The following is a 90,784-nucleotide window of genomic DNA, read 5'->3' as shown; positions in this document are numbered from 1 at the left end:
CGATTTGTCCTTCTGGTGCTTCGTGTTACTTTCACGTTGTTTAATTTACAAGGTACACGCTCGACAGCTTCCGCTGTCCAGTGCGCTATATTTTAGCACACTCTCGTTCGCTTGTCAAGCACTTTTTTCGGAGCTTTCCAGCTCCAGCGCTCTCATCCAAGCGGTCCGCCCTCTCGAGCGACCTGTTCATTCTACCACACTCTTTCGAGCCTGTCAAGAACTTTTTTCGAGGTTTTTCAAGGCTTTCCGCCTTCGTACCTCAAAACTCCGTCCTTTTTGAAGTGGTCTGCTCTGTTCGAGCGAACTCATTCAGTTTACCACGCACTCTCACGTTTGTCAAGCACTTTCTTCATCCAGCCCCGCGGGTCCGTCCGGCTTCCGCCCGGTCTCCCCCAAAGCTTTCAGCTTCCAAAAGTACCCCTCTCGTAAAAGGCTTGTTTAGTATATCAGCGTCGATGAGGTTTGTCAATGCTTTTCCCGCATCCTCTTCGCTTTTTTCTTCTCTCTGCCCAAAAGGCACACCGCCCCGATCCCCGGCACTACGATCCCCATCACGATATTTCCGATGACTGCCATATGCTCCATCACTTCCGAGAGCTGGAATTCATCCGATACCGGCCCCATCCCTATCAAGACCGCTCCGACCGCGATGCCCCACGGGATCCACTTCTCCTCCCTCCCTCCATTCCAATGCTCCAGGATCTCCCGGCAGGCCAGGAACAGCAGTCCCAACAGGGCCAAGTCCGCCAGCACCCACAGCGACATGACCACCGACTCCACCCTCTGGAAGGCCCCATCCACTCCCAAATCCTTCACCAGCATGAAATAGGGCAGCTCCAGCCGTCCGATCAGTCCTGGCCCAAACACGGCGATACACACCACTTGGAAAAGCGCCATCATCACGCAGGTCCCCGCCAGCCACCGCAGTGACCTCCGTCCGTCTCCCGGCTTCTGGTCTGCGCAGCCCACCAAAAGGGCCGCAAAGACCCCATAGCCCAAGATGCCCAAGACTGGCACTATCCCCCGGACCGTGCCAGGCAGGTCATCCACCCATATCGGGAACAGGCACGCCCGCTCGCCCTGCATGGCCCCGAAAAAGAGGGACACCGCCAGTGCGATGCCCAGCGCCAAGGCGTAGATCTCCGCCGCACGCAGGAATACGGTCCGCTTCTTCCGCCCGACCCACAACGTCCCTCCGATCAGCATCAGGAAGAATAGCGGCAGCCTGGCGTTCTGATAGCTGGTGATCAGGAACCGGAACGCCGCCCACCGGGCGTTCCATCCCAGCAGAGCGATCCCCCATAAGAGGTAGAGGCCACACACGCACCGTCCCAGTCCCCGGCCGAAGGCCGTCTCCAATCCTCCCGCCAGTCCGGTCCCCGGCGGAGCCGCCTTCACCAGCGCCCGGAAGGCCATCCCCATGATCAGTGCCGCCGGGATGGCCAGCAGGGCGGAGAGCCACCCCGCGCGTCCTGCCTCCGCCACCGTCTCCCGGGGCAGGAGCTGGATCATCGGCGACAGGAGCGCCGCTCCCAGCAGTGTCAGTACCTGCCGCACGGAGGCCCGGTCTTTCTCCATCGGTCCGTTCCCTCCTCCTATATCGTTCATCGCTGCCGTGGTCAAAGCTTCTCCCGTCCCACGCTCACATCATACCGCCGCAGGATCTCCCCTTGGGCCTCTACCCGGATATCCAGGCCGCCCAAGTCCCACTGCTCCGCGATGGTCCGCTTTTTCCATGGCATGGCCCGCTGTGCCATCCCCTCCAGTTGGAAGAAATCCCCCTCCAACCGCTGGCAGTGTTCCAGCAGGGCACGGATCCGCCGTTCGGTCCGTTCTGCCATCGCCTGCTCTAGCCAGCTCCGTCGGTCCAGCCGGTCGAACTCTTCTGCCCCCTCTGCCAGATCCGCCTCCACCCGGCAGGAGACCGTCAGGCCGACGAGCCGTTCCCCCCGGAACACCGGCCGCACCTTCGTCTTGGCGTCCACGACCCGCAGGACGGCCTTGCCCAGCTCCGGATCCTCTACCTCTAAGATATCGGCCTCCACCTCGCTCAGCAGGAGCTCCGCCCCATGGGCCTCTTCCCCCTGGATCCAGTCCACCAGCGCCCAGTCCCGGACCAGGCCATAGCCTCTTGGGTCCATCTCCCGGTCCTCGCCCTCCAGGGCCAGGGCCGGCAGGAAGGTGTCCCCGTTCTCCAGGAGATCCTCCAGCGTCTCTTCCGCTGCCCGGGTCATGGATCTGGACAGCAGACCACCGTCCTTCTCCACCGCCTCTAAGCGCTTGGTGGCGGAGCCCTCCTTTGCGGCCGCGGCGATGGCCTCGCCCGCCTCTGCGCCCCGGACCAGATACACATCGGTCTCCAGCCGGGTCTCGATATCCCCCAGCACATAGTCCAGCGGCACCTCCAGCCCGTCCCGGGCCGCCGACTCCCCCAGCAGGAGCTGGCCCACATGGCCATAAAACACATAGGAGGCCCCCTGTCCCTGCATGGCCAGGCAGGCGCCGCTGATGCTCTCTGCCTCTTTCTGGAGGACCAGAGCCTCCTCCGAGCCCTCGCCACGGCCCAGGCTCTGTTCGCCGCTGGACACCGTGACCCGTACGGCATATGTCTCCCCCAGGTCGATGCCCATGGTGCGCATGAGGACCATGCTCCCCAGAGAGCGGGCCTGGGGCAGCAGATCGAACCCCTTCTGGCATCCGGTCAGCCCCAGCAGGGGCAGGAGGGCCAGAGCCGCTGCGGATCGTCTCATCGCTGTCGCCTCCTGTTCCTCGGCCGGAGGATCCCCGGCCGGAGCTTTTCCTGAGAGAGGGGCCGCCGGACCACCGCCCGCATCGCCCCCGGCAGGCCTCGACCCCCGGCAAAGGGCGCCAGATAGGGCACGCCGAAGCACTCGAGCTCCGCCAGATGGCAGATGAGGACCGCCGCGCCCCCCACCACGCCGAAGAGCCCCGCCACGCTGGCCAGTACCGCCAGCAGGAACCGCCACAGCCGCAGAGCTCCGGCCATCTCCTGACTGGGCGTGGTGTATCCCGCCACGCCGGCGATCGCCACCGCGATCAGCACCGCCGGTGAGACGATCTTGGCCTCCACCGCGGCCTGGCCAACCACCAGGCCGCCGATGATGGACACGGTCTGTCCGATGGACTGGGGCAGGCGGAGCCCCGCCTCCTGCAAGATCTCGAAGGCCACCAGCATGATCAGCACCTCGAACACGGTCTCGAAGGGCACGTCCTGCTTGGCGGCGATCATGGACAGGGCCAGCTTGGTGGGAATCATCTCCTGATGGAAGGTGGCCATAGCGATATAGAGGGCGGGCAGGAACAGCCCCACCGCCACACACAGCCAGCGGAGGAAGAGGATCACGCTGGCCATGATCCAGTTGCTGGTCTTGTCCTGAGGCGCCCGCAGGAAGCTGCTCACAGTACTGGGAGCCAGATAGCCCAGCGGCAGACCGTCTGCCAGCAGGCCCACCCGCCCCTCCAGCAGGCCGCCGCAGAACCGGTCCGGTCGTTCCGTGTATTGGATCAGCGGGAACGCCGTGCGGATATCGTCCACCAGATACTCCACCAGATCTCCGGTGCCCAGCACGCCGTCCACGTCCATCCGCCGCAGGCGGCGCTCCAGCTCCGACACCGCCGCCGGGTCCGCGATGCCCTCCAGATAGACCACGTCCACCGCTGTCAGGGACTGCCGTCCCACCGTCTGCTCCCGGATCCTCAGCTCCGGCGCCTTGATGTGCCGCCGGACCAGACTGGTGTTGGTGCGCAGGCTCTCCACGAAGCCGTCCTGGGCCCCCTTGATCACCGTCTCTCCGGCGGGCGGCCCCACGGCCCGCTTATCCTCCGTGGCGGCAAACAGGGCCAGCGCCCCCTTCGCCCCCGGGCAGAACAGCAGACACCACCCGCCGATTAGATCCGCCGCCGCCTGGTCCATCGTGTCCCGCCGCCGGGCCTGTACGCCCCAGAGACCGCCCTCCGCCATCCGCCGGAGGGCCTCCTCGCCCCGGAGCCCAGCCAACTCCCGGTCCTGCGCCAGGGGCCGGAGGACCTGATCCCCGATCCGCTCCGCCTTCACCATGCCATCCAGCGCGCAGAGCGTCACCCGCTCGCCGCCCGGCCGGATCAGCTCCCGGACGGACAGGTCCGCGCAGTCCCGAAACGCCGTCCGCACGCCCTCCACCGTCAGCGGCAGGTCCAGCCGCGGCTCCTTTCGGGGGTGGGGCGGATGCTCTTCCCGTTCCCGTTTCTCGTCCCACATAGGACCGCCTCCTCCTCGTTCCGTCTGTGTCTCGCACAGTCTGCCCCGGTCTCAGGCCCGTTATTCTTCCTCCCGAAGTCATCATATCAGTTGATCTATCTATATTTCAGCCCCTGTTTTTGTAGATCTCTCCATATCTGCGCCATGTTCAACTTTTATACTTGCAGAATCAGAACTATCAGTATAGAATGTTATATATCCGGTCAGTCCCGCACTTTTTCTGCAAGAAAGTCCACTTTTTCTCTAGGAAATACTCATATTTACAAGCTCCATACTTGCATTTCTGATTTTTGAACTTATCAGTATCTGCTCGTATGCAACAAGAGGAGGAGGCACCTGCATGAAGCCCTTTGCCCAAAAAATGAACGAGCTCACGCCCGAGATGGTGGAGCTGGTCGACCGCGTCATCGACGCCCACGACGGCGACGCGACCCAGCTGGTCGGGATCCTGCTGGATCTGGAGGCCGCCGTCGAGCGCCACTACATCCCTGAGCCCGCGGCCTACTATCTGGCCGAGCGTCTGGAGATCCATCCCACTCAGGTCTACGACGTGATCACCTTCTACTCTGCCCTCCACGACAAGCCCCGCGCCAAGTACACCCTCCAGGTGTGCGACAGCGCCCCCTGCCGCGTGAAGGACAGCGACGCCCTGTGCGAGACCCTCAAGCGCCTGCTGAACCTGGAGATCGGCGAGGTCACCTACGACGGCCGCTTCTCCATCGAGAAGGTCCCCTGCTTCGGCGCCTGCGACGTGTCCCCCGCGGTGCGGGTCAACGGCGTGGTCTACGGACATCTGGACAGCGAGGAGCGTATCATCGATATGCTCCAGCAGCTGGACTAAGAGAGGAGTGGAAGCATGAGCAAGTCTGTCTCGTTCATCACCCGGAACTTCGGGAAGTACAACCCCGCCAGTCTGGTGTCTTATGAGCTCATCGGCGGCTTCACCGCCCTGCGCAAGGCGCTGGACATGGACGGCGACGCCATCGCCAAGGTCCTCTCGGACAACGGCGTCCAGGGCCGCGGCGGCGCGGCCTACGATATGGGCCGCAAGTGGTCCCAGGCCCGTTCCGTCCCCGGCCCCCACAAGTGCGTGGTCTGCAACGCCGACGAGGGCGAGCCCGGCACCTTCAAGGACCGCGAGCTGCTGAGCAAAGATCCCTTCCAGCTGCTGGAGGGCATGATCATCGCCGGCTGGTCCGTGGGCGCCGACAACGGCTACATCTATATGCGCGAGGAGTATGCCCATCTGCGCCCCCAGCTCCTCTCCGCCATCAAGCAGTGCGAGGATGCCGGCTATCTGGGCGACAACATCCTGGGCCATGAGGGCTTCAACTATCGGATCCATCTGTACTCCGGCGCGGGCGCCTATGTCTGCGGCGAGGGCAGCGCCCTATGCGAGTCCTTGGAGGGCCACTCGGGCCGTCCCCGCATGAAGCCGCCGTTCATCAAGCAGTGCGGCGCCTTCCACCTGCCCACCTGTGTGAACAACGTGGAGTCCCTGTCCCTGGTCCCCCCGCTCCTGCTGGACAAGGACGGCTTCTACAAGTCTCAGGGCACCCCCGACTGCCCGGGCACCAAGCTGATCTCGGTCTGCGGCAACGTTAAAGATCCCGGCGTGTTCGAGGTCCCCTTCGGCATCACCCTGCGTGAGATCATCTACGATCTGGCTGGCGGCATCGAGGACGGCCATCAGCTCCAGCTGGTCCAGCTCGGCGGTGCGTCCGGCCGGCTGGCCTCTCCCGCTCAGCTGGACACCCAGTACACCTACAAGGGCATGAAGGGCGCCGACCTCACTGCCATCGGCTCCGGCGCGGTGCTGGTGGTGGACGAGCGGACCAGCGTCATCGGCTTCCTGCGCATGACCCAGCAGTTCTTCTGCCATGAGTCCTGCGGCCAGTGTACCCCCTGCCGCGAGGGCAACCGTCACATCGCCCGTTTCCTGGAGAAGATCGCCGAGGGCACCCACACGGAGGAGGACCTGAAGCTGATGGAGAAGTACGCCAACATCATGTCCACCGCTTCCATGTGCGGCCTCGGCGAGACCGCACAGTCCGCCCTGCTCTCCGCCATGAAGCGGTTCCCTGAAGTATTCGCTGTGAAGAAGGAGGTGGCTGTCAGATGAGCGAGAAGAAGATCATCCATCTGACCATCAATCATATGCCCGTGGAGGTGCCCGAGGGGACCCGGATCATCGAGGCTGCCCGCACCATCGGCATCGATATCCCCCACCTCTGCTATCATCCTGACCAGTCCATCAAGGCCCACTGCCGTATGTGCATGGTGGAGGTCACCGGCCAGCGGAAGCTCCTGGCCGCCTGCTCCACTCTGGTGTGGGAGGGCATGGAGGTCGTCACCGACTCCAAGCGGGTCTATGACGCTCAGGTGGGCGTGCTGGACCTGATCCTGGCCGACCATCATCAGAACTGTCTGTCCTGCTCCCGCAACAACAACTGCGACCTGCAAAACCTGTGCCGCCGGTTCAACCGGCTCAAGCCCGACCTGCCCGACGTGTCCATGGCGGAGGAGCCCCGTCTGGACAACCCCTCCATCGTGCGGGACCCCTCCAAGTGCGTCAAGTGCGGCCGCTGTGTGAAGGTCTGTTCGGAGGTCCAGGGCATCGGCGCTCTGTCCTTCACCGGCCGGAGCACCGACTGCAAGGTCACCACCGCCTTCGATCTGCCTATGAACGAGACCGACTGTGTCCTCTGCGGCCAGTGTACGCTGGTCTGCCCCGTGGGCGCGCTGACCGAGGTGGACCACACCAGCCACGTCCGCCACGCCCTCCACGACTCCAAGAAGCACGTGGTGGTGCAGATCGCGCCCTCCATCCGCGTCTCCGTGGGCGACGACTTCGGCCTGGAGCCCGGCGAGCTGGTCACCGGCAAGCTGATCACCGCCCTGAAGATGATGGGCTTCGAGAAGGTGTTCGACACCAACTTCTCCGCCGACCTGACCATCATGGAGGAGGGCTCTGAGCTGCTCCAGCGGATCGAGAAGGGCGGCCGCCTGCCTCTGATCACCTCCTGCTCTCCCGGCTGGGTGAACTTCATGGAGAAGCATCATCCCGAGCTGATCGGCAACCTGTCCACCGCCAAGAGCCCCCAGGGCATGTTCGGCGCGGTGCTCAAGACCTACTACGCCCAGCGCATGGGCTGGGATCCCAAGGATATCTTCTCCGTGTCCATCATGCCCTGCACCGCCAAGAAGTTCGAGGCCACCCGTCCCGAACTGGGCCGGGACGGCTATCAGGACGTGGACGTGGTCCTCACCACTCGTGAGCTGGCCAAGCTGATCCGCTATGAGGGCCTGGATCTGCCCGGTCTGCCCGAGAGCGAGTTCGACGCGCCTCTGGGCACCGGCTCCGGCGCCGGCGCGATCTTCGGCGCCACCGGCGGCGTCATGGAGGCCGCCCTCCGCACCGCCTATGAGCTCTATACCAAGAAGGAGCTGCCCAAGCTGGAGTTCGAGCAGGTCCGCGGCGAGGTGGGCGGCATCAAAGAGGCCACCATCGACCTGGACGGCACCCCGCTGAAGGTGGCCGTGGTCAATGGCCTGAAGAACGCCAAGGAAATCATCCGCCGCATCCAGAGCGGCGAGGCCGAGTACCTCTTCGTGGAGATCATGGCCTGCCCCGGCGGCTGTATCGGCGGCGGCGGCCAGCCCATCGGCACCACCAACGAGAAGCGCCAGGCCCGCATCAAGGCCCTCTATGAGCTGGATAAGGACCTGCCCCTCCGCAAGAGCCACGAGAACCCGGACATCAAGACGATCTACGAGGAGTTCTTCGGCGCGCCTCTGAGCCACAAGTCCCACGAGCTCCTGCACACCGAGTACTTCCCCCGTCCCAAGCGCTACGACTTCTCCCCCTATATCGAGAAGTACCGCAAGTTCCTGCCCGAGTATCAGAAGTAACGCGTCCATATGACACGAAACTCCCCGGAAGCGGCCGCTTCCGGGGAGTTTTTCGAGAAGATGGCCCGCCAGCGTTGCCTTTTAGGGCGGGACTGGTTATAATAGGGCGTACTATCAGAAGGACTCCTACATCTTACATAGAGGAAAAGAGGCATTTCCATGGAATTCCATGCCAACGAGGGAAAGAACATCACCATCCAGGCCATGGGCAGGACCTGGGCCCGCCACGCCATCACCACCCACTTCGTCACTGTGGGCGAGAGCTATATCGAGCTGATGGAGAAGTATGTGAAGCCCCTGTATCAGGAGGGCGACATCCTCTCCATGAGCGAGAAGGTCATCGCTATCTGCCAGAAGCGGGTGGTCACGGAGGAGGAGCTGAAGCCCGGCTTCTGGGCCAAGGTCCTCTCCCGCTTCGTCCACCAGACCTCCGCCGGTCCCGGCATGGGCCTGCCGATCAAGATGCAGTTCGCGATCAACGTCTGCGGCCTGCCCAAGATCCTGTGGGCGGCCTTCCGGGCCGCCATCGACAAGCTCCGCGGCATCCACGGCACCTTCTATAAGATCGCCGGCTTGGAGGTCTCCGGTCTGGACGGCTTCTACGGCGAGGACATCCCCGAGTACGCGCACATGGGCGTCCGGATCCCCTCCGATCCCACCGGCGTGTGCGATGAGATCTACGCCAAGACCGGCATCGTCTCCATGATCGTAGATGCCAATGACCTGGATGTAGAGATGCTGGGCCACTGCTCCCAGCTCAAGCAGAGCGACTCCGAACTGCTGGACCTGATCCGGGACAACCCCGCGGGCCAGGACCGCCAGCTCACCCCCTTCATCCTGATCCGCCCCCAGCCCGCGGCCGCCGAGGCGGAATAAGCGCATATGGGCACGCCCCCGCCGGAGCCTCTCTGCTCCCGGCGGGGGCGTTTTTCTTCCATCGGTCCCGATATGTGGGGACATCATGAGGCTCTTGCGCTCATCTCCTCCCCGCCGCCATCTCGCGGGGCCGGCCCGTCCGTTCCTTCTCCCCTCCGGCGGCCCGCCGGACCGCCTTGGCACACTCGCACACCGCCAGGGGCGTCAGGGAGAGGATCAGCACGGCCGCCCACTCCGCCCCGCTCAGGGGCACCGTGCGGAACACCCGCCGGAGGGGCGGCAGGAAAAGCACCGCCATCTGCATGGCCATCCCCGCCAGAAAGGCCCGGACCATAGCCGGGTTAGAGCCGATCCCCAGCCGGAGCAGGGACTCCGTCTCGCTCCGCACGTCGAAGGCGTGGAACAGCTGGCAGAAGGTCAGAGTGGCGAAGGCCATGGTGTTGGCCGCCGCCGAGGCGCTCCGGGGATCGGACAGGACGTATTCCCCCAGCAGATAGGCCGCCAGGGTCAGCAGGCCCACCATCACTCCCTGCCACACCAGCCGGAAGGTGAAGGCCCGGTCGAAGAGGGGCGCGTGGGCGTCCCTGGGCTTCCGGTCCATGAGTCCCTCCTCCACCGGCTCCACTCCCAGGGCCAGGGCAGGCAGAGCGTCGGTCACCAGGTTCAGCCATAGGAGCTGGACCGGCACCAGCGGCATCTGCCGGAACTGGAGCAGGGTGGCCAGGAACACCGTCACGATCTCCCCGATGTTGCAGGAGAGCAGGTAGTGGATCGCCTTGCGGATGTTGGCGTAGATCCCCCGCCCCTCCTCCACCGCCGCCACGATGGTGGAGAAGTCATCGTCCGTGAGGATCATGTCCGCCGCCCCCTTTGCCACATCGGTGCCGCCGATCCCCATGGCGCATCCGATGTCCGCCGCCTTCAGAGCCGGGGCATCGTTGACACCGTCGCCGGTCATGGCCACCACCTTCCCCCGCTTCTGCCAGGCCCGGACGATCCTCAGCTTGTGTTCCGGCGTCACCCGGGCGAACACGGAGAACTGCTCCACGTCCTCCTCCAGCAGGCTCTGAGGCATCAGGTCCAGGTCCTCTCCGGTGACGGCCAGATCCCCCTCCCGGCAGATGTCCAGCGCGCGGGCCACGGCCACGGCGGTACGCTTGTGGTCCCCGGTGATCATCACCGGCCGGATCCCCGCCCGGTGACAGCGCTCCACCGCCGTCCTCGCCTCGGGCCGGGGTGGATCCATCATGCCCGCCAGTCCCAGGAAGGTGAGCCCCTGCTCCAGACTGGCGCTGTCCAGCCGCCGGGGCAGGAACTCCAGATCCCGATAGGCCAGGGCCAGCACCCGCAGGGCCCGGTCCGCCATCCCCGCGTTGATGGACAGAGCCGACTTCCGCTCCTCCTCTCCGATGGCGCACCGGCGGAGGAGCACGTCCGGGGCCCCCTTCACCAGCACCCGGAAGCCCCCGCCGGGCCGGGCATGGAGCGTGGTCATGCACTTCCGCTCCGGATCGAAGGGGAGCTCGCCCCGCCGGGGAAGCTCCGCCTCCAGCTCGGTCCGGTCCACTCCCTCCCGGGCGGCCAGCTCCACCAGCGCCGCCTCGGTGGGGTCCCCGTCGGCCACAGGACGGCCCCCCGCCCGTCCCGGCCGGAGCCTGGCATCCCCGCACAGGGCCGCCGCCTGGAGGAGCAGAGGCCGGGCCCCGTCCCGGGGCGTCCACACCTCGGTGACGGTCATCCGGTTCTGCGTGAGCGTGCCGGTCTTGTCAGAGCAGATGACGGCGGCGCATCCCAGCGTCTCCACCGCCGGGAGCTTCTTGACGATCGCGTTCCGCCCTGCCATCCGGGAGACCCCCAGCGCCAGTACGATCGTCACTACGGCGGGCAGGCCCTCGGGGATCGCCGCCACCGCCAGCGACACCGCCGTCAGGAACATCTCCAGCATGGGCCGGTGGGCCAGGAGCCCCGCCCCGAACATGACCGCGCAGACGCACACACACAGGAAGGACAGGGTCCGGGAGACCTCCCCCATCTTCTTCTGGAGGGGCGTCTCACTGTCTCCGTCCCCTAGGAGCATCCCGGCGATCCGGCCCACCTCGCTGTCCATGCCGGTGGCCGTCACCACGCAGAGGGCCCGTCCCCCTGTGACCAGAGTGCTCCCCGCCACCATGTTGCTCCGGTCGGCCAGCGGCGTCTCCGGGGGCAGGCTCCCGCCCGCCCGCTTCTCCACCGGCGCCGACTCCCCGGTGAGGGCGCTCTCATCGCACCGCAGGGCGGCGCACTCCAGGATCCGGGCGTCTGCCGGGACCTGGTCCCCGGTCTCCAGCTCGATCAGATCCCCGGGCACCAGCTCCGCCGCCGGGAGGCGCACCCGCTCTCCGTCCCGGACCGCCCGTGCCATCGGGGCGGACATCCCCCGCAGAGCCTCCAGCGCCCGCTGTGCCCCGTCCTCCTGAGAGATGGAGATACAGGCGTTCACCACCACGATCAGCAGGATGATCGCCGCGTCCAGCCAGTCCTCTCCGCCGCTGACCGCCAGAGACAGGCCCGCCGCCCCCAGCAGGACCAGGACCATGGGGTCCCGCAGCTGATCCAGCACCCGCAGGACCATGCCGCGCGGCTTCTTCTGCCGCAGGGCGTTGGGACCGTGCTCCCGCAGACGGCGCTCCGCCTCCTCTCCGGAGAGCCCCCGCTTCCGGTCGCACCCCAGCTCCTCCAGCGCTTCCACCGCGCTTCGACTGTGCCATGCCGTCATATCGCTCCGCTCCTTCGAACATCCAGATATTCCCTATCATCAGAGCCGAGTATAGCCCCGCGCCGGGACCGATTCCAAGGGGATCGTGACGAGGAGGACCATGGAGCGTGGACCGTGGATGCCTGTTTTCAGCCAGGAGATACGACACCGGCCTCTCCCCTCCACGCGAAAAGGCCTCCTGTCATCCACAGGAGGCCTTTCATTCAGGGGAAGATCACCGCTCTTCGCGGAAATAGGCGTTGCCGAGGCTGGCCGGGGGCTGGCTCTCCCGGCGCTGGCGGATGCTGACCGCGATCAGCACCACCACCGTGGCCACATAGGGCACGATGTCGTAGATCGGCGCCAGACGGTTGCCGCCCCAGCTCATGTAGAGCCGCAGGACCGACAGGCCGCCGAACACCATGCTGCCCACCAAGGCCCGCCAGGGGCTCCAGGTGGCGAAGATGACCAGCGCCACCGCGATCCAGCCCTTGCCGTTCACACAGTCGTGGACCCACACGCCCTGCTGCTGGGCCATGACCACATACAGGCCGCCCAGGCCGGAGATGCCGCCGCCCACACAGGTGGCCAGATACTTATAGCGGGTCACGTCGATGCCCGCCGCGTCTGCGGTGCCGGGGTCCTCGCCCACCGAGCGCAGGTCCAGACCGGTGCGGGTCCGGTCCAGGAACCAGGCCAGGGCCACCGCCAGCGCCAGCCCCAGATACACCAGATAGTTGTAGGAGAACAGGAGCTTGCCCACCACAGGCAGGTCTTTCAGCACCGGGATGCCGCCGATGAACACGTTTTTGGTGGACTGGCTCACCGCCACGAAGCCGCCGGCGGCGTTGCCCATGGCCTCGCCCACCAGATTGCCGAAGCCGGTGCCGAAAATCGTCAGGGCCAGACCGGTCACGTTCTGGTTGGCCCGGAGGGTGATGGTCAGCACGCTGTACAGGAACGCGCCGAAGGCCGCCGCCAGGAAGGCGCACACCGTGGCGATCGCCGCCGCCACAGCGCCGGAGGACGCGGCCCCCGCCGCCTGCTCATAGTAGTAGGCGCCCGCCAGACCGGCCACGCCGCCCATATACATCATGCCCTCCACGCCCAGGTTCAGGTTGCCCGACTTTTCCGTCAGGAGCTCGCCCAGCGTGCCGAACAGCAGGGGCGCGCCCGCCGCCACGGCGGCGATCACGAAGGAGATACTGAACAGACTGCTCATTTACTTGCGCGCCCCCTTTCCCCGGAGGATCACCCGGTAGTTGATGAAGAACTCACAGCCCAGCATGAAGAAGAGGATGATGCCCGTCAGCATCTCCGCCGCGGAGGCCGGGATCGTATAGATGGTCTGGATCGTGTCCGCGCCCTTCTCCAGCACCGCCAGCAGGGCCGCGATCGCGATCATGACGAAGGGGTCCAGCTTGGCCAGCCAAGCCACCGTGATGGCGGTGAAGCCGATGCCGCCCGCCGTGTTCTCAGTCAGGCTGCCGCTGGCGCCGGACACCTGGAGGAATCCCATCAGGCCCGCGATGCCGCCGGACAGGAACATGGTCCGCCGGACGATGGCGGGCACGTCCATGCCCGCATACTGGGCGGTGCGGACGCTCTCGCCCACCACGGCGATCTCATAGCCGTGCTTGCTGTAGTTCAGGTAGACGAACATCAGCACCGTCAGGGCCAGCACCAGGATCCACCCGATGTGGACCCCCAGCGCCTTGGGCAGCAGGGCCGCCTCGGCGAACATGGGGATCTTGGGGTAGCCGTTGGGGTTCAGGTCCGGGCCCCAGGGACCGGCCTGGAGGTATTTCACGAAGCCCAGCACGATGTAGTTGAGCATCAGGGTGAACAGGGTCTCGTTGGTGCCCCAGCGGGCCTTGAACGCGGCGGGGATCAGGCCCCACAGGCCGCCGGCGATCACCGCCGCCGCCGCCATGACGACCAGCAGGACCGTCTTGGGCAGGCGCTCCGCCCAGAAGAGGGCGAAGTAGCTGGCGGCGATGGCGCCGGCCAGGATCTGGCCCTCCGCGCCGATGTTCCAGAACTTCATCTTGAAGGCCGGGGCGATGGCCAGAGCCGTGCCCAGCAGGGGGATGGCCTTCTTCACGGTCTCCCGCAGGGCCCGCCCCTTGCTCAGGGACCCGCCGATCATAGAGCCGTAGACCTCGATGGGACTGTGCCCCAGGGCCAGGATGATCAGGCCGCCGGTGACCAGGGCCAGCAGGATGGCCGCCGCCCGGATGGCCCAGGCCTTGGGCCGGGCGATGTCGTCCCGTTTGGCCAGACGGAGCAGAGGCTCCTTGTGTTCGATGTGCTGTGCGCTCATGCGTCCGCCTCCTCTCGGTCCGTGGGGATGTGGGTCATCAGGAGGCCCACCTCCTCCTTGGTGGTCTTCGCGGCGTCCACCACGCCGCTGACCCTGCCGCCGCAGAGGACCATGATCCGGTCGCACAGCTCCAGCAGGACGTCCAGGTCCTCGCCCACCAGGATCACGGCGGCCCCCAGCTTCTTCTGTTCATTGAGCAGATCGTAGATCGTATAGGCGGAGTTGATGTCCAGGCCCCGGACCGGGTAGGCGGTCATGAGCACCGTAGGGCTGGAGGCGATCTCCCGGCCCACCAGCACCTTCTGCACGTTGCCGCCGGACAGGCGGCGCACCGGCGTGGAGATGCTGGGGGTGGCGATCTCCAGCTCGTCCTTCAGGATCTCCGCCAACGCCTTGGGGGCCTTCCGGTCCACCAGAGGGCCCTTGCCGGACTGATAGCTCTTGAGCATCATGTTGCCCACCATGCCCATGTCCGCCACCAGGCCCATGCCCAGCCGGTCCTCGGGCACGAAGGCCAGAGACACGCCGATCTGATGGATCTGGGTGGGCGTCTTGCCCACCAGCTCCTCCCCGGCCTTGTCCGTGGGGACATGGAGGCCGGTCCTGGCCAAGTCGGAGTCGGGGCGGGGCGGATAGTAGAAGATGTGGCCGGACTCCACCTTGTGCAGGCCGGCGATGGACTCCAGCAGCTCCTTTTGGCCGGAGCCGGCGATGCCGGCGATGCCCAGGATCTCGCCGCCCATGGCCTGGAAGGTCACGTCCTCCAGCGCCTTGACGCCGTCGTCCCGGCGGCAGTTCAGGCCCTTCACCTCCAGGCGCAGGTCCTGATATTCGGTCTTGGGCCGTTCGATGTTCAGGCTGACGGACCGGCCCACCATCATCTCGGTGAGGCGCTGGGGGTCGGTGTCAGCGGTGTCCACAGTCCCGATATACTGGCCCTTCCGCAGGACCGCTACCTTGTCGGAGATCTCCATGACCTCCCGGAGCTTGTGGGTGATGATGATGATGGACTTGCCGTCGGCCTTCATGCTCCGCAGGACATCGAAGAGCTTCTCCGTCTCCTGGGGGGTCAGCACAGCGGTGGGCTCGTCCAGGATCAGCACGTTGGCCCCCCGGTAGAGGACCTTCACGATCTCCACCGTCTGCTTCTGGGAGACCGACATATCATAGATCTTCTGGTCGGGGTCGATCTCGAAGCCGTACTTCTCGCTGATCGCCCGGACCTCCCGGGCCACGGCCTTCCGGTCCAGACGTCCTTTGCCCTTCATGCCCAGGATGATGTTCTCTGCGGCGGTCAGCACGTCCACCAGCTTGAAGTGCTGGTGGATCATGCCGATGCCAAGATCGTGGGCGTCCTTGGGAGAGCGGATGGTGACGGGCTTTCCGTCCACCAGGATCTCGCCCCCGTCCGGGAAGTAGATGCCGCTCAGCATGTTCATCAGCGTGGTCTTTCCGCTGCCGTTCTCGCCCAGCAGGGAGAGGATCTCCCCCCGCTCCAGGGCCAGCGAGACCTTGTCGTTGGCCACCACATCGCCGAAGGTCTTGGTCAGCTCCCTCAGCTCGATGGCATAGTTACCTGTGCCCATATGGCTCTCCTCTCTCTGCGCGTCTGCATCCCCGCCTGGGGCGGGAACAGGATGGGCGGGACCGCGGGACCGCGGCCCCGCCCGGGGTCAGTCATGGCTCAGGGCCTGCGGACGCAGGCCGGATGGATCACTGGGCGGAGACCTCAGTGATACCCTCCACGATGTAGTTGAAGTAGGGAGCGCTGGTCTGGCCGTCGGCCACGTCGCTCTCCTGGAAGCCCTGGGACAGGTCCACTTCCTCGCCGTCGGCGTTGACGCCCTTCAGGTCCGCCTTGAAGACCTCCAGCGTGCCGTCCTTCAGCGCGGCCTCGGCGGCGGCGATGGCGTCCTGAGTGCCCTCAGCAGCGATGGCCTCGTTCAGCGGGGTCAGGGCCACAGCGCCGTCGGCATAGCCCTTGCACCAATCCTGGGGGATGGGGGTGCCGTCGATCAGGTCCTGCACGGCCTCGGTGAAGTACACGCCCCAGTCGATCCGGGAGGACAGCAGGGAGGCGCCGGGGGCGGCGGTGGTCATGTCGGCGTTGTAGCCCACCTGGAAGGCGCCGTTGGCCTCAGCGGTGGTGGCGGGGCCGGTGGAGTCGGAGTGCTGGCTGATCACGCCGCAGCCCCGGTCGATCAGAGCCTGGGCGGTCTGGCTCTCCAGGCTGGCATCGTTCCAGGTGTTGGTGTAGATCACGTCCATCGTGGCCTCGGGGCAGACGCTCTTGGCGCCCAGATAGAAGGCGGTGTAGCCGGAGATGACCTCCGCGTAGGGGTAGGCGCCCACATAGCCCAGCTTGGGGTTGCCGATCTCCTTGGCCTTCATGCCGGCGGCGATGCCGGCCAGATAGCGGCCCTCATAGATGCTGGCGAAGCAGTTGTGGAGGTTGTCCAGGCCGGCGGTGTGGGCCTGGGTGCCGGTAGCGTGGCAGAACTGGACATCGGGGTTCTCCCGGGCGGCGGCGGTCACATAGTCGCCGAAGCCGAAGCTGGTGGCGAAGATCACGTTGCAGCCGGCGTCCATCAGCTCGTTCAGCGCGTCCGCGCAGGCGTCGTCCTCGGTGACATTGTACTTGGTGACGATCTGGTCGTCGGAGATGCCCAGGTTCTTCTGCATCTCCTTGGCGCCCTGCACCATGTTGTAGGTATAGCCCATGTCGCTCTCGTCGCCGATGTGGACGAAGCCGATCTTCAGGTCCTCCTTTGCGATACCGGCGCTGGGGGCGGAGCTGTTCGCGGGAGCGTCGGAAGCCGCGGGCTTGTCGGAGCCGCCGCCGCAGGCGGTCAGGCCCAGAGCTAGGGTGGCCGCCACAGCGGCGGACAGGATGCGCTTGTTCATGTCAGAGTTCCTCCTTCTTCAGACGGGGCCGGGGACCCTCCGGTCCGGGGCCGATGCATGAGACGTTCGTTCCTTTTCCTTTTTATCCTATAACGGCAGAGCCGTGATAGACGGAGAGACGCGGCCTTTCCCGGGGAATGGGACAGCCGGACTGGGGGATCAGCAAAACTCGATGGAGTGGGTGGACTCGTCCATGGACTTGACCCGGGCCAGAGATTCCACTCGCACGCCCATGGAGCGGATCAGGTCGCCGCCGGGCTGGAAGGCCTTCTCCACGCAGATGCCGGCGCCCACCAGGGTGGCGCCCGCGTCCTGCACCAGCTTGATCAGGCCCTGGAGAGCGCTGCCGTTGGCCAGGAAGTCGTCGATCAGCAGGACCCGGTCCTGGGGGCCCAGGAACTCCTTGGAGACGATGATGTCGTACACCTTGCCGTGGGTGAAGGACTCCACCTTGGAGGTGTACACGTCGCCGGCGATGTTCTTGGTCTTGTTCTTCTTGGCGAAGATCACAGGGACGTTGAAATACTGGGCCGTGAGGCAGGCGATGCCGATGCCGGAGGCCTCGATGGTCAGGATCTTGTTCACGCCGCAGTCGGCGAACAGGCGGTGGAACTCCTTGCCCAGCTCATTGATGAGCGCGATGTCCATCTGGTGGTTCAGGAAGCGGTCTACCTTGAGCACGTCCGTGCCCCGGATGGTGCCGTCCCTGCGAATGCGGTCTTCCAGCAGCTTCATGCCTCTTCATCCTCTTTTTTTGTGATTTTTGGGCCCTCCCATCTCCCGAGGCGGAGGGACTTTTTCATATTATAGTATCATAGCAAAAAAAGCGGTCCGCGTCACCCCTTTTTTGACAAAGATCCGACGATATCCTGTATATTTCCGGGGCGGATCCTGTCCCTTTCGTGGAAAGTCCCGCTCCTTCCCGTCCTTGCATCCCGGCCGTCGGCCTGCTACAATGGCCGTGAGAGGCTCCCGCCTCGTCATCCCGTCTCATCCGTCGTCCAGAAGGAGGCATCTCATGCAGCGACGTTCCATCTTTTCCGCGGGCCTGACCGTCTGTCTGGCCCTGTCCCTCTCCGCCCCCGCCCTGGCTTACAGCGATACCGCCGGCCACTGGGCCCAGTCCGCCATCCAGAAGGCCTCGGACTACGGCCTGATGGTGGGCTATGAGGACGGGCGCTTCGGCGTCAGCGACCAGCTGGACCGGGCGTCCTTCGTCACGGTCCTGTGCCAGATGTTCGGCTGGGACAAGGTATCTCCCTCCTCCCCATCCTACATCGACTGTCCCTCCACCCACTGGGCCTATGGCTATGTGGAGGCCGCCAAGGCCCATGGGGCCAGCGACAGCTCCGGCTCCTTCCGCCCCGGCGATCCGATCAGCCGGGAGGAGATGGCCATCCTGCTGGTGAAGGCCCTGGGCTACGACAGTCTGGCCCGGACCGCCGACCCAGACCTGCCCTTCTCCGACGTGACCCGGAACCAGGGCTACATCTCTCTGGCCTACCACATCGGCATGACTGCCGGCATCCAGGAGGGCGGGAAACTCCTCTTCAAGCCCGATCTCTCTGCCACCCGGGCGGAGGCCGCCGTCATGCTCACCCAGGTCTATGAACGCTATACCTCTAAATTGGACTGGGTCCACGGCTTCTACGCGATCTCCTCCTACAGCCAGATCGGTCTGACGAAGGAGATGGACGCGGTGTCGCTGGGCTGGGCCCGGATGGAGTACACCGCCGACGGCGGCCCCACGCTGAACACCACCTCCGCCAACGGCAACGGCTGGAAGATCCCGGAGGACCCCACCGCCGCCACGAGCTATCTCCAGTCCAACGGCACGCCCTACAACCTGTGCGTGTTCGGCAGTGCCGCCGACTCGATCGCGCTGGCGGACGGCACCACCACCTCCACCGTGGCCGCCGTGACGGGGACCCCCGCCGCCCGGGCCCAGGCCGTGGCCGCCCTCACTGCCGCATCCTCCGGCTATGCCGGCCTCACCATCGACTTCGAGGGGCTGAAGGACAAGGGCGGCCTCAAGTCCGACTTCGCCCAGTTCATGAAGGAGCTCCGGGCGGCCCTGCCCAAGAGCAAAGCCCTCTATGTCTGCGTCCAGCCGGGGCCCTATCTCACCGGCTTCGACTTCCGGTCTCTGGGCGAGAGCTGTGACAAGGTGATCCTCATGGCCCACGATTACCGGCCTCCGGTCAGCGACCTGCGGGTGGGCACCGTCCCGTCCGAGAGCTTCGCCGTGACCCCCTTCTCCAAGATCTACTCCGCATTGGTGGAGGTGACCGATCCCGACACCGGCGTCCAGGACCGAAGCAAGCTGGCTCTGGCCTTCTCCATGGACGACACGGGCTATCGGATCGACGAGTCAGGCAAGGTGCTGGAGTCCAAGTACTACCGGCCCAGCATGGCGGTCCTGGCCCAGCGGCTGGCCCAGCCCGGCATCGAGAAGGGCTGGAGCGCCACGGCCCGGAACCCCTGGGTCATCTACACCGATGAGAACGGCGACCGCTATAAGGTCTGGTATGAGGATGCCCGGAGCATCGCCGACAAGATCGACCTGGCGGAGATGTTCGGCATCCGGGGCGTGTCCTTCTGGCGGCTGGGCAACATCCCTGCCTCCGGGAGTTACGACCTCTGGTCGGCGGTCCGGGCGGAGCGCTAGGTGGTCGATCGGCCGCCCAGAGGGGCGCTGCTGACTATTTCCCCGCCATGGGCGGAACATCCCTCGCCCGTTGGGCGGACACAAAAAAAGTCCCCGGAGCGGCCGCTCCGGGGACTTCACTTCTTTCTTTCTTAGTAGGGATGCCGTCTCGATCAGGCGGCCACGACCTCGCCCTTCTTGACGAAGATCTTGTCGGTCGCCTTGCCGAAGATGCGGCAGAACTGGCCGTTCAGGATGGCGGCGACGATGGTGCCCTCACGGACGGTGGTGAACTTGTGCAGGACCACCAGAGAGACCACGGCGGCGATGATCACCAGAGACACGTCCACGACGGTGCGGATGTTGCCCCACTCCTTGCCAGTGCGGTCCGCCACGACGCTGATGAACGCCTCGCTGGGCTGCAGGGTGGCGTCAGCGGAGACCATCAGGGCCAGGCTCAGACCGAAGACCATGCAGCTGATCAGCAGGACCACGATCTTGGCGGGATAGGACTCAGGGTTGACACCGCCCACCAGAGCCATGTTTATGTCGATGAACACGCTGCAGATGAAGGTCGGGACCAGCTGGCTCACGATCTTCACGGGGCGGAACGTCTTGGGGGCGATGATGAACTCCAGGATGAAGAATGCCAGATTCACCAGGAAGGACCAAGTGCCCACAGAAATCTTCTCATTGCTCAGGATGAAGCCCAGGTTGGAGATACTGCTCATGGGGGACACGCCGATCCCGGCCTTGATGCCCAGGGCGATCGCGGTGCCCATCAGGAACACACCGATCAGGAACACGATCCAGCGTTTGACGATCTGATCTTTACCAGCGGAAGGAGTAGACATTTCGATACACCATCTTTTCTTCAAATTTTTCTTCTTCTGCACACTCAGCAAAATAGTCTTGGGCCGGCCGCTGTTTTGCCCAAAACTCTTATGATGATATGATGAATTTAACGCCACTTCCTACAAAAGTCAACTGTTTTTTCGTTCCGGTCCGTTTTTTATGTCTCTGTATCAAAACCATATATCGTTTTAATGTCCTTTTCAAAAAAACGACTCCATAGTTTTTTGAATATTTTCCACAAGATCATGTGGTCCTATGTCGTACAAAAGAGAGAAAGCCGTTTGTCGTACTTGCCGGTTTTTCTCCAGTTCCATTCCCTTCCATATCGTGGATATTTACAAAAAGGTCATGACGATCGGAACGGGCTGTATTATAATATGGGCCGTACACAGGATGCTGTGTATAGACCAACAGCAAGGGGCGATACCCATGGTTTTGTACGACGACGCACGCTGGCATGAATTCCTGGACTGTGTGCCCGACCTGATCGGGAGCCGCGAGGTCCTCTCCATGCGGGCGATCCCCCATCATCCCGGATGCAGCTGCTACGAGCACTCGGTGTTCGTGGCCTACATCGCCTACCGTCTGGCCCGCCGCTGGCGGCTGGACGCCCGGATGGCCGCCCGGTGCGGCCTGCTCCATGACCTCTACCTCTACAACGCCCGGGAGCCGGGCACCCACCCCGGCAACCAGTGCTTCGACCACCCGGTGGCGGCGGTCCGCAACGCCCGGGCCCTGTGCGGCGGCCTCAGCGCCAAAGAGGAGAACATCATCCTGTCCCATATGTGGCCGCTGGCCAAGCGGCGGCCCCGCAGCCGGGAGGCGGCGGTGGTCAACCTGGCTGACAAGTTCTGCGCGACTCTGGAGGTCTCGCAGTTCTGGCGGTTCATGGGGATGCGGCAGATGGTCACGGCATAACGGTCCCGACTCTGCCAAGAGGGCCCCTTCGCGGGGCCCTTTTTTTGTCGTCCAACGGCGGACGGACTGTAAAAAGACTGTCCCGGACCGTAAAACCGGTGTCAAGATCGTGCATTTCTCCGATATGGCGGTCCGCCCTTCATTTTCTTGAAAATAAGGGTGCATTTCCTCCGCCGTTTTGTTATAATCGAGTGGATAAAAGGAGTTGAGCGCATATGATGGAGACCGTGGGAGCCATCGTGTTCCTGGCCCGCGAGGGGAACGGCCGGCCCCTGATGATGGAGCCGCTGCTCTTCGATCCGGCGGCCCGCTGGCTGGAGCAGTCCCTGGAGCGGTCCGGCGTGGAGCGCTTCTTGGTGGTCTGCCGCCAGGAGGACCGGGAGCCGGCGGAGGCCTGCTTCCCTCTGGGCACCGTGTTCGTCACCACCGGGACCGAGGACGCCCGGGAGCGTCTGCTGGCCTTCCTGGAGGACCACAGCCGGGTCATCGCCGTGACGCGGCCTGTTTTCATGCCCGCCTATGCCGAGGACCGGGTCCGGGCCGCTCAGGCCGAGCTTCCCCCGCAGGAGAAGAACGCTATGCTCAGCCGGGGGGACCACCCCACCAGCTGCGGCGTGTTCGAGTTCACCGAGGCCGGGCGGAGCGCCCTGGCCGCCGGGAGCGACATCCAGGAGGCCCTGCGGGCCCACTGCCGGCCCTATGAAAGCTGCTTCCTCCCGCTGGAGGAGGACGGTCTGGACGCCTTCCAGATCACGGCCAAGGAGGAAAGCATCGCCCGTCTGAAGCGGGACGGCGTCCGCTTCCTGGATCCGGCCAGCGCCTTCGTGGGCCCCGGCGTCACCGTGGGCGGCGGCACCCTGATCCTGCCCGGCGTGATCCTGCGGGGCGCCGTCAAGATCGGCGCGGGCTGCGAGCTGGGCCCCAACACCATGATCCGGGACTGCACCGTGGGCGACGGCGTCACCGTCAATGCCTCTCAGCTCAACGAGAGCACTGTGGAGTCCGGCGCCAAGATCGGTCCCTTCGCCTACATCCGCCCCAACTGCCATGTGGGCCATGACGTGAAGGTGGGCGACTTCGTGGAGCTGAAGAACTCCTCCATCGGTGACGGCACCAAGATCTCCCACCTCACCTATGTGGGCGACTCCGACGTGGGCGGCCATGTGAACTTCGGGTGCGGCACCGTCACCGTCAACTACGACGGCACCAGCAAATTCCGCACCACCATCGGCGACAACGCCTTCATCGGCTGCAACACCAACCTGGTGGCCCCGGTGAAGATCGGCGACGGGGCCTATACCGCCGCCGGCTCCACCATCACCGACGATGTGCCGGCCGACTCGCTGGCCATCGCCCGCAGCGTGCAGGTGGTCAAGAAGCAGTGGGCCGCCCGCCGCCGTAGCCGCCGGAAATGAGCCGCGGCCCGGCATCCGTTCGACCTCCGGTCCCTTTCTGCGCACCGGTCTCGATATGACACGATCCCAGCGGGTCCGCACCCCGGACCTCAAATGATAAGAGAGGATGTATGCAAGCAATGATAGCACATGGCAAGGACATCAAGGTCTTCTGCGGCAGCTCCAACCGCCCTCTGGCCCAGGACATCTGCAAGAAGATCGGCACCTCCCTCGGTGAGGCCGAGGTGGGCACCTTCTCCGACGGCGAGAAGTACGTCTCCATCTACGAGACCGTCCGCGGCTCCGACGTGTTCGTGATCCAGTCCACCTGCAGTCCCGTCAACGACAACCTGATGGAGCTGCTCATCATGATCGACGCCATGAAGCGGGCCTCCGCCGGCCGCATCACCGCCGTGATCCCCTACTTCGGCTATGCCCGTCAGGACCGCAAGACCAAGCCCCGCGACCCCATCTCCGCCAAGCTGGTGGCCAACCTGATTACCCGCGCCGGCGCCGACCGGGTGCTGACCATGGACCTGCACGCCAACCAGATCCAGGGCTTCTTCGACATCCCCGTGGACAACCTGCTGGGCTCCCCTGTGTTCATCAACCACTTCATGGAGAAGTTCAAGGACTGCCATGACGAGGTCATGGTGGTCTCCCCCGACGTGGGCTCCGTGGCCCGCGCCCGCGCCTTCGCCCAGAAGCTGGACATGCCTCTGGCCATCGTGGACAAGCGCCGTCAGAAGGCCAACTCCTCTGAGGTCATGAACATCATCGGTGACGTGCGGGACAAGCGCGTCATCCTGCTGGACGACATGGTGGACACCGGCGGATCCCTCTGCCACGCCGCTCAGGCTCTGGTGGAGGTCGGCGGCGCCAAGTCCGTCACCGCCTGCGCCTCCCACGGTGTGCTGTCCGGTCCCGCGGTGGAGCGCATCCGCAACAGCGTGATCGACGAGGTCCTGTTCCTGGACACCATCCCCGAGAAGGAGAACACCTGCGACAAGATCAAGTATCTGTCCGTGGCTCCCATGTTCGCCGAGGCCATCGAGCGTATCTATGAGGAGATCTCCGTCTCCAAGCTGTTCCTGTAAGCGAACGCATCCCCTATGACATCGACGCCGCGCCGGAAGCCCGCTTCCGGCGCGGCGTATATCTTGACCGAACGAGGTGGACCCCATGTTTTTTGGAAGATCCTCCGGCCCCGTGACCTGGCTGGTCGTGGGCCTGGGCAACATCGGAGACAAGTATGAGAACACCCGCCACAACGTGGGGTTCGAGGTGGCCGACGAGCTGGCCGGCCGGGCCGATGTCCCCATCCAGAAGCTGAAATACCACGCCCTGACCAACACGGTAGAGATCGCCGGGGAGCGGGTCCTGCTCATGAAGCCCACCACCTATATGAACCTCTCCGGCGAGGCGGTGGGCGAGGCGGCCCGGTTCTTCAAGGTCCCGGCGGACCATGTGCTGGTGATCTCCGACGATGTGTCCCTGCCGGTGGGCAGGCTCCGCATCCGCCGGGGCGGCTCCGCCGGGGGGCACAACGGTCTCAAGAACATCATCCAGCACCTGGGCACCGACCAGTTCCCCCGGGTGAAGGTGGGCGTGGGCGAGAAGCCCCATCCCGACTACGACATGGCGGACTGGGTCCTGGGCAAGTTCCAGGGCGAGGACCGCAGGACCATGGACACGGCGGTAAAGCGGGCCGCCGACGCGGTGGAGTGCTTCCTCGCCCAGGGCGCCGAGAAGGCCATGAGCCGGTACAATGCCGGTTAAAGTGAACAGACTGCGAATGCGGGGGCCGGCGTCATGCCGGCCCCCGCATGGTATATTTATGGGGAGTGCTGCTGTTTGGTGCTGACTTTTCCGGAGAGATAGAGTAAAATCGACGCAGGACAGGAATGGCGTGGGAGGAAAAACGGATGGAACGGAGAAAGCTTTTTTGTGAATACGGGCCGGTCTGCTACCGCATCGCCCTGAAAAAGGAGGCCCTCCGGCGCAGATGGCGGGACACCCGGGCGCACACCCACTTTGCCTTGGAGACCTCGGCGGAGTCTCTTCCTGCGGTGGTGAAGGGACACCGCTCCCCCATGCTGCGGCGGCTCCACGGGGTGGATCTGTCCCTTCAGGAGAACAAGCGGAGCAATATGGCCCTGGCGGCGCCCTGCGTGGACGGGATCTTGGTGGCGCCGGGGGAGACCTTCTCCTTCTGGCGTTTGGTGGGGCCGCCCACCGCCGGGCGGGGCTATCGGGAGGGGCTGACCATCGGCGCCGGGCGGTTCTATGCCGGGGTGGGGGGCGGCCTGTGTCAGCTGGCCAATCTGATCCACTATCTGGTGCTGAACAGCCCGCTGACGGTTTCGGAGCTCCACCACCACTCGGACGCCCTCTTTCCCGATGAGCGGCGGCGGACCCCCTTCGGCACCGGCACCTCCATCTTTTACCCCCATGTGGACTATCGCTTCCGCAATGACACCGGGCAGACCGTCCAGCTCCGGGTGTGGCTGGAGGGGGACGACCTGTGCGGAGAGCTGCGGGCGGAGCGTCCCTTTCCCCGGCGCTACCGGCTCCGGGAGGAGGGGCACCGCTATGTCCGGGAGGGGGCGGACTGGTTCCGGGTGAGCCAGGTCTACCGGGAGACGGTGGACCGGGCCACCGGGGAGACCGTGGGCCGGGAGCTGGTGCTGGACAATCACTCCCGGGTGATGTACGACCCCGCCCTCATCCCCGAGGAAGAAAAGGAGGGGGCGGAATGAGACTTCTGGATCGGGTCCGGCTTCACTGTGAGACGCTGGGAGAGACCGCCGCTTTCCGCTCCGGCGGGGAGGAGCTGAGCTGGCGCACGGCGGGGGAGCAGGCCCGGGCGGTGGCCGCTTTCCTCCGGACCGGGCGGGGCCCGGTGGTGGTGTACGGCCATAAGGAGCCGTGGATGCCGGTGTGCTTTCTGGCCTGCCTGCTGGCGGGGCGGCCCTATCTTCCGGCGGACCGGAGCTGGCCCCCGGATCGGGTCCGGCAGGCGGCGGAGCAGGCGGGGGCCGGACTGCTTCTGGCGGTGGAGGAGCTGGAGCTTCCCGGTGTTCCCCGGCTGGGCCGGCGGGAGCTGGAGGCCCTTCCGGTCCCGGCGGAGTGGCCGGAGGAGGAGGTCTCCGACTGGGAGAGCGCCTATCTCATCTTCACCTCCGGGAGTACGGGGCGGCCCAAGGGAGTACCCATTTCCCGGGGAAGCCTGGACCGGTTCCTGTGCTGGAGTGCGGGCCTTCCGGGCATTGCGGCGGGGGCCCGCCGGGGGGTGCTCAATCAGGCGGGGTACGCCTTTGACCTGTCGGTGGCCGATCTCTATCTGTCCATGTGGACCGGAGGGACCCACACCGCCCTTACGGCGGAGGAACAGCGGGACTTTTCCACATTATATCCCGCTGTGTGGAAAAGTAAGGCGGGCCTCCTGGTGGGGACCCCATCCTTCCTGCGTCTGTGTCTTACGGACGCGTCCTTCTGCCGAGGGCAGATCCCCGCTCTGGGCGCGGTGTTCTCCTGCGGGGAGGTCCTGCCGCCCCGGACGGCGGGAAAGCTGCTGGACCGATTCCCGGACCTTGCCCTCTACAATGCCTACGGTCCCACCGAGGCGACCTGCGCAGTCACTGCCGCCCGCATCACGCCGGAGGACTGTGCCGGAGAAGAACTGCCCATCGGGACCTGGGGAGGAGGGACGGCGGAGCTCTCCATAGAGATGGATGGCCGCCCCTGCCCGCCGGGGACGGTGGGAGAGATCGTCCTGCGGGGCGGGGCTCTCTCCTCCGGCTATCTGGACGGTGGGCCCGGCGGCTTCCGGGAGACCCCCTCCGGCCGGGCCTACGGCACCGGCGACCTGGGCGTGTTCCGGGATGGGAAGCTCTGGTTCCGGGGCCGGAAGGACCGGCAGATCAAATACAAGGGCTACCGCATAGAGCCGGAGGAGATCGAGCGGACGCTGGAGACCCTTCCCGGGGTGGAGCGGGCGGCGGTGCTCCCTCGCCGGGGACCGGATGGGGGCGTCCGGGGCCTGACGGCTTTCCTGGAAGGGAAAGACCTTCCGGATGAGGGAGCGCTCTCCTGCCGGCTGGCGGAGCGACTTCCGCCGTGGATGATACCGGGGCGGTACCGCATCCTCCCCTGTATGCCCCTGACCCCCAACGGAAAATGCGACCGAAAGAGATTAGAGGAGTGGTTGTAGCATGGCTCTTACCATAGAAGCGCTCCGCGCCCTGCTGGCCGAGGCCTGCGGCGAGGCGGAAGCGGGCATGCCGGGGACCGACCTGCTGGAGAGAGAGCTGCTGGATTCCCTGGCGCTCATTTTGCTGCTGGAGGGACTGGAGGACCGGGGGATCGAGCTCTCCCCGGCCCGTCTGCCCCGGGAGACCTTCCGCACGGCGGAGTCCATCCTGGAGGCGGTGGAGCGGGCCGCCCGGGAATCGGGTGATGGTATATCACGCACATTCTGACCGGAAAGATCCCGTTTTCCTTGACGCTCCCGCCGGAACGTGCTATCCTGTTCAGCACATGGGATACCCCCTGCCCGGATGGGAACAGGGGGTCTTCTGCACGTCTATGACTTCCATATTTTTCTAAAAGGAGGGTGAAGGATGAAACTGCTCACCGATGTGCTGCGGGCGCTGCCCGAATTTCAGAAGTTCCTGGCCGCCATCGACGGCGGCGGCTGTCCCGCGGCGTTCTCCGGCCTCTCCCCCGTCCTGCGGGCCTATGTGGCCGCCGGCATCCGGCGGGAGGCCCGCCAGAGCGTGGTGCTGGTCTGCGCCGACGAGAGCGATGCGGAACGGCTGGCCCGGGACCTGCGCTCCCTCACCGAGGAGGAGGTCCTGCTGATCGCCCCCCGTGAGTTCACCTTCCACCATGCCGCCGTGGTCTCCCGGCAGTATGAGCACCGGCGGCTGGCCGCCTTCCGGGCCCTGTCTCAGGACCGGGCCGGGCTGGCCGTGGTGACGGTGGAGGCCCTGCTCCAGCGCACCCTGCCCCCGGAGCTCCTCTCCGCCGCCTGCCGCACACTGAGGGCCGGCGGGAGCTGCGATCTGGCCGAGCTGACCGAGGCCCTCACCGCCGCCGGGTACGCCCGGTGCCAGCAGGTGGAGGGCGTGGGCCAGTTCGCTCTCCGGGGCGGCATCCTGGACGTGTTCTCCCCCGCCCGGGAGAAGCCCGTCCGGGTGGAGTTCTTCGGGGACGAGATCGACTCCATGGGCGAGTTCGACGTGAACACCCAGCGCCGGACGGCGAACCTGGACGAGGTGGAGCTCCTGCCCGCCGCCGAGGTCCTGCCCCATCTGGCCCCCGGGGGCCTCTCCGGCCTGACGGACCGCCTGCGCCAGCTCCTGGAGCAGGTCCGCCGCCGGAAGGGGGAGCAAGCCGGCCTCCCGCAAAGCCTCTCCGAGGACCTGGAGCGGCTGGAGAACGGGGCCGCCTTCCCCGCTCTGGACCGGTATCTCCCCCTGATCTATCCCCAGATGGCCACCGCCGCCGACTATCTGCCCCCCGACGCGGTGGTCCTCCTCTGCGAGACCCCCCGGGTGATGGAGCGGGGCAAAAACTGGCTCTGGCAGCTGGGCGAGGACGTAGGCGCCCTGCTGGAGAACGGCACGCTGGCCGGGGAGAGCGCCCGCTTCTCCCGGACCATGGAGGAACTGTGGGCCCGGCTGGCCGACTGGCCCCTGGCCTATCTGGACTCCTTCACCACCGGCCAGTATCCCCAGAAGCCACGGACCCTCCTGAACCTGCTGGCCAAGCAGCTCCCCTCCTACGGCACCAGTCTGGAGACCGCCGTCTCCGACCTGTCCCATTATCTGGACGAGGGCTATCGGGCGGTGGTGCTGGCCTCCAGCCAACAGCGGGCGGACAACCTCCAGATCCTCCTGCGGGAGAACGGCCTCAAGCCCGCCGTGGACTATGCCCTCCACGAACTGCCCCAGTCCGGCCGGGCGGTGATCGCCGTGGGCGGCCTGTCCGCCGGTCTGGAGTTCCCGGACGCGCGGTTCGCCATCCTCACCGAGGGCCAGAGCGGCCCCGTCCGGAAGCGGAAGTCCCGCGCCGACGACGGCCCCACCAACCGGGCCAAGCTGGGGAGCTACGCGGACCTCTCCCCCGGCGACCTGGTGGTCCATGAGCACCACGGCGTGGGCCGCTTCCAGGAGATGGTCAAGATGCAGGTGGACGGCGTGGAGAAGGACTACATCAAGATCGCCTACGCCGGGGCCGACGTGCTCTACGTCCCCGCCACCCAGCTGGATCTGGTCAGCAAATACATCGGCGGCGGCGAGGACGCCCAGGAGAAGAAGAAGCTCTCCAAGCTGGGCGGCACCGAGTGGAAGAAGGCCAAGCACAAGGCCAAGAAGGCCGTGAAGGATCTGGCCAAGGGCCTGATCCAGCTCTACGCCCAGCGCCAGCGTCAGCCGGGCTTCGCCTTCTCCCCCGACTCCGAGTGGATGAAGGAGTTCGAGGACCAGTTCGAGTACGCCGAGACGGACGATCAGCTCCGCTGTATCGCCGAGATCAAGCGGGACATGGAGCAGGCCCGGCCCATGGACCGGCTCCTCTGCGGCGATGTGGGCTATGGCAAGACCGAGGTGGCCTTCCGGGCGATCATGAAGTGCGTGCTGGACGGCAAGCAGGCCGCGATCCTGGTCCCCACCACCGTGCTGGCCCGCCAGCACTTCCTGTCCGCCAAGCAGCGCTTCGCCAAATATCCGGTGGAGATCGATGTGGTGTCCCGCTTCCGCACCCCCGCCCAGATGAAGGAGACCCTCCGCCGGGTGGAGCAGGGCGGCATCGATCTGCTGATCGGCACCCACCGGCTCTTCCAGAAGGATGTGAAGTTCAAGGACCTGGGCCTGCTGGTGATCGACGAGGAGCAGCGCTTCGGCGTGGCCCACAAGGAGAAGCTCAAGGAGCTCTCCCGGCAGGTGGACGTTCTGACCCTCTCCGCCACCCCGATCCCACGGACCCTGAACATGGCCCTCTCCGGCATCCGGGACATGTCCACATTGGAGGAGCCCCCCATGGACCGCCAGCCGGTGCAGACCTATGTGCTGGAGCACGACTGGGGCGTGCTCTCCGACGCCATGCGCCGGGAGCTGGAGCGCGGCGGGCAGGTGTACTATCTCCACAACCGGGTCGAGACGATCAGCCGCACCGCCGCCCGGATCCGGGAGCTGCTGGGCGGCGAGGTCAACGTGGGCGTGGCCCACGGCCAGATGACCCAGGAGGAGCTCAACGACGTGATGAGCCGTATGAGCGAGGGCGAGCTGGACGTGCTGGTCTGCACCACGATCATCGAGACGGGCATCGACATCCCCAACGCCAACACCCTCATCATCGAGGACGCGGACCACATGGGCCTGGCCCAGCTCCACCAGATCCGGGGCCGGGTGGGCCGGTCCAGCCGCCGGGCCTACGCCTATCTCACCTTCCGCCGGGGCAAGGTCCTCAGCGAGGTGGCCTCCAAGCGTCTGGGCGCGATCCGGGAGTTCGCGGAGTTCGGCTCCGGCTTCAAGATTGCCATGCGGGATCTGGAGATCCGGGGCGCGGGCAACGTGCTGGGTCCGGAGCAGTCCGGCTTCCTGCTCAGCGTGGGCTACGACCTCTATCTGAAGCTGCTGGAGGAGGCCGTGCTGGAGGAGCAGGGCAAGCCGCTCCCCAAGGACAGCGAGTGCTCCGCCGACCTGACGGTGGCGGCCTCGATCCCCGACCGCTATGTGCCCAGCCAGGAGGAGCGGATGGACCTGTACCGCCGGATCGCGGCCATCCGTAGCGAGGCCGACGCCGACGACCTGACCGACGAGCTGATCGACCGCTACGGCGACCCGCCCCGCACGGTGAACGCCCTGATCTCGGTGGCGATCCTCCGGGCCCACGCGGCGGCCAGCGGCATCTCGGACATCGTCCAGAAGGGGGCCAGCGTGAACTTCTTCCTCCGGGACTTCGACCTCCAGAAGATCTCCGCCCTGGCGGCGGAGCGGAAGTACCAGGGCCGCCTGGTGGTGGTCCCCGGCGACAAGCCCTGCATCGCCCTCCGTCTGAAAAAGGGCGAGGACGCCCTCAAGTGGAGCACCCGGCTGGTGGAGAATCTGGCCAAGGCAGAGGGATGAGCGGGCCGCGCCCAACGGGCGGGGGTGTTGTGTCCTCGCTTGCGCAGCCGTTGGCGGCTCTGCCGCCTTACGGATGCGGCATGCCCCTTGCGGGTGCGGACGGGCCGCCTATCCGGCGGGGACCCTATTTCTTTTTCTGTGCGGCAGAAAAAGAAACAGGGGAAAGAAAAAGGACCGCCAGAGGGGGACAGTCGATCCCCCTCTGGACTCCCCCCAATGCGTCCCCGGCCGGCGTTCGAAGGCAACAGCGCCCGCGCGAGCCTGGCAGCACACACACGTTCGCCCGGCGCTCCCGACGGACGTTTTTTGGCTCAAAAAACAAGATGGCCCGGCAACTTCGAAGGGCAGGATCGGACGGGAGCGCTCTGTACGTCCAGACTATCATAGGGGCGGCGTCCCCGACGCCCCACCATAGACTTTCAGCCGTGCGCTCCGCGCGATCAGAGGACATCCGAGACGAGGACAGGGCCTTTATGACCGAATGAGGAGAGGACGAGCGCATAGGGGGTGTCCAGAGGGGAGGTCCGCCCCCTCTGGCGTTCTTTTTCTTTCCCCCCTTTCTTTTTTCTCATGGGAGAAAAAGAAAGGGGGCTCCTGCCGAGTAGGCGGCCCGCGCGCACCCGCAAGGGGCATGCCGCATCCGTAAGGCGGCAGAGCCGCCAACGGCTGCGCAAGCGAGGACACATCTCCCCCGCCCCGTTGGGCGGACACAAAAACGCCCCCGCTCACAGACGAGCGGGGGCGTCCTCTTCTCCTCAGCTGAGGTAATTGTACGGATTCACGAGGCTTCCGTTCACATGGACCTCGAAGTGGCAGTGCGTGCCGGTGGAGCGGCCGGTGGAACCGGCCTTGGCGATCGCCTGGCCCTGATAGACCTTGTCCCCCACGCTGACCAGCAGGCTGGAGTTGTGGGCGTAGTAGGTCTGCTTGCCGTTGCCGTGGTCGATGACCACCAGCTTGCCATAGGTGCCGTTCCACCCGGCGAAGGTGACGGTGCCGCCGTCAGCGGCCTTCACGGACGTGCCATAGGATACGGCGATGTCGATGCCCCGGTGGAAGCTGTAGGAACTGAAGATGGACCGGTAGCCGTAGCCGGAGGTCACGCGGCCGGACACGGGCCAGATGAAGTAGCCCTTGGGCAGCCAGGAGGGGCGCTCCTTGGTCCCCACCGCCACCACCTTCTCGGTGGGCTGAGTCAGGACGGTGCTACCGGTGATCTCCCGGCCGGTCTCCCGGCCGTTCACATAGGTCACGTTGGCGGACACCCGCTGAGCGCCGGCGGAGCCGGCGGCCAGCACCTTGGTCTCGCCAGTGTACATGGAGCTGTCCTCCACCTGACGGGTGGCGGGGGCGATCGTCTCGTCATAGGTCACCGCGTCCACCGTCTGGATGGACAGCACGGGGATCTCTTCCTTGATGTTCAGGGTCTGACCGATCAGGAGCTTGTCCACGTCCACGCCGGGGTTCAGGGCCTCCAGCTCCCGCATGGTCATGCCGTTGTCCATGGCCAGGGCCATGAAGGTGTCGCCGGACTGGACCTCATAGGTGGTCTCGCCGTCGGCATTGGACAGGAGGGCCGCCCGGATGGTGTCCGCGTCCTGCTCCACATCGGTGGAGATATACTCCCGGGCGATCTGCACCTCATCCAGGAACTGGCTGGACACGGTGGACTCGGTCTCATAGCGGGCCTTGATCTCGTCCAGGATGGCGTCCAGACTGGCCCGGTCATCGGCGGCGCCGATCACCTTGCCGTCCACGGAGAGGACATAGCTCTTCATCACGTCGCCGATCCGATCCAGCAGGTAGGGCTCCAGACGGGTGGCGGAGGGGACGGCGTCCCGCTCGGTGAGGGCCAGCCGGTAGCTGACCTCCCCGTCCATGGTGTAGTCATAGCCCAGGATCTGGGTGGCCCGGGCCTCCACCCGGCGGACGGCGGCCTCGAAGTCGGACTTGTGGGCCACCACGCCGATGGGCTGTCCGTCCAGCACCACCTGATAGGTGGGGGTGTAGACGGTGCTCACCACGGCGGCAGTGCCCAGGATGGTGGCAGAGGCCAAGAAGGCCATGGGGTGGAAGGAGCGGAACCGGGCCGCCACGGCGTCCGCCCGGCGGATCAGCTCCGGCCGCTCCTCCAGGAAGCGCTCGATCCGCTCCTGAGCGGCGCCCAGCGTCCGCGCCCGAAGGGCGCCGGCGGCCGCAGAAAAGCCCTCGCGCAGAGACGCGCGGGGCTGCTGAAGGGACTCGTCCATTGGGTAGGACCTCCAAAAATATGAGATACCGCCGGGCCGATCCCGGCGGCTGACAGCTTTGGATCAAAAAGATTACAAAACGGTTACAAACGTTAGTGTACACTTTTTCCGATATCCCGTCAAGTCTTTTTTGGCGTCCAGCGTACCGAGCGGCCTGCCAATGGAGGAAAAATCGAAATTTTTTGTCAGAAAACGGCATGAACAGAGCCGCGGCGGATGCCGCGGCTCTGTCTCTGTCCCGTCAGGACGGACTGTCTTTCACGCCGCCGGGGAGGCCTCCGGCGCGGAGCTGTCGGCGGCCTCCGGCGCGCCGCTCTCCTCCGGAGCCGGGGAGGCGCTCTCCTTGGCCTTGGCCGCCGCCTGGAGGGCCTGCTGATAGGCGCTCTGCTTGGCCAGCAGCTTGGTGTAGAAGTCCTGCGGGTCGATCGCGTCGTAGCAGTCCTTCTGCTCCACCACGGCGGTCTCCGACCACTGCCGCATCAGGTCGCTGAACCTGGACTGGGCCCAGCCCTCCCTCGTCTCGTCGGTGTCGGCGTCCAGCCGCAGGATGATGTGGTAGCCGAAGCGGCTCTTCACCGGGTCGCTGATCTCCCCCACCGCCAGAGCCTGAGAGGCCTCCTCGAACTCAGAGACCATCTGGCCGGGGGTGGCGGTGTAGCCGTCCGGAGAGGACTGGCTGCCCGAGTCGTCGCTCCGCTCCTCCATCTTCTCGGTGAACACCTTCTCCCGCTGGTCCGCGGGGACGGCCTTCAGCTCGGCGACCAGAGCGTCGGCCTCCGCCTTCACCTTGGCCTGCTCCGCGTCGGAGAAGTCTGTATAGCTCCCGTCCTCGTTCTCCTTCCGGGTGGAGAGGAGGATGTGCTTCACCCGATAGATGCCGTTCTCCTCCAGATAGGTGTCCATGTCCTCATCGGTGGGGTCCAGCTCCCCCTCCTCCTTCAGCTTGTCCAGCAGGTCGCTGGCCAGATAGCTGATCTGGGCATAGCGGAGGAGTCCGTCCTGAGACACGCCCTGGGCGTCCAGCGCCAGTTGGAGGTCCACGCCCTGCTCTTGGAAGCGGCTCTCCAGATCGGTGAACTGCTGGTCCAGCTCGGCCTGCTGATCGTCGGTCAGGGCCACGCCGTATTCGTCGGCCTTGTTGCGGATGGCCTGATAGAAGGAGGCCTGCTCCAGAGCGGTCTGCTTCACCTGCTGGGCCAGGGTGGTGCCGTCGTCCCCGGCGGTGGTCCAGGCATCGTCTCCAGTGAGGGCCCCCATCTGGTCCTGGGCGCTGACCGCCTGCCCCAGCAGGAACAGGTAGTCCTCCGCATCGACGGCGACGCCGTCCACGGTCATCACCGTCTCCCCTTTTTTCAGTCCGGAGAGCTCATAGGTCACATCATGGCCGGCGGAGACGCTCCCGCAGCCGCTCATCGTCCCGGCCAGCGCCGCTCCCGTCAGGAGCAGGGCCAGCCCACGCTTCATTCGATCCATCATATCCTCCTGTCCGCCGCCCGCGGCGGCGTGGTATCCCTGATACTATACCACTCCGGCCCCGCCGGCACAAGGCGGATCCTGTCCGGGGCAAAACGTCAGGAAATGTTAAGACTTCTCCCCTTGTCTTTCGCCGGCAGCTTCCGGTATACTGGATCTATAGCTGAAACAGAACGAACGGAAAGTGAGGTGCCGCTATGCTTCGGCTGGACTATCGGGATCCCCGGTCCATCGACCAGCAGCTCCGGGACGGGCTGCGGCGGCTGATCGTCTCCGGGGCCTTCTCCCCCGGCGAGGCCCTCCCCGCCGCCGGGGACGTGGCCGCCGCCCTGGTCATCAATCCGGAGCCCGTCCGGCGGGCCTATCGGGCTCTGGAGTCCGAGGGCTGTGTCCGGCTCCAGGGGGAGCGGGCCTCTGTGGCCCCGGAGGCCGCCGATCTCCGGCGGCGGGACCTGCTGGCCCGCTTCGACCGGACCGCCGGAGAGCTGTTCGCCCTGGGCGAATCCAGGGAGAGCCTGACCCGCCGGCTGGAGCGCCGTCCACATCGAGAGGAGGTCATCCCTTGATCGAAACGAAAAACGTAGTCAAGCGCTTCGACGGCGTCGCCGCCCTGGACGGCCTGACCATGGAGGTGCCCGACGGGGCGGTCTACGGACTGGTGGGCCCCAACGGAGCGGGGAAGTCCACCCTCCTGCGCCACGTCACCGGCGTCTGCCGGCAGGACTCCGGCCAGGTGCTGGTGGGCGGCGAGCCCGTCTATGAGAACGTCGCCGCGAAGGCCCGGATCGCCTCCATCCCCGACGAGCTGTACACCTTCCTGTCGGCCTCCACCCGGGATATGCGGGACTTTTTCAAGGGCTTCTATCCCACGTTCGACCAGAAGCGCTATGAGGCCCTGAAAGACGTGTTCTCCTCCATCGACGAGCGGCTCCCCATCCGCCGCCTGTCCAAGGGGATGCAGAAGCAGGCCGCCTTCTGGCTGGCCCTGTGCTGCCGCCCCGACCTGTTGGTGCTGGACGAGCCGGTGGACGGTCTGGACCCGGTCATGCGGCGGCAGGTCTGGTCCCTCATGCTCCAGGACGCGGCGGAGCGGGGCATGACGGTGCTGGTGTCCTCCCACAACCTGCGGGAGCTGGAGGACGTGTGCGACCATGTGGGCATCCTGTCCAAGGGCCGGCTCCTGCTGGAGCGGTCTCTGGCAGACCTCCAGGGGGACATCGTGAAGATGCAGGTGGTGTTCCAGCAGAGGGATCTGCCGGAGCTCCCGCCGGACCTGAAGGTCCTCCACGTGTCCCAGGTGGGCCGGATCCACACCCTGATCGTCCGGGGCTCCGCCGACGAGGTGACGAACCGGCTGGCGGTCTACGCCCCGATCCTCATGGACGCCCTGCCCCTGACCCTGGAGGAGATCTTCATCTATGAGCTTGGAGGTGAGGACTATGCGGTCCGCGATATCGTCCTTTGAGGCCAGGCTCCGGGCCTGGTGGAGCCCCGCTCTGTTCCGCAAGGACCTGTGCCGCTTCTGGCCGGTCTGGACTCTGTACGGGGCGGTGTGGACCCTGATCCTGCCCGTGCATCTGTTCCGGGCGCGGCTGGACTTCGATATGGCGCCCGGATACTGGACCACCGGACTGGTGCTGGACACGATCCCCATCGGCATCCCCCTGTCCCTGATCTTCGGCCTTCTGGCGGCCATGGCGGTGTTCTCCTACTTATACAACAGCCGGGCCGCCCTGCTGATGCACGCTCTGCCGATCCGGCGGGAGGGACTGTTCCTGACCAGCTATCTGGCGGGCCTGTCCTTCCTGGTCCTGCCCATCCTGGCGGTGGGGCTCCTGGCCCTGGGGGCGGAGGTCCTGGCCGGGCGGGGCGTGGACGCCGGTCTCCTCTTCCTGTGGGGCTGGTGTCAGGTCATGATGAGCTTCTTTTTCTACTCCTTCGCCGTGTTCTGCGGGATGTTCACCGGCCAGCTCCTGGCCCTGCCCGCTTTCTACGGGATCCTCAACGTACTGGTCCTGGGCCTGTGGCAGCTGTCCAACACAGTGGCGGGCTGTCTCCTGTTCGGCTTCTCCTATGACCGGGGCTGTCCCGCCTGGGTGGAGTGGCTCACTCCCGTCTACTGTTACAGCATCCGGGTGGGGGACACCGGCTCGCCCGAGTACCGCTTCACCGGCCTGACGGCCATCTTCTTCTATGCCTTCGTGGGACTGGTGCTGGCGGTGCTGTCCCTCCTGCTCTATCAGCGGCGGCAGGTGGAGTCCGCCGGTGATATCGTGTCCGTGCCTTGGGTGCGGCCTATCTTCAAATATGGCGCGGCCTTCTGCACCGCCATGGCGCTGGGGCCCTTCCTGTGGGCGCTGTTCTGCCCGGACCAGCGGCGGAGCGACCTGTGGGTCCTGCTGGCGGTCCTGCTCTTGGCCGGGGCCTTAGGCTATTTCGTGGCGGAGATGTTCCTGCGGAAGAGCTTCCGGGTGTTCCGGACGGGCTGGAAGGGCTGTGCGGTCTTTCTGGTCCTGCTGTCCCTGGGGGCCGGTATGCTGAGGATGGACCCCTTCGGCTTCGAGGACCGGGTCCCTGATGCCGGGCAGGTGGCCTCCATCTCCTTCACCAACGGCCAGTCCTTCCCGCCCTACGATGACGCCTGCTATCCCACCTCTCTGGACCGGGCCGAGGACATCCGGCACTTCATCGCCTTCCACCAGTCCGTGGTGGACCACAAGGCGGAGATCCGGGAGGCCGTGGAGACCGGCGGCGACTCCGTGTTCGCCCGGGAGGAGATCCTCCGCGCCGACGACCCCTCCTGGGAGTTCTCCTGGGTCACGCTCTCCTTCACCTATCGCTTCACCGACGGCGGCCGGATGAGCCGGACCTACCGCATCCCAGTGACAAAGGCCCTTCTGGCCGACCCGGAGTCCCCCGCCGCTCGGCTGGATGACCTGATCAACGCCCCTGGCTTCTGTGAGGAGCTGTACTTCTCCCGGTACGCCCCCGGCGACAAGCTGATCCACGCCTCCCTCTCTACGACCGGGAACTCCGATCTGGAGTTCGACGGATCGGACGCCCAGCGGCTCCTGTCCGCGGTCCGGGACGACCTGGCGGACGGCACACTGGGCCGTCACTACCTGATGGACAGCGCGGAGCGGTCCGCCAACTGCTACTGGAACGACCTGACCTTCACCTTCTCCCTCTCCGGGCAGAGGGACGCGCCCCGGACGGAGGATCCGCCGGGCAATGTCTACGAGATCACCGTCACGGTCCAAGCCGGAGCGGAGCGGACCCTCTCTGTCCTGCAAGAGCTGGGGGCTGGAGAGGACCTGATCCTGTGGTCCGATATAGACTGAACAGTCTTTTTACGTTCTGCCGAAAACTCTTCCTCTGTCCGTTAAATTTTTGACCATCTTTTCAAAAGCGGTGCTGTTCTCTGCGTGTTTTTTCCGGACAGCGCCGCTTTTTTCGTTTTAAACTTCGTAGTTTTGTTCGTTAAAAGATTCACAAATAGCAGTTGCATTTTTGTTTTCTATCCATTATAATGAGATCGCTGGTTGAAACGATGCTTTTCAACGACCACCTCTACAAATCATGATCGATAAAATTTTGGAGGGTCATCATCTATGAAGGACATTTATATCGTCAGCTGCTGCCGCACCGCCATCGGCTCCTACGGCGGTTCCCTGAAGGACATCCCCGCCGCCAAGATGGGCTCCATCGTGGCCGCCGAGGCGCTCAAGCGCGCCAATGTGAAGCCCGAGCAGGTGGATGAGGTCATGTTCGGCGCGGTCCTGACCGCTGCGGCCGGCCAGAACGTGGCCCGTCAGGTCTCTCTGGGCGCCGGCATCCCCCAGGAGATCCCCGCCTACACCGTCAGCATGGTCTGCGGCTCCGGCATGAAGGCCGTTATCGAGGGTGCCCGCACCATCCTGGCCGGCGACGCTGAGATCATCCTGGCCGGCGGCACCGAGAACATGTCCGCCGCTCCCTACGCCATGCCCGCCGCCCGCTGGGGCGCCCGGATGTTCGACACCAAAATGGTGGACACCATGGTGAAGGACGGCCTGTGGGATGCCTTCAACGACTACCACATGGGCATGACCGCCGAGAACGTCTGCGATCAGTGGGGCATCACCCGCGAGGAGCTGGACGCGTTCGCGCTCAGCTCTCAGATGAAGACCAAGGCCGCTCAGGAGGCCCATAAGTTCGACGACGAGATCGTCCCTGTCCCCGTGAAGGTCAAGAAGGAGATCGTGGACTTCAAGGAGGACGAGTTCCCCCGCCACAACAGCACCGCTGAGGGCCTGGCCAAGCTGAAGCCCGCCTTCAAGAAGGACGGCGGCCGCGTCACCGCCGGCAATGCCTCCGGCGTCAACGACGGCGCCGCCGCCATCGTGCTGGCCTCCGGCGAGGCCGTGGAGAAGTACGGCCTGAAGCCCATGGCCAAGCTGGTCTCCTGGGGCCAGGGCGGCGTGGATCCCAAGATCATGGGCGTGGGCCCCGTGCCCGCCTCCCGCCAGGCCATGGAGAAGGCCGGCCTGACCATCGATGACATGGACCTGATCGAGGCCAACGAGGCCTTTGCCGCTCAGTCCATCGCTGTGGCCCGCGAGCTGAAGTTCGATATGAGCAAGGTCAACGTCAACGGCGGCGCCATCTCTCTGGGCCACCCCGTGGGCTGCTCCGGCGCCCGCATCATCGTCACCCTGCTGCATGAGATGCAGAAGCGCCCCGAGGCCAAGAAGGGCCTGGCCACTCTGTGCATCGGCGGCGGCATGGGCACCGCGGTCATCGTGGAGAAGTGCTGATCCCTATTCCTGAGTCCTGACGACCGTCCAAAAGCGCCGGGCCGCAGATGCGGTCCGGCGCTTCAGCGTGTCGAACCAGTTCGACACGCTTCTCAGAAATGCCAGTTCGTTCTTTGTGAAGAACGAACTGGCATTTCTGAGAGGGGGATGCAGGCCGCCGCGCGCACTCGCTTTGCTCGCACACTAGCGGCCTGAGAAGAGTTTTTTCTGAGGCACATGTCCTCAGAAAAAACGCCTTACATCTCATTCCGTCCCCTGCGGGTGACGGAACTCTGCGAGGCTCTTGCATCGCTCAACGTGAAAAATGCCTTTTTCGACATTCTGAAGCGCCGGGCCGCAGATGCGGTCCGGCGCTTTGTGATGTCTGTGCCCCGCTCGCGAACGCTTTTGTCTAAAGTGTATATTTTATCATTTTTAAACTATGCTTTCTGTTCAAACTCCACAGTTTATTCTGCCATTTCTCTTGATTTCTGCTCTGATCATGCTATCATAAATATAACGTCCCATCGATAGGGTACTTCGAAGTCAAGGAGGAATTATAGATATGATCGATCTGACTATCAACCGTGAAGGCCTGGACCACAACATCAAGAAGGCCCGGGAGAACCACGTGATCGTCCCCACCATCGCTCAGATGCAGCATCCTGAGACCATCCCCGAGAAGATCCAGGCCAAGCTGAAGAACGTAGGCCTGTGGGATGTGGATCCTCTGAACCTCTTCCGCATCACCTGGAAGAACGAGGCCAAGGAGTCCGGCGGCGGCTATCAGGCCGTGCCCAACTACGTCGAGATCCCCTCCTCTCTGTCCGGCGTCCCCTGCCGCATCGTGGCCATGGCCGGCAAGTGGTTCCCCACCGGCTGTCATAAGGTCGGCGCTTCCTTTGGCTGTCTGGCCCCCCGTCTGGTCACCGGTCAGTTCGACTCCACCTATCATCACGCCGTCTGGCCCTCCACCGGCAACTACTGCCGCGGCGGCGCCTTCAACTCCAAGCTCCTGGCCTGCGACAGCGTGGCTATCCTCCCCGCTGAGATGAGCAAGGAGCGCTTCGACTGGCTGAGCAAGATCGCCGGCCAGGTCATCGCCACCCCCGGCTGTGAGTCCAACGTGAAGGAGATCTTCGACAAGACCTGGGAGCTCAAGCAGGATCCCACCATGATGATCTTCAACCAGTTCGAGGAGATGGGCAACCCCCTGTGGCACTACAACGTGACCGGCAACGCCCTGGCCGACCTGTATGAGGCCATCAAGCGTCCCGGCGACAAGATCGCCGGCGCCTGCTTCACCTCCGGCTCCGCGGGCACCATGTCCTCCGGCGACCGGCTGAAGGACCTGTATCCCCACGTGAAGATCGGCGTGGGCGAGGCCCTCCAGTGCCCCACCATCCTGGAGAACGGCTTTGGCGGCCACCGCATCGAGGGCATCGGCGACAAGCACATCCCCTGGATCCATAATGTGAAGAACACCGACATGGTCATCGACATCGACGATGAGGATTCTCAGCGGCTCCTCCGCCTGTTCAACACCCCCGAGGGCCAGAAGTACCTGAAGGAAGAGCTGGGCCTGGATGACGAGCTGATCGGCAAGCTGACCTGGATGGGCATCTCCGGCATCGCCAACGTGCTGTGCTGCATCAAGATGGCCAAGTACTATGAGCTGACCGAGCACGACATGGTGTTCACCGTCCTCACCGACTCTGCCGTCATGTACCAGAGCCGTATCGAGGAGCTGAACGAGGCCCACGGCGCTTACAGCGAGCAGGAGGCCGTCCTGGACCATGCGCTGCACATCCTGGGCCTCAAGACCGACAACATGGCCGAGCTGGGCTACTGGGACCGCAAGCGCGTCCACAACCTGAAGTACTACACCTGGGTGGAGCAGCAGGGCAAGGACGTGAAGGACCTGAACGCCCTTTGGTACGACACCGAGGGCACTTGGGACGCCGTCCACGCTCAGGCCAAGGACCTGGACGCCCTGATCGACGAGTTCAACGATGCCACCGGCGTGCTGAAGTCCCTGTGATCATTTTCTGAACGCTCTACGACCGGCGGGCGGGCATAGCCCGCCCGCCGGTTTTTCTGTGCTACTGTCAAGTGAAAAAGGAGGTCATCCCATTGCTGAAGAACGTGAAATGCGCCAAGTGCGTCAAGTGCGGCAAAGAATATGAGGCTACGCCTACCACCACCACCTGTGAGTGCGGCGGCATCCTGGACATCGTATACGACTACGACTACATCAAGGCCCACTTCACCAAGGACGATCTGGAGCACTGCCCTGACCGCTCCATGTGGCGCTACCGTCCCCTCCTGCCGGTGGAGCCTGATTCCGCGCCCACTCCCCTGCGGGTGGGCTGGTCCCCCCTGTACAAGGCCGACAACCTGGCCAAGGTGCTGGGCCTCAAGGCCCTGTACATCAAGGACGACGGCCAGAACCCCACCGCCTCCCTGAAGGACCGGGCCTCCGCCATGGCGGTGGTCAAGGCCCGGGAGGCCAAGGCCCCCATCATCGCCTGCTCCTCCACTGGAAACGCCGCCTCCTCTCTGGCGGGCAATGCCGCCGCCGCGGGCATCCCCACCTATATCTTCGTGCCCTCCCGGGCCCCCAAGGGCAAGGTGGCTCAGCTGAGGATCTTCGGCGCCACCGTCATCAGTGTGGACGGCTCCTATGAGGACACCTTCGAGCTGTCCAAGGCCGCCATCCAGCGCTGGGGCTGGTACGACCGGAACGCCGCCATCAACCCCTATCTGTCCGAGGGCAAAAAGACCGTCACCCTGGAGATCATGGAACAGCTCCATTGGCAGGTCCCCGACTTCATCGCCCTGTCCGTAGGCGACGGCTGTACCATCGCCGGTGCGTGGAAGGGCCTCAAGGACCTGTATGCCGCCGGGTTCATCGACAAGCTGCCCCGGCTGATCTCGGTACAGGCGGAGGGCTGCTGTCCCCTGAACCGGGCCATCCAGACCAACACGCCCTGGGAACCCATGGAGGAGAACACGCTGGCCGACTCCATCGCCGTGGGCGTGCCCCGCAATGCGGACAAGGCCCTCAATGCCATCCGGGAGTCCAACGGCATCACGGTGAACGTCTCTGATGACGAGATCCTGGCGGCCATGCGCCTGCTGGGCCGGACTCAGGGCGTGTTCGGCGAGCCGGCCGGCGTCACCGGCACCGCCGGTGTGAAGAAGGCTCTGGAGCTGGGCCTGCTGGACCCGGACTCCACTGTGGTCAGCGTGGTCACGGGCAACGGCCTGAAGGACGCCGCCAACGGCATCAAGGCCGCCGGCGAGCCCATGCTGGTGAAGCCCACCATGGAGGCGCTTCTGGACGCCTTCGAGGAGAACGATATCCATCCGTGATAGGGCTTTGGTCCGCCCACAGGGCGGAACGAACGCCATCCGACATTGGATTCGATTCGATGCGAAAGACGGCGATAATAGCAGACCGGACCGTCTGCTCCCCGGTCTCCGCACATTGTGTTCTGCCGCCGGCCGTGATATAATACCGGCGGAAACGGCTGAAACGGAGCCCTGAACGGCGGGCCTCATCCATATGGATGAGGCCCGTTTTTTCCCGTCCGTCTTTTTGAGCATACATAAAAGGAGGCCCAATATGTCTATCCTGATCCAAAATGGCACCCTCGTCCTGCCCAACGGCCCCACCGCGGCCGACCTGCGGGTGGAGGACGGCAAGATCGCCGCGATCGGTCCCGGCCTGTCCGCCGAGGGCTGTCAGGTCATCGACGCCAGGGGGAAGCTGGTGTTCCCCGGCTTCATCGACACCCACACCCACTTCGAGATGAACAAAGGCACCGACCGGGAGACCGCCGATGACTGGACGACCGGCACCCGCGCCGCCCTGGCCGGCGGCACCACCTGCGTGCTGGACTTCGCCGAGCCCGACCACGGCTGTTCCCTCCAGTCCGCCCTGGACGCCTGGCACAGCCGGGCCGATGGCCATGCCTCCTGCAACTACTCCTTCCACATGACCATCGTGGACTGGGATCAGCGGATCCGGGACGAGCTGCCCCGGATGACGGAGCAGGGCATCACCTCCTATAAGGTCTATCTGGCCTATGACGGGATGCGCATCCCCGACGGCACCGCCTATGAGATCATCAAGGCCGTGGGCAAAGAGGGCGGCATCGTGGGCTGTCACTGCGAGAACGGCGACCTGATCGACGAGTCCATCGCCGAGCTGAAGGCCGCCGGGAAGCTCTCCCCCAGCAGTCACCCCCTGGCCCACAGCGCCGTCATCGAGGCCGAGGCCGTTGGCCGCTGGCTGGCTCTGGCTGAGCAGGCGGGATACCCGGTGAACGTGGTCCATCTGTCCACACAGCGTGGACTGGAGCAGGCCCTCCTGGCCCGTTCCCACGGCCAGCCCCTCTATCTGGAGTCCTGCCCCCAGTACTTCACCATGACCGATGAAAAGTATCAGCTCCCCGGCTTCGAGAGCGCCAAGTTCGTGTTCTCGCCCCCCCTGCGGAAGCAGGAGGACGTGGATGCTCTGTGGGAGGCCCTCAGTGAGGATGAGATCGACACCATCGGCACGGACCACTGCTCCTTCGACTACGCCACCACCAAGCAGCTGGGGAAGGACGACTTCTCCCAGATCCCTCCGGGCATCCCCGGCACCGAGCACCGCCCCGCCATCATGTATACCTTCGGCGTGAAGGGCGGACACATCGATGTGCTCCAGATGATGCTGTCCATGTCTGAGCGTCCCGCCCGGCTCTTCGGGATGTTCCCCCAAAAGGGCACTTTGGCCGTGGGGAGCGATGCCGATATCGTCATCTTCGACCCAGATCATACTTGGCGTATTCACGCTGCCGACCAGTATCAGAACGTGGACTACACTCCCTATGAGGATATGGAGATGGCCGGCCGTACGGATACCGTCCTGCTGAACGGCCAGATCGCTGTGGAGGGCGGCCGCGTGGTGCGGGAGGGCCTGGGCACCTTCGTCTCCCGCGGGCCCTCTCAGTTCTGGAGATGAGCGGCGCTCTCACTCTGGGCTGTGTGCTGATGGCCTCCGGCTTCGGCTCCCGGTTCGGCTCCAACAAGCTGCTGGCAGAGGTCAGAGGCGTGCCTCTGGTCCGCCGGGCTCTGGAGCTGTACCGGGGCCTCCCCTTCGCCCGCCGGGTCATCGTGAGCCAGTACGATGAAATCCTGATCTTGGGCGAGCGGATGGGTTATGAGCCCATCCTCAACCGGGAGGCCGCCCAGGGGATCTCCGCTTCCGTGCGGCTGGGCACGACCGCTCTGTCCGCTATGGACGGACTGCTCTTCGGCGTGTGCGACCAGCCATGGCTCCGGCCGGAGACGGTCCTCGGTCTGCTGGAGATCTTCCGGGCCCATCCAGAGGACATCTGCTCTCTGAGCTGTCAGGGGACGCGGGGCAGCCCAGCCCTCTTCCCCGCCGCCTTTTTCCCGGAGCTGTCCGCCCTCACCGGCGACACCGGCGGCGGGCAGGTCATCCGGCGTTACCCGGACCGCCTCCGTCTGGTGGAGGTCCTAGACCCTCGGGAGCTGTCCGATATCGACCGGCCGGAGGACCTGCGCGGATAGGCCGGCCCATACCCAGACTCAAAATGGTCAGGGCCGAACGGATCTCGTTCGGCCCTGACCATTTTTCACGCCACTCTCCACGCCCCGTCCCTCATCGGTCGGTCACACGACAAAGGCCGGACGCCTGCTCCTGACGTCCGGCCTCTGTCTAAGGAAAGAGGATACAATGAAATGAAAAGAAACTGTCTCTTGCAGGACCTATGATACTGCGGAGTTGTTAACAAATCTCGCATGGACCTGTTACAAGATCATTAAATCTTTGTATGCTTTCTGTAAACCTCTGTCAAGTCCACAAACTGGCCCCCTATTTTTGAGACTTTGCCGCCTTCCGCTTGTCCCGCAGACGTTGGAAGAATTCCTGGAGGAGCGCTCCGCACTCCCCCTCCAGCAGTCCGCCGTGGACCTCCGGATGGTGGTTGAAGGGCTGGGCAAACAGATCCAGCACCGATCCGCAGCAGCCCGCCTTGGGGTCCTTCGCCCCGTACCACACCTGGGGGATCCGTGCGTTCACGATCCCGCCGGCGCACATGGGACAGGGCTCCAGAGTCACGTAAAGCACGGCCTTATGGAGCCGCCAGCCCCCCAGCACGGCGTTGGCCTGCCGGATGGCCTCCAGCTCCGCATGGGCCAGAGCGTCCCTGGCCGCCTCCCGGCGGTTGCGGCCCCGGCCCACGATCCGCCCGTCCTCCCAGACGATGACGCATCCCACCGGTACCTCGCCTTCCTCCATCGCCTGGCGGGCTAAGGCCAGCGCCTCCCGCATATAGTCCTCATGGCCCATGGCCATGCCTCCTCTCCGGATGGATCTGGTCTCATCCCTCTCAGCTTGTTCCAGCATACCCGATTTTTCCCCACAGCGCAAGAAAAAATAGACATGGACGGCGGAAAAAATAGAAAAGATGGATCGAAAGGGATAGCCTGGATAGAGCCGATGTGTTATAATCATCTGATGAGCTTTTGGAGAAATCAAGCGAGAAAAGGTGGATACGGTTTGATCGAGACGTTCCTGATCGCGGTGAGTCTTGCCCTGGACGCATTCGCGGTGTCGGTCTCCAGCGGGATATCTGTGCCCGGCTTCAACTGGAGACATGGTGTGAAGATGGGAGCTTACTTCGGCGCCTTCCAGTTCTCCATGCCCCTTTTGGGCTGGGCGCTGGGCAGCAGCGTCAGCTCCTATATCGAGGCGGTGGACCACTGGATCGCCTTCGGCCTGCTGGCGCTCATCGGTGGGCGGATGGCATGGGGCGCGCTCCACGGCGGCGAGGACGCTGATGGCGACGCCTCCGACCTCTCCCATCGGCGGCTCCTGCTGCTGGCCATCGCCACCAGCATCGACGCCCTGGCCGTGGGCGTGTCCATGGCCTTCATGGAGGTGGACATCCTGGCCTCCGCCGCCGTGATCGGCGTGGTGGCCTTCGCCCTCTCTCTGGTGGGCGGCCTGGCCGGCCGCCGTCTGGGCGAGCTCTTCCAGCAGAGGGCCGAGCTGGTGGGCGGTCTGGTCCTGATCGGGATCGGCGTGAAGATCCTGATCGAACATCTATGCGGAGGTTGAGAGAGATGAGTCTTTGGAACGCGCTTCGGCTGGATATGCGGGAGCACCGGTCCGTCACTCTGGTGGGCGGCGGCGGCAAGACCACCACCATGTACTATCTGGCCCAGGAGGCCCGGGCGGCCGGGAAACGGGTGATCGTCACCACCAGCACCCACATCATGCCCCATCCCAGACTCTTCCTCACGGACGACCCCTCGCCGGACAACCTCCGGGCCTGTCTGGATGCGCACGGGATCATCACCCTGGGCACCCTGGGCCGGGCGGACAAGCTCTGCGGCACTGGGGAGATCGGCGTCTGCAAGGAAGCGGCGGACATCGTCCTCATCGAGGGGGACGGGGCCAGGATCCGGCCCCTGAAGGTCCCGGCGGAGCATGAGCCTGTGATCCCGCCGGAGACCGACGCGGTGATCGCCATCGCCGGCATGGACGCCCTGGACGAGCCCATCGGCGTCATCTGCCATCGGCCGGAGCGGACGGCCGCCTTTTTGGGCAAGCGCCTGGAGGACCCGGTGACGGAGGAGGATGTGGTCAAGATCCTCTCCAGTCCTGAGGGGAGCCGCAAGAACGTGGCGCCCTCCATGGCCTATCGCTGTCTGCTGAACAAGACGGATGATCCTGTCCTACGGGAGCGTGCCGGGATCATCGCCGCCGGACTGGACCGGCTGGGGATCTTCACGCTCATCCAGCACTATGAAGAAAAGGAGCGGGGCGGACTATGCTGGTTTTGATCAAAGGCGCGGGAGATCTGGCCACTGGGGTGGCCTATCGGCTCCATCGGGCGGGCTTCCAGCTCGTGATGACGGACATCGCCAAGCCCACGGCGGTGCGGCGGACCGTGGCGTTCTGCCAGTGCATCTATGACGTCACTGCGGTCGTGGAGGGCGTCACCGCCCGCCATGTGGAGACCGTGGAGGAGATCCGGACCTGTCTGGACCGGGATGAGATCCCCGTGCTGGTGGATCCGGAGGCGGAGATCCGCAGACAGCTCTCCTTCGACGCGGAGGTAGACGCCATCCTGGCCAAGTACAACGTGAACACCCGGATCGACGATGCCCCCATCGTCCTTGCGCTGGGGCCCGGCTTCACCGCCGGCGTGGACTGCCACGCCGCCATCGAGACCAAGCGGGGCCACTATCTGGGCCGCCTCCTGCTGGAGGGCAGTCCCATCCCCAACACCGGCGTCCCCGGCGACGTGGGCGGCTACACCACCCAGCGGATCATCCGGGCCTGTCAGGACGGCATCTTCCACCCGGTGGCCCACATCGGCGACACGGTGGCCGAAGGGGACGTAGTGGCCGAGGTAGACGGCGCTCCCGTCTACGCCCTCATGCCCGGCACGGTCCGTGGGATGCTCCCCGACGGGCTGAAGGTGAAGAAAGGCATGAAGTCCGGTGACATCGACCCCCGGTGCGCTTACGACCACTGCTTCACGATCTCGGACAAGGCCCGGGCGATCGGCGGCGGCGTGCTGGAGGGGCTGCTCTACTTTCGCCATAAACAGGCCCGGAACGCTCCGGGCACGACTGATATCTGAGGAGAGGACGAGAGAATGGAACGACTGATCCTATGCGGCGGCGGTCATGTGTCTCTGGAGGTGGCCTTCATGGCCAGCCGTCTGGAGTTCGAGATCGTCGTCATCGACGACCGGCCCGAATTCGCCAATGAAGAGCGGTTCTACATGGCCTCCCAGGTCCTGTGCAAACCCTTCCTGGAGGCGCTGGACGAGTTGGGCAGCCGCCCGGACGACTACTATGTGATCCTGACCCGGGGCCACGCCTATGACAACGTGTGTCTGGACAAGATCCTCCGCCGGGACTACGCCTACATCGGCATGATCGGCAGCCGGGTGAAGGTCGCCCTGTCCATGAAGCGGATGAAAGAGGCCGGCTTCTCCGAAGAGACTCTGGCCCAGGTCCACACCCCTGTGGGCCTGAAGATCGGCGCCCAGACCCCGGCGGAGATCGCCGTGTCCATCCTGGGCGAGATCATCCAGGAGCGGGCCCGGCTGGGTCCCGGCCTGCCCCCGCCTCCCGCGGAGAAGGGCGTACTGTGTACGATCACCAAGAAGAGCGGCTCCGCCCCCCGGGACAAGGGCTCCTGGATGCTGGTCCATCCCGACGGCACCTGCGTGGGCACGATCGGCGGCGGCGCGGTGGAGTACCAGGCCAAGCTGGATGCCCTGGACATGATGGCTAATGGCGTGGAGAAGGACCACAGGCTCTACGACCTGTCCCATGCGGCGGCGGAGCTCGGCATGGTCTGCGGCGGCCACATCGAGGTGGACTTCGAGGCCCGGAACGGCTGATATCGATCGGTGAAACTGGAACGAGTCCCGACTTCTGACGAAGCCGGGACTCGTTCGTTTTTCGCGCTCGATATCGCTTTTTCCGCCCCGTGGGCGGAATAAACATTACAGATGGCTCGTCCGGCAAGGAAATATTTCCCACTCGACCTTCTTCCCCTGACTTTTCCTCTCATTATGGTAAAATATGGTCATCCACCCCATTTTGACAAGGAGGTCTCCGCTATGCTCCTCTCGCGCAAACGCGGGCTCTTCGAGAGCACCCGGGTGCTCTTCCTGCCCGCCGCCCTGATCGCCCCGAACCCTGGTCAGCCCCGCAAAGCCTTCGAGCCCGATGGTCTGGAGGAGCTGGCCGCCAGCATCCGGCTCTATGGGATCCTCCAGCCCCTCTCCGTCCGGCGCACCGGCGAACGGGGCTATGAGCTCATCTCCGGAGAGCGGCGGCTCCGGGCCGCCCAGATGGCTGGTCTCACCGAGGTCCCCTGCATCCTGGTGGATGTGGACGATGAGGGCTCCTCTCTGCTGGCCCTGATCGAAAACCTCCAGCGCCGGGACCTGGACTTCGTAGAGGAGGCCGCCGCCCTGGCCAAACTCATCCGCACCTATCAGCTCTCTCAGGAGGAGGCCGCCCGGAAAATCGGCAAGTCCCAGTCCGCCGTGGCCAACAAGCTCCGGCTGCTGCGCCTGCCCCCCGATGTGCTGGCCCTCCTGCGGGAACGGCATTTCAGCGAACGCCACGCCCGTGCCCTCCTGCGGCTGGATGGCCCGGAACAGCAGCGCTCCGCCGCTCAGTACATCGTGGAGCACAGCCTCACCGTGGCCAAGACGGAGGAGTATGTGGAGGCGCTCCTCGCTCCTCCCCCTGCCAGCAGTCGAAAGCCGCCTCTCTTCATCCTGAAAGATGTCCGGCTCTTCCTGAACTCTATCACCAAAGGGCTGGCCACCATGAAGCACGCGGGGGTAGACGCCGACTGCGACCGGCAGGACACCGAGGATTCCATCCTCCTGACCATCCGCATCCCCAAACAGGCCCGGCCCTGATCTTCCCGATCTTTGACTGTTTCACGTGAAACAGTGTCTATCCTGTTTTCCATCCTCTCTCACCTATTTTTCTTGGGCTGTCCTGTTTCACGTGAAACAGGACAGCCGTTTTTTGCAAAAATACGTGTTTTCGGTTGCGCTCCGCTTTTACGGGCATTATAATAGGGTCTGCCCAGAAAAATGCTCTGAGGTCCCCTCCCCTGTTGGGCCCCGCAGAGTGTTTCTCCAAAATCAATACTTTTACAGGCAAAAGGCAGGTGTATCATGGCAAAAATCATTGCGATCGTCAACCAAAAGGGCGGCGTCGGCAAAACGACCACCTGCGTCAATCTGGCCGCCGCCCTCAAGGCTCTGGGGAGCCGGGTCCTGGTCTGTGACTTCGATCCGCAGGCCAACACCACCTCCGGCTTCGGCGTGGACAAGGTGACTGCCTCCCCAAATATCTACGATGTCCTGGTCAACGGCGCGGACATCATCAAAGCCATCGTCCACACGGAGTACGCCGATGTGCTGCCCACCAACAAGGCCCTCACCGGCGCCACCGTGGAGATGATCGCCATGGACCGGCGGGAATACCGCCTCCGGGACGCGCTGGACAAGGTGGCCGATCAGTACGACTACATCTTCATCGACTGTCCTCCCTCTCTGGAGCTGTTGACCCTGAACGCCCTGTGCGCGGCCGGGTCCATCCTGGTGCCGGTCCAGTGCGAGTACTATGCTCTGGAGGGCCTCTCCGACCTGCTCTCCACGGTGCGGATCGTGAAGCGGTCCCTGAACCCCAGCATCCGAATGGAGGGCGTGGTCCTGACCATGTACGATGGACGCACCAACCTCTCCCTCCAGGTGGCAGAGGAGGTCAAGCGCCACTTCCCCGGACAGGTCTACGCCACCGTGATCCCCCGGAACGTGCGGCTCTCTGAGGCCCCCAGCCACGGGCTCCCTGTGTCGGCCTATGACAGCTATTCCCGGGGCGCGGAGGCCTACGCCGCTCTGGCGCAGGAGGTCCTGGACCAGAACAAATGATCCACGTTCCTCCCCTTCCCCACGTTTCACGCTCACTTTAGAAGAAAGGAATGATCCTATGGCATCCTCAAAGGACCGGGGCCTGGGCAAGGGTCTGGGCAAAGGCCTGGGCGCCCTGCTGGGGGACGACGCGCTCCAGCCCCAGGAGGGGGGCTCCCTCTCCCTCCCCATCTCTCAGGTGGAGCCCGGCCTGAAGCAGCCCCGGAAACGCTTCGACGAGGTGGCGCTGGCCGAGCTGGCCGACTCCATCCGCACCCATGGCATCATCCAGCCCCTGACCGTCCGGCGGCTCTCCACCGGCTACTATCAGATCATCGCCGGAGAGCGGCGCTGGCGGGCCGCCAAGATGGCGGGCCTCACCCAGGTCCCCGCCGTGATCATCGAGGCAGACGACCGGGCCGTCATGGAGCTGGGCCTGATCGAGAACCTCCAGCGGGAGGACCTGAACCCCATCGAAGAGGCCGCCGGCTATCAGACCCTTATGGAGGAGTACAGCCTCACTCAGGAGGAGATCGCCCAGCGGGTGGGCAAGTCCCGCTCGGCGGTGGCCAACGCCATGCGCCTCCTCTCCCTCCCTGACGCGGTGCATATGCTGCTGGAGGAGGGCCGCCTCTCCGCCGGGCATGCCCGGGCGATCCTGGCCTGCCCCACGAAGGAGCTCCAGAAAAAGCTGGCCCAGAAGGTCATCGCCGAGGGGCTCTCCGTCCGGCAGACCGAGGCTCTGGCCCGCCGCCTGGCCAAGGCTGAGGATGGCCTGGACGAGCCGGTGAAGCCCGCCGGCCCCGACCTGTCCATCTACCTCCGGGACGCGGAGAAGGGCCTGTCTGACCGCTTCGGCCGAAAGGTCCACATCATCAACGGCAAGAAGAAGGGCAAGATCGAGCTGGAGTACTATGATCCCGACGATCTCAATGCCCTCCTGGAGGTGCTGGAAGGCATCCCCGCCGGGAAAGGAGGCGCCTGACCGTGGACGATCCCAAGCAGCCCCAGAACGCCTCCGAGCGCTCCGCGCTCCAGCACGAGGCGGAGCACGCCAAGCCCGGCCACAAAAACTCCGTGCTGATCTATCTGGTGATCCTCTTCGCCGCCGCCTTCCTGCTCCTGCTCCTGTCCTACTTCATGCAGCAGCGGACCAATCAGGAGCGGCTCAACGACCTGCAAAAGGCCTCCAACTCCGCGGTCCAGACCCTGGACGATATGCTGGAGGAGAACCAGGCCCTGAAGGATCAGAACAATGCTCTGAAGGATGAGAAGGCCGATCTGGAGGCCCAGCTCAAGGCCGCCCAGCAGGAGCTGACGGATGCCCAGACCACCGCCTCCCACACTGCCGCCGCTCTGGACTGGCTGTGGCGGATCCAGCGGCAGGTGTCCCGGGGCTACTATTCCGCCGCCCGGGAGCTGGTGGCCGCCTATGAGGCTGCGGAGTTCCCCCAGTACCTGCCCGGCGAGGATCTGACCGGCCAGGGCGGCGTCTCCCCGGCGAAGCAGTACCGGGACCTGCTGTCCCTGCTGGACATCACGGAGACCTGCGCCCCCGAGGCGTGAGCCTCTCCCCTTCCCCCGCCCGCCACTCCCCTTTATAAGATTATGATGAGGTGTTGATACCAATGCTGGATATGAAATTCGTCCGGGAATACCCCGACGCTGTCAAGGAGAACATCAAGAAGAAGTTCCAGGAGGACAAGCTCCCCCTGGTGGACAAGGTGCTGGAGCTGGACGCGGAGAACCGTGCCACCATCCAGGAAGCCCAGGACCTGCGCACCGCCCGCAACGCCAAGTCCAAGAAAATCGGTATGCTCATGGGCCAGGCCAAGAAGGATCCCTCCAAGCTGGGGGAGGCTGAGGCTCTGAAGGCTGAGGTCAAGGCCGACGCCGACCGGCTGGCTCATCTGGAGCAGCGGGAGGATGAGCTGGCCGGGGAGATCCGCCACATCATGCTGATCATCCCCCAGATCATCGACCCCTCCGTGCCCATCGGCCCCGATGACTCCTGCAATGTGGAGGTGGAGCGCTTCGGCGAGCCTGTGGTGCCCGACTATCCCATCCCCTACCACACTGAGATCATGGAGTCCCTGGACGGCATCGACATGGACGCCGCCGGCCGGGTGTCCGGCTCCGGCTTCTACTACCTGCTGGGCGACATCGCCCGGCTCCATGAGGCGGTGCTGGCCTATGGCCGCGACTTCATGATCGACAAGGGCTTCACCTACTGCATCCCCCCCTTCATGATCCACAGCAACGTGGTGGAGGGCGTCATGTCCTTCGCTGACATGGAGGCCATGATGTACAAGATCGAAGGCGAGGACCTCTATCTGATCGGCACCAGCGAGCACTCCATGATCGGCCGCTTCATCGACCAGATCATCCCCGCCGAGAAGATGCCCCAGACTCTGACCTCCTATTCCCCCTGCTTCCGCAAGGAGAAGGGCTCCCACGGCATCGAGGAGCGGGGCGTCTACCGCATCCATCAGTTCGAGAAGCAGGAGATGATCGTGGTCTGCAAGCCCGAGGAGTCCAAGGAGTGGTATGAGAAGATGTGGCGCTACTCCGTGGAGCTGTTCCGCAATTTCGACATCCCCGTCCGCCAGCTGGAGTGCTGCTCCGGCGATCTGGCCGACCTGAAGTGCAAGTCCTGCGACATCGAGGCCTGGAGCCCCCGCCAGCAGAAGTACTTCGAGGTCTGCTCCTGCTCCAACCTGGGCGACGCCCAGGCCCGCCGCCTGAAGATCCGCTACCGGGATGAGGACGGCAAGCTCCATCTGGCCCACACCCTGAACAACACCTGCGTGGCGCCCCCCCGGATGCTGATCGCCCTGCTGGAGAACAACCTCCAGGCCGACGGCTCCGTGAAGATCCCCAAGGTCCTCCAGCCCTATATGGGCGGCAAGGAGGTCCTGGTGCCCAAGGCGAAGTAAGACCGCCCCGCATCGGGGGGCGGTCGGATCTCGGATCCGTCCCGTCCTCTGTGCGCCGCGATCGACTCTCAACTCAAAACGAGGAGGACATACTATGTCTGCCAAAGAAAAGACCACCGGCTTCATCGCGGAGTTCCGTCAGTTCATCGCCCGTGGCAATGTCATGGACATGGCCGTCGGCGTCATCGTGGGCGGCGCGTTCAAATCCATCGCCGATTCTCTGGTCGCGGATATCATCAATCCCATCCTGGGCGTGTTCACCGGAAGCGGCACCGACCTGTCCGGCCTGGCCATCGCCCTGCCCGGCGGCGGCGACATCATGGCGGGCAATTTCATCAACGCCGTGGTGAATTTCCTGATCATGGCCTTCGTGGTGTTCTGCATCATCAAGGCCCTGAACATCTTCCACAGAGAGAAGGAAGAGGCCCCTCCCGCTCCCCTGGAGCCCTCCGCTGAGGAGAAACTCCTCACCGAGATCCGGGATCTGCTGAAGGAGCGGAAGGATGCCTGATCCCATCAAGCCGGAGCAGGATCCCAAGCCGGACTGGACCCCCGCCTCCCCCGCCAAGCGGGCCCTGGCGTGGATGGGTATCGTGTACATGGTGATCCTGGTCCTGCTGACCACTTACAATTTGGCCACCGGCGAGCCCCTCCATGGGATCCCCGGTATCCTCCTCTTCCCCGCCTGCGGCGGGCTCGCCGCCCTCTCCTGGCTCCGCTATCGGGCCGCGGGTGGCTTCCACCACTGCTTCATGGCCGTCCTGGCCGCCCTGTGCGGTCTGGTCAGTCTGGTGCTGGGAGTCCTCTCCCTCATCTCCGCTCTGGGAGGCTGATCCTATGAAAGAACGTATCCGGGCGGGACTGGCCGCCATGGGCCTGCTGGACCGGGTGCCCGACACCGCCCCGGAACAGCTGGCCGAGTACGGCCGGCTCCTGCTGGAAAAGAACCAGGTCATGAACCTGACCGCCATCACCGACCCGGACCAGGTGGTGAAGCTCCATATGCTGGACTGCGCCGCCCTGCTGGACTGTGGGGACCTGTCCGGCCGCCGTCTGATCGACGTGGGCACCGGCGCGGGCTTCCCCGGTCTGGTGCTGAAGATCCTGGTCCCCTCGCTGGACGTGGTCCTGCTGGACAGCCTGAACAAACGGCTGGACTGGCTCTCCGAGGTGGCCCGGACCCTCTCCCTCACCGGAGTGGAGACCCTCCACGCCCGGGCCGAGGAGCAGGCCCTCCAGCCCGGCTGGCGGGATTCCTTCGACTTCGCCACCTCCCGGGCGGTGGCCTCTCTGGAACTCCTCAGCGAGCTGTGCCTCCCCTTCGTCAAGGTGGGGGGCACCTTCCTGGCCATGAAGTCGGTGGATTGCGGCCCGGAGCTGGACCGGGCCGCCCGGGGCATCCAGCGTCTGGGCGGCGCCCTGCGGCCCTGCGTGGACTATGAGATCCCCGGCGCGGGTCTGTCCCACCGGGTGGTGCGGGTCGAAAAGACCGCACCCACCCCCAAGGGCTACCCCAGAAGATGGGCAAAAATACAAAAATCCCCTCTTTGAGCGTTCCTCTTCTGTGTTTATTGCAGATCGTACAAAACGCATCCAAAAAGTCATTGTATTTTCCCCATTTTCATGATACTATTTATCAAGTCGTAAGAGGTGCATCCCATGTCAACTGTCATCGCCGTCACCTCCGGAAAGGGCGGGACCGGCAAGACGTCTCTCACCGGAGCCGTGGCCTCCTGTCTGGCCGCTCTGGGGCGCCAGGTCCTCTGTGTGGATATGGACGTGGGCCTGCGGAACCTGGACCTGACCTTGGGCATGAGCGACCGGGCCCTGATGGACTTCACCGACGTGCTGTCCGGCCGGGCCACGCTGGAGCGGGCCGCCGTGGCTCATCCCCAGATCCAGGGCCTGTATCTGCTCACCGCGCCCTTGACCCAGCCCCGTGACGCCATCACCGCCGAGGCGGTCCGGGCCTTCCTGAACGAGGCCCGCGCCCGGTTCGACTATATCCTGCTGGACGCCCCCGCCGGGCTGGGACTGGGCTTCCAGATCTCCACCTGCGGCGCGGACCGGGCGCTGGTGGTCTCCACCACCGATGCCTCCGCCCTGCGGGACGCCCAGCGCACCGTCTGCGAGCTGGGCAGTTCCATGCGCTCCATCCATCTGGTGGTGAACCGGGTGCAGCCCAAGCTGCTCCGCCAGCTCCACACCACGATCGACGACGCCATGGACACCGCCGGCCTCCCCCTGCTGGGGGTGGTGCCGGAGGATCCTCAGGTCATGCTGGCCGCCAACCGGGGCCAGCCGCTGATCATGATGGCCCGGTTCGGCGCGGCCCGCGCCTACCTGAACATCGCCCGCCGCCTCATGGGCGAGCGGGTCCCCCTGATGCACATCCGCTGAGGGACGCGTATCGTCCCCGACCAAAGCGTAGAAAGGAGCATGTCATGAATATCGCCCTGATGAGCCACGACCGCAAGAAGGAGCTGATGGTGCAGTTCTGCATCGCCTACTGCGGTATCCTGTCCAAGAACACTCTCTGCGCCACCAATACCACGGGAAAGCTGGTCTCGGAGGCCACCGGACTGCCGGTGCATCTGTTCCTCTCCCACTCCCACGGCGGCACCCAGCAGATCGGCGCCCGCATCGCCTACAACGAGATCGACATGGTCCTCTTCTTCTCCGATCCCCAGTCTACGGACCTGGACGCCGACCTGAACGAGATCACCCGGCTCTGCGACCAGTACAACATCCCCTTCGCCACCAATGTAGCCACGGCGGAGATGCTGATCCACGGCCTGGAGCGGGGCGATCTGGATTGGCGCGACATCGTCAATCCCAAGACCAAGCCCTTCACGGCGTGACGCCGAACGCCCGCAGGAAGGCAGAGCGCTTTCCCGCGGGCGTTTCCTCTTTTCCAGACCGATCATCTGTCGAACAGGAGGTATCCGATGAACTCCCCTTCTCCCAAGACCCTGCGGATCCTGGCGGCCGTCGGCGTGACAGCGGGGATCCTCTTCCTGGCCCTCCAGTGCCGGGACCTGTCCCGCAAGTTGGACGCGATGAGCCTCACGCTCTCCACGATCCAGCAGAACGTAGTCCAGACGCAGTTGGATCAGCAGCGGGCCCTGAGCACGCAGGAGCAGACGATCCGGGACGCCCTGTCTCAGGGGGCCAGCCTCTTCACCGGCGTGGAGACCGGCCTGGAGGCTCGGAACGGCCAGGTCTTCCTCACCGTGTCTCTGGTGCCCAGATCGCTCTCTCCCGGGGAGGTCCTCACCCTCCATCTGGATGATGGCGCGGCAGTGGAGCTCACCGACGCTGGGAACGGTCGCTTCACGGCCTCCCTCCCCTGTCCGCTGGGCCAGGAGCGGATCCGGCCCGTGGTCACGATCCGCGGCGGCGGATCCACCCGCTCCGAGGCGCTGGAGGACCTGGAGCCGTCCACTCTAGCCGCTGTGGACGCCTATGTGGAGCAGTGGTCCACGCAGGGCGAGACGGGCACTCTGCCCCAGTCCCTTCAGATCGGCCTCAGCCTCCAGAGCATCGGCACGCTGGATGTGGTCCCCGCCGAGGTGACCGCAAAGATCCGCATCCCGTACACGGAGTCCTCGGTCGCTGCCCAGAGGCTGGAGCGGGGCGAGGACGACACCTGGCAGATGGAGGTCTCCGCCGGCGCTCTCCCCTCGGACACCAGTGAGCTGTGGGCCTATCTCACGGTCCGCACGGACACCGGCCTGGAGCTGACCAGCCAAGACCCCCTCGTCATCTTCGGCGTCTCAGAGACGGAAAAAAACGGCAGTATCTGCTTCTACCCCCAGTCTGTGGACGGTCAGGTCCTCTCTCTGACATGGAAGGGATAAAACGAAACGCTCCGCAGTCCGGATGGACTGCGGAGCGTTTTCATCATCCGACCGGACCTTCCCGGCCCCGCTTCCGATGGGCGTACCAGATATAGTTGAACACGTTCCCCAAAATGAGGATGTTCCCGCAGAGATACAGCCACACCAGCAGGATGATCACCGAAGCCAGCGAGCCGTAGACCAGCGAATACCGGGAGGACATCCCGATGAACCAGGAGAACACGGCCGAGGCCCCCACCAGCACCCCGGAGGCCAGCACCGCGCCGGTGAACACCGGAGGCCTGGGCTCCCCTCTGGGGGCCGAGATCCGGTAGACCAGCAGGACGAACCCCATCACCAGACAGAACAGTACCAGGAACCGGACCCACTGCCACGCCCAGGGAAGGTCCACCTCCGGCAGAGGCAGGAGCCGGGCCGCCAGCCGGAACAGCCACTCCCCCGTCAGCAGGACCACGATGGACAGATAGATCGTGGCCAGCAGGAGCAGGGAACACACCACGCTGGCCAGCACCTGCCACACGCCCTGATAGCTCGTTCGGCCATAGATGTCCCCCATGATGTCCATCAGGGCCCGGAAGGCCGCCGAGGAGGCGAAGAGGGTGGTCACCAGTCCGCCGATCAGCATCTGCCGGCTCCAGCCGCCGCTGACATAGGAGATGTAGTCCGCCAGCACTCCCAGGCTCTCCTGGGGCAGGAGGCCCCCCGCCGCGTCCAGGACCCGACCTGGGTCCAGGTCCAGCAGGCCGATGAAGGCGTTGATGCAGATCACGATGGGGAAAAACGTCAGGATCAGGAAATAGGCCAGCTCCGCCGCCGAGCGGGACACCCGCTTGGCGAAATAGAGCTCCACGAGCTCCGTGAGGAACCGGACCGGACTCCAGCGCAGGATCTCTCGCACGGTACGATACGCTCCTTCCCCTCTCCCTTGGAGAGCAAAAAAAGAAAAAGGGACTGTTGCATAATAAGATCTTCTCGAAACGGAAAGACCTTATTGTACAACAGTCCCTCTTTTAGACCACATTCGCGGCTCAGGCCAGCTTGTTCAGCTTGATGGTCATGGCGCTCTTCTTGCGGGAGCCGTTGTTCTTGTGCAGCAGCCCACGAAGCACAGCCTTGTCCACGGCCTTGACAGCCACCTTGTAAGCGCTATCGGCCTCGCTGCGGTTGCCTTCGGCCACCGCGGCCTCAAACTTCTTGATGTCGGTCTTCAGCGCGGATCGAGCGGTCTTGTTCTGCGCAGCCTTGGTCTTGTTCACCAGGACACGCTTCTTAGCAGACTTGATATTCGGCAAACCAAACACCTCCTCCGATGACGATTCGCACAGATAGCCTGTGCAGATTTATATTTTAGCAGGAGTCGGGGCAAAATGCAACTATTAAATGAGATTTTTTTCGGATTTTTTCACCTGCGGACGATCATCCATGGAAATTGGGTACCGTAGGGATCCAAAACACCAGATATGGGGGGACACGATATGATCCAGCGGCGGACCGATCTGGCCCTGGAGGCCCATGCCCTCTGGCGGGAGCGCGCGGAGGATACCTCCGCCCTCCCCGGCGTCCGGTGCCGGGAGGAGGAGCGGGCGGGCTGTCCCATCACCCGGGTGGACATCCTGGACCGTCGGGGGGCCGAGGCTCTGGGCAAGCCGGAGGGCCACTATGTGACGGTAGACCTGTCCGCCCTCTCCCGGCGGGAGGAGGATTCCTTCGCCCGCTCGGTGGAGGCGGTGGCCGATGAGCTGCGGGGACTGATGGGGGACCTTCCTCCCTCCGCCCCGGTACTGGTGGCGGGGCTGGGCAACCGGGCCATCACGCCTGACGCGGTGGGCCCCCGGACGGCGGACCTGACCCTGGTGACCCGCCATCTGACGGACGATCCGCTCTTTGCCTCCTTCCGGCCCGTGGCGGCTCTGGCGGCGGGCCCCATGGGCACCACCGGTCTGGAGAGCGGCGAGCTGATCCGGGCGGCGGCGGAGCGGATCCAGCCCGCTCTGGTGATCGCGGTGGACGCGCTGGTCTCCCGGAGCCTGGAGCGGCTGGGCCGGACGGTCCAGCTCTCCGATACGGGCATCGCACCCGGCTCCGGGGTCGGCAACCACCGGGCCCCGCTGGACCGGGGCACCCTGGGGGTGCCGGTGATCGCCGTGGGAGCCCCCACCGTGGTGGAGGCCGCCACCCTCTGCGCCGACGTGCTGGCCCAAGCCGGCCGGGAGGATCTGGACCCGGAAGCGCTCCGGGGCGCGGCGGCCGGGGTGATCGTCGCCCCTCGGGAGACCGACCGCCAGACGGCGGACCTGTCCCGGGTCCTGGGCTGCGCCATCACCCTGGCCCTCCAGCCGGGGCTGTCTCTGCGGGATGTGGAGATGCTGGTGGATGGGTGATGTTTGGTCCGCCCACGGGGCGAGGGATGTGTCCCCGCTTGCGCAGCCGTTGGCGGACAAAAACGCCCTCGTCACAACTCTTGACGCCCGCCCAAAAAGATGATAGAATGACCCCGACATCGATCAAAAGCATCGACCGGGAGGAGTACGCATGGTCCCGGACCAAGAGAGGAGCCGTCTGGTGCAAGGCTCCCGATGGACTGTGCGGAAGGGCGCCCGGGAGCTGCGGCCAGGAAATGGGCCGCCGGTCCCCTGCCGTTATCAGGTACGAGCGCGAAGCGTGTCACACGCTTCGAATTCAGGTGGGAACACGGAGCATCTCCGCCCTGGACCAGGACCGGTCCGGGGCGTTTTTTTCGTCCCCGCCTGCGTGACGAGAAAGGAGCATCCCTATGAAGAACACCGAAAAGACCATGGATAAGATCGTCGCCCTCTGCAAAGGCCGCGGCTTCGTCTTCCCCGGCAGCGAGATCTACGGCGGTCTGGCCAACACCTGGGACTACGGCCCTCTGGGCGCTGAGCTGAAGAAGAACATCAAGAACGCCTGGTGGAAGAAGTTCGTGCAGGAGAACCCCTACAACGTGGGCCTGGACGCCGCCATCCTCATGAACCCCCAGGTCTGGCAGGCCAGCGGCCATCTGGGCGGCTTCTCCGATCCTCTGATGGACTGCCGCGAGTGCCATGAGCGCTTCCGCGCCGACAAGGTCATCGAGGATTGGTGCGCCGCCAACGCCTTCGAGCTGCCCAAGCCCATCGACGCCTTCACCCAGCAGGAGATGAAAGACTTCATCGAGACGCATCAGATCCCCTGCCCCACCTGCGGCAAGCATGACTTCACCGATATCCGCCAGTTCAACCTGATGTTCAAGACCTTCCAGGGCGTCACCGAGGACAGCAAGAACACCGTGTACCTGCGCCCCGAGACCGCGCAGGGCATCTTCGTGAACTTCAACAACGTCCAGCGCACCACCCGGAAGAAGCTGCCCTTCGGCATCGGCCAGATCGGCAAGTCCTTCCGCAACGAGATCACCCCGGGCAACTTCATCTTCCGGGTCCGGGAGTTCGAGCAGATGGAGCTGGAGTTCTTCTGCAAGCCCGGCACCGATCTGGAGTGGTTCCAGTATTGGCGCTCCTTCTGCCACGACTGGCTCCTGTCCATCGGCCTGAAGGAAGAGAACCTGCGCCTGCGGGACCACGACCCCGACGAGCTGGTGTTCTACTCCAAGGCCACCACCGACTTCGAGTTCCTGTTCCCCTTCGGCTGGGGCGAGCTGTGGGGCGTGGCCGACCGCACCGACTACGACCTGACTCAGCACTCCAAGGTGAGCGGCGAGAAGCTGGTCTACCGCGAGGGCGAGGGCAAGGACATGGTGGAGTATATCCCCTATGTCATCGAGCCCTCTCTGGGCGTGGAGCGCAGCGTGCTGGCCGTCCTGTGCGACGCCTACGACGAGGAGGTCGTGGGCCAGGACAAGAACGGCAAGGACGACGTCCGCGTGGTCATGCACTTCCACCCCGCCCTGGCCCCCTTCAAGTGCGCCGTCCTTCCCCTGTCCAAGAAGCTGGGCGACAAGGCCCTGGAGATCCGGGACATGCTGGCCAAGGACTTCATGGTGGACTATGACGAGGCCGGCTCCATCGGCAAGCGCTACCGCCGTCAGGACGAGATCGGCACCCCCTTCTGCGTCACCGTGGACTTCGAGACCGTGGGCGACGAGAACACCCCCGCCGATGACTGCGTCACCGTCCGTGACCGCGACACCATGGAGCAGGTCCGGATGCCCATCCGCGAGCTGAAGGACTATCTGACCGCCAAGATGGCGTTCTAAGTCCCCTCTTGAACGACTTGCGCCCGGCGCTCTGGGATCCCAGAGCGCCGGGCGCTTCCTTTCTATCCGTTCCGGCCGGTCACTGGAAGTCGATGCAAAGATGCTTGACCTCCGTGTACTTCAGCATCCCCTCGATGCCGCCGGCCCGGTCCATGCCGCTCTGCTTGTAGCCGCCGGTCTCGCACTCGGGCAGGAGCTTGTTGTAGCAGTTGACCCAGGCAGAACCCGCCCGCAGGCGCCGGGCCACCCACATGGCCTTGTCCACGTCCCGGCTCCAGACCGCGCTGGCCAACCCATAGGTGGTGCCGTTGGCGATGGCCAGGGCCTCTTCCCGGGTCCGGAAGGTCTGTACCACCAGCACCGGCCCGAAGATCTCCTCCTGCACCACCTTCGCGTCCATCGGCGGATCCAGCAGGATGGTGGGGGCGATGTAGAAGCCCTTGTCCAGGCCGCCCTCCGTCAGGCGATGGCCGCCGGTGATCAGCCGGGAGCACTGCCTGCCGCTCTCGATATAGCCCAGGATCTTATCCATCTGCTCCTGGGAGATGACCGGGCCCAGATCCGTGGCCTCGTCCAGGCACCAGCCCGGACGGAGCTTCTCCACCTCGGCCTTGAGCCTGGGCAGGAACGTGTCCACCAGAGACTCCTCCAGCACCAGCCGGGAGCCCACAGTGCAGAGCTGTCCTGCGTTCATGAAGATGGCCTTCAGGGCGAAGGGCAGGGCCTTGTCCAGGTCCGCGTCGGCGAAGATGATGTTGGGAGACTTGCCGCCCAGCTCCAGCGAGACCTTCTTCATGGTGCGGGCGGCGGTCTGCATGATCGTCCGGCCAGTCTCCAGACCGCCGGTGAGGGAGATCATATCCACATCCGGATGGTCCGCCAGCGCCGCGCCGGTGACGGAGCCCCGGCCGGACACGGCGTTCACCACGCCCTTGGGGAACTCTGCGATGCCGTCCAGCAGCTCCAGCACCTCCAGCGTACAGCCGGTGGTCTGGGTGGCGGGCTTGAGCACACAGGTACAGCCGGCGGCCAGCGCCGGAGCCATGTCCCGCATGAGCAGCGTGATGGGGTAGTTCCAGGGGGTGATCACCGCCACCACGCCGGAAGGCTCCCGGGCCAGGACGGAGAGCAGACCGGGCTCCACCGCCGTGCTGGTGCCGTAGAGGGTGCGGGCGGCGGCGGCATAATACTCCACATAACCGATGGAGCTGTTGAGTTCGAACCGGGCCTCCCGAATGGGCTTGCCGGTCTCCAGCGACAGCCGGACCGCCAGCTCCTCATGATGGGCCCGCATCGCGGCGGCCCAAGCCAGCAGACACCGGGAGCGCAGCCGGGGATCGAAGGCCCAGCGGCCCTCGTCGAAGGCCCGGTGGGCGGCCGCCACCGCCCGCTCCACGTCCTCCACGCCGGAGGCGGGCACCTCGCTCACCAGGGCGCCGTCGCAGGGACAGTAGATCTTCTCGGTCTTTCCGCTCAAGGCGTCCTGCCAGACGCCGTCGATGAGATTTCTGTAACGCTTGACTTCCATCGCCTTCTCCTCCTTACTTCTGGTCGGCCAGGATGTCCAGGTAGAACTGGACGCACTGCTTTTTGTTCATGGTTCTGGGGTTGTTGCACAGCATAAAACCGGGCAGGTTGTCGGCCACCAGCTCGGCGTCGCTCTCCTTCATGCCGAAGGACAGCAGGGGGACCTTCACGCCGGTCTCGTCCAACAGCCGCTCCACCGCGGCCACCGAGGCCTCGGCGGCCTGCCAGGTGCTCATGCCGGCGGTGTCCACCCCCAGAAGACCGGCGATGTCGGCGTAGCGCTCGGGCCGGGCAATGAGGTTATAGCGCATGCAGTACTTGAGCAGGACCGCGTTGGCCTCGCCGTGGGCCATATGGAAGAAGGTGCACAGGGGGCTGGACACAGTGTGCACCAGGCCCAGGCCGGCCTGATCCATGGCAACACCGGCCAGCACGCTGCCCAGGGCCATGTCCTGCCGGGCCTTCCGGTCCTGCCCGTTGGCGCAGGCGCCCCACAGGGAGCCGCCGATGAGGCGGATGGCCTCCCGGGCCATGGCGTCGGTGATGGGATTGGCCCCCAGGCCCACATAGGACTCGATGGCGTGGGAGAGGGCGTCCATGCCGGTGGTGGCGGTGAGGTAGAGGGGCAGGCTCGCCATGAGCTCGGCGTCCACCAGGGCCGCCTTGGGGAACATGGCCGGGCCATTGATGCCCTTTTTGCAGTTGCGATCCACGATGACCGCGCACATGGTCACCTCGCTGCCGGTGCCCGCGGTGGTGGGGATGGCGATGAGGGGCAGGGGAGCGTTTGCAAAGGGCTTGCCGTTCCACTGGTAGTCCACCAGGGGGCCCTCGTTGGTGCACAGGGCCGCCACGACCTTGCCCACGTCCATGGAGGAGCCGCCGCCCAGGGCCACCACCTTGGTGGGCTTATAGTCCCGGATCTCCACCATGGCCGCCTCCACCATGTCGGCGGTGGGGTTGGGCTCTACCTTGTCATAGAGGCGGCACTCCGCGCCGGTGGGGGAAATGACGTCCCGCACCCGGTCCACAAGGCCCACTGCCTCCAGACCGGGATCCGTCACCAGCAGGACCCGGTCACCGGCGGACAAAAAGTCTGCCAGTTCCTTCAGACAGCCCGCTCCAAAGCGCACATCTACCGGCATATGATACTTCGTCACCATAGCTAGACCTCCTAAAAAACAAGATCAGCCGTCACACGGTGGAACACACCAGTGTGACGGCTGCGAACTCCGCACGGCATCTGCGTTTGGGGCGGACGCCGTGTACCTCTCCGAGGATGTATTTCGTTGTTTTGCAAGTACTTACAGGCACAATATACCATATGATCGTGCGATCTGCAAGTGTTTTTTTGATTGGGCCGCCGGGACTGCCGCGTTCGGCCCGGAAGATCGTCCACATTCCTCTCCGCAATGGTGGAAAACGCTCCCGGACCGATCGCGGTCCGGGAGCGTTTTTCCCCATTTTGACCTCACTTCTCCACATCCACCGGCACCGGGATGGTCACACCTCCGATGGTGAGGCTCTCCACCTCGTCCAGCGGGACGATCTCAGGGAGCACGTCTCCCTTCCGGCACTGCGTCATGCCCTTCTTCGGCACGATGGAGCCGCCGCTGTTGGTCAGGTCCAGCTCGGTCCCGTCCCGCTTCCGCAGGGTCACAGTCACGCCGGTCAGGAACTGGTCCAGCACGTTCCCGTCCTCCTCCGGCATCCGCCCGCTAGGCGCGTCGGAGAACTCGGCCGCACGGTCCACGGTATAGCTCACCTGATAAGACAGGGGAGACAACTCCACCCGGTCCAGCGTATAGGTCATGCCATCCTTCCGGAAGCTCTGTCCGGCGGGGAGCTCCACGGTACTGTCCCGGAAGGCGAACTGGAACTTCAGGCCCCAGTCCCCCTGCGCGATCGTCCGTGTCTCCCCGCCGCTGACCGTGCGCAGGCCCCGGAAGTCGGCCCGGGCGGTGCCCTGCCTCAGGGTGCCGTCCACCGTGCAGACCTCCACATACTGGATGGAGGCGTCCGTGGGGTCGGCGTCATAGAACCAGGCGGAGCCGGTCTTGCCGTCCACACGGCCCACATCGGTCCAGCCGCTCTCGAACATCAGCGGGAGCAGGCCGTTCCCGTCGGGGGCCAGCCCCTCCGTCAGCGGCGTCCCGTCGTCCCGGGCGATGGAGTACACGATGGCATAGCTGTGCCGGTCCCCCAGGATCGCGTCAGCGGTGATCGTGATCCCATCCGCCGTGGCGCTGGCGTCGATGGGACGGCCGATCCGGTCCACGATCTCGGTCTGGGCCGGGCGGCCGCCGAACAGGTCAGAGAACACCTCCGCCGGGGCCTTCAGGACACCGGCCGCGCCGGCGCCCACGCCCAGCGTCAGCACCAGGGCCGCCGCCGCGCCCAGCGGCATCAGCCGCCGGAGGGGACGGACGGAGCGCCTCCGGCCCTGCCCTTCCTCTGCCGCCGCCATCAGGCGGTCGGTCATGGCCCGCTTCTCCTCTTCCGTGAAGCGGAGCCCGTCCAGATATCCACGATAGTTCTCTTTCATGCCAAGCCCTCCTGTTCCAGCTGTGCGCGTAGCTTCTTCCGTCCCCGGTCCAGCCGGGTGAAGATGGTGGCGGGCCGTTCGCCCAGGAGCTCCGCGATCTCCCTCGCTCCATAGCCCTCATAATAGTAGAGACAGATCACCGTCCGGTATTTGGGCGGCAGGAGCTCCACCGCCTGGAGGAGCGTGCCCTCGTCCCCCTCCTCCGGGGCCGGGAGCGCCTCCGCCGCGTCCAGATCCGCCCGGTGCCGCCGCCAGCCGCTCTTGAGCTGGTCCTTGCAGACGTTCACCGCTGTGCGGACGATCCACGCCCGCTCGTGCTCCGGGGAGTCGAAAGACCGCGGCTTCTCCAGCAGGCGGAGGAACACGGTCTGGCAGACGTCCTTGGCGTCCTCCCGGCTCTTGAGCCAGCAGGCGCTCAGCCGGAGGATCAGATCGGAGTAGGTCTCCACCAGCCGTTCCGCCTCCTGGCGGTCCAGCCTCTGTAACATCGACGATCGCATCCTTTCCTGTGTTCTAAAAGCGCTTTCACCTGAGATACGATCCGGCGGGGCCAGATCCTTCACTGGATGGGATCTTTTTTTGCGGAGCCCCCGAGACCGGGCAGTTGGAACAGGGATGCCGCGGGACACAGCCCGTCCATCCCTCTAAGCATGAAAAAAGGGGAGCACCCTCGGCGGGTGCTCCCCTTGCAGGAGCCATCGGCAGTCGATCAGTCGGCCAGAGCGGCGGTGATGATGGCCATGGAGTAGACCTCCTGGGCGTTGCAGCCGCGGGACAGGTCGTTGATGGGGGCATTCAGGCCCAGCAGGATGGGGCCGTAGGCATCGAAGCCGCCCAGACGCTGGGCGATCTTGTAGCCGATGTTGCCGGCGTTGATGTCGGGGAAGATGAAGGTGTTGGCGTGGCCGGCCACGGGAGAGTTGGGGGCCTTCAGCTTGCCCACGTTGGGGGACACGGCGGCGTCGAACTGCATCTCGCCGTCCACGGCCAGCTCAGGAGCGGCCTCCTTGACCTTGGCGCAGGCGTTGCGGACCTTGTCCACGCTCTCGCCCTTGCCGGAGCCGAAGGTGGAGTAGGACAGCATGGCGACCTTCGGATCCACGCCGAAGATCTTGCCGCACTTGGCGGACTCGATGGCGATCTCCACCAGATCGTCCTCAGAGGGATCGATGTTGATGGCGCAGTCGCCCATCACCAGGACCTCGTTGCCGCCGGTGGCGGAGGGACGGACCATGATGAAGCAGGAGGACACGATCTTGTTGCCGGGCTTGGTCTTGATCAGCTGGAGCGCGGGGCGCACGGTGTCGGCGGTGGAGTAGGTGGCGCCGCCCAGGAGCGCGTCGGCCTCGCCCATCTTCACCAGCATGGTGCCGAAGTAGTTGCCCTTCTTCAGGTTGGCGCGGACCTGCTCCTCGGTCATCTTGCCCTTGCGGAGCTCGACCATCTTGGCGACCATCTCGTCCATCTTGGGATAGGTATCGGGATCCACGATCTCAGCGCCGCGGATGTTGAAGCCGGCCTTCTCCGCGGCGGCCTTGACGGCCTCCTCGTTGCCCACCAGGATGGGGGTCAGCCAGGTACCGGACAGCAGACGGGCGCTGGCCTCCAGGATGCGGGGGTCGGTGCCTTCGGTGAACACGATCCGCTTGGGATCGGCCTTCAGTTTCTCGATCAGCTTGCCAAACATATTACTACGCCTCCAGAGAATGATTGATGTATGGGTCCGCCCCCACAGCGGAGGGCAGACTGGTAAGCAGTGCTATTATACACCAGGGTTCTGAACGATAACAATGGAAAATATGAATTTTCGTAGGAATGTGCAATTTACTTTTGGTATTCCATCAGATATACTATACACAATGTTTATGGAAAGGCGCAGGAACGGGGCCTGGATCGAACGCGCTCCCCTGCCCGCCTGTACCGATCTTGATCTTCGTGAGGTGCCATACTATGCATTCTGATTTTTCCCGCTGTCTCTCCCTGCTCCGGCAGGAGAAGGGCGTCAGCCAGCGCTCGGCCGCCAAGGACCTGGGGATCAGTCAGGCCCTGCTCTCCCACTATGAGAACGGCGTGCGTGAGCCCGGCCTCGCCTTCGTCAGCCGGGCCTGTGACTACTACAACGTGTCGGCGGACTTCCTGCTGGGCCGGACCCTGACCAAGGACGGCTCCACCATCATCTCCCCCGAGGAGCTGTACGACTACTCCAACGAGAAGGACAACGTGCTCCACGGCAGCATCGTGGCCACCCTGAACAAGAAGCTCCTGGCCAACTCCATCAGCGTCCTCTTCGACCTGCTGGGCAAGACCGGGTGCAAGGGGGCCATCAAGGCGGCGGCGGACTATCTGTCCACGTCGGTCTACACCCTGTTCCGCTACCTCTACCGGGCGGACGGGACCCAGAACGAGGACTTCTTCGCCATCCCGCCGGCCCAGTTCGCCGCCGGCCTGCCCCAGACCGACCAGATCTTCGCCCAGTGCAGCTATGTGGAGTCCTTGGCGGAGCACAAGAAGGCGAAGAAGAGCTTCCCCGCCATGGACCACGACGCCCTGGCGGCCAACTATCCGGGGACCTACCAGTCCCTGCTCCAGGTGATCCACAACACTGGCAGCCGGATCGGCGCCGGCGCGGAGCACCGGAAGACCCTGAAATGAACCTGACGCGGCGTCCCGCCGCGTCAGCGTGTCGAACTGGTTCGACACGCTTCTCAGAAATGCAGGCATTTCTTCGATGGGATACAGGCCGCCGCGCGCACTCGCTATGCTCGCACACTAACGGCCTGAGAAGAGTTTTTTCTGAGGCACATGTCCTCAGAAAAAACACCTTGCATCTGATCCCGTCCCCTGCGGGTGACGGAACTCTGCGAGGCCCTCATATCCCCCCACAAAAAATGACTTTTTAGATGATCTGACGCGGCGTCCCGCCGCGGCTGACGATAAAACGGAGGTTTTTGCCCATGCGTGACCAGAGCAAGATCCGCAATTTTTCCATCATCGCCCACATCGACCACGGCAAGTCCACCCTGTCCGACCGCCTGATCGAAAAGTGCAACGCCGTCTCCCAGCGGGAGATGGAGAGCCAGCTCCTGGACAATATGGACCTGGAGCGGGAACGGGGCATCACCATCAAGGCCCGGGCCGTGAAGCTCAACTACAAGGCCCAGGACGGCCAGGAGTACGAGCTCAACCTGATCGACACTCCGGGCCACGTGGACTTCAACTACGAGGTGTCCCGGTCCCTGGCCGCCTGTGAGGGCGCCATCCTGGTGGTGGACGCCGCCCAGGGCATCGAGGCCCAGACCCTGGCCAACACCTATCTGGCCATGGAGCACGACCTGGAGATCCGGCCGGTGATCAACAAGATCGACCTGCCCGCCGCCGACCCGGAGAAGGTCAAGCACGAGATCGAGGACGTGATCGGCCTGGAGGCCCAGGACGCCCCCGAGATCTCCGCCAAGATGGGCATCAACATCGACGCCGTGCTGGAGGACATCGTCCAGCACATGCCCGCCCCCCAGGGGGACGCCGCCGCCCCCCTGAAGGCCCTGATCTTCGACAGCCAGTATGACGCCTACCGGGGCGTGATCGTGTACTTCCGGGTCATGGAGGGCACCATCAAGACCGGGATGCGGGTGAAGATGATGGCCTCCGGCGCGGAGTACGAGGTGATCGAGTGCGGCTACCTGCGTCCCCTGGGGCTGGAGAGCGCCAAGGAGCTCTCCGCCGGCGAGGTGGGCTACTTCACCGCCTCCATCAAGAACGTGAAGGACACCCGGGTGGGCGACACCATCACCGGGGCCGCCGCCCCCGCCGCCGAGCCCCTGCCCGGCTACCGCCCCGCCCAGCCCATGGTCTACTGCGGCGTGTACACCGAGGACGGCTCCAAGTACCCTGACCTGCGGGACGCGCTGGAGAAGCTCCAGCTCAACGACGCCTCCCTCTCCTTCGAGCCCGAGTCCTCCGCCGCCCTGGGCTTCGGCTTCCGGTGCGGCTTCCTGGGGATGCTCCACATGGAGATCATCCAGGAGCGGCTGGAGCGGGAGTTCGACCTGGATCTGGTGACCACCCTCCCCTCCGTCATCTACCAGATCACCAAGACCGACGGCTCCGAGATGGAGGTGGACAACCCCCACAACTACCCGGACCCCGCCCTGATCGAAGAGGCCCGGGAGCCCTACGCCAAGGTCTCCATCATCGCGCCGCCGGACTATGTGGGCAACATCATGCCCATGTGCCAGGACCGCCGGGGCGAGTTCAAGGATATGCAGTACCTGGACACCAATCTGGTGGAGATCCACTACTCCATGCCCCTGAACGAGATCATCTACGACTTCTTCGACGCCCTGAAGGCCAACACCAAAGGCTATGCCTCTCTGGACTATGAGGTGGAGGGCTACCGCCCCAGCGACCTGGTGAAGGTGGACCTGCTCCTGAACGGCGAGCAGGTGGACGCCCTGAGCTTCATCGCCCACCGGGAGAAGGCCTACAAGCGGGCCCGCCGGATCTGCGAGAAGCTGAAGGACAACATCCCCCGCCAGCTCTTCGAGGTGCCGGTGCAGGCGGCGATCGGCGGCAAGGTCATCGCCCGTGAGACCGTGCGGGCCATGCGCAAGGACGTGCTGGCCAAGTGCTACGGCGGCGACATCACCCGAAAGAAGAAGCTACTGGAGAAGCAGAAGGAGGGCAAGAAGAAGATGCGCTCTCTGGGCTCCGTGCAGCTCCCCACCGAGGCCTTCATGGCCGTCCTCAAGCTGGACGAGGAATAAAAAACGCTCCCCCGCCCGGGATGTCCGGGCGAGGGAGCGTTTAGACTGTCAAAAAAGTCATTTCTCCCGTTGAGCGATGCAAGAGCCTCGCAGAGTTCCGTCACCCGCAGGTGACGGAATCGAATAAAAGATGTTTTTTCTGAGGACATGTGCCTCAGAAAAAACTCTTCTCAGGCCGCTAGTGTGCGAGCATAGCGAGTGCGCGCGGCGGCCTGCATCCAATCGAAGAAATGCTTGCATTTCTGAGAAGCGTGTCGAACTGGTTCGACACGCTGAACGATCCCCCGCTCGGGATGTCCGGGCGGGGGATCGTCCTGTCTGCTATTGTTCCAAACGCTCCAGATGCGTCCGGAGGATCAGCGTGATATAGGAAGATACCGAGCGGTCCTCCAGTTCTGCCAGCTCTTGGATCTTCGTCAGGATCGGCTCATCCAGAGTCAGGCTGATGCTGACTTTTATAGGACGAGAGCCGTCGCCGGTGAAGTCGATGCCCCTATGGTCTGGGGCCAGACGCGCCAGATAGGTGCGCAGGGCCATGTTCACATAGCTGGACACGGAGCGGCCATCCTGCTTCGCCCGCTCCCGGACCTGCGTCAAGATCGGCTCGTCTATCGTGATGCTGACGCTTTTTTTGAGAGGTTTCATAGTATCACTCCTATCCCGCATGATACTATGTTTCCTTGTTTTGTATTGTTTTCTCTTGTCTTATCGTGTAAACTAATGGTCGGTGATGCAGTATGTATTCCAATGACTTTGAAGAGGCTTTCTCCCATTTTCTGGACCGGCACGAGTATGATGAGGCGGAGCACTACCTGTTCTCCATGGTGCGGCTGGCCTTCGCGGCGGGCTGGCAGGCCGCCGGCGGGAGGCCCCCACAGGCGGAACGGATCTTCGAACTGCTCCCCTCCCGCAGAGACGAAACGGACCCGGCGGACTGAATGCCCGCCGGGTCCGTTTTTTCCTTGTATGTCAGTCGCTGAGCCCTCTGGAGCGCAAGAAGGAAGATGCCCCGGATCAGCCCTGAGGTTCGTCCTCTTTCTTCGTGCAGACGATGTTCAGCTCGTCCAGCTGCTTGGGCTCCACGAAGGAGGGGGCGCCCATCATCAGGTCCTGGGCGTTCTTGTTCATGGGGAACGGGATGATCTCCCGGATGGAGTCCTCGCCCGCCAGGAGCATGACCATGCGGTCCACGCCCGGGGCGATGCCCGCGTGCGGGGGGGCTCCGTAGGTGAAGGCATTGTACATGGCGGGGAACTTGGCCTTCACATCGTCCTCCCCCAGACGCACCAGCTGGAAGGCCTCGATCATGATCTCAGGATCGTGGTTCCGCACGGCGCCGGAGGACAGCTCCACGCCGTTGCACACCAGGTCGTACTGATAGGCGGTGATGGTCAGAGGATCCACCTCGCCGGCGGCGGCCTTCTTCAGGATCTCCAGACCGCCGTTTGGCATGGAGAACGGGTTGTGGCAGAACTCCAGCTCGCCGGACTCCTCGCCGATCTCATACATGGGGAAGTCCACGATCCAGCAGAACTCATAGCGCGCCTTGTCCTGATGGCCGGGCACGGCAGGGCCGAAGGTCTTGATGACCACGCCGGCGGTCTTCTGGGCGGCCAGCAGCTTACCGGTGGTCAGGACCACCAGCATGTCGGGGGCCAGGCCCAGCGCCTCGGTGAGGGCGTCCTTCTTGTCCTGCACGAACTTGGCCACGCCGCCCGCGATCGCGCCGGAGGCGTCGGTCTTGAACCAGTAGGCCTTATTGCCGCTCTGCACCTCCACGTCGGTGAGGAGCTTCTCGATCTGCTTCCGGGTCAGGGCGCAGTTGGAGATGGGCACGGCCTTGACGGTGTTGCCCTCGAAGGGGCCGAAGCCGCAGTCGGCCAGCAGGGCGGTCACGTCGGTGACGGTCAGGTCGATCCGCAGGTCGGGCTTGTCGCTGCCGTACTTGTCCATGGCCTCCAGATAGGGGATCCGCTGGAAGGGGGCCTTGCTGGCGATGTCATAGGTGCCGAACTTGGCGAAGATGGGGGGCAGCACGTCCTCCAGCACGGCGAACACGTCCTCCTGACCGGCGAAGGCCATCTCCATGTCCAGCTGGTAGAACTCGCCGGGAGAGCGGTCGCCGCGGGCGTCCTCATCCCGGAAGCAGGGGGCGATCTGGAAGTACTTGTCGAAGCCGGAGGCCATCAGCAGCTGCTTGAACTGCTGGGGAGCCTGAGGCAGGGCGTAGAACTTGCCGGGATGCTTGCGGCTGGGCACCAGATAATCCCGGGCGCCCTCCGGAGAGGAGGCGGTCAGGATGGGGGTGGTGATCTCCATAAAGCCGTGCTCGATCATGGACGCCCGCAGGGCGGCCACCACGTTGGAGCGCAGGATGATGTTCTGCTTCACGGCGGGGTTGCGCAGGTCCAGATAGCGGTACTTCAGGCGGGCGGACTCATCGGCCTCCCGGCTGCGGTCGATGGGGAAGGGCAGCTCGTTGTGGCGGCAGCGGCCCAGCACCTGGATCTGGGTGGGGACCACCTCGATGTCGCCGGTGGGCAGCTTGGGGTTCTTGGAATCCCGCTCCCGGACCACGCCGGTGACCTGGATGGCGGACTCCTTGTTCAGGGGCTTCACCGCGTTCATCATGTCCTCGGTCTCGATCACCACCTGAGTGGTGCCGTAGAAATCCCGGAGGACCACGAAGGCAAAGTTCTGGCCCACCTCACGGATGTTGGAGAGGAAGCCCGCCAGAGTGACGGTCTGCCCCACGTGCTCCATACGGAGCTCCCCACAGGTGTGGGTGCGGTAGGCGGTCTGTACGTTCGACATCATTTTCAACTCCTAGATGTGATATTTTGTCCTATTATCTCGTTTCGTCATCAGGAACAGGGCCGTTCGGCCCCTTCCCTCTCACTCCTTGTCCCGGATGGGCGTGCCGGAGGCGCGGGCCTGGAGGCCGGCCTGGATCCGGGCGATGGCCTCGTCGATGGACTGGCTCACCTGCTCGCCGGAGACCATGTCCTTTACGGCGGCCTTGCCCTCCTTCACCTCGTCCTCGCCCAGGAACACCACATAGGGGATGCCCAGCTTGTCGGCATAGCCGATCTTCTGCTTGAACTTCTTGTTCTCGGTGTAGAGCTGGGTGCGGATGCCGGCCTCCCGGAAGCGGGTGGCCAGGGCGATGGCGGGAGACAGGTCCTCGGTCATGGGCAGGACCAGCGCGTCGGCCGGGGCGGTGACCAGATCGTCGTTCAGGTACTTCTGGTCCTCCAGCACGAAGAAGAGCCGGGTCAGGCCGATGGAGATGCCCACGCCGGGGAGCTTCTTGTTGGTGTAATACCCAGCCAGATCGTCATAGCGGCCGCCGGAGCAGATGGAGCCGATCTCGGGATGGTCCAGCATGGCGGTCTCATAGACGGTGCCGGTGTAGTAGTCCAGGCCCCGGGCGATGGTCAGGTCGACCTTGTAGTTCTCGGCGGGGACGCCGAAGGCGGACATATGCCGGACCACCGTGGAGAGCTCCTCCACGCCCTGGTCGAAGAGCTCGTTCTTCCCCTTCAGGGACTCCAGCGCGGCCATGGGGTCGGCGGTGGTGAGCAGCTCCAGGAGCTGGTCGGCGGTGGCGGCGGGGACGGCGAACTCGCCGGTGAGGAGCTCCTTCACCTTATCGGGGCCGATCTTCTCCAGCTTGTCGATCGTGCGCATCACGTCGCCGGCCTGCTCCTTCAGGCCCAGGAGCTGGAAGAGGCCGTTGAGCACCTTCCGGTCATTGACCCGGATCTGGAAGCGCTTCAGGCCCAGAGCGGTGAAGGTCTTGTAGATGATGGAGGGGATCTCGGCCTCGTTGATGATGTCCAGACTGCCGTCGCCGATCACGTCGATGTCGGCCTGATAGAACTCGCGGAAGCGGCCCCGCTGGGCCCGCTCGCCCCGGTAGACCTTGCCGATCTGGAAGCGGCGGAAGGGGAAGGTCAGCTCGCCGGCGTGGAGGGCCACATACTTGGCCAGGGGCACGGTCAGGTCGAAGCGGAGAGACAGGTCGCTGTCGCCCTTGGTGAAGCGGTAGATCTGCTTCTCGGTCTCGCCGCCGCCCTTGGCCAGGAGGACTTCGCTGGCCTCGATGGCGGGGGTGTCCAGGGGGGTGAAGCCGTAGAGGGAATAGGTCTTGCGGAGGATGTCCACCATCCGGTCGAACTGGACCTGCCGCTGGGGCAGCAGCTCCATAAAGCCGGACAGGGTGCGGGGTTTGATCTGTGCCATAGTAACGCTCCTCTTTTAGAAAATAGGTCTGCTGCTGCCCCCCGCCGCGTCAGCGGCGTCAAGCGTTTTGCGCAGCAAAACCTTGAAATAGGCCGGATCCATTTCGGCCTATTCGAGTGAATGATCGGGGTCCCCGGGAAAGCGGAGCTTTCCTGGGGCAGCAGCAGCTCCATGGAGCCGGACAGGGTGCGGGGTTTGATCCGGTCCATAGTGAACTCCTTCTGTCAAAGAGTTGGATAGGGGATCGCTGGAAAAACAGGGGCGGAACGGGAGGCGGCGTATGAAAAAACGCCTCCGTCCCACGCTATGGGACGAAAGCGCGCGCTTCCGTGGTGCCACCCATGTTCAGCGGGACGGGCCCGCCCTTTCGTCCTTCTGGTGCGGGAAGGGGACCGCGCCCGTCTCCGGGCCCGCTGGTGGAGCCGTCTCCCCCGATCCTTGCCGTGGCACACTTCCAGCCGTGGTGTGCCTCTCTGTCCGGCGGTGCGCGGGGTACCTGCTCCGTCATAGCGGTGTTCTGATACGCTCTCGATTTTATCCCAACCACGGGAAAAAGTCAACCGCGGGAAACGGCGCCGCGAACGGAACGTCTCCCTCGCTATTTCGCCTTTCCGGTGGTAGAATGAGGACTGTATGCCCTGCCGGACGGCTGTGGCCGTCACTCGAACACCAGTTTTACACTTTTCCCCCGAGTTTTCCACATGGCATCCCGCCGAACCAGTGGAAGTTTTCCCACTTTTCAACCTGTCTGTCCACATTACTTCCGCAGTTTCCCCCCTGTTTTTCCCTTTTTCCATACTCTGCGCTTGAAAACCACTTTTCCACATCGGAGGTCCCGCCCCATGACAGAAACGCCCCTCTGCGACGCCCTGCGGGGCTTCGCCCACACAGATCCCCTGCGGATGCATATGCCCGGCCACAAGGGGAAGCCCCTCCCCTTCCCCGAGCTGTCCGCCGCCGCGCCGCTGGACTTCACCGAGCTCCCCCCCACCGGCGACCTCTTCGACCCAGGCCCGGAGGACGCCATCCCCGCCGCCGAGGTCCTCTGGGCCCGGGCCTTCGGGGCGGAGCGGTGCCTTTTCCTCACCGGAGGCTCCACCCAGGGGGTGCTGACTGCCTTCACACTGGCCTGCTCCCCTGGGGACGAGGTCTTGCTGGACCGGGGATGCCACCGGTCGGCCTACAACGCCCTGGCCCTGCTGGACCTGCATCCCCGCTATCTCTTCCGGCCCTGGCGGGCGGAGGCCGGCGTCACCGGACCGGTAGAGCCGACGGCCGTGGAGGCCGCTCTGACGGCCCATCCCACGATCCGGGCCGTGTGCCTCACCTCGCCCACCTACCATGGCGTCTGCTCGGATATCCCCGCTCTGGCGGACGTGTGCCGCGCCCATGGGGCCCGACTGATCGTGGACGGGGCCCATGGGGCCCATCTGCCCTTTCTGGGGGACCGGTCCCTGGCGGCGGCGGACTTGGCAGTGGTCTCCGCCCACAAGACTCTCCCCGCTCCGGGGCAGTCCGCCCTCCTCTTCTCCCGCGGCGGCTTCTCCCAGGAGGAGCTGTGCCGGGCCGGGTCCCTGTACGGCAGTTCCTCCCCCTCTTACCTGCTGATGGCGGCCATGGATGCCGCCCGGGCGTGGATGGAGGACGAGGGGGCCGCCGCCCTCCGGGAGACCGTCCGGCAGGTGGCCCGGCTCCGGGCCCGTTTCCCCTCCCTCCGGCCGGAGGAGATGGGCGCCACGCTGGACCCGGCCCGGCTGACCCTGCTCTGTGACGACGGCTTCGCCGTGCAGGAGGCGCTGGAGGCCCGTGGCGTCTGGCCGGAGATGGCCGACGCCCGCCATGTGGTGTGCATCGGTACCTCCGCGGACGATCCGGCGGACTTCGCCCGGCTGGAGGCGGCCCTCTCCACGGTGCTGGCGGGACGGCCCGCCCCGGCGGAGGCCCTGGACCTGCCCCAGCCCCCGGGACCAGAGCAGGTCCTCTCTCCCCGGTCCGCCCGCTTCGCCCCCACGGAGCGGCTCTCCCTCCGGGCGGCGGAGGGCCGGGTCGCCGCCGCCCAGGCAGCCCCCTATCCGCCGGGCATCCCGGTGATCGCGCCGGGGGAACGCATCACGAAAAAAACTATCGCATATTTATCCCGGATAGGGTATAATATGGAGAAAGACATGGAAGTCGTCCGTATTTGAGCGTGCTCCGGACCATACGGGCCGGCGGGCCGGTCTTTGTAATCCGAGGAGGGATCACCTATGAAACTTGTCCTTGCGATCATCAATCATGACGACGCCAACGCGGTCACCCGCTCCCTGACCAAGCATGGCTTCTCCTCCACCAAGCTGGCCACTACCGGCGGCTTCCTCATGGCCGGGAACGTGACCATCCTGATCGGCGTAGACGAGGAGAAGGTCCAGACCGTGATCGACATCATCAAGACCGAGTCCCACAGCCGCCGGCAGATGATCCCCACTACATCTGAGATGAGCTACGGCTACTATCCCAGCATGCCGGTGGAAGTCGTCGTGGGCGGCGCCACCATCTTCGTGGTGGACATCGAGCGCTTCGAGCGGGTCTGACCATGCGTCTCCAAGCGCTGACCGGCAACGACGCCCTCAAGCGGAGCCTGGAGCTCCAGACGGAGCGCCGCGGCCTCTCCCACGCCTACATCATCAGCGGTCCCAAGGGCTCCGGGCGGCACACGCTGGCCGGGATCCTGGCCGCCGCCCTGGTCTGCTCCGCCCCGGACGGTGACGTCCCCTGCGGCCTCTGCTCCGGCTGCCGCAAGGCGGCGGGCGGCATCCACCCGGACATCATCCAGATCGTCGGGGAGGACGGCAAGGAGATCAATGTGGCCCAGATCCGGGCCATGCGCTCCGACGCCTACATCCGCCCCAACGAGGCCGCCCGGAAGGTCTACCTTCTGGAAGAGGCCGACCGTATGAAGGACTCCGCCCAGAACGCCATGCTCAAGGTATTGGAGGACGGTCCCCCCTACGCAGCCTTCCTCCTGCTGGCGGAGAACGCCCAGCTCCTGCTGACCACCGTTCGCTCCCGCTGTGAGGTGCTGACCCTCTCCCCCGTCTCTCTGGCGGAGGCAGAGGGGTTCCTCCGGGCCCACTTCCCGGACCGCGCCCCGGAAGAGCTCCAGACCGCCGCCCGCCGGTGCGAGGGCCTGCTGGGCCGCGCCGTAGAGGAGCTGGACGGGGCCGACGACATAGATGAGAAGGTCCGGCAGACCGCGCTGGCTCTGGCCGGGACGCTGGCCCGCGGGGATGAGCTGGCCCTCTGCGCCTTCTGTGCTGGACTGGAACAGGACAAGAAGGCCGATAAGAACAAAGATGGCTGGGACTGGACCCGCTTCTCCGCCCTGATGGCCGAGACGGTGCGTCTCCTGCGGGACGCGCTGGTCCAGGGCGTCCACGCCGGGGCCGATCAGGACCCGGAACGACGGCAGGCCGCCGCCGCGCTGGCCGCCGCCCTGCCGCCCCGCTCCCTCCTGGCGGCGGTGGAGATCATGGACCGGCTCCGGGAGGCCTGCGCCCACAACACCGGCGTGGGACACCTGACCGGCTGGCTCTGCGCGGAGCTGGCCGCCCTCCCCCGGCGGCAGGGGCTTCCTTCCGTCCCCTTCCCCGTATGACATCCCTTTCGACCGATATACGACAGACATGAGGTAACTGAATGACCGAGATCATCGGCGTCCGCTTCAAGAGCGGGGGCAAGCAATACTATTTCGACCCCAAAGGCGTCCAGGTCCGCCCCGGACAGGGCGTGATCATCGAGACCTCCCGGGGCATCGAGTACGGCGACTGCGTCCAGGGCAACACCATGGTGGAGGACTCCGCCGTGGTCCAGCCCCTCCGTCCCATGGTCCGCATCGCCACGGAAAAGGACCTGGAGAACATCCGCCGCAACAAGGAGAAGGAGGCCCGGGCCTTCCGGATCTGCCAGGAAAAGATCGCCGCCCACGGGCTGGAGATGAAGCTGGTGGAGGTGGAGTACAACTTCGACGGGAGCAAGATCCTGTTCTTCTTCACCAGCGAGGGCCGGGTGGACTTCCGCGCCCTGGTGAAGGACCTGGCCGGCGTGTTCCACACCCGGATCGAGCTGCGGCAGATCGGCGTCCGGGACGAGGCCAAGATGCTGGGCGGCCTCGGCATCTGCGGCCGTCCCTTCTGCTGTTGCGGGTTCATGGACGAGTTCCAGCCCGTGTCCATCAAGATGGCCAAGACCCAGGGGCTCAGCCTGAACCCCACCAAGATCTCCGGCACCTGCGGCCGGCTCATGTGCTGCCTCAAGTATGAGCAGGCGGCCTATGAGGACGCGGTGAAGCGGATGCCCAAGAACGAGTCCTTCGTGGAGACCCCCGACGGCGTGGGCACCGTCTCTCAGGTGGACCTCCTGCGGGAGACCGTGAAGGTCCGTCTGGAGGACGAGCCGGAGGCCCCCAAGTGCTACCACAACTGTGAGCTGTGCGTGGTCCGCAATGGCAAGGGCAAGCGCCCCGAGGGCTATGTGGCCCCGCCGCCGGAGGAGCTGGCCAAGCTCCGCCGCCCCGCAGATCCCGCCGCCGAGACGGAGGAGGACCGGCTCTCCGCCGCGCTGGCCAGTCTGTCCGGCCTCTCCGATCCCACGCCCGACCGGAAGCCTCAGCGGGAGCGCCGCCGGCCCTCCCGTCCGGGGAACGGGAATGGCGGGAACAGCGGCGGCCGGCCTCCCAAGGGCCAGCAGGCCCCGGCCGAGGGGCAGAGCCAGCCCCGGAAGCCCCGTCCGCCCAAGCCCCGGAACGACCGTCCCGCCCCCAAGTCAAAAGACACCAGAGAGGTCCGGGAGGACAGACCCGCTCCGGCTCCTCAGAACGCCCCGGCCTCTAAGCCTGCCGATCCTGCTCCGGAGCAGGAAGGCGGAGCGCCCAAGAAGCCCCGCCGCCGCTGGCGCCGCCCCCGTGGGAACAAGCCCAAGGGCGAGAGCGGAACGCCTCCGAAAGCCGAATGACAGGACCACAACGCCCCCGCTCGGGAGATCGAGCGGGGGCGTTTTTTATCCGCTCAACGAAAAATGTTGTGTCCTCGCCGGATGGGCCGCCTGCTCGGCGGGAGCCCCCTTTCTTTTTCTCGCGTGAGAAAAAAGAAAGGGGGGAAAAAAAAAGAACGCCAGAGGGGGCGGACCTCCCCTCTGGACACCCCCTATGCGCTCGTTCTCTCCCGATATGATCATAAAGGCCCTGTCCTCATCTCGGATGTCCTCTGATCGCGCGGAGCGCACGGTCGAAAGTCTATGGTGGGGCGTCGGGGACGCCGCCCCTATGATAGTCTGGACGTACAGAGCGCTCCCGTCCGATCTTGCCCTTCGAAGCGGCAGGCCATCTTGTCTTTTGAGCCGAAAAACGTCCGTCGGGAGCGCCAAGCGAACGTGTGTGTGCTGCCAGGCTCGCGCGGGCGCTTCTGCCCTCGAACGCCAGCCGGGGACGCATTGGGGGGAGTCCAGAGGGGGATTGACTGTCCCCCTCTGGCGCTCTTTTTCTTTCCCCTGTTTCTTTTTCTGACGCTCAGAAAAAGAAATAGGGTCCCCGCCGGATAGGCGGCCCGTCCGCACCCGCAAGGGGCATGCCGCATCCGTAAGGCGGCAGAGCCGCCAACGGCTGCGCAAGCGAGGACACATCTCCCCACCCGTGGGCGGAACAAATATCACAGCCGCCCCGTCCTGCCGCCCACTTGACAAAAAAACCGCCCCCCATTCCAGTCGGAACAGGGGACGGTCTTCTCGCATTCATCGGAATTTTTTGCTCTCCGCCACAGCCAGCTCGTCACAGCGGTTGTTGTTGGCGTTCTCCGCGTGGCCCTTCACCCAGTGGAGATGGACCGTGTGATAGTCGCACAGATCCAGCAGGACCGCCCAGAGGTCGGCGTTCAGGGCCGGCTTCTTGTCCGACTTCACCCAGCCCCGGGACCGCCAGCCCTTGGCCCAGCCCTTCTGGAGGGCATCCAGGACGTACTTGGAGTCGGAATACAGCTCCACCTCACAGGGCTCCTTCAGCGCCCGCAGGGCGGATATCACACCGGTCAGCTCCATGCGGTTGTTTGTGGTCTGGGCCTCCCCGCCGGACATCTCCTTCCGGTGGGGGCCATACTGGAGGATCGCCCCCCAGCCGCCGGGGCCGGGGTTGCCGGAGCAGGCTCCATCCGTATAGATCGTGACCTGCTTCACCGGCTCTTCTCCTCTGTGTCCGCGGTCTTGGGACCGAGGCTCATCTCGTACCGGCTCATGCTCACACCTCCGTGGTGGGCTCAGCAGGGACCTCATGGGCGGCCTCTCCCTCGGCGGGGAGCGCCTCCTCGTCCTCGTGTTCGGTACGGGCGATGGAGATGACCTTCACGCCCTCGTTCAGGGACATGACCTTCACGCCCTGGGCGGCCCGGGAGTAGATGCTGATCCCGGCGGCATGGGTGCGGATGATGGTGCCGTCGTCGGAGATGATCAGGATGTCGTCGTCATCGCTGACCACCTTCATAGCGGCCACAGGACCGGTCTTGGCCGTGACCTGATAGCCCTTCAGGCCATAGCCGCCCCGCTTCTGGGGACCGTCGCCCCGGATATACTCGTCCATGTCGGTGCGCTTGCCGAAGCCGTTCTCGGTGATCATCAGCACCTGATGGTCCCGCTTGGCCCGGGCCGCGCCGATCACATAGTCGCCCTGACGGAGCCGGATGCCCAGCACGCCGCAGGCGTCCCGGCCCATGCACCGGACGTCGGATTCTTGGAAGCAGATGCTCATGCCCTCGTGGGTAGCGATCAGGATGGCTTGATCGCCGTCAGTCTCCCGGACGGCGATCAGCTCGTCGTCGGGGGGCAGGGTGATGCACCGGATGCCCGCCTTCCGGGCGGTGTTGATGGAGGAGAGCTGGATCCGCTTCACGGTGCCCTTCCGGGTGACCATGACCAGATAACGGTCCTCCGGGAACTCCCGCAGGTGGATCATGGCGGTGACCTTCTCATCGCTCTCCACCGGCAGGACGTTGACGATATTGGTGCCCTTGGCGGTGCGGCCCGCCTCGGGGATCTGATAGCCCTTCTTCCGGTGGACCCGGCCCTTGTTCGTGAAGAAGAGGATGAAGTCGTGGGTGGAGGCGGTGAACACGGTCTCCACCATGTCCTCTTCCTTCAGCGTCTGGGCGGAGATGCCCTTGCCGCCCCGGCGCTGGGCCCGGTAGGTGGAGGCGGGCAGACGCTTGATGTACCCGGCGGAGGTGAGGGTGAACACGCACTCCTCCTCTTCGATCAGGTCCTCGATGTCGATCTCGTCCTCCACGTCCTGGATCTCGGTCTTGCGCTCGTCGCCGTACTTGTCGGCGATGGCCTGGAGCTCGGTCTTGAGGACGCCGCGGATCTTCTCGTCCGAGGCCAGAAGCTCCTCATAGTAGGCGATCCGGGCCTCCAGCTCCCTGTACTCGTTCTCCAGCTTCTCCCGGTCCAGGCCCTGGAGGGCCTTCAGGCGCATATCCAGGATGGCCTGGGCCTGGATGTCGTCCAGGCTGAACCGGGCCATTAGGTTCTCCTTGGCGTCGTCATAGCTCTCCCGGATGGTGCGGATCACCTCGTCGATGTGGTCCTGGGCGATCAGCAGGCCCTCCAGCAGATGGGCCCGCTCCTGGGCCTTCTTCAGGTCGTACCGGGTCCGGCGGACGATGATCTCCTCCTGGAACTTCAGGTACTCATCGATGATGTGGCGCAGGGAGAGGATCTTGGGCTGGGACTGGTCGTCCACCAGGGCCAGCATATTGATCGCGAAGGAGGACTGGAGCTGGGTCTGGGCGAAGAGGCGGTTGAGCACCACCTGGGGGTTGGCGTCCCGCTTGAGCTCGATCACGATGCGCATGCCGTTCCGGTCGGTCTCGTCCCGGATGTCGGAAATGCCCTGGAGACGCTTGTCCTCCACCTGGTCCGCCATGTTCTTGATGAGCTGGCGCTTGTTGACCTGATAGGGGATCTCCGTGACCACGATGCGGGTCCGGTCCTTGCCGAACTCCTCGAACTCGGCGCGGGCCCGGATGATGACCTTGCCCCGGCCGGTGGCGTAGGCCGCCCGGATCCCGGACCGGCCCATGATGATGCCGCTGGTGGGGAAATCGGGGCCCTTCACGTGCTCCATCAGGTCGGCCAGGGTGGACTCGGGGTCGTCCAGCACCTGGATGCAGGCCCCGATCACCTCCCGCAGGTTGTGGGGCGGGATGTTGGTGGCCATGCCCACGGCGATGCCGCTGGAGCCGTTCACCAGCAGGTTGGGGAAGCGGCAGGGCAGGACCCGGGGCTCTTTCCGGCTCTCATCGAAGTTGGGATCCCAGTCCACGGTGTCCTTCTCGATGTCCCGGAGCATCTCCTCCGAGATCTTGGACAGCCGGGCCTCGGTGTAGCGGTAGGCGGCCGGGGGGTCGCCGTCCACGGAGCCGAAGTTGCCGTGGCCGTCCACCAGCATATAGCGCATGGAGAAATCCTGAGCCAGGCGGACCATGGCGTCGTAGACGCTGGCGTCGCCGTGGGGATGATAGCGGCCCAGCACGTCGCCCACGCAGGTGGCGGACTTCTTGAAGGGCTTGTCATGGGTCAGGTTGTCCTCATACATGGCGTAGAGGATGCGGCGGTGGACGGGCTTCAGGCCGTCCCGTACGTCGGGCAGGGCCCGGCCCTTGATGACGCTCATGGCGTACTCGATATAGGACTGCTCCATCTCCGGGACGAGGGGGGATTCGTGGATCACCTGGTCGGGGAAGCGAAACTCCTCCGGATCCACATGGTTTCGTTTATTGCTTGCCATCGGTGTCTCTTCTCCTTAGTAGTCCAGATTGACCGCGTACTTGGCGTTGCGCTCGATGAATTCCTTCCGGGGCTCCACCTTCTCGCCCATGAGGACGGTGAACGTGGCGTCGGCGGCCACGGCGTCGTCCAGGGTGATGCGGCGCAGGGTCCGCTTCTCCGGATCCATGGTGGTCTCCCACAGCTCGTGGGGATCCATCTCGCCCAGGCCCTTGAAGCGGCTGATGTCCACCTTGGCGTTGGGGTTGTCCCCCCTCAGCTCGGCGCTGAGCCGGTCCCGCTCCTCCTCGGAGAAGGCCAGGCGGGTGGTCTTGCCCCGGGTCAACTTGAACAGGGGCGGCACGGCGGAGTACACATAGCCGTGCTCGATCAGGGGCCGCATGAACCGGAAGAAGAAGGTCAGCAGCAGGGTGCGGATATGGGCGCCGTCCACATCGGCATCGGCCATGATGATGATCTTGTGATAGCGGAGCTTGCTGATGTCGAACTCCTCGCCGATGCCGGCGCCTAGGGCGGTGATCACAGGCTGGAGCTTGTCGTTGCCGTAGACCTTGTCGGCCCGGGCCTTCTCCACGTTGAGCATCTTGCCCCACAGGGGGAGGATCGCCTGGAACTGGGAATCCCGGCCCTGGGTGGCGGAGCCGCCGGCGGAGTCGCCCTCGACGATGTAGATCTCAGTGACTTCAGGCTCGCTGATATTGCAGTCCCGGAGCTTATCGGGCATGGCCGCACCGCCCAGAGCGGTCTTGCGGCGGATGGACTCCCGGGCCTTCCGCGCGGCCTCCCGGGCCCGGTTGGCGGTGAGGGCCTTTTCCAGGATGGCCCGGCCCACGGCGGGGTTCTCCTCCAGGTACTCATCCAGCTTCTCAGAGACGATGGCGTTGACCAAGGTACGGATCTCGCTGTTGCCCAGCTTGGCCTTGGTCTGGCCCTCGAACTGGGCGTTGGTCAGCTTCACGGAGATGACGCAGGTGAGGCCCTCCCGGCAGTCCTCGCCGGAGACCTTATCCTCGTTCTTCAGCACGCCGATCTTGCGGCCGTAGCTGTTGAGCACGTTGGTCAGGGCCCGGCGGAAGCCCTCCTCGTGCATGCCGCCCTCAGGGGTGTGGACGTTGTTGGCGAAGGAGATGATGTTCTCGTTGTAGTCATCGTTGTACTGGAAGGCCACCTCGGCCACGGAGTCGTCCCGCTGGCCGGCGATGTAGATCACGTCGCTGTGGAGCGGGGTCTTGTTCTGATCGATGAACGTGACGAACTCCCGGATGCCGCCGGCGTAGTGCATCTCGTCGGACTGTTCCTTCCCGGGACGCTGGTCCTCGGTGCGGATCCGGACGCCTGCGTTCAGGAAGGCCTCCTCCCGCATCCGGGTGTGGAGGATCTTGTAGTCGTACACGGTGTCCTCGAACATCTCGGGGTCGGGCTTGAACACCACCTCGGTGCCGTGGCGGTCGGTGGCGCCCACCACGGTCATCTCCTGGGTCACATGGCCCCGGGAGAACTTCATCTCATAGATCTTGCCGTCCTTGTGGACCCGGACCTCCAGCCACTCGCTCAGGGCGTTGACCACGCTGGCGCCCACGCCGTGGAGGCCGCCGGAGACCTTGTAGCCGCCGCCGCCGAACTTGCCGCCGGCGTGCAGGATGGTGAACACCACCTCCAGGGCGGGCTTGCCGGTCTGGGGCTGGATGTCCACAGGGATGCCGCGGCCGTTGTCGGTGACCCGGATCATGTCCCCGTCCAGGATGGTGACGGAGATGTCGTCACAGTAGCCGGCCAGCGCCTCGTCGATGGCGTTGTCCACGATCTCATAGACCAGATGGTGCAGACCGGAGGAGGAGGTGGAGCCGATGTACATGCCCGGCCGCTTGCGCACCGCCTCCAGCCCCTCCAGGACCTGGATCTCGGAGCCGGTATACTCGTGCTCCACCTGGGTCTGGTTCAATTCCAGTTCTTCAGACATAAGTTGACCTCCGTCGATGAAATGGGGGCGCGTCCGCGCCGCCCGTCAAATAGCGTTTTCCGAAATGCGGGCCCCTATCCGGGCCGGCTGAACTGCTCCACCCGCCGCAGGAGGGTGCCTGAGGAGAGCTGGGAGATATAGATCTGCCAGCTCCCGTCCCTCCGGCCGCAGAGGACGAAGGACCGGGGCAGGTCGTCGGACACATTGACCACTCTCCCCTCCCGCTCGGCCCGGGCCAGGAACTTCCGGGTCCGGTGGGAAGCGGTGGCGTTGTCCATGTCGCAGATCGCCAGCACGTCCCGGAACGGGACCACCACCGATCGTCCCAGATGCAGATACACGGATCTCCCTCCTCCTTCGTCCCATGGTCAGGGGCCGGCCGTCAGTGCGCCGGCCCGGATGTGGAAGGTGCGGCCCTCCAGCTCCTCCAGCCCCTCCTCCTCACAGCAGGTGATGAACACCTGCCCGCCGCCGATCCGGCGGAGGACGAAGTCCCGCCGCCGCTGGTCCAGCTCGGAGAGCACATCGTCCAGCAGGAGCACCGGCCACTCCCCGGTGTCCTCCCGGTGGATCTCCCGCTCGGAGAGTTTCAGGGAGAGCACCGCGGTCCGGGTCTGGCCCTGAGAGGCGAACTGCCGGGCCGGACGGCCGTCGATGGCCACCAGCAGATCGTCCTTGTGGGGACCGGAGAGACAGACGCGGCTGTCCAGCTCCGCCCGGCGGTGGCTCTCCTGATGGGCCAGGAGCCTGGGATAGATATCTCTGGTGGGCAGGAGCGGGTCCCCCACCGTCTTGACGGTCTGGTAGGACAGAGAGAGCTGCTCCCGCCCGCCGGCGAACTCGGCGTGGATGGCCGCCGCCCGCTCGGACAGCCGGCGGATGAAATGGGCCCGGTAGTGGACCACCACCGCGCCGCACCGGGCCATCCGGTCGTTGAACTCGGGCAGCAGGTCCAGCAGGGAGGGCTTGTCCTCCCAGTCCCGCAGGATGCGGGTCTTGTGCTCCTGGAGCCGGTGGTATTCCGCCAGAGCGGCGGCGTACCGGGGCCGGAGCTGGCAGATGGCCTGGTCCAGGAAGCGGCGGCGCTCGGCGCTGCCGGCCTGGATGATGCTCAGGTCCCCGGGACAGAAGAGCACCGTGTGGATCAGCTCGGACAACTCCGCCGCCGTCCTGAGGGGCACTCCGTTGACGGACAGCTTCCGCCGCCGCCCCCGGAAGAGCTGGGCCTCCACGGCGAAGGTCCGCCCCCGCCCCTCCAGCTCCGCCCGGAGGAGGGCCTGATCCCGGTCGAAGGCGATGAGCTCCCGGTCCCCTCTGGCCCGGTGGGACCGGGCCCCGGAGAGATATCCCACCGCCTCCAGCAGATTGGTCTTGCCCTGGGCGTTCTCGCCGCAGATCACATTGACGCCGGGGGCGAACTCCGCCGCCGCCGCCGCGTAATTGCGGAAGCCCTCCAGCTCCAGCCGGCGGACGATCATCGCACGCTCAGGCGGGTCTCTCCCAGCTCCACCGTGTCGCCGGGCCGCAGCTTCCTGCCCCGCATGGTGCAGACCTCGCCGTTGACCTTCACCAGGCTGTCCTGGATCAGGTTCTTGGCCTCGCCGCCGGTGGACACGGCCCCGGTGAATTTCAGGAAGGCCTCCAGCTTGATGAACTCTGTGGTGATGGCTATTTCTTTCGTTTGCATATCTTATCCTTTCCTCCTGCACGGGCGTGGATACATATCCAGTCTCATTCGCCGGCCTTCAGGCGCACCGGCAGGACCATATACAGGAAGTTCTCTTCCCCTTCCACGGGCAGGATCACACAGGGGGACACACTGGTGGTCAGCTCCAGCCGGACCCGGTCCGCCGGGGCCGCCCGGAGGGCGTCCATCAGATACTTGTTGTTGAAGCCGATCTCCAGGCCGGTGCCGTCTCCCTGGATGGGGCACTGGTCGGCGGCGTCGCCGATGGCGGTCTTGGTGGTGATCCGCAGCAGATCCTGATCGAACACACAGCGGAGGGGGCTTTTCAGCTTATCGCTGATGATCAGGGACACCCGGTCGATGGAGGCCAGCAGGGTCTTGGTGTCGCCCTCCACATGGATGGTGTTGTTGCGGGGGATCGCCTGGCGGTAGGCCAGGAACTCGCCCTCCAGCCGGCGGGCCACCAGCATGGTGTCCCCCACTTTGAACATCACATGGCGGGAGCCCTGAGTGACGGAAGCCGGCTCGTCCACATCGGAGCAGATCTTTTCCACCTCGGACAGGGCTGCTCCGGGCACGACGAAGGAAAATCCGTCCGTTCCTTCCTTATTTTGGATCGACTCGTGCCGCAGGGCCAGCCGGTAGCCGTCTACAGAGACGATGGTCAGGCCGTTCTGGTCCACTTCGAAGAGGGATCCGGTGTGGATGGGCCGGCTTTCGTTGTCGCTGACGGCGAAGAGGGTCTGCCCGATCATGGCCTTGAGCTTGGACCGTTCGATAGTGAAGGAATTCTGGTATTCCACGTTGGGCAGTTCGGGGAATTCCTCTGGGTCGGTGCCGAGGATGTTGAATTCGCTCATGCCGCACTTGATGTTGACCATGTAGTTTTCGGCGGTGAAGGTGATGATGTCGTCAGGGAGCTTACGAATGATCTCTCCAAAAAGACGTGCCCCCAAGACCAGGGTGCCTTTGGATTGGATCTCGGCGGGAACGATGGTACGGATGCCGGTCTCCAGATTATAGCCGGTGAGCCGCAGGTCCTCTCCTGCTTCCAGCAGGATGCCTTCCAGGGCTGGGATGGAGCTCTTTGGAGACACGGCGCGCGATGTGGTGTTGATCGCCGTTTGGAGCAGAGCTTTTTCGCAGGAAAACTTCATATCAGGTGGTACCTCCGTTTGTGGCTCCAGACTTCCGGTCCAGGAAGAGAGGAGAGGGATAAAATAGTAGTAGTAGTAGTAGGGGAAAATATTGTGGAAAAGTGGACGTTTTGCCTGCGCCGCTAAGTGTTCGGCGTCCACAGGCCTTGTGGATATCTGCCGCGGTTTTCCACGGGGCGAACGGCTTTCCACATTCCATCCACCGGCCGTTCTCCACATTTCCCCGGATCTGTGTGGAAATGTGGGATCGTGTGGGATGGAGCCCGTCCGGTCTTTCCACCGGTGTGTCCCCTTTGGTGGAACGTCCGGTCAGTTGTCGTACCGGGCATTGATGTTGGAGTTTAGATCTTTGATGACCTCTTTGATCTCGGGCCTGGTCTTCATGAGCTTCTCCACCCGCTCGATGGAGTGCATGACGGTGGTGTGGTCCCGGCCCTCGAACTCCTTGCCGATCTCCTTCAGAGAGAGGTTGGTCATCTGCCGGATCTGATACATGGCGATCTGCCGGGCCAGAGCGGTGTCCTTGGTGCGGCCCTGGCCCCGGATGGCGTCGGCGTCGATGTCGTAGAATTTGCTGACCTCCTCGATGATGATGTCCGGAGAGGGCAGGAACTCGGCCCGCTCCTTGAACATATCGCGGACGGCCCGTATCACCATGTCCACGTCCACGCTCTCTCCCATCAGCTCCTGGAAGGCCAGGATCTTGTTGACCGTGCCTTCGATCTGGCGGACGTTGGAGGTGATGTTCTCGGCGATGTACTGGAGTACTGGCTCGGGCAGGTTCATGCCGCGGCGGATGGCCTTGTTCTTGATGATGGCCACCCGGGTCTCATAGTCCGGGGGCTGGATGTCCACGGGCAGGCCCCACTCGAACCGGGTGCGCAGCCGGTCGTCCAGCCGGAGCATCTCCTTGGGGGGGCGGTCGGCGGTGAACACGATCTGCCGCCCGGCCTCATAGAGCGAGTTGAAGGTGTGGAACATCTCCTCCTGAGAGCTCTCTTTGCCGGCGATGAACTGGACGTCGTCCATGAGGAACACGTCCACATAGCGGTATTTCTCCCGGAACTCTTCGTTGCGGCCCTGCTGGATCGCCTGGATCAGCTCGTTGCAGAAGGTCTCGCTCTTCAAATAGAGGACCCGGTAATCCGGGTGGTTCCGGTGGATCCGGTGGGCGATGGCGCACATGAGGTGGGTCTTGCCCAAGCCGGACTCGCCGTAGATGAACAGCGGGTTGTAGCTCTTGGCCGGGTTCTCGGCCACGGCCAGGGCGGCGGCGTGGGCGAACTTGTTGGACGCGCCCACCACGAACCGTTCGAAGGTGTACTCCTCCGTGCCGGGGAGGAAGCTGCTGTCGTCTGCGGGGCGGTCAGGCTTGACGAAGGTGTTCTTGTCCTCTTCCCCGATCACGATCACCTCGAAGTCACTGGAGAAGAGCTCGTGGAGCGCCTTTTGGATGGCGGGGGTGTATCGGTCGGCGATCATGTCCCGCTTGAAGGATACTGGGGCGCAGATGACGAACTGGTTGGCGTCGATGGATACGGCCTGCACATCGTCGAACCAGGTGTGGATGGTGGTGGGCGTCATCTCCGCCTCCATGAGCTTGAGGACCATGGTCCAGACGTCGGCTGGAGAGTTCATAGGATCACTCCTTTGAAAAAAGGAAGCCCGTCCCCGCCGGCGGCAGACAGGACCTTCCCCATTATGATCGTTACAGGACATTATACCAAAGAAAGGGGCCTAAGGCAATGAGTTATCCACATTTTGAGGTGGAAAACCGCGTAAAATTGTGGATAACCGGGCACTTGCCACAAGATGAGGTAGACAGCCCGCCGAATAGAGACGATCCGCCTGTGGAAAGTTCTGAAGAGCGGGGAAAATGGTGTTGACATGGCATTTCTCCATACGCTATAATACAGGATACACCATGCCATCATGGCCGGTGTAAAGCATTTTTCCTTTTGACGACCGCGGCCGGTCCTCCGGCCGTTGTGGCGGGCAGGTGTAAGACCTGCCAGAATAAATTAGGAGGTGTACCGGAAATGGTTCGTACCTATCAGCCCAAGAAGCGTCAGCGCTCCAAGGTCCATGGCTTCCGCAAGCGCATGGCCACCGCCAATGGCCGCAAGGTGCTGGCTCGCCGCCGTGCCAAGGGCCGCGCC

General features: G+C 64.7%; 77 protein-coding genes and 1 other annotated feature (1 of these 78 only partly in view). Of the genes, 46 read left to right on the top strand and 31 right to left on the bottom strand.

Features of this window, described 5'->3' with window-relative positions; all coding sequences use genetic code 11:
• Positions 1-465: 465 nt before the first annotated feature.
• From KQI12_RS07540 to KQI12_RS07530, 3 genes are read right to left on the bottom strand one after another with little or no spacing between them, the layout of a single operon-like run.
• The gene (locus tag KQI12_RS07540; RefSeq protein ID WP_216572339.1) at positions 466-1,578 is read right to left on the bottom strand and encodes a GerAB/ArcD/ProY family transporter; all 1,113 of its coding nucleotides are present in this window, start codon (positions 1,576-1,578) and stop codon (positions 466-468) included.
• A 41-nt stretch (positions 1,579-1,619) separates the two neighbouring features.
• Complete coding sequence (locus KQI12_RS07535; protein WP_216572338.1) at positions 1,620-2,750, bottom strand: Ger(x)C family spore germination C-terminal domain-containing protein; 1,131 nt, start codon at positions 2,748-2,750, stop codon at positions 1,620-1,622.
• A complete protein-coding gene (locus KQI12_RS07530; RefSeq protein ID WP_216572337.1) occupies positions 2,747-4,258 on the bottom strand; it encodes a spore germination protein in 1,512 nt (503 codons plus the stop codon). Before KQI12_RS07530 ends, KQI12_RS07535 begins: the two co-directional genes overlap by 4 nt.
• Before the next feature lie 340 nt (positions 4,259-4,598).
• Between KQI12_RS07530 and KQI12_RS07525 the strand changes: the two genes are divergently transcribed.
• The 4 genes from KQI12_RS07525 to KQI12_RS07510 all read left to right on the top strand — a co-directional run bounded on the left by KQI12_RS07525 (position 4,599) and on the right by KQI12_RS07510 (position 9,046).
• Positions 4,599-5,099, top strand: coding sequence for an NAD(P)H-dependent oxidoreductase subunit E (locus tag KQI12_RS07525; RefSeq protein WP_216572336.1), 501 nt, complete (start codon positions 4,599-4,601; stop codon positions 5,097-5,099).
• A gap of 15 nt (positions 5,100-5,114) precedes the next feature.
• Positions 5,115-6,380 (top strand): NADH-quinone oxidoreductase subunit F, encoded by a 1,266-nt coding sequence (locus KQI12_RS07520; protein ID WP_216572335.1) that lies wholly within the window; start codon positions 5,115-5,117, stop codon positions 6,378-6,380.
• On the top strand, positions 6,377-8,170 hold the full coding sequence (locus KQI12_RS07515) for an NADH-dependent [FeFe] hydrogenase, group A6 (RefSeq protein ID WP_216572334.1): 1,794 nt from the start codon (positions 6,377-6,379) through the stop codon (positions 8,168-8,170). The genes KQI12_RS07520 and KQI12_RS07515 overlap by 4 nt, the downstream gene beginning before the upstream one ends.
• Before the next feature lie 159 nt (positions 8,171-8,329).
• Positions 8,330-9,046 carry a F420-0--gamma-glutamyl ligase gene (locus tag KQI12_RS07510; protein WP_216572325.1) on the top strand — a complete coding sequence of 239 codons (717 nt, stop codon included), beginning with the start codon at positions 8,330-8,332 and terminating at the stop codon, positions 9,044-9,046.
• 100 nt (positions 9,047-9,146) lie between these two features.
• Here the strand turns inward: KQI12_RS07510 and KQI12_RS07505 are convergent, their stop codons facing one another.
• The 6 genes from KQI12_RS07505 to KQI12_RS07480 form a co-directional block, all read right to left on the bottom strand.
• Positions 9,147-11,801: a calcium-translocating P-type ATPase, PMCA-type gene (locus KQI12_RS07505; RefSeq protein ID WP_216572323.1), complete on the bottom strand. Its 2,655-nt coding sequence runs from the start codon at positions 11,799-11,801 to the stop codon at positions 9,147-9,149.
• Positions 11,802-12,015: 214 nt separating this feature from the next.
• On the bottom strand, positions 12,016-13,002 hold the full coding sequence (locus KQI12_RS07500) for an ABC transporter permease (RefSeq protein WP_216572313.1): 987 nt from the start codon (positions 13,000-13,002) through the stop codon (positions 12,016-12,018).
• Positions 13,003-14,103: an ABC transporter permease gene (locus KQI12_RS07495; protein ID WP_216572311.1), complete on the bottom strand. Its 1,101-nt coding sequence runs from the start codon at positions 14,101-14,103 to the stop codon at positions 13,003-13,005.
• Positions 14,100-15,689 (bottom strand): ABC transporter ATP-binding protein, encoded by a 1,590-nt coding sequence (locus tag KQI12_RS07490; RefSeq protein WP_216572309.1) that lies wholly within the window; start codon positions 15,687-15,689, stop codon positions 14,100-14,102. The genes KQI12_RS07495 and KQI12_RS07490 overlap by 4 nt, the downstream gene beginning before the upstream one ends.
• A 127-nt stretch (positions 15,690-15,816) precedes the next feature.
• Positions 15,817-17,007, bottom strand: a complete 1,191-nt coding sequence (locus KQI12_RS07485; RefSeq protein ID WP_216572307.1) for a BMP family ABC transporter substrate-binding protein — start codon at positions 17,005-17,007, stop codon at positions 15,817-15,819.
• A 159-nt stretch (positions 17,008-17,166) separates the two neighbouring features.
• Positions 17,167-17,742: a xanthine phosphoribosyltransferase gene (locus KQI12_RS07480; protein WP_216572298.1), complete on the bottom strand. Its 576-nt coding sequence runs from the start codon at positions 17,740-17,742 to the stop codon at positions 17,167-17,169.
• Between the two features lie 283 nt (positions 17,743-18,025).
• Between KQI12_RS07480 and KQI12_RS07475 the strand changes: the two genes are divergently transcribed.
• On the top strand, positions 18,026-19,675 hold the full coding sequence (locus tag KQI12_RS07475) for an S-layer homology domain-containing protein (RefSeq protein ID WP_216572296.1): 1,650 nt from the start codon (positions 18,026-18,028) through the stop codon (positions 19,673-19,675).
• A gap of 152 nt (positions 19,676-19,827) precedes the next feature.
• Here the strand turns inward: KQI12_RS07475 and KQI12_RS07470 are convergent, their stop codons facing one another.
• Entirely contained in the window at positions 19,828-20,508 is a 681-nt protein-coding gene (locus KQI12_RS07470) for a YitT family protein (RefSeq protein ID WP_216572294.1), read from the bottom strand.
• Positions 20,509-20,938: 430 nt separating this feature from the next.
• Between KQI12_RS07470 and KQI12_RS07465 the strand changes: the two genes are divergently transcribed.
• From KQI12_RS07465 to mfd, 8 genes are all read left to right on the top strand, one after another.
• Positions 20,939-21,427: an HD domain-containing protein gene (locus tag KQI12_RS07465; RefSeq protein WP_253290891.1), complete on the top strand. Its 489-nt coding sequence runs from the start codon at positions 20,939-20,941 to the stop codon at positions 21,425-21,427.
• A gap of 215 nt (positions 21,428-21,642) precedes the next feature.
• Positions 21,643-22,842: a DapH/DapD/GlmU-related protein gene (locus KQI12_RS07460; protein ID WP_253290890.1), complete on the top strand. Its 1,200-nt coding sequence runs from the start codon at positions 21,643-21,645 to the stop codon at positions 22,840-22,842.
• Positions 22,843-22,961: 119 nt separating this feature from the next.
• Positions 22,962-23,918: a ribose-phosphate pyrophosphokinase gene (locus tag KQI12_RS07455; RefSeq protein WP_216572284.1), complete on the top strand. Its 957-nt coding sequence runs from the start codon at positions 22,962-22,964 to the stop codon at positions 23,916-23,918.
• An 85-nt stretch (positions 23,919-24,003) separates the two neighbouring features.
• Positions 24,004-24,600 (top strand): aminoacyl-tRNA hydrolase, encoded by a 597-nt coding sequence (gene pth, locus KQI12_RS07450; protein WP_216572282.1) that lies wholly within the window; start codon positions 24,004-24,006, stop codon positions 24,598-24,600.
• 146 nt (positions 24,601-24,746) lie between these two features.
• On the top strand, positions 24,747-25,580 hold the full coding sequence (locus tag KQI12_RS07445) for a VanW family protein (protein ID WP_216572280.1): 834 nt from the start codon (positions 24,747-24,749) through the stop codon (positions 25,578-25,580).
• A complete protein-coding gene (locus KQI12_RS07440) occupies positions 25,577-27,034 on the top strand; it encodes an AMP-binding protein (RefSeq protein ID WP_216572278.1) in 1,458 nt (485 codons plus the stop codon). The genes KQI12_RS07445 and KQI12_RS07440 overlap by 4 nt, the downstream gene beginning before the upstream one ends.
• Position 27,035: 1 nt before the next feature.
• Entirely contained in the window at positions 27,036-27,302 is a 267-nt protein-coding gene (locus KQI12_RS07435) for a phosphopantetheine-binding protein (RefSeq protein ID WP_216572276.1), read from the top strand.
• Positions 27,303-27,443: 141 nt separating this feature from the next.
• Complete coding sequence (mfd, locus tag KQI12_RS07430) at positions 27,444-30,953, top strand: transcription-repair coupling factor (protein ID WP_216572275.1); 3,510 nt, start codon at positions 27,444-27,446, stop codon at positions 30,951-30,953.
• 755 nt (positions 30,954-31,708) lie between these two features.
• Here the strand turns inward: mfd and KQI12_RS07425 are convergent.
• Both KQI12_RS07425 and KQI12_RS07420 read right to left on the bottom strand, forming a co-directional pair.
• A complete protein-coding gene (locus tag KQI12_RS07425) occupies positions 31,709-33,202 on the bottom strand; it encodes a peptidoglycan DD-metalloendopeptidase family protein (protein WP_216572273.1) in 1,494 nt (497 codons plus the stop codon).
• 258 nt (positions 33,203-33,460) lie between these two features.
• Positions 33,461-34,675, bottom strand: a complete 1,215-nt coding sequence (locus KQI12_RS07420; protein WP_216572268.1) for a peptidylprolyl isomerase — start codon at positions 34,673-34,675, stop codon at positions 33,461-33,463.
• Between the two features lie 197 nt (positions 34,676-34,872).
• Between KQI12_RS07420 and KQI12_RS07415 the strand changes: the two genes are divergently transcribed.
• The 8 genes from KQI12_RS07415 to KQI12_RS07380 all read left to right on the top strand — a co-directional run bounded on the left by KQI12_RS07415 (position 34,873) and on the right by KQI12_RS07380 (position 45,033).
• Complete coding sequence (locus KQI12_RS07415) at positions 34,873-35,241, top strand: GntR family transcriptional regulator (RefSeq protein ID WP_216572266.1); 369 nt, start codon at positions 34,873-34,875, stop codon at positions 35,239-35,241.
• Entirely contained in the window at positions 35,238-36,140 is a 903-nt protein-coding gene (locus KQI12_RS07410) for an ABC transporter ATP-binding protein (RefSeq protein WP_216572264.1), read from the top strand. Before KQI12_RS07415 ends, KQI12_RS07410 begins: the two co-directional genes overlap by 4 nt.
• The gene (locus KQI12_RS07405; protein WP_216572262.1) at positions 36,115-38,016 is read left to right on the top strand and encodes a hypothetical protein; all 1,902 of its coding nucleotides are present in this window, start codon (positions 36,115-36,117) and stop codon (positions 38,014-38,016) included. Before KQI12_RS07410 ends, KQI12_RS07405 begins: the two co-directional genes overlap by 26 nt.
• Before the next feature lie 270 nt (positions 38,017-38,286).
• A complete protein-coding gene (locus tag KQI12_RS07400) occupies positions 38,287-39,471 on the top strand; it encodes an acetyl-CoA C-acetyltransferase (protein ID WP_216572260.1) in 1,185 nt (394 codons plus the stop codon).
• A 544-nt stretch (positions 39,472-40,015) separates the two neighbouring features.
• Positions 40,016-41,491, top strand: a complete 1,476-nt coding sequence (locus KQI12_RS07395; protein WP_216572258.1) for a pyridoxal-5-phosphate-dependent protein subunit beta — start codon at positions 40,016-40,018, stop codon at positions 41,489-41,491.
• 95 nt (positions 41,492-41,586) lie between these two features.
• Positions 41,587-42,825 carry a threonine synthase gene (locus KQI12_RS07390; protein WP_216572368.1) on the top strand — a complete coding sequence of 413 codons (1,239 nt, stop codon included), beginning with the start codon at positions 41,587-41,589 and terminating at the stop codon, positions 42,823-42,825.
• Positions 42,826-43,078: 253 nt separating this feature from the next.
• Positions 43,079-44,461 carry a dihydropyrimidinase gene (gene hydA, locus KQI12_RS07385; RefSeq protein ID WP_216572256.1) on the top strand — a complete coding sequence of 461 codons (1,383 nt, stop codon included), beginning with the start codon at positions 43,079-43,081 and terminating at the stop codon, positions 44,459-44,461.
• A complete protein-coding gene (locus tag KQI12_RS07380; protein ID WP_253290889.1) occupies positions 44,458-45,033 on the top strand; it encodes an NTP transferase domain-containing protein in 576 nt (191 codons plus the stop codon). Before hydA ends, KQI12_RS07380 begins: the two co-directional genes overlap by 4 nt.
• A gap of 304 nt (positions 45,034-45,337) precedes the next feature.
• Here the strand turns inward: KQI12_RS07380 and tadA are convergent, their stop codons facing one another.
• Positions 45,338-45,814 carry a tRNA adenosine(34) deaminase TadA gene (gene tadA, locus KQI12_RS07375; protein ID WP_216572254.1) on the bottom strand — a complete coding sequence of 159 codons (477 nt, stop codon included), beginning with the start codon at positions 45,812-45,814 and terminating at the stop codon, positions 45,338-45,340.
• A 210-nt stretch (positions 45,815-46,024) separates the two neighbouring features.
• Between tadA and KQI12_RS07370 the strand changes: the two genes are divergently transcribed.
• The 15 genes from KQI12_RS07370 (at position 46,025) to KQI12_RS07300 (ending at position 57,726) form a co-directional block, all read left to right on the top strand.
• Entirely contained in the window at positions 46,025-46,585 is a 561-nt protein-coding gene (locus KQI12_RS07370) for a manganese efflux pump MntP family protein (RefSeq protein WP_253290888.1), read from the top strand.
• A gap of 5 nt (positions 46,586-46,590) precedes the next feature.
• Positions 46,591-47,313 carry a selenium cofactor biosynthesis protein YqeC gene (yqeC, locus tag KQI12_RS07365; protein ID WP_216572250.1) on the top strand — a complete coding sequence of 241 codons (723 nt, stop codon included), beginning with the start codon at positions 46,591-46,593 and terminating at the stop codon, positions 47,311-47,313.
• Positions 47,301-48,119 carry a selenium-dependent molybdenum cofactor biosynthesis protein YqeB gene (gene yqeB / locus KQI12_RS07360; RefSeq protein WP_216572248.1) on the top strand — a complete coding sequence of 273 codons (819 nt, stop codon included), beginning with the start codon at positions 47,301-47,303 and terminating at the stop codon, positions 48,117-48,119. The genes yqeC and yqeB overlap by 13 nt, the downstream gene beginning before the upstream one ends.
• Positions 48,120-48,134: 15 nt before the next feature.
• Positions 48,135-48,890: an XdhC/CoxI family protein gene (locus KQI12_RS07355; RefSeq protein ID WP_216572243.1), complete on the top strand. Its 756-nt coding sequence runs from the start codon at positions 48,135-48,137 to the stop codon at positions 48,888-48,890.
• A 222-nt stretch (positions 48,891-49,112) separates the two neighbouring features.
• Complete coding sequence (locus KQI12_RS07350; RefSeq protein ID WP_216572241.1) at positions 49,113-49,928, top strand: ParB/RepB/Spo0J family partition protein; 816 nt, start codon at positions 49,113-49,115, stop codon at positions 49,926-49,928.
• 264 nt (positions 49,929-50,192) lie between these two features.
• Positions 50,193-50,951 (top strand): ParA family protein, encoded by a 759-nt coding sequence (locus KQI12_RS07345; protein ID WP_216572237.1) that lies wholly within the window; start codon positions 50,193-50,195, stop codon positions 50,949-50,951.
• Positions 50,952-51,009: 58 nt separating this feature from the next.
• Complete coding sequence (locus tag KQI12_RS07340) at positions 51,010-51,915, top strand: ParB/RepB/Spo0J family partition protein (RefSeq protein WP_216572235.1); 906 nt, start codon at positions 51,010-51,012, stop codon at positions 51,913-51,915.
• 2 nt (positions 51,916-51,917) lie between these two features.
• Positions 51,918-52,496 carry a cell division protein ZapB gene (locus tag KQI12_RS07335; RefSeq protein ID WP_216572233.1) on the top strand — a complete coding sequence of 193 codons (579 nt, stop codon included), beginning with the start codon at positions 51,918-51,920 and terminating at the stop codon, positions 52,494-52,496.
• Positions 52,497-52,558: 62 nt separating this feature from the next.
• A complete protein-coding gene (gene serS / locus KQI12_RS07330; RefSeq protein ID WP_216572231.1) occupies positions 52,559-53,866 on the top strand; it encodes a serine--tRNA ligase in 1,308 nt (435 codons plus the stop codon).
• A gap of 94 nt (positions 53,867-53,960) precedes the next feature.
• Positions 53,961-54,377 carry a large conductance mechanosensitive channel protein MscL gene (gene mscL, locus KQI12_RS07325; protein WP_216572228.1) on the top strand — a complete coding sequence of 139 codons (417 nt, stop codon included), beginning with the start codon at positions 53,961-53,963 and terminating at the stop codon, positions 54,375-54,377.
• Complete coding sequence (locus tag KQI12_RS07320; RefSeq protein ID WP_216572223.1) at positions 54,370-54,699, top strand: hypothetical protein; 330 nt, start codon at positions 54,370-54,372, stop codon at positions 54,697-54,699. Before mscL ends, KQI12_RS07320 begins: the two co-directional genes overlap by 8 nt.
• Positions 54,700-54,703: 4 nt before the next feature.
• Positions 54,704-55,417, top strand: coding sequence for a 16S rRNA (guanine(527)-N(7))-methyltransferase RsmG (gene rsmG, locus KQI12_RS07315; protein WP_216572221.1), 714 nt, complete (start codon positions 54,704-54,706; stop codon positions 55,415-55,417).
• 108 nt (positions 55,418-55,525) lie between these two features.
• On the top strand, positions 55,526-56,266 hold the full coding sequence (gene minD / locus KQI12_RS07310) for a septum site-determining protein MinD (protein ID WP_216572219.1): 741 nt from the start codon (positions 55,526-55,528) through the stop codon (positions 56,264-56,266).
• 44 nt (positions 56,267-56,310) lie between these two features.
• Positions 56,311-56,727 carry a methylglyoxal synthase gene (locus KQI12_RS07305; protein ID WP_216572217.1) on the top strand — a complete coding sequence of 139 codons (417 nt, stop codon included), beginning with the start codon at positions 56,311-56,313 and terminating at the stop codon, positions 56,725-56,727.
• 87 nt (positions 56,728-56,814) lie between these two features.
• Positions 56,815-57,726, top strand: a complete 912-nt coding sequence (locus KQI12_RS07300; RefSeq protein ID WP_216572211.1) for a hypothetical protein — start codon at positions 56,815-56,817, stop codon at positions 57,724-57,726.
• 43 nt (positions 57,727-57,769) lie between these two features.
• Here the strand turns inward: KQI12_RS07300 and KQI12_RS07295 are convergent, their stop codons facing one another.
• On the bottom strand, positions 57,770-58,624 hold the full coding sequence (locus KQI12_RS07295) for a YihY/virulence factor BrkB family protein (RefSeq protein WP_216572209.1): 855 nt from the start codon (positions 58,622-58,624) through the stop codon (positions 57,770-57,772).
• A gap of 130 nt (positions 58,625-58,754) precedes the next feature.
• Positions 58,755-59,018: a 30S ribosomal protein S20 gene (gene rpsT / locus KQI12_RS07290; RefSeq protein WP_216572207.1), complete on the bottom strand. Its 264-nt coding sequence runs from the start codon at positions 59,016-59,018 to the stop codon at positions 58,755-58,757.
• A 183-nt stretch (positions 59,019-59,201) separates the two neighbouring features.
• On the opposite strand from rpsT, the gene gpr reads away from it, so the two are divergent.
• Together gpr and KQI12_RS07280 are read left to right on the top strand one after the other, a co-directional pair.
• A complete protein-coding gene (gene gpr, locus KQI12_RS07285; protein WP_216572202.1) occupies positions 59,202-60,107 on the top strand; it encodes a GPR endopeptidase in 906 nt (301 codons plus the stop codon).
• Positions 60,108-60,230: 123 nt separating this feature from the next.
• Positions 60,231-60,439 (top strand) — a binding site (T-box leader).
• A 60-nt stretch (positions 60,440-60,499) separates the two neighbouring features.
• Positions 60,500-61,936 (top strand): glycine--tRNA ligase, encoded by a 1,437-nt coding sequence (locus KQI12_RS07280; RefSeq protein WP_216572200.1) that lies wholly within the window; start codon positions 60,500-60,502, stop codon positions 61,934-61,936.
• A gap of 79 nt (positions 61,937-62,015) precedes the next feature.
• Here the strand turns inward: KQI12_RS07280 and KQI12_RS07275 are convergent, their stop codons facing one another.
• From KQI12_RS07275 to pta, 5 genes are all read right to left on the bottom strand, one after another.
• Complete coding sequence (locus KQI12_RS07275; RefSeq protein ID WP_216572197.1) at positions 62,016-63,464, bottom strand: aldehyde dehydrogenase; 1,449 nt, start codon at positions 63,462-63,464, stop codon at positions 62,016-62,018.
• A gap of 13 nt (positions 63,465-63,477) precedes the next feature.
• Positions 63,478-64,626, bottom strand: coding sequence for an iron-containing alcohol dehydrogenase (locus KQI12_RS07270; RefSeq protein WP_216572195.1), 1,149 nt, complete (start codon positions 64,624-64,626; stop codon positions 63,478-63,480).
• 308 nt (positions 64,627-64,934) lie between these two features.
• The gene (locus KQI12_RS07265; protein ID WP_216572193.1) at positions 64,935-66,008 is read right to left on the bottom strand and encodes a DUF4179 domain-containing protein; all 1,074 of its coding nucleotides are present in this window, start codon (positions 66,006-66,008) and stop codon (positions 64,935-64,937) included.
• Positions 66,005-66,496 (bottom strand): RNA polymerase sigma factor, encoded by a 492-nt coding sequence (locus tag KQI12_RS07260; protein ID WP_216572191.1) that lies wholly within the window; start codon positions 66,494-66,496, stop codon positions 66,005-66,007. Before KQI12_RS07260 ends, KQI12_RS07265 begins: the two co-directional genes overlap by 4 nt.
• Positions 66,497-66,717: 221 nt before the next feature.
• The gene (pta, locus tag KQI12_RS07255; RefSeq protein WP_216572189.1) at positions 66,718-67,695 is read right to left on the bottom strand and encodes a phosphate acetyltransferase; all 978 of its coding nucleotides are present in this window, start codon (positions 67,693-67,695) and stop codon (positions 66,718-66,720) included.
• A 263-nt stretch (positions 67,696-67,958) separates the two neighbouring features.
• On the opposite strand from pta, the gene KQI12_RS07250 reads away from it, so the two are divergent.
• Together KQI12_RS07250 and lepA are read left to right on the top strand one after the other, a co-directional pair.
• Entirely contained in the window at positions 67,959-68,660 is a 702-nt protein-coding gene (locus tag KQI12_RS07250) for a helix-turn-helix domain-containing protein (protein ID WP_216572187.1), read from the top strand.
• A gap of 302 nt (positions 68,661-68,962) precedes the next feature.
• Positions 68,963-70,771 carry a translation elongation factor 4 gene (gene lepA / locus KQI12_RS07245; protein WP_216572184.1) on the top strand — a complete coding sequence of 603 codons (1,809 nt, stop codon included), beginning with the start codon at positions 68,963-68,965 and terminating at the stop codon, positions 70,769-70,771.
• A 321-nt stretch (positions 70,772-71,092) separates the two neighbouring features.
• Here lepA and KQI12_RS12480 read toward each other — a convergent pair whose 3' ends face one another.
• Positions 71,093-71,416 carry a BrnA antitoxin family protein gene (locus KQI12_RS12480; RefSeq protein WP_253290887.1) on the bottom strand — a complete coding sequence of 108 codons (324 nt, stop codon included), beginning with the start codon at positions 71,414-71,416 and terminating at the stop codon, positions 71,093-71,095.
• Between the two features lie 92 nt (positions 71,417-71,508).
• On the opposite strand from KQI12_RS12480, the gene KQI12_RS07235 reads away from it, so the two are divergent.
• On the top strand, positions 71,509-71,709 hold the full coding sequence (locus KQI12_RS07235) for a hypothetical protein (RefSeq protein WP_216572176.1): 201 nt from the start codon (positions 71,509-71,511) through the stop codon (positions 71,707-71,709).
• 76 nt (positions 71,710-71,785) lie between these two features.
• Here KQI12_RS07235 and aspS read toward each other — a convergent pair whose 3' ends face one another.
• Together aspS and hisS are read right to left on the bottom strand one after the other, a co-directional pair.
• Complete coding sequence (aspS, locus tag KQI12_RS07230; RefSeq protein WP_371817981.1) at positions 71,786-73,585, bottom strand: aspartate--tRNA ligase; 1,800 nt, start codon at positions 73,583-73,585, stop codon at positions 71,786-71,788.
• Between the two features lie 81 nt (positions 73,586-73,666).
• Positions 73,667-75,016, bottom strand: a complete 1,350-nt coding sequence (hisS, locus tag KQI12_RS07225; protein ID WP_216572172.1) for a histidine--tRNA ligase — start codon at positions 75,014-75,016, stop codon at positions 73,667-73,669.
• A gap of 842 nt (positions 75,017-75,858) precedes the next feature.
• On the opposite strand from hisS, the gene KQI12_RS12700 reads away from it, so the two are divergent.
• The 4 genes from KQI12_RS12700 to KQI12_RS07205 are packed head-to-tail and all read left to right on the top strand — an operon-like array spanning position 75,859 to position 80,005.
• Positions 75,859-77,202 (top strand): aminotransferase class I/II-fold pyridoxal phosphate-dependent enzyme, encoded by a 1,344-nt coding sequence (locus KQI12_RS12700; protein ID WP_216572170.1) that lies wholly within the window; start codon positions 75,859-75,861, stop codon positions 77,200-77,202.
• A gap of 60 nt (positions 77,203-77,262) precedes the next feature.
• Positions 77,263-77,586: a cyclic-di-AMP receptor gene (locus KQI12_RS07215; protein WP_216572167.1), complete on the top strand. Its 324-nt coding sequence runs from the start codon at positions 77,263-77,265 to the stop codon at positions 77,584-77,586.
• A gap of 2 nt (positions 77,587-77,588) precedes the next feature.
• Complete coding sequence (locus KQI12_RS07210; protein WP_216572165.1) at positions 77,589-78,650, top strand: ATP-binding protein; 1,062 nt, start codon at positions 77,589-77,591, stop codon at positions 78,648-78,650.
• Between the two features lie 41 nt (positions 78,651-78,691).
• Positions 78,692-80,005 carry a stage 0 sporulation family protein gene (locus KQI12_RS07205; protein ID WP_216572163.1) on the top strand — a complete coding sequence of 438 codons (1,314 nt, stop codon included), beginning with the start codon at positions 78,692-78,694 and terminating at the stop codon, positions 80,003-80,005.
• A 774-nt stretch (positions 80,006-80,779) separates the two neighbouring features.
• Here KQI12_RS07205 and rnhA read toward each other — a convergent pair.
• The 8 genes from rnhA to dnaA all read right to left on the bottom strand — a co-directional run bounded on the left by rnhA (position 80,780) and on the right by dnaA (position 90,263).
• Positions 80,780-81,217, bottom strand: a complete 438-nt coding sequence (gene rnhA, locus KQI12_RS07200; RefSeq protein WP_216572160.1) for a ribonuclease HI — start codon at positions 81,215-81,217, stop codon at positions 80,780-80,782.
• Positions 81,218-81,278: 61 nt separating this feature from the next.
• On the bottom strand, positions 81,279-83,822 hold the full coding sequence (gyrA, locus tag KQI12_RS07195; RefSeq protein WP_216572153.1) for a DNA gyrase subunit A: 2,544 nt from the start codon (positions 83,820-83,822) through the stop codon (positions 81,279-81,281).
• A 15-nt stretch (positions 83,823-83,837) separates the two neighbouring features.
• A complete protein-coding gene (gene gyrB / locus KQI12_RS07190) occupies positions 83,838-85,781 on the bottom strand; it encodes a DNA topoisomerase (ATP-hydrolyzing) subunit B (protein WP_216572151.1) in 1,944 nt (647 codons plus the stop codon).
• A 74-nt stretch (positions 85,782-85,855) separates the two neighbouring features.
• Entirely contained in the window at positions 85,856-86,122 is a 267-nt protein-coding gene (gene remB / locus KQI12_RS07185; protein WP_216572149.1) for an extracellular matrix regulator RemB, read from the bottom strand.
• Between the two features lie 27 nt (positions 86,123-86,149).
• A complete protein-coding gene (gene recF / locus KQI12_RS07180; protein ID WP_216572146.1) occupies positions 86,150-87,259 on the bottom strand; it encodes a DNA replication/repair protein RecF in 1,110 nt (369 codons plus the stop codon).
• Positions 87,256-87,468, bottom strand: a complete 213-nt coding sequence (locus KQI12_RS07175; RefSeq protein ID WP_216572140.1) for an RNA-binding S4 domain-containing protein — start codon at positions 87,466-87,468, stop codon at positions 87,256-87,258. The genes recF and KQI12_RS07175 overlap by 4 nt, the downstream gene beginning before the upstream one ends.
• Before the next feature lie 44 nt (positions 87,469-87,512).
• A complete protein-coding gene (gene dnaN / locus KQI12_RS07170) occupies positions 87,513-88,625 on the bottom strand; it encodes a DNA polymerase III subunit beta (RefSeq protein ID WP_216572138.1) in 1,113 nt (370 codons plus the stop codon).
• Between the two features lie 309 nt (positions 88,626-88,934).
• The gene (dnaA, locus tag KQI12_RS07165; protein WP_216572136.1) at positions 88,935-90,263 is read right to left on the bottom strand and encodes a chromosomal replication initiator protein DnaA; all 1,329 of its coding nucleotides are present in this window, start codon (positions 90,261-90,263) and stop codon (positions 88,935-88,937) included.
• A gap of 401 nt (positions 90,264-90,664) precedes the next feature.
• Here dnaA and rpmH point away from each other — a divergent pair, with 401 nt between their 5' ends.
• Positions 90,665-90,784, top strand: partial view of a 50S ribosomal protein L34 gene (gene rpmH, locus KQI12_RS07160; protein ID WP_087261554.1) — the 5' portion only. 15 nt of this gene lie beyond the right edge of the window; 120 of the gene's 135 nt are visible here — the first part of the coding sequence; its start codon is at positions 90,665-90,667; the stop codon falls past the right edge of the window.

This window comes from Pseudoflavonifractor sp. MSJ-37 (assembly GCF_018917965.1).
In the GTDB taxonomy this organism is placed as follows: Bacteria; Bacillota; Clostridia; order Oscillospirales; family Oscillospiraceae; genus Pseudoflavonifractor_A.
Note: the sequence above shows the minus strand (reverse complement) of the source record. Positions and strands in the feature narration are given on the sequence as shown.

Coding starts and splice junctions, on each gene's coding strand:
- KQI12_RS07345 (WP_216572237.1), top strand. CDS start 50,193: ATGGCAAAAATCATTGCGATCGTCAACCAAAAGGGCGGCGTCGGCAAA.
- KQI12_RS07490 (WP_216572309.1), bottom strand. CDS start 15,689: ATGGGCACAGGTAACTATGCCATCGAGCTGAGGGAGCTGACCAAGACC.
- serS (WP_216572231.1), top strand. CDS start 52,559: ATGCTGGATATGAAATTCGTCCGGGAATACCCCGACGCTGTCAAGGAG.
- recF (WP_216572146.1), bottom strand. CDS start 87,259: ATGATCGTCCGCCGGCTGGAGCTGGAGGGCTTCCGCAATTACGCGGCG.
- KQI12_RS07320 (WP_216572223.1), top strand. CDS start 54,370: ATGCCTGATCCCATCAAGCCGGAGCAGGATCCCAAGCCGGACTGGACC.
- KQI12_RS07495 (WP_216572311.1), bottom strand. CDS start 14,103: ATGAGCGCACAGCACATCGAACACAAGGAGCCTCTGCTCCGTCTGGCC.
- KQI12_RS07300 (WP_216572211.1), top strand. CDS start 56,815: ATGAACTCCCCTTCTCCCAAGACCCTGCGGATCCTGGCGGCCGTCGGC.
- yqeB (WP_216572248.1), top strand. CDS start 47,301: ATGCTGGTTTTGATCAAAGGCGCGGGAGATCTGGCCACTGGGGTGGCC.
- mscL (WP_216572228.1), top strand. CDS start 53,961: ATGTCTGCCAAAGAAAAGACCACCGGCTTCATCGCGGAGTTCCGTCAG.
- KQI12_RS07380 (WP_253290889.1), top strand. CDS start 44,458: ATGAGCGGCGCTCTCACTCTGGGCTGTGTGCTGATGGCCTCCGGCTTC.
- tadA (WP_216572254.1), bottom strand. CDS start 45,814: ATGGGCCATGAGGACTATATGCGGGAGGCGCTGGCCTTAGCCCGCCAG.
- KQI12_RS07445 (WP_216572280.1), top strand. CDS start 24,747: ATGGAACGGAGAAAGCTTTTTTGTGAATACGGGCCGGTCTGCTACCGC.
- KQI12_RS07305 (WP_216572217.1), top strand. CDS start 56,311: ATGAATATCGCCCTGATGAGCCACGACCGCAAGAAGGAGCTGATGGTG.
- hisS (WP_216572172.1), bottom strand. CDS start 75,016: ATGGCACAGATCAAACCCCGCACCCTGTCCGGCTTTATGGAGCTGCTG.
- KQI12_RS07395 (WP_216572258.1), top strand. CDS start 40,016: ATGATCGATCTGACTATCAACCGTGAAGGCCTGGACCACAACATCAAG.
- KQI12_RS07500 (WP_216572313.1), bottom strand. CDS start 13,002: ATGAGCAGTCTGTTCAGTATCTCCTTCGTGATCGCCGCCGTGGCGGCG.
- KQI12_RS07520 (WP_216572335.1), top strand. CDS start 5,115: ATGAGCAAGTCTGTCTCGTTCATCACCCGGAACTTCGGGAAGTACAAC.
- gyrA (WP_216572153.1), bottom strand. CDS start 83,822: ATGGCAAGCAATAAACGAAACCATGTGGATCCGGAGGAGTTTCGCTTC.
- KQI12_RS07415 (WP_216572266.1), top strand. CDS start 34,873: ATGCTTCGGCTGGACTATCGGGATCCCCGGTCCATCGACCAGCAGCTC.
- KQI12_RS12700 (WP_216572170.1), top strand. CDS start 75,859: ATGACAGAAACGCCCCTCTGCGACGCCCTGCGGGGCTTCGCCCACACA.
- KQI12_RS07460 (WP_253290890.1), top strand. CDS start 21,643: ATGATGGAGACCGTGGGAGCCATCGTGTTCCTGGCCCGCGAGGGGAAC.
- KQI12_RS07455 (WP_216572284.1), top strand. CDS start 22,962: ATGATAGCACATGGCAAGGACATCAAGGTCTTCTGCGGCAGCTCCAAC.
- pta (WP_216572189.1), bottom strand. CDS start 67,695: ATGTTTGGCAAGCTGATCGAGAAACTGAAGGCCGATCCCAAGCGGATC.
- dnaN (WP_216572138.1), bottom strand. CDS start 88,625: ATGAAGTTTTCCTGCGAAAAAGCTCTGCTCCAAACGGCGATCAACACC.
- dnaA (WP_216572136.1), bottom strand. CDS start 90,263: ATGAACTCTCCAGCCGACGTCTGGACCATGGTCCTCAAGCTCATGGAG.
- KQI12_RS07535 (WP_216572338.1), bottom strand. CDS start 2,750: ATGAGACGATCCGCAGCGGCTCTGGCCCTCCTGCCCCTGCTGGGGCTG.
- aspS (WP_371817981.1), bottom strand. CDS start 73,585: ATGTCGAACGTACAGACCGCCTACCGCACCCACACCTGTGGGGAGCTC.
- KQI12_RS07420 (WP_216572268.1), bottom strand. CDS start 34,675: ATGGATCGAATGAAGCGTGGGCTGGCCCTGCTCCTGACGGGAGCGGCG.
- KQI12_RS07210 (WP_216572165.1), top strand. CDS start 77,589: ATGCGTCTCCAAGCGCTGACCGGCAACGACGCCCTCAAGCGGAGCCTG.
- hydA (WP_216572256.1), top strand. CDS start 43,079: ATGTCTATCCTGATCCAAAATGGCACCCTCGTCCTGCCCAACGGCCCC.
- KQI12_RS07425 (WP_216572273.1), bottom strand. CDS start 33,202: ATGGACGAGTCCCTTCAGCAGCCCCGCGCGTCTCTGCGCGAGGGCTTT.
- KQI12_RS07525 (WP_216572336.1), top strand. CDS start 4,599: ATGAAGCCCTTTGCCCAAAAAATGAACGAGCTCACGCCCGAGATGGTG.
- KQI12_RS07440 (WP_216572278.1), top strand. CDS start 25,577: ATGAGACTTCTGGATCGGGTCCGGCTTCACTGTGAGACGCTGGGAGAG.
- yqeC (WP_216572250.1), top strand. CDS start 46,591: ATGAGTCTTTGGAACGCGCTTCGGCTGGATATGCGGGAGCACCGGTCC.
- gyrB (WP_216572151.1), bottom strand. CDS start 85,781: ATGTCTGAAGAACTGGAATTGAACCAGACCCAGGTGGAGCACGAGTAT.
- minD (WP_216572219.1), top strand. CDS start 55,526: ATGTCAACTGTCATCGCCGTCACCTCCGGAAAGGGCGGGACCGGCAAG.
- KQI12_RS07270 (WP_216572195.1), bottom strand. CDS start 64,626: ATGGTGACGAAGTATCATATGCCGGTAGATGTGCGCTTTGGAGCGGGC.
- KQI12_RS07505 (WP_216572323.1), bottom strand. CDS start 11,801: ATGACGGCATGGCACAGTCGAAGCGCGGTGGAAGCGCTGGAGGAGCTG.
- KQI12_RS12480 (WP_253290887.1), bottom strand. CDS start 71,416: ATGAAACCTCTCAAAAAAAGCGTCAGCATCACGATAGACGAGCCGATC.
- KQI12_RS07470 (WP_216572294.1), bottom strand. CDS start 20,508: ATGTCTACTCCTTCCGCTGGTAAAGATCAGATCGTCAAACGCTGGATC.
- mfd (WP_216572275.1), top strand. CDS start 27,444: ATGAAACTGCTCACCGATGTGCTGCGGGCGCTGCCCGAATTTCAGAAG.
- KQI12_RS07350 (WP_216572241.1), top strand. CDS start 49,113: ATGCTCCTCTCGCGCAAACGCGGGCTCTTCGAGAGCACCCGGGTGCTC.
- KQI12_RS07465 (WP_253290891.1), top strand. CDS start 20,939: ATGGTTTTGTACGACGACGCACGCTGGCATGAATTCCTGGACTGTGTG.
- KQI12_RS07510 (WP_216572325.1), top strand. CDS start 8,330: ATGGAATTCCATGCCAACGAGGGAAAGAACATCACCATCCAGGCCATG.
- KQI12_RS07475 (WP_216572296.1), top strand. CDS start 18,026: ATGCAGCGACGTTCCATCTTTTCCGCGGGCCTGACCGTCTGTCTGGCC.
- KQI12_RS07265 (WP_216572193.1), bottom strand. CDS start 66,008: ATGAAAGAGAACTATCGTGGATATCTGGACGGGCTCCGCTTCACGGAA.
- KQI12_RS07175 (WP_216572140.1), bottom strand. CDS start 87,468: ATGCAAACGAAAGAAATAGCCATCACCACAGAGTTCATCAAGCTGGAG.
- KQI12_RS07250 (WP_216572187.1), top strand. CDS start 67,959: ATGCATTCTGATTTTTCCCGCTGTCTCTCCCTGCTCCGGCAGGAGAAG.
- KQI12_RS07515 (WP_216572334.1), top strand. CDS start 6,377: ATGAGCGAGAAGAAGATCATCCATCTGACCATCAATCATATGCCCGTG.
- KQI12_RS07400 (WP_216572260.1), top strand. CDS start 38,287: ATGAAGGACATTTATATCGTCAGCTGCTGCCGCACCGCCATCGGCTCC.
- KQI12_RS07480 (WP_216572298.1), bottom strand. CDS start 17,742: ATGAAGCTGCTGGAAGACCGCATTCGCAGGGACGGCACCATCCGGGGC.
- gpr (WP_216572202.1), top strand. CDS start 59,202: ATGATCCAGCGGCGGACCGATCTGGCCCTGGAGGCCCATGCCCTCTGG.
- KQI12_RS07275 (WP_216572197.1), bottom strand. CDS start 63,464: ATGGAAGTCAAGCGTTACAGAAATCTCATCGACGGCGTCTGGCAGGAC.
- KQI12_RS07485 (WP_216572307.1), bottom strand. CDS start 17,007: ATGAACAAGCGCATCCTGTCCGCCGCTGTGGCGGCCACCCTAGCTCTG.
- lepA (WP_216572184.1), top strand. CDS start 68,963: ATGCGTGACCAGAGCAAGATCCGCAATTTTTCCATCATCGCCCACATC.
- KQI12_RS07235 (WP_216572176.1), top strand. CDS start 71,509: ATGTATTCCAATGACTTTGAAGAGGCTTTCTCCCATTTTCTGGACCGG.
- KQI12_RS07405 (WP_216572262.1), top strand. CDS start 36,115: ATGCGGTCCGCGATATCGTCCTTTGAGGCCAGGCTCCGGGCCTGGTGG.
- KQI12_RS07205 (WP_216572163.1), top strand. CDS start 78,692: ATGACCGAGATCATCGGCGTCCGCTTCAAGAGCGGGGGCAAGCAATAC.
- KQI12_RS07215 (WP_216572167.1), top strand. CDS start 77,263: ATGAAACTTGTCCTTGCGATCATCAATCATGACGACGCCAACGCGGTC.
- KQI12_RS07260 (WP_216572191.1), bottom strand. CDS start 66,496: ATGTTACAGAGGCTGGACCGCCAGGAGGCGGAACGGCTGGTGGAGACC.
- KQI12_RS07340 (WP_216572235.1), top strand. CDS start 51,010: ATGGCATCCTCAAAGGACCGGGGCCTGGGCAAGGGTCTGGGCAAAGGC.
- KQI12_RS07280 (WP_216572200.1), top strand. CDS start 60,500: ATGAAGAACACCGAAAAGACCATGGATAAGATCGTCGCCCTCTGCAAA.
- pth (WP_216572282.1), top strand. CDS start 24,004: ATGTTTTTTGGAAGATCCTCCGGCCCCGTGACCTGGCTGGTCGTGGGC.
- KQI12_RS07355 (WP_216572243.1), top strand. CDS start 48,135: ATGGAACGACTGATCCTATGCGGCGGCGGTCATGTGTCTCTGGAGGTG.
- KQI12_RS07530 (WP_216572337.1), bottom strand. CDS start 4,258: ATGTGGGACGAGAAACGGGAACGGGAAGAGCATCCGCCCCACCCCCGA.
- KQI12_RS07540 (WP_216572339.1), bottom strand. CDS start 1,578: ATGGAGAAAGACCGGGCCTCCGTGCGGCAGGTACTGACACTGCTGGGA.
- rsmG (WP_216572221.1), top strand. CDS start 54,704: ATGAAAGAACGTATCCGGGCGGGACTGGCCGCCATGGGCCTGCTGGAC.
- KQI12_RS07435 (WP_216572276.1), top strand. CDS start 27,036: ATGGCTCTTACCATAGAAGCGCTCCGCGCCCTGCTGGCCGAGGCCTGC.